Origin of the sequence: Schumannella soli, assembly GCF_006517435.1 — a bacterium.
GTDB lineage: Bacteria > Actinomycetota > Actinomycetes > Actinomycetales > Microbacteriaceae > Schumannella > Schumannella soli.
This window is the reverse complement of record NZ_VHQG01000001.1, coordinates 563737-679079: the sequence shown is the minus strand read 5'-3', so window position 1 is coordinate 679079 and position 115343 is coordinate 563737. Positions and strand designations below refer to the sequence as shown.

The window sequence follows — 115343 nt, the reverse complement described above, 5'->3', positions numbered from 1 at the left end:
GAAGGTCGTCAGCACGAGGATCGCGGCGCGCGACCCGGCGTCGACGATGCGGCGCGTCGCCTCGAGTCCGTCGATTCCGGGCATCTGCACGTCCATGCAGATCACGTCGGGCTCGAGTTCGGCGGCCGCGCCGACCGCGGCGATCCCGTCGCCGGCCTCGCCGACGACCTCGATTCCGGGCTGCGCCGAGAGGATCGCGCGGAACCCCGTGCGCACGAGCTCCTGATCGTCGACGAGCAGCACGCGCACGCCGCCCGGCGCGGGTCCGTCCGATGCGGCCGAGCCGGATGCGGCGCGCGCGGTCGCGGGGTCGCTCACGGTCGGCTCTCCGTCGGCTCGGGTGCGGATGTAATGGACTCGGTGGGCGCGGCGGCTGCGACGGACTCGGCGGGCGTGATGGTTACCGCGGTCTGGGCGCCGGCTTCGGGCGATGCACCGCCCGCACCCGTCCCGCCCGCGCCCGATGCTCCGCCCGCGACCGGCACGACCGCGCGCACGAGGTACCCGCCGCGCGAGCGCGGACCCGCTTCGAGGAAGCCGCCGCTCGCGGCGACGCGCTCGCGCATGCCGATCTGCCCGAGTCCGCCCGTCGACCGCCGCGCGGCGACCGAGCCCGTGTTGCCGATCTCGAGCTCGACGCTCTCGGGCAGGTAGCGCAGCCGCACGTCGGCGGACGCCTCGGGCCCGGCGTGCTTGCGCACGTTCGTCAGCGACTCCTGCGCGATGCGGAACAGGTTCAGGCTCACGACCGCCGGCAGCGTCCGCGGTGCGCCGACGATCTCGAACGAGGTCGGCAGTCCGGTGGTCGTCGACTCCTCGACGAGAGCGGGGATGCCGCCGACGCCGAGCGTCGAGGGCGCCGTGCCGGCCGGGCCGCCGGCGCCGCCACCGGCCGCGCCCACCGCATCCACCGAACCGGTGTCGCTGTCGCTGTCGCGCAGGGTCGTGAGCATCTTGCGCAGCTCGTCGATCGCCGTGCGCGAGGTGTCTTCGACCACGCCGAGTGCCGCCCGGGCCGCGGCCGGATCGGCGTCGAGCGTCACGCGCGCCGCCCCTGCCTGGATGCCCATGACCGACACGTGGTGCGCCACCACGTCGTGCAGCTCGCGGGCGATGCGAACCCGGTCGAGCGCGACCGCCTGCGCGGCCGTGCGCTCGCGTTCGCGCTCCAGCTCGGCCGTGCGCTGCTCGAGGTCGGATCGCTCGCGCGCCGAGATCCAGGCGCGCTCGCCGAAGAGGTACGCGCCGCCGAAATAGAGGATGTTCGTGATGATCTGCAGCAGCGAGAACGCCACGAGCGGCGACAGCGCGCCGACCCGCGAGAAGCCGGGGAGGGCGGTCGGATCGGTCGCCGTGATGAACAGCGAGACGACCAGCCAGATCAGCATCCCGGCCGTGATGAGCAGCCGCGACACCATCGCCGCGCGCCGGTTCGCCGACCATGCGCCGACCGAGTAGATCGCCAGGAACAGGGCGATGTTGCCGATCAGCGCCTCGGGAACGTGCAGCAGCTGGCCGCCCATGAACGCGACCGCGATCACGAGGGCGACCGGGATGGGCCACCGGCGGCGCGCCGTGAGCGGCACCGTGATCACGACCATCCAGATCGTCGACAGCCAGCCGGGCGCCGGCTTCGGGTACATGCCCGCGACCGCGTAGAGCCCGACGCTGAGCGCGCAGGCGACGAGCATGCCGAGCGCGACCGCCGCGTCGATGCGGATGTCGGCGCGGGTCGGGGCGGGGCGATGCCAGCCGTGCGGGTCGGGAGTGGCGCTCACCTCACCAGGGTAGGGAGGGCGGATGCGCGGCGCCTCCCTCTGGCGGCGGAGGCTGCGCTCGACGCGCTCGCCGGGGCGGGGTCGTGGTCGCCGGTGCCGGCGCCGGCGCCGGTTGCGCGCGGTCAGCCGCGCAGCGCGGCCAGGGCGGCGCTCGCCGCGGCGGCGATCAGCGCGTCGTCGTAGTCGGCATCGGCGTCGCCCGTCGCATCCCGCGAGCTGAGCACTGCGATCACGATCGGCGCGGCGCCGTTCGGCGGATGCACGACGGCGAGGTCGTTGCGCGTTCCGTAGCCGGCGGCGCCCGACTTGTCGCCGGCCGTCCATCCCGTCGGCAGTCCGGCGCGGATCAGCGTCGACCCGGTCTGCGAGCCGTCGAGCCAGCCGAGCAGCGCCGTGCGCTCGGGCTTCGCCAGCGCCGCGCCGCGTCCGCCGACCGCGAGCGACCGCAGGTCGCTCACGAGCGCGCGTGGCGTGCTCGTGTCGCGCGAATCACCTGGCGTCGCCGTGTTCAACTCGGGCTCGGGGCGGTCGACGCGCGTCGTGCGATCGCCGAGCTTCCGCAGCTCGCGCTGCAGCGCATCCACCCCGCCGAGGCGTTCGAACAGCAGGTTGCCGGCCGTGTTGTCGCTGAGCTCGACGGCCGCGGCGGCGACATCGCCGAGGGTCATGGTGCCGCCGGCGTGCTGCTCGGTCACGGGGGAGTAGTCGATGAGCGGAGCCGCCGGGATCGCCACCGGGTCGTCGAGCGCGGCGACGCCCTCGCGCTTCAGCACGAGTCCGGCGGCGAGGGCCTTCAGCGTCGAGGCGTGGGCGAAACGGGCGTCGGCGTTCCAGGTGACGGTGCGTCCGGTGGCGGTGTCGGTCGCGATCACGCCGAGCCGGGCGTCGTAGCGCTGCTCGAGCGCGGCGAGGTCGAGTGCGGTCTCGCGGCCGTGCTGGGCGGCGGCACCCGACGCGGTGCTCGACGCAGTGCCGGCGGTGGATGCTCGGCTCGCGCCCGCCGTCGGCGAGGCGTCCGCCGGGGCGGCGGCCGCGCATCCGGTCAGCAGTGCGGCGACGACGGGGACGGCGAGCAGAGCGGTGCGGGATGCGGAGCGGTCGACGGTGCGGTGGTGGCGCATCCCCCATCCTCAGCATGCCCACCTCCGCGCCACCCGACAGCAGCGCCCGGAGCCGGCGCGGGCCTGAGCACGGGGCGGCATCGTCGGCACATCGCGGCCCCAGAGTCCGGAGTCGAGCCTCTCGTTCTCGAATCCGGCCCCGGCCTCGCGCACGGAAGCCGCTCAGCGGCGCAACCGAGCCGCATTGCGGCTCGAGGGGCTCTCCCGCCGGCTTCCGTGCACGCGGTTCCGGATGGGCGGCGCACCCGAGCCGACGTCGAGCTCGGGCAGCCCGGTCATCCGAAACGGCTGGCGCCGGGCAACCGCGGCACCGCCGAAAAGGACGCGCTCCCGACGGCTCCCAGCGCCGCTCAATCGCCCAGCGGACCCGTCTCGCCGAAGCGCTCGCCCGAGACGACCTGCTCGGCCAGGCGGCGCAGCGCGAGCAGCAGCGGCTCGACCAGCACCGTGCCGAGCACGACGTACCGCACGGCGGCCTCCGCCGACTCGGTCGGGATGCCGTCGATCTCGGCCTGCGCGATGTCGCGCGCAGCGCGCCCGTAGGCGTCGAGAACGCCGGGCGCGAGGTCGAAGCCGCCGTCGCGCAGCCCCTGCAGCCCCGCGGCGACGGCGCCGAGCACGGCCGGGTCGCAGCTCTCGGTGCGCCAGCCCCATCCGCTCGTGATCGCGCGCACCTCGTCGACGTCGGCGGCCGCGTCGAGCGGGGCCGTGATCGCGTTGTGCGCGGTGGCGAGCAGATGGATCGCGGCCGGCGGCTCGTCGATCGCCGCGAGGATCGCCCGCGCCTGCGCGATGCTGACGCCGCCGGCGCCCAGCAGCGCCCGCACCAGCCGCAGCCGGGCGACGTGGCTGTCGTCGTAGAGCGCCTGGGTCGGGGCCGTGCGCTCGCCCTCGTGCAGCAGCCCTTCGCGCAGGTAGTACTTCACGGTCGCGACGGGCACGCCGGTTGCGGCGGCGAGCTGCGAGATGCGCATCCAGGCTCCCGGGGTCGGAACGGTGTCGGGCTCTTGACATTGGAGAGTAGCACTATCCATTATTGGCGAGTTCAACTATCCAATGGGATGCGGCGGTTCGCATCCACCCGTCATCGCTCGACCAGGAGGCGCGAGATGCCGAAGATCTTCCCGGGTCGCATGACCCACCACCACGAGGGTGAGCTCATCGTCTTCCACATCGGGATGCGCATCAACAAGCTCTGGCGGCCCGATCTCTGGCTTCCGGTGCTGCGTGCGATGGGGCCGATGCTGATCGAGCTGTCGAAGGATCCCGACTCAGGGCTGCTCGGCTTCACCCCGCTGTTCGGCCGCAACGGGCCGTACATCGTGCAGTACTGGAGCAGCATCGAGAAGCTCTACGCCTACGCCTCGAACCGGGATGCGGCGCACCGGCCCGCCTGGACGGCCTTCACTACGAGGGCGCGCAAGGCCCCCGGCGCGGTCGGCATCTGGCACGAGACGTTCCACGTGGAACGCGCCGAGACGATGTACGTCGGCATGCCGAAGGCCGGCCTCCCCACCGCGACCGAGCACGTGCCGGTCACGCCGCGCGGGAACCGGGCGCGCGACCGCTACGCCGCCGGTCGCACGGGCGGCGCCGAGCACTGACCGCGCCGAGCGCCGCACGATCTCGGCCCCGCCGCGGAATATCGCGCGGCGAGGCCGGGATCGCCACGCGATCCTGCGGAAAACGCGTCAGGCGGTGGCCGCCGTGATTCCGCGGGTCGACTCGATCACGTCGGTCATCTTCTTGTTCAGCGCCTCGTAGAACATCGAGAGCGGGAACTCGTCGTCGAGCACGGCATCCGTGTAGCCCTTCGGCGCGCCGGCGAGGATCTCGTCCGACAGGCCGCGAGCCCAGGCGGATGCCGGGTTCGGCGTGAGCGTGCCGCGCACGAGCTCGTAGGCGGCGAGCCAGTGCACCGTCTTCGGGCGGTCGATGCTGCGCCAGTAGAGCTCGTTGATCGCATCCGACAGGGCGATGACCGCGGTCGGCAGGGCGACCCAGTCGATCGCGAGCTGGGTGTCGGTCCAGTGCAGCACGCCGCGCTGGTGCAGCCAGGCGAACAGCAGCTGCCCGCCGAGTCCGTCGTAGTTGCGCACGCGCGATCCGGTGAGCGGGAAGCGGAAGATGCGGTCGAACAGGATGGCGTGCTGCACGCGCACGGCCTGGTCGCGGATCTCGGCCGCGTCGTCGCCGAGCTCGGCGTCGTCGGCGTCGCCGAGGCGCACGCTTTCGCGGAACGCGGTCAGGTCGCAGCGCAGCTCTTCGAGCGAGTAGAGGAAGAACGGCATGCGCTGCTTGATCATGAACGGATCGAACGGCAGGTCGCCGCGCATGTGCGAGCGGTCGTGGATGAGGTCCCACATGACGAAGGTCTTCTCCGTCGCGGCCTGATCGTCGAGCATGGCGGCGTCGAGCGGGGTGAGCTCGAGCTTCGTGATGTCGGCGGCGGCGCGGGTGACGCGGCGGTAGCGGGCGGCCTCGCGGTCTTGGAAGATCGCGCCCCAGGTGAACTGCGGGATCTCGCGCATCGCGACGGTCTCAGGGAACAGCACGGCCGAGTTGGTGTCGTAGCCGGCGGTGAAGTCGATCAGGCGCAGCGACAGGAACAGCTTGTTCGTGTACGTCTGCTCGAGCCGCGCGATGAACTCGGGCCAGATGACCTCGACGATGAGCGCCTCGACGTGGCGCTCGCTCGAGCCGTTCTGCGTGTACATCGGGAACACGACGAGGTGGCGCAGGCCGTCGACGCGGTGCTCTGCCGGCTGGAAGGCGACGAGCGCATCCAGGAAGTCCGGCACGCCGAAGCCGCCGTCGACCCAGCGGTCGAAGTCGACGACGAGGGCGTCGAGGTAGGCGGCGTCGTGCGGGAAGGCGGGGGCGAGGGCGCGGATGCCGGCCGTCAGTCGCGCGACGGCGTCCCGCGCGGCCGGGTGGTCGGCGGGCTCGGGGATCGAGCCGTCCTTGACCTGCCACTGCTGCAGTTCGGTGGCGGCGGCCTTCAGCTGCAGCCAGGCGGCGGAGTTCTCGGCGCGGGAGGCGTCTTCGACGACCTCGGGCTCTCCGATGACAGGAGTGGTGCTGTGGGCGGATGCGTGGGCGATCGACATGATGACGCCTCCTCTCCCTTCCAGGCTAGGAAGAGAGGCCGCCGCCGCGTCGGGCGTCGAGCGCTCGAAACCTGCGTCTGGTGCGCGGACGGCGCATCAAACACGCGCGCAGCAGGCCCGTGCGCGCGATGTCAGCCGCGTGAGCTCACGCGAGGCCGCGCGCGATCAGTCGCGCGACGCCCGCGGGATCACGAGCGGCGTGCCCGTCTCGGGGTCGGGGATGACGACGCACGCCAGCCCGAACACCTCCTCGACGAGTTCGGCGGTGACGATCTCGCGGGGCGCCCCCTCGGCGACGACCCGGCCGTCCTTCATGGCGATGAGGTGCGTCGCGTAGCGCGCCGCCTGGTTGAGCTCGTGCAGCACGGCGACCACCGTCGTGCCGTCGTGGTGCAGTCGCGCGAAGAGGTCGAGCAGCTCGATCTGGTGCGCGATGTCGAGGAAGGTCGTCGGCTCGTCGAGCAGCAGGATCGGCGTCTGCTGCGCGAGCGCCATCGCGGCCCACACCCGCTGCCGCTGACCGCCGGAGAGCTCGCTGACCTGCCGGTCGGCGAGCGCATCCACCTCGGTCGCGGCCATCGCCTGCTCGACGGCCTGCTCGTCGGCGCTCGTCCACTGCCGGAACAGGCCCTGGTGCGGGTAGCGCCCGCGCGACACGAGGTCGCTGACCGTGATGCCGTCGGGCGCCGTCGAGCTCTGCGGCAGCAGCCCGACGATGCGCGCGGCCTCCTTCGGCGCGTACCCGGCGATCGCCTTGCCGTCGAGCACGACCTGACCCGAGGTCGGCGTCAGCAGGCGCGACAGCGCGCGCAGCAGCGTCGACTTGCCGCAGGCGTTCGGGCCGACGATCACGGTGAACGAGCGGTCGGGGATGTCGACGGCCAGGTTCTCGGCGATCACGCGGCGGTCGTACGCGAGGGTCACGTCGCGCGCCTGCAGCCGCGCGGCGCCGGAGCCGGTCGTCGCGCCTCCCGGACCGGCGGTGTCGCCGGTCGCGGTGGCGGATGCGGTGATCTCGGTCATCGGCGTCGCGCCTCCCGGATGAGCAGCCAGATAAGGTACCCGCCGCCGACGCACACCGTGACCACGCCGACCGGCACCCCGGGCAGCGCGTTCTGCGCCAGCTGGTCGGCGCCGAGCAGCAGCGCGGCACCGAGCAGGGCGCTCGCGGCGAGCGGGATGCCCGGACCGCGGGTGAGGCGCGCGGCGATCTGCGGCGCGGCGAGCGAGATGAAGGCGATGGGGCCCGTGACGGCGGTCGCGACGGCGGTGAGCGCGACGCCGACCGCGACGAGCGCGAGCCGCGAGGGCTCGACGCGCAGTCCGTGCGCGCGGGCGGAATCGTCGCCGAGCTCGAGCTGGCGCAGCCGTGGGGCGAGCATGACGACGGCGACGCCGAGCAGGGCGAGGATCACGACGGCCGGCACGAGGTGCGCCCAGTCGACCGTCGAGAGCGAGCCGGCGCCCCACACCGAGGCGGCCATCGCGACCTCGGCCTTGGCGCGCAGCCGGATCCACACGTTGATCGCCGCGAGCACGCCGGTGACGCCGATGCCGACGATGATGAGGCGGAAGCCGTCGATGCCGCGCCGGAACGCGAGCGCGTAGACGACGAGGGCGGTGGCGAGCCCGCCGGCGAGGGCGCCGAACTCCACCGGCACGAGGCCGCCGAGCACGATCGTCACGATCAGCGCGCCCGTGTAGGAGCCGGTCGAGAAGCCGATGATGTCGGGCGAGCCGAGCGGGTTGCGACTGAGGGTCTGGAAGATCGCGCCCGACACCGCGAGCGCGGCGCCGAAGGCGAGCGCGGCGATCGTGCGCGGCATCCGCCATTCGACGACGACCTGGTGGGCGAAGCTCTCGCGGTCGCTGATCGCCTGGATGACCTCGAGCGGCGTCAGCTGGAAGCGGCCGAGGCAGATCGCGAGCACGAAGCCGACGACCACGACGGCGGCGAGCGCGAGGATGATGGCGCGGCGCCGCGTGCGCAGGCGGGCTCCGGTGCGGCGCGCGGGTCGGGCGTCGGCGTCGCGGCGCGAGGATGCCGTCGCCGCGCTCATAGGCTGCTCATCCGACGCGAGCGGGCGATGCCGATGAGCACGGGCGCGCCGAGCACGGCGGTCACGATGCCGACCGGCAGCTCGCCCGGGTAGAGCGCGACGCGGCCGAGCACATCCGCCGCCAGCAGCAGCACGGGCGCGAGCACGAGCGTGTAGGCGAGGATCCAGCGCTGGTCGGGGCCGGTCACGAAGCGCGCCGCGTGCGGAACCATGAGCCCGACGAACGCGATCGGCCCGGCGATCGCGGTCGCGCCGCCGGCGAGCAGCGTGACGGCGGCGATCGACAGACCGCGCACGAGCGCGACGTTGGCGCCGAGCGAGCGGGCGAGGTCGTCGCCGAGCGCGACGGCGTTGAGCGGGCCGCCGAGGGCGAGGGCGAGGATCGCGCCGACCGCGAGGAACGGCAGCACGGGCAGCAGGTCGGGCCAGCCGCGGTCCTGCAGCGAGCCGGCGTTCCAGGCGCGCAGCACGTCGAAGGTCTTCGGGTCGAGCAGTGAGAGCGCCGTGATGACGCCGATGAGGATCGCGCTGAGCGCGGCGCCGGCGAGCGTCAGCCGGGCCGGGTCGATCGCCCCGGGTCCGCCCGCGCCGATCAGGTACACCGCGACCGTCGTGAGCAGTGCGCCGCCGAGCGCGAACCAGACGTACGAGCCCGAGCCCTGGATGCCGAGCACCGCGATGCCGAGCGCGATCGCGAAGCCCGAGCCGTAGGTGACGCCGAGGATGCCGGGGTCGGCGAGCGGGTTGCGCGTCACCGCCTGCACGAGGGCGCCGGCGAGGCCGAGCGCGATGCCGGCGGCGATGCCGATCGCGGTGCGCGGCAGGCGCGACTCGACGACGACGCTCGCCTCGGTGCCGGCGGGCGCCTTGCCCGCGAACAGATCCTGCAGGGCCTGGATGACGTGGTCGAGAGGGATGCCGCGCGAGCCGACGGCGAGACTGAGCGCGATCGCGACGGCCAGCGCGACGATCGCGACGAGCAGGCCGAGCAGGCGCACGGTCGCGGGCCGCATGCGGGCGCGCCGAGCCGCGAGGCGCTGCTCGGCGGTCTCCTCGACGGCCCGGGTTGACGTCACGAGAGCTTAGGCTAACCTAAGTCCGCACCCCGCCCGCTGAGGGCGCCGCACCGCGCCGCGACAGCATCCGCCGCGCGTCCCTGCACTCGGCTCACGCCGCTTCGTCATACCCGGAAGACACCACACGCTCATGAAGAGAACCCCCCTGCTCCTCGCCGCCGCCGCGATCATCGCGGTCGCGCTCAGCGCCTGCTCGACCGGGTCCGGCTCGGCCGGCGGATCCGACTCCGGCTCCGACGCCGCCGGCTCGTTCCCGGCGAAGGTCGCCACCAAGTTCGGCACCATCGAGGTGAAGGAGGCGCCGAAGCGCGTCGTCGCCCTCGGCTGGGGCGACGCCGAGACCGCGCTGAGCTTCGGCGTCACGCCGGTCGGCGCGAGCGACTGGCTCGGCTTCGGCGGCAAGGGCGTCGGCCCGTGGGCCGAGAAGCTCTACGGCTCGGCGAAGCCCGAGATCATCAAGACGCTCGAGCCCGACTACGAGCAGATCGCGAACCTCAAGCCCGACCTCATCCTCGACACCCACGGGCTCGGCGACGAGAAGCGCTACACGAAGCTGAAGTCGATCGCGACCACGATCAGCGTGCCGAAGGGCGGCGAGAACTACCTCACGACGCTCGAGCAGCAGACCACCATGATCGGCGAGGCGCTCGGTCAGCCCGACAAGGCGAAGCAGCTGCTCGACACCGTCGAGAAGAACGCCAAGGCCGCCGCCGACGCCCACCCCGAGTGGGCGGGCAAGAGCGCGACCGTCGCCGCCTACACGAGCGAAGGATGGGGCGCCTACGTCGACGGCGACGCCCGCCTCGCCTTCCTGCAGCGCCTCGGATTCGTGCAGAACCCGACCATCGCCGCCATGAAGGCCGACAGCTTCTCGGTGTCGATCTCGTCGGAGCAGCTCGACCTGCTGAACGCCGACCTCGTCGTCGCCTTCCCGATCTTCATCGAGGCGTCGAAGATCACCGAGCAGCCTCTCTGGAGCAAGGTGCCCGCCGTCGAGGCCGGACACAGCATCGTGATCACCGACCAGAGCATCCAGTCGGCGTTCTCGAGCGGCACCCCGCTCGCGCAGGACTACCTGCTGAAGAACTTCGTCCCGCTGATCGAGAAGGCCGTGCCGGCCAGCTGATCGACGGGTCGAACAGGCACGGAGCCCCGGTGGATGCGCCCACCGGGGCTCCGTCATGTGCGGGCCGCGCGACGGGGCCGTGCCCGGCGGAGGCGATGGCGCGAGGGCCCGGCGGACCGATGGAGCGACCGGCGCTCGCGGTGCTGGAAGACTGGATGCCGTGCTGGGAGCGCTGACGGGGTTCGCGATCATCGCGGTCATCATCGCCGTGGGATACCTCATCGCCCGGCTGGAGGTGCTGCCCGACGGCGCCGGCCTGGTGCTCAACCGCACCGCCTTCTTCGTCGGCAGCCCGGCGCTGCTGTTCGGGGTGCTGGCCCGCGCCGACCTGTCGACGGTCTTCTCGCCGTTCCTCGTCGCCGCGTTCGTCGGCGCCGTGGTCGCCGCGCTGCTGTTCGTGCTCGCCTCGCGGCTGCTGTTCCGCATGCGCTTCGGCGACACGGTCGTCGGCGCCGCGGCATCCGGCTACGTCAACGCCAACAACATCGGCCTGCCGGTCGCGACCTACGTGATCGGCAGCACGCAGTACGTCGCCCCGGTGCTGCTGTTCCAGCTGCTGATCTTCGCGCCCGTCGTGCTGACGCTGCTCGACGTGACCGCGCGGGGATCGGCCTCGCTGAAGAGCGTGCTGCTCGGCCCGATCCGCAACCCCATCCTCATCGCCTCGCTGCTCGGCGTGATCGTCGCGGCGACAGGGGTCGAGCTGCCGGATGCGGTCATGGCGCCGTTCGACCTCGTCGGCGGACTCGCGATCCCGGCGATGCTGCTCGCCTTCGGCATGTCGCTGCGCGGCCAGCGGCCCTTCGCGCCCGGCTCGCCGCGACGCGCCGTAATCGTCGCCACGGCCATCAAGACGATCGCGATGCCGGCGGTCACCTGGGTCGTCGCCGCGCTCGTGCTGCACCTGCCCGCGACCGAGGTCGCGGCGGCGACCGTGGTGGCCGCGCTGCCGGCCGCGCAGAACATCAACACCTACGCGGTGCGCTACAACCAGGGCGTGCTGCTCGCTCGCGACGCGGTGCTGTTCTCGACGCTGGCGTCGCTGCCGGTCATCCTCGTGGTCGCGCTGCTGCTGCATCCCGCGGGCTGAGCGGGCCTCGGCGCGCGACGGCTGCTCCGCCCGCGGCCCTCAGCCGATCGTCGGGTCGCCCGCGAACGCGCTCGTGCCGGTCTTGCCGATCCCCGCGTCGAGTGCGGCGGCGAGGCGATCGTAGGCGGGGCCGTCGAGGGTGACGAGCTCGGAGTGCCGGATGCCCTGCGTGATCGCGACGAAGCCGAGGCGATCGGCGTCGGCCGTCCAGATCTGCACCCGCAGCGCGCCGTTCTTCACCCCGGTCGGCAGGGGCGCGTACCGCGCCGGGTCGCCGGTGCGGAAGCGGCCGAGGATGTCGGCGACCACGTCGTCGCCGCCGGTCGCGTAGGCGACCGAGTGGCGCCGACGCAGCGGGGTCCCCGTCGATGCGCGGGCCAGCCGATTGCTGCGGAAGATCGCGGCGAGCAGCCAGAGCACCATCCAGATCGGGCAGAGGATCGCGATGAGCCAGACGTAGATCGTGCTCGACGTGCTGGGCGGGTCGGCGCCGGCCGCGGGCAGGATCACGAAGAGGCCGATCAGCGGCACGGTCATGGCGACGACCATCAGCAGGTAGATCAGGGTCTGGCGGGGGTCGCGCACCTGACGGTAGCCGCCCTGCGCCAGCAGGTGTCGCTCGTAGGGGTAGAGCAGCGAGAGGATCACCGAAGTGAGCCTAGGTCAGCTCGAGCCGCTGGGCTACAGGCGTGGCCGAGCGCGGCTCGGCTCGCATCACGACTCGCGTCAGAAGATCATCGGGCGGTCGTCGTCATCCTCGTCGCCGGCGCCGAGGTCGAGATCGACGACCACCGGCACGTGGTCGCTCGGGGCGTCGCCCTTGCGCTCGTTCCGGTGGATGCCCGCCCCGGCGACCAGGTCGGCGAAGGGCTTCGAGCCGAGGATGAAGTCGATGCGCAGTCCCTCGTTGCGCGGGAAGCGCAGCTGCTTGTAGTCCCAGTAGGTGTAGCCCTCGGGTACGAGCGGACGCACGACGTCGGTCAGCCCGCTGTCGAGCAGCGCCTGGAACGCGGCGCGCTCCGGCGGCGAGACGTGCGTCGAGACGCCCTCGATGATCGTCGGGTCGCCGTTATCGGCGTCGGTTGGGGCGATGTTGAAGTCGCCCGTGAGGGCGATGGGACCGTCGGGGTTGGCGCGCATCCAGTCGGCGGTCGAGCTGCGCAGCGCCTCGAGCCACTCGAGCTTGTAGGCGTAGTGCGGGTCGGTCAGGCCGCGGCCGTTGGGAACGTAGAGGCTCCACACGCGCACGCCGTCGACGGTCGCGCCGATCGCGCGCGGCTCGAGCGGCAGATCGGGGCCCTCGTGGCCCTTGAGGAAGCCGGGCATGCCCTCGAAGGTGTTCGCCACATCCTCGAGCCCCCGACGGCTCGCGATCGCGACGCCGTTCCACTGGTTGAGCCCGTGCGTCACGACCTCGTAGCCCGCCGCCTCGAACTCGGCGTGCGGGAACTGCGCGTCTTTGCACTTGATCTCCTGCATCGCCAGCACGTCGACCTCTTCACGGCCGAGCCAGTCGACGATGCGGCCGACCCGCGCGCGGACCGAGTTGACGTTCCAGGTGGCGATGCGCATGCCCCAACGCTAGCGGCGGCGGGCGACAGCGACCGGCGTCGACGCCCGGAGTCGAGTGGATGCGCGAGCGCGGGGAAGTAGAGTGACGGCCGTGACCGACGCCCGACAGCAGCTCATCGAGTACATCCGCTCTGACGCCGTGTTCCACGGCGACTTCACGCTCACCAGCGGCAAGAAGGCCAGCTACTACGTCGACCTGCGTCGCGTCAGCCTCGACCACCGTGTCGCGCCGCTCATCGGCCAGGTCATGGTCGACCTGATCGCCGACATCCCCGAGGTGGATGCCGTGGGCGGCCTCACGATGGGCGCCGACCCGATCGCCGCGGCCGTGCTGCACCAGGGCGCCGCGCGCGGCCTCAGCTACGACGCCTTCGTCGTGCGCAAGGAGCCGAAGGACCACGGCCGCGGGCGCCAGGTCGAGGGCCCCGACCTCGCCGGCAAGCGCGTGATCGTGCTCGAAGACACCTCCACCACGGGCGGTTCGCCGCTCAAGGCCATCGAGGCGCTCGAGAAGGTCGGCGCCGAGATCGCCGCCGTCGCCGTCGTCGTCGACCGGGCCACCGAGGCGAAGTCGCGCATCGAGTCGGCTGGGTACCCCTACTACGCGGCCATCGGCCTGGAAGACCTGGGCCTGGCTCCGTGACCTCCGGCGGGCTGAGCGACGAGCAGCGCAGGCGCCTCAGCGCCGCGCCGCCGCCGTCGCCCGGCTCGGCCGCTCCCGACGGCGTCGAACGCCCGGTGCCGCCGCCGTCCCCGCCGCCCCTCGTCGAGCCGCCGGCCCCGCCGCTGCGGGCGGCGCCGCAGTTCGTCGAGCCGGGCGAGGGGGATGCTCGGCGTGCCCGCCCCGCCGCCGACGGCGGGGCCGTCCGGCGCGCGCGACCTGCCCCTCCCGACGAGCCCCCGGTCGACACGGGCGCCCTCCCGGGCACCGAGCCGATCGCGGCTCCCCCGGCGGCTCCGGCTCCGGCTCCGACGCCGCCGTCGTCCGAGCCGGCGATCGACACCGGCGCGCTGCCCGGCACCGCTCCGATCGCGGCCGCCGACCTCGCGCACACCGACCCGACGACGCTGCCGCCCGAGCTGCATCTGCAGTCCGCGCTCGCGATCGACGGCGCGCCGGGCGCGCCGCCGGCCGTCGAGGGCTCGGCTCTGCTCGATGAGCTCTTCGCGCCCGACCGCTTCGTCGAGTGGCAGGACGGCGCCGTCTCGAGCGACCGCGCACCCGACCGCGCCGGCCCGCCGACGCAGGGGCACATCCCCTCGGGCCTGACCGGGCCTCAGCCCGCGCACGACCCGTGGGCGCGCACGAAGGCGGCGCTCGCCGCCGCGCAGGAGGCCGACGAGCGTGCGCTCGCGAAGGGCGCCCGGGTCGGCTGGGCCGGCGTCCCCGAGAGCGTCGTCGAGGTGGCCGACGCCGACGCTCATGCGCCGATGACCCGCACCCAGCGCGCGCTGCTCGCGGTCGCCGTGGCTGTCGTGAGCGTGCTCGCGCTCCTGTCGCTGTTCCTGCTCGGCAGCCGGCTCCCGGTCGCCGAAGCGGGCCCGGGCGGGGGCGGCTCCGCGCAGGCGGGCGACGGCGGATCGAAGCCGGCGCCGAGCGCCGTGCCGTCCGCTCCGGTGAAGCCGGGCCAGCATCCCTGGTCGGCGCTCGTCGGCGGCGAGTGCCTCAGCGATTTCAGCGACCCGTGGGCGGAGCGCTTCACGGTCGTCAGCTGCGTGCGCGACCACGACGCCCAGCTCGTGCTGCGCGCGCCGATCCCCGACCAGGCGAAGCGCTACCCCGGCGTGGACGCGCTGCAGGCCCGGCTGAGCGAGCTCTGCGCGGCCTCGGGCGTCGTCGACCTGTCGACCGCCGGCCAGTACGCCGACCTGCAGATCTCGGCGGCGTTCCCCGCCTCATCCGCCCAGTGGACCAGCGGTCCCCGCGACTACTTCTGCTTCGTCAGCCGCTCGAGCGGCAAGGCGATCGGCGAGAGCATCCAGGGCACCGCGCAGGCGGGAGTGTGGGCGTCGGAGCGCGCCGCCGTCAGCTCGGCCCCGCCGAAGAGCGACGGCTGACGCCGCCGTCCGCTCTCAGGGCGGGACACTCAGGGTCACCTCGGCTCAGACGAACCCGCCGCGCGGTGCCGGGTCGATCACCGGGCCGACGCGGTCCTTCATCCGCACGACGACCTTCCACGGCGCGGGCGTGTCCGGCAGACGGTAGGTGAAGACCATACGGTCGAGCTGGTCGGCACCGCCGTCGGGCAGGAGGATGATCTGCGTCACCGACAGGTCCGCGAGGAACTCGTTCGGATCCTCTCGCCGCCGGAACCCGCTCTGTCTCCACGCCGTGAAGAGCTTGTCGGCGGCTGTGCCGCTCTGCCCGAGCTCCGACTCGATCGCGCCGCGAGCCATCTTCTCGATCTCGGCGAGTCCGGTCAGCGCGATGTCGATGATGAACACCAGCTGCTCGCCGAAGCGATCGGGATGATCGACCTCGAGACGCAGGGGGACGGAGGCGCCATCCAGATCGACGCGGGTCTCCATCCACCCTCCGCCGGAGCCGCCGTCGAGCCGGATCGGACCGAGGATGGTGCTCGTCAGCTCGGTCGCGCTCATACGAGCTCGCCGACGAGCGCACGCAGGGCGTCGCGGGCCGAGCCGTCCGTGTGGAAGTAATCCTCGACGGAGGCGTTGAACAGCGCCCGACCGTGCTCGTATTCGGCCGCGGTCAGGCGCAGGCAGGTGAACGTCAGGTCCCAGAGGGCCGTGATCGCGCGATGGCCGCCGTCGGCGTCGAACCCGATGCCGGACTGGCGGCGCACGGGGCTGGTCGACGGCGGAGTCGACAACTTCGCGACGGCCCCTTCCAGACCCTCGAGGATGCGACGCATGTTGTTGTCGATCGTGTTCGTCGTGCCGCGATCCATCTGCATGACGTCGGAGCTGTCGGGGTAGTCGCCGAGCGGGAACGCGGCGAGGTTGAAGTCTTTCAGATCGTCCATGATCGCCCGAGCGGTGTCGGTGGCGGTGATGTGCAGCCCGTTCTCGCCGGCCGCGATTCCCGCGTTGAGGTTGTCGAGGGCATCCTCGAGCGAGGTGAGGATCGCGTCGTAGCCGTCGCCCTTGATGACGGCGTCGGCGTCGAGGGCGCCGATCGCGACGGAGATGCCACCGGCGATCGCCGCCAGCGGGATCGCGGCCGCGCCGCCGGAGAGGGCGGTAGCGCCGATGGCGATGACAGCCCCGATGCAGGTCAGCACGAACTTCTGCTCGGCGGCGATCTTCGACTGGGCGGCGGTGTCGAGTGCTTCCTTGGTCTTGACGCAGAGCGAGGTGACGTCGCTGCGCGCCGCGGGCCAGATCGCCGCTTCTTCCTCGTAGTACTTCTCGATGATCGCGCTCGAGGTTCCGATGCCCGCCATGACGACACCGAGCTGCGACTTGTACTTGTCCGCGAAGGGAGCCTTGAAGGAACCGCGGATCTCTGTCAGTGAGGTCGCGATGTCCTGGTTCGCGGTGCCCAGTTCGCCGCTGTTCGAGACCGACTGGTCGCTGCCCGAGCGGCCGAAGGTCCCGGCGACCGTCTGCGTCCTGCTCTGCGGATCCGCGCACTGGGCGCCGTCGGGAAGGTCGAACCACGGCGAGACGATGCGGTCGACCCGAGCGCGGAGCGCGTCGTACCGGGGCGCCATCGTGATCGGTCCGGTGATCGCGAGCATCGCCTTGTAGTCCGGGGTGAGTGCGGTGTACTCGCCCCCGCCGGAGCCGTCGGCATCCGGACGCTTCACGATCATCCCCGGCGCCCACCCCCAGACGGCGTACCAGCCGTCGTTGACGACCCAGACTCCGAAATGCTGCTCGGCCATGTACGCGTCGATGGCCGACCGCTTGAGTTCGCCGGCGATCGTCGGGAGGTCGTCGTAGGTCTGCTGCATGGGGTCCCCTCGGAGGAGCGCTCGTTCGAATCACGATGAGCGCGGTCCTTCCGACAGTAACCGGGCTGGAGGCGTTTCGCGAGAAATACCCATGACATGCGAGTGGATGCGGGTCTGCGCGGCTAGGGTCGATTCGATGTCCGGGCCGCTGCGATCGTGAGGCGAACATGACCCAGCCGTATCAGCCGCCGAACGGCCCCGCACCGTCCGGTCCGGCGTCTCCGGGCCCTGCGCACCCGGGTGCGCAGGGGGGTCGGGGCGGGGATGCCGCGGTGGCCGCGCTCATCCTCGCGATCGGATCCCTGGTCGCGCCCGCGGTGCTCTTCCTCTTCTTCCCGCTGCTCGCCGTCGCGGCGGCGGCGGCGATCGTCGCCATCCTTCTCGCGGTCTCCGCGGCGAGGCGCGGCCGTCGCGGACCGATCATCGTGTGGTCGATCGTGCTGGCCTCGGTGGCCCTGGTCGTGAACTCGGTGGTCTTCGGGGTGGTCTTCTGGCAGGCGACCGCCTCGTGGCGCGTGAACGGCGTGCAGGTCTACACCGACGGCGGCGAGAGCTACACCGCTGAGTATCAGATCGGAGAACACGGCGGCACCGAGACCTGGCACCGGGACTGGGCGGCGCACTGGCTGACGAAGCAGCCGGGAGGCTCGCTGACGTTGACGGCGGAGCCCGGGCATGAGGGCGAACCGCTCCAGTGCCGGGTGCTCATCGAGGGCCGAGAGGTCGCGAACGAGAGCTCGACCTCAGGGTCGGTGACCTGCCGCTACGACTGACGTCGCGCTCGGCTCTGCCCACCGTCGAGCGATTTGCGATGATCAGGAGGTGCACATGACCCAGCCGACCGAACCGGGTCGGGTCGCGTCAGCCGTCGCGAAGCCGCCAACCGAAGCGGCCCTCGTGCTCGCCCTCGTCGCGTTGATCGCACCGGCGCTGCTGTTCGCGGTGTTCCCTCTGCTCGCGGTCAGCGCCGCCGCTGCGATCGCGGCGCTCGTGCTGGCTGTCATCGCGGTGCGTCGCGGTCGTCGTGGACCGGCGGTCGTCGGGGCGTTCGTCATCGCGGCGGTCGCTCTGATCGTCAACTCGGTGGTCTTCGGCATCATCTTCTGGCAGGCGACGGCGTCGTGGCGGATCCATCACGTCGAGATCCGCACCGATGGCGGAGAGAGCTACTCGGCGGAATACGAGGTCGGCCACGACCGCGGCACACGGCAATGGTCTCGGGACTGGTGGGCGAAGTGGAGCATCACCGAATCGAACGCCGAGATCACCCTCACGACGACACCCGGGACGCAGGACGAGACGCTCGACTGCCGGATTATCTGGGACGGGAAGGTGGTCGTGCACGAGACCTCTGACACGGGAACCGTCACGTGCAGGTACGACGGCTGACGGCCGTCGCGTCCGAACGTCAGAGCTCCGACTCGGCCGGCCCGTCGAGCAGCTCGTGCACGCCCGCGATGACCTCGTCCGGGCGGAAGGGGTACTTCGCGATCTCGGCCTCGTCGCTGATGCCGGTCATGACGAGCACCGTGTGCAGGCCCGCCTCGATGCCGGCGACGATGTCGGTGTCCATGCGGTCGCCGATCATGCCGGTGTTCTCGCTGTGCGCGCCGATCTTGTTCATCGCCGAGCGGAACATCATCGGGTTCGGCTTGCCGACGACGTAGGGCTCGCGCCCCGTCGCCTTCGTGATGAGTGCCGAGATCGCGCCGGTCGCGGGCAGGACGCCCTCCTGGCTGGGGCCGGTCGCATCCGGGTTCGTCGAGATGAAGCGCGCGCCGTTGTTGATGAGGCGGATGGCCTTGGTGATCGCCTCGAAGGAGTAGTTGCGGGTCTCGCCCACCACCACGTAGTCGGGGTTCGTCTCCGTCATCACGAAGCCGGCCTCGTGCAGCGCGGTGGTGATGCCCGCCTCGCCGATCACGAAGGCCGAGCCGCCGGGCATCTGCGAGCGGCAGAAGTCGGCGGTGGCGAGGGCGCTGGTCCAGATGCGGTCCTCGGGCACGTTGAGCCCGCTCGAGCGCAGACGGGCGGCGAGATCGCGCGGCGTGAAGATCGAGTTGTTCGTCAGCACGAGGAACGGGGTGCCGGCGTCGAGCCACTGCTGGATCAGCTCCGGCGCGCCCGGCAGGGCGTGATTCTCGTGCACGAGCACGCCATCCATGTCGGTCAGCCAGGCCTCGACCTCTGCGCGCGTGTTCGCCATGGCCCGATGGTATCGAGTCCCCCGAACGCCCCTCTGAACACGGGGATGCGCGGCAACGGCAGGTCGTGCAGGAATGCCGGATCCGGTGGCCGCCGGCGCGTCGAGCGAGGGAATCCGCAGTCAGGACCCTGGCAAGCCCGTGTGAATCGTCGTGTACCCCGGGGGTACAGTTCTTGGCTTGTCGAGGCGTCGACGGGCTGCACATCCCGCCGACGCCGGCACCACCAAGGCGATCCGACAGCCCGAGGGATCGCCGGAAAGAGACAGAACGTGAGCTCTAGCAACCCCAGCCATACCCCGCCGTCCTCGGCCGCACGCGCCCCGCGCGAACGCCGCGGACGGCGGCTCCGCGTCGGCGACGTCACCGTCGTCGATCGGTCGATGATGCGTCGCGCGATCAGCGGCACCATCGTCGGCAACACCATGGAGTGGTACGACGTCGGCGTCTACGGCTACCTCGCCGTGACCATGGGAAAGGTCTTCCTCCCCACCGCCGAGCCGTCGGTGCAGATCCTCTTCAGCCTCGGCGTCTTCGCCGCCACCTACATCGCCCGCCCGCTCGGCGGCATCGTCTTCGGCCGCCTCGGCGACAAGCTGGGCCGGCAGAAGATCCTCGCGACGACCCTCATCATGATGGCCTCGTCGACCTTCCTCATCGGCGTGCTGCCCGACTACGCCCTCGTCGGCGTGCTCGGGCCGGTGCTGCTCGTGCTGCTCAAGCTCGTGCAGGGCTTCTCGACCGGCGGCGAATACGCCGGCGCGACGACATTCATCAGCGAGTACTCGCCCGATCGCAAGCGCGGCTTCTTCGCCAGCTTCCTGGATGCGGGCAGCTACACCGGGTTCGCGCTCGGCGCCGCCGTGGTGTCGCTGCTGCAGGTGCTCGCCGGCTCGGAGGCCATGGTCGAGTGGGCCTGGCGCATCCCGTTCCTGCTCGCCGGACCGGTGGGCGCGATCGCGATCTACTTCCGTCTGAAGATCGAGGAGTCGCCCGCGTTCCAGGCGACGCAGGATGCGCAGGCCTCCGCCAGCAGCGAGATCGCCGACCTGCAGGGTCGCCCGCGCAACGTCTTCGTGCTCATCGCCCGCCATTGGCGCCCGCTGCTGCTCGCGATGGCGATCGTCGCGGCGTCGAACATCGTCGGTTACGCGCTCACCAGCTACATGCCGACCTACCTGACCGACACCCTCGGCTACGACCCGCTGCACGGAACGCTGCTGACCATCCCCGTGCTGATCCTGCTCGCCGTGATCATGCCGATCGCCGGACGGATCTCCGACCGCGTCGGCCGCCGCCCGGTGCTGCTCGCCGGCGCCATCGTGACGATCGTGTTCTCGGTTCCGGCGTTCCTGCTCATCGGACTCGGCACGGTGCCGACGACCCTCGCCGGTCTGTCGCTGCTGGCGCTCATGGTCGCTCTCTGGGTCTGCAACCAGGCCTCCGCGCTGCCGGCCATGTTCCCGACCTCGGCGCGCTACGGCGCGATGGGCATCGCCTTCAACGTCGCCATCGCCGTCTTCGGCGGAACCACGCCGCTCATCATCCAGTTCCTCATCGAGGTCACGAAGAACGACCTCGCCCCGGCCTGGTTCCTCATGGGCGCGAGCGTCGTCGGCGCGATCGGGCCGATCCTGATGAAGGAGTCCGCGAAGCGCCCGCTGCCCGGCGCGCTGCCCGCGGTCGAGAGCGAGGAGGAGGCGCGCGACCTGGTCGAGCACCAGGACGAGAACCCCTACCTCGACCTCAGCACGATGCCGCTCGAGCAGCTCGACGCCGCGCACCAGGCTCGGCTCGAGGCCGACGCCGAGCGGGGCGCGCGCGAGCCTGTCGGAAGCGGGGTCAGCTGAGCTGAGACCGGGGTGCGCGGGGCGGTCTCTGTCTCTTCCGTCCCGCGCATCCCCACAGCATCAGGGCCGTCCGGCCCGACGAAGAGACGGATGCGGCGCTCGCTCGACGGTGAGCGGGCGCCGGAAGGAGAAGCATCGTGAGTCCTGCACAGCCCACCCCCTCCACCCCGCCCGGCGACGCCGCGGCATCCCGCGTGAAGCCCGCCCGCCGGCAGCGCAAGCTGCGCGTCGGCGACGTGAACGTCGTCGATCGGTCGATGATGCGTCGCGCGATCAGCGGCACCATCGTCGGCAACACCATGGAGTGGTACGACGTCGGCGTCTACGGCTACCTCGCCGTGACCATGGGAAAGGTCTTCCTGCCGACAGCCAGTCCCGCGGTGCAGATCATGTTCAGCCTCGGCGTCTTCGCGGCGACCTACGTGGCCCGTCCCCTCGGCGGCATCGTGTTCGGCCGCATCGGCGACCGCATCGGCCGCCAGAAGGTGCTCGCGACCACGCTCATCCTCATGGCGTCGTCGACGCTGCTGATCGGCGTGCTGCCCGACTACGCGCTCGCCGGAGCTCTCGCGCCCGTGCTGCTCGTCGTGCTGAAGCTCGCGCAGGGCTTCTCCACTGGCGGCGAGTACGCCGGAGCGACCACGTTCATCAGCGAGTACTCGCCCGACCGCAAGCGCGGATTCTTCGCGAGCTTCCTCGACACCGGCAGCTACATCGGCTTCGCACTCGGCGCCGGCGTCGTCTCGGCGCTGCAGCTCACCGTCGGGCAGGAGGGTCTCGAAGCCTGGGCGTGGCGCGTGCCGTTCCTCGTCGCCGGGCCGATCGGCGCCGTCGCGATCTACTTCCGCCTCAAGATCGAGGAGTCGCCGGCCTTCCAGGCGACGCAGGATGCGCAGCAGAACGCCAGCGCCGAGATCGCCGAGGCCCAGGGCCGCCCGCGCAACATCTTCGCGCTCATCGCGCTGCACTGGCGCTCGCTGCTGATCCTCATCGCGCTCGTCGCCGCATCCAACTCGGTCGGCTATGCGCTCACGAGCTACATGCCGACGTATCTGACCGACTCCCTCGGCTACGACCCCATCCACGGCACCCTGCTGACGATCCCGGTGCTGTTCCTGCTGGCCGCCCTGCTGCCGGTCACCGGCAAGCTCTCCGACCGCTTCGGCCGCCGCCCCGTCATGTGGATCGGCGCGGGCAGCGTGATCGTGCTCGCGATCCCCGCGTTCCTGCTCATCGGCGCCGACTCGATCACGACGACCCTGCTCGGTCTCGCGCTCGTCGCCGTCATGACCGCGCTGTGGGTCTCGAACCAGGCGGCATCGCTGCCGGCCCTGTTCCCGACCTCGTCGCGCTACGGCGGCATGGGGCTCGGCTACAACATCGCGATCGCCGTCTTCGGCGGAACGACGCCGCTGATGATCCAGGGGCTGATCTACCTGACGCACAGCAACCTCGCGCCGGCGTGGTTCCTCATGGGCACGAGCGTGCTCGGTGCGATCGGCGTGTTCTTCATGAAGGAGTCGTCGCGGCGCCCGATGCCCGGCTCGCTGCCCTCGGTCGAGAGCGAGGAGGAGGCGCGCGACCTCGTCGCCACGCAGGATGACAACCCGCTGCTCGACCTGTCGACCATGCCGCTCGACCTGCTCGACGGCGCGCACGAGGAGCGCATCGCCGCCGACCGCGCGCGCCGCGAGGCCGCGGGCACGGCCGCGCGGCGCTGACCTGACCTGACCTGACCTGACCTGACCGCGCGGCGCGTCCGGTTCCTCGGTCGCGCCGCGCCGCATCCTCTCGCGAGTCGCGAATCCCGGTGAGGGGTCGCAAAGGCCCCGTCGTGAGTCCGTATCGGGCCATCGACGGGGCCTTTGCGCCCCCTCAGGGGATGTCTCGGCGGTCGGCGGCGATGCGTTCCGTCTGGGCGTCGCGTGTGCGCGTCGGGATGCGGCAGGGCGTGCGGGTTAGCGTCGAGGAATGCTCCACGATGCGGTGATGACGATCCTCTCGATGCCGGCGACAGGGCTCGGCGCCGACGGCGGCTCGACTGGTTCGGGTGGCTCGGGCGGAGAGCTCCTCGGTCCACTCGGACAGCTCGGCGGCAGCCTGATCCTCTACGTGCTGACGGCCATCGCGAACTGGCCGATCTACGCCAAGGCGGGCTACGCCGGCTGGACCGCCTTCGTGCCGATCCTCAACATCTACCTGCTCCTGAAGATCGTGAAGTTCCACGGCGCGATGGTGCTGCTGTACCTGATCCCGCTCGTCAACATCGTCCTCGCCCTCATCGTCGCGCTGCGGCTCGGGCGCATCTTCGGGCGCAGCACCGTCTTCTCGGTCTTCCTGCTCTGGCTGCTGGCGCCGATCGGGCAGTTCATCGTCGGATACGGCCGGTCGCAGCACCACGAGGGCGTCGTCGCCGACTGGCCGTGAGCCGCGCCGGGCGCGGCGCGGGCGATCAGGCTGAGCGCTCGGCGGCGAGCTGCGGCTCGGGCGACGTCGCGGTCGGCTTCGCGATCCGTTGGGCGGTCGGCTCGGTGGATGAGCCCGCCGCCGGGGACTCCGCGAGCGGGTCCGCGGGCAGCTCGACGCCGTCCGCGTCGACGACCCGCGCCGAGGGGATGCGCCGGCGCATGATGCGCACCGCATCCGCGTGCTCGTCGATCAGCAGGGCGCGGCGGCCGAGCTGCGTCGCGACCGCGCCGGTCGTGCCCGACCCCGCGAAGAAGTCGAGCACCCAGTCGCCCGGCGCCGAGCTCGCCTGCACGATGCGGCGCAGCACGCCCTCCGGCTTCTGCGTCGCATAGCCGGTGCGTTCGCGGCCGGACGTCGGCACGATCGTGTGCCACCACACATCCGTCGGCCGTTTGCCGCGCTCCGCCTGCTCGGGCGTGACGAGGCCCGGAGCCATGTAGGGCTCGCGGTCGACCGCCTCCGCGTCGAAGTAGTAGGAGCGCGGGTTCTTCACGTAGACGAGGATCGTGTCGTGCTTCGCCGGCCAGCGGCGCGCGGTCTTCGCGCCGTAGTCGTAGGCCCAGATCAGCTCGTTGAGGAAGCACTCGCGGCCGAACAGCGCATCCAGCGCCAGCTTCGCGTAGTGCGCCTCGCGGTAGTCGAGATGCAGGTAGAGGGTGCCGGTGTCGGCGAGCAGCCGCCACGCCTCGGCGAGCCGCGGCTCGAGGAACTGCCAGTAGTCGGCGAAGCGGTCGTCGTAGCGGATGAGCGTGCGCTTGACCGCGGTGTAGTCGCGTCCGCCGAAGCCGCGGCGCAGGATCGTGGAGGCGTCGTCGGCCGGCGCCTCCTCGATCGCGGTGGTGGGCTCCGCGCTCGCCGCACCGTCGGCGCCGTCCGGCTCCGCGGCGGCGGCCGGAGCCGCCGGGCGCCGCACGGTCGAGATGCTCTGGAAGCGCTGCTCGCGTCCGGTGTTGAACGGCGGGTCGAGGTAGATGAGCTGGAACGCGCCGTCGGGCAGCTGAGCCGTCGCGGCGAGGTTGTCGCCGTGCATGATCGTGTCGGGCGAGTCGACGGTCCACAGCGGCGCGGAAGTCGTGCGTCGCCGGGCCATGCCGCGACCTTAACAGCGCCGCCGCGCCCGCCCGCCCCGCCCCGCCGCCGCCGAGTGCCCTCCCCTGCGCGAGGAATCTCGCTGATCTCGGGTGAGGGGTCGCACAGGCCCCGTCGCGGACTCCGAATCGGCGTGCGGCGGGGCCTGTGCGACCCCTCAGCGAGAATGACGGGATGGATGCGCGCAACGAGGGAGTCGAGGGCGCCGAGCTCGCCGACGCCCCCGAGCCCGCCGAGGCGCAGCTCGAGGTCGGCGTGGGTCCGTGGCCCGGCGGCCGCGCCGCGTGGCCCGACGACGCGCGCCTCGACCCCGAGCTGCTGGAGCTCGGCGACCGGCGCAACGTGGTCGACGAGTTCCGCTACTGGCGGCTCGAGGCGATCGTGGCCGAGCTCGACCGGCGCCGGCATCCCTTCGAGGTCGCCGTCGAGAACTGGCAGCACGACCTCAACATCGGCTCGATCGTGCGCAGCGCGAACGCCTTCCTCGCGGCCCGGGTGCACATCGTCGGCCGTCGGCGCTGGAACCGGCGCGGCGCGATGGTGACCGACCGCTACCAGCACGTCGCGCACCATCCCTCGATCGACGAGCTGGTGGCGGATGCGCGCGCCCGCGGTCTGACGATCGTGGCGGTCGACAACGTGCCCGGCTCGGTCGGCGTCGACGACTACGCCTTCCCGCCGGCGAGCCTGCTGCTGTTCGGGCAGGAGGGTCCCGGTCTGAGCGCGGAGGCGATCGCGGCGGCGGATGCGGTGGTCGCGATCCCGCAGTTCGGCTCGACCCGCTCGATCAACGCGGCCGCGGCGGCGGCGATCGTGATGCACTCCTGGATCCGGGAGCACGCGCGGTGAGCGGGGCGCCGAGCGTGCGGTCGGAGTCATTGCGTTCCTCGCGAGCGTGACACCTCACCCTCGGAATGGGGGTGACGCAGGCGGCCGTACATCCTCACCCCCGAGGTAACCCCCTTGACAGGTGTGGAAAAGCCTTCATCCCGTGGCGCAAGTGACCTATGTTGTTTGTCAGAAACAAACGATTTCCGTAGCGGAGCTCTGACCAGGCCAAACCGTTCAGCATCGGGCGTCGAACAACTGCGCAAGCAGCACAGCATCGGGGAGCAGCACCATCGTGTCGTCGTGGGGGGAGCCCGCGGACGCGCAGCGACAGTCGTCGCCGCGTCGCGGAGCACGCAATCGCATCTTCAGGAACGAGAGCAACTGGGGCGAGCCCGGTGCCTCGTACTTCTCGCGCTTCGCCCGCATCCTCGCTCTGACCCTCGCGGTCGTCGTCGGCGCTCTCAGCGGCGCGGTGCTCCCCACCGCCATCGCGAACGCCGTCGTCGTCGTCTGGGGCACCAATGGCGGCACCGAGCCCAACTACCAGGCCACCGTCAACGGCGACTTCATCAACGCCGGCAACGGCGTGCTGCAGTGCCAGTCGATGACGGCGAGCAGCATCGGCACCTGCAACGACCTGCATGCGGCCGCCTACACGGGCACGGGCGCGGCCAACAACCTCAACGACAACGCCATCATGGGCAACGTCAACGCGGCCGGCGGCTTCACCACCAACTCCTCGAGCGCGACGATCAACATCCCGTCGGGCGCGAAGGTCGTCAAGGCCTTCCTCAACTGGTCGGCCAACACGGGCACCTGGCTGGGCGACACGCGCAACCTCTGCACCGCCTACTCGGCGGCGCGCGGTACGGCGACGCTGCCGTCGGGCAGCGCGACCGGCTACCAGACCCAGGCCGTGCAGTTCCGGGTCGGCTCGGGCTCGATCGCGGCTTACGCCGCCGACAACCTCCGTGAGGATGCCGCCACCCAGGCGACCGCGCGCTACTACAGCGCCACCGCTGATGTCACGACCGCCTTCGCCAACGTCGCGACCGGCTCGAACGTCACGCTCTCGGCGGGCAACATCTGGGCGCCCACCGGCGCCGGCTGCTACGCCGGCTGGTCGGTCACCCTGGTCTACGACTACGGCACCTACATCGTCGGCAACGCCAACTCGGTTCCGCACCGCGTCATCTACTACGAGGGCCACGTGCGCGAAGGCCAGAACGACGCGGCTCTGACCGTCGACTTCAACGGCTTCACCGCGGTCGACAAGGGCACCCGCGCCGGCTTCACCCTCTACGAGGGCGACCGCGGCATCACCGGAGACACCGCCTCCTACTCGCGCGCGGGATCGACCACGTTCACCGAGATCCCGAACAGCGCGACGCTCGACAGCTCGGGCAGCAACGCCGGCGTGACCGGCAACATCGGAATCGGACGAGCGAGCGGCTCGCAGCGCTACTACAACACCGGCGACACGAGCGCGTTCACGAACCAGAGCGTGGATGTCGCGAGCGCGAGCCTGATGAACGTCGTCGCCGGCGACTCGAAGGTGACGCTGCAGCTCGGCACGAGCGGCGACTCCTACCTGCTGACGAACGCGGTGCTGTCGGTGCCGACCGCCGGACTGCAGGTCAACAAGAGCTACAACGGCACGGATGACATCCAGTACCGCACCGCCGGCGAGAAGGCCACGTTCACGATCACGATCACGAACACCGGCGCCGGCGTCCTGCAGAACATCAAGGTCGTCGACGACCAGGCCGACTGCTCGCGCACGCTGACGGGGATCACCCTCGCGCCCCTCGCGACGACGACGTACACGTGCACCGCGACGAACAACACCGCGGCGGGCTATACGAGCACCGCGACAGCCACGGCCACCACGGTTGTCGGCGGCTACCTGGCGCAGGGCGCCGACTCGACCACGGTCGCGAAGAGCAGCGTCGCGCTGGCGAAGACGAGCGCGCTCGCCGCCGGCGCCACCGGCAAGGCCGGCGACGTGGTCAACTACACGCTGACGGCGACGAACGACGGTTCGGGCCCGCTGACGGGCGTCACGATCACCGATCCGCTGATCACGAACCTCGTCTACGGAACCTGGAGCTCGGGAACCAGCGGCACTCTCAACCAGGGCGGCTCGGTCACCGCGACCGGCACCTACGTGCTCAAGCAGTCGGATGTCGACGCCGGCTCGATCGCGAACACCGCGACGACGACGGGCACCGATGCCGACGGCGGCGTCAAGCCGACCGCGACCGCGGCGCGCACTCAGCCGGTCGCGGCGACCCCGGCGCTGACGCTGAACAAGACGGGCGCGCTCGCGAGCGGCGCCACCGGCAAGGTCGGCGACACGATCAACTACAGCTTCGTCGTGACCAACACCGGCAACGTCACGCTGCGGAACGTCGGCGTCACCGACCCGCTGTCGGGTCTCTCGGCGATCACCTTCGGCACCTGGAGCTCGGGCACGACCGGTCAGCTCAACCCCGGCGGCTCGGTCACCGGCACCGCGACCTACACGATCAAGCAGGCCGACGTCGACCGCGGCAACGTGCCGAACACGGCCACCGCGACCGGCACGCCGCCGACCGGCTCGGCCGTGACGGCGACCTCGTCGCGCACCGTCGCCGTCGCGACTGCGGCCCCCGCGATCGCCACCACGAAGACCGCCGCCTACACGACGGGCTCCGGCGCCGTCGGCAGCGTCGTCACCTACACCTTCACGGCCCGCAACTCGGGCAACGTGACCCTCACCGGCGTCGCGATCAGCGACCCGCACAGCGGCCTCTCGGCGCTCACGTACACCTGGCCTGGCACCGCCGGCACGCTCGCGCCCGGCGCGACCGTCACCGCCACGGCGACCTACACGGTGACGCAGGCGGATGTGGATGCCGGCACGATCACCAACACCGCGACCGCCGCCGGCACCTCGCCGACCGGCACCGCCGTGAACGCGACCGCGAACGCGACGATCGCGCCCCAGGCATCCGCCCCGAACCTGATCTTCACCAAGACGGGTGCGGCCAACGGGCAGGCGACCGGCTCGGTCGTCACCTACACCTTCACCCTGCGCAACTCCGGCAACGTGACGCTCACCGGCGTCGGCGTGACCGACCCGCTGTCGGGCCTGTCGACCATCACGTACGGCACCTGGCCGAGCGGCACCGCCGGCCGGCTCAACGTCGGCGATCAGGTCACCGGCACCGCGACGTACACGCTGAAGCAGAGCGACGTGGATGCCGGAGCGGTCTCGAACACGTCGACCGCGACGGCGACCCCGCCGACCGGCGCCGCGATCAACCGCACGTCGAGCGCGACGGTCGCCGTCGCCCCGACCGGCGCGATCGCCGTCACCAAGTCGGGCGCCTACCTCAACGGCGGAACCGGCAAGGTCGGCGACGTCATCCGCTGGACCATCACCTTCCGCAACAGCGGCAACGTGACGCTGTCGAGCGTCGCGCTGACCGACTCGCTCTCCGGCCTCGGCACCCCGACGATCACCTGGCCGGGCACCGCCGGAACGCTCGCTCCCGGCGCGACCGCGACCGCGATCGCCGACTACACGGTGAAGCAGAGCGATGTCGACACCGGCAGCGTCACGAACACCGCCAGCGTCACCGCCCGCACCCCCGCGGGCGCCGCGGTCAGCGGCGCCTCGCCCGCCGCGACCGTGCAGACCGTCGCGGCCGCGTCCGGCGTCACCGTGGTCAAGACCGGCGCGATCGCCGGCGGCGCGGCCGGCAACGCGGGCAACGTGATCACCTACACGTTCACCGTGCGCAACACCGGCAACGTGACCCTGACGAACGTCGCCGTGACCGACCCGCTCGCGGGCCTCGGCACGATCACCTACAGCTGGCCGACCTCCACCGCGGGCACCCTCGCCCCCGGCGCGACCGCGACCGGCACCGCCAGCTACACGATCAAGCAGAGCGACGTCGACACCGGCAACGTGAAGAACACCGCGACCGTCACGGGCACGACCCCGACCGGCGGCACCGCGACCAACACGAGCGGCCAGGTCACGACCAACACGGCCGCCGCCGCGCCCGCGATCTCGACGACCAAGTCGGGCGCCCTCGTCGCCGGGTCGACCGGCGTCGCCGGTGACACCGTGCGCTGGACGATCACCCTCGTCAACACCGGCAACGTCACGCTGACCGGCGTCAGCGTCGCCGACTCGCTCGCCGGCATCGGCGCCCTCACCTACACGGGTCTCGGCACGAACTCGTCGCTCGCTCCGGGCGCGACGGCCACCGCCGTCGGCACCTCCACGCTGAGCCAGGCGGATGTCGACGCGGGCTCCGTCATCAACACCGCGACCGGTTCCGGCAACTCGCCGACCGCCGTGAAGGTGAGCAGCGCATCCACCGCCACCGTCGTCGTCGCCCCGACCGGCAGTCTGTCGATCACCAAGACCCCGAGCGTGACCAGCGGCGCGACCGCCGGCAGCACGATCACCTACACCTTCCTGGTGCGCAACACCGGCAACGTGACGATCAGCACCGCGACGATCACCGACCCGCTCTCGGGCCTGTCGGCGATCACCTACAGCGGCTCGCGCACGCTCGCACCGGGCGCGACCGTCACCGGCACGGCCACGTACACGGTCAAGCAGAGCGACGTGGATGCGGGCTCGGTCAAGAACACCGCCGGCGTCAGCGGCACGACGCCGAAGGGCGTCTCCGTCACCGCATCCTCGGGTCAGGTGACCGTCACGACCGTCGCCGCGGCCCCGGCCGTGACCGTCACGAAGACGGCCGCGTACACGAGCGGCTCCGGCGCCGTGAACAGCGTCATCACCTACACCTTCGTCGCCCGCAACACCGGCAACGTGACCCTCACCGGCGTCGCGGTCTCCGACCCGCACACGGGCCTCTCGGCGATCACCTACGGCACCTGGCCGAGCGGCACCTCGGGAACCCTCGCGCCGAGCACCCAGGTCACCGCCACCGCGACCTACACGGTCACCCAGGCCGACGTGGATGCGGGCACCGTGCGCAACACGGCGACCGTCGCGGGCACCCCGCCGACGGGCGCCGCCGTGACCGGCAGCTCGGGTCAGGTCAGCATCGCCACGGCGACGGCCGCCCCGGCGCTCACCTTCACCAAGACGGGATCGACCTCGGGGGCGACCGCCGGCTCGACCGTCACCTACACGTTCACGCTGCGCAACAGCGGCAACGTCACCCTGACCGGCGTGAGCGCGAGCGACCCGCTCTCGGGCCTCAGCGCGATCACCTACGGCGCCTGGCCGAGCGGCACCGCGAACACGCTGCGCGTCGGCGACCAGGTCACCGGCACCGCGACCTACACGGTCAAGCAGAGCGACGTGGATGCGGGCTCGATCTCGAACACCGCGACCGCGACCGGCACCCCGCCGACCGGCGCCGCGATCACGCGCACCTCGAGCGCGACCGTGCCTCTCGCCGGCGTCGGCGTGCTGCAGGTGACGAAGACCGGAGCTCTCGCGACCGGCGCGACCGGCAAGGTCGGCGACACGATCACCTGGACGATCGTCGCGAAGAACACCGGCAACGTGACCCTCACGAACGTGGCCGTCACCGACTCCCTCTCAGGCCTCTCGGCGCTCACCTACACCTGGCCGACCGGGCAGACGGCGGGCACGCTCGCCCCGAACCAGCAGGTCACCGCGACGGCGACGTACACCGTCACCCAGGCCGACGTGGATGCGGGAACCGTCACGAACACCGCGACGACCACCGCGCGCACCCCCTCGGGCGGCACCGTGACCGGTCAGTCCACCGCGGCGAGCGTCACGCTCGCGGCGGCGGCGCCGGCGATCACCGTGCAGAAGTCGGGTGTCATCGCGGGCGGCGCGGCCGGTAACGCCGGCAACGTCATCAACTACACGTTCACGATCACCAACACCGGCAACGTGACGCTCAAGAACGTCGCCGTGACCGACCCGCTCAGCGGCCTGTCGGCCCCGATCTACACCTGGCCGACCTCGACCGCCGGTCAGCTCGCCCCCGGCGCCGTGGCGACCGCGACCGCGACCTACACGATCAAGCAGAGCGACGTCGACAACGGCAGCGTCGCGAACACCGCCAGCGTCACCGGCACCCCGCCGAACGGCGCCGCCGTCACCAGCACCGGCAGCACCGTCACGAACACCGCGACCGCCGCGCCCGGCGTCGTGGTGACCAAGACCGGTCAGCTCGCCACCGGGGCCACCGGCAAGGCCGGCGACACCGTCAACTGGTCGTTCACGGTGCGCAACTCGGGCAACGTCACCCTGACCGGCGTCGTCATCGACGACCCGCTCGTCGACATCTCGGCGCGCACCTACACCTGGCCGACCGGTCAGACCGCCGGAACGCTCGCGCCGGGTCAGACGGCCACGGCGACCGCCACCTACGTGCTCAAGCAGAGCGACGTCAACGGCGGCTCGGTCATCAACACCGCCACCGGCGCCGGAACCACGCCCAAGTCGGGAACCGCGACGAGCCCGACCGTGTCGGCCACCGTCACGATCCAGGGCTCCGCCTCGATCAGCCTCAGCAAGACCCCGAGCGTCGCCAGCGGCGCCAAGGTCGGCGACACGATCACCTACACCTTCGTCGCCCGCAACACGGGCAACGTCACGCTCACCGCCGTCGCGATCACCGACCCGCACGCCGGCCTGTCGGCGATCAGCTACGGCGCCTGGCCGGGCGGAACCGCCAACGTGCTCGCCCCCGCCGAGCAGGTCACCGCGACCGCGAGCTACACGGTCACGCAAGACGACGTGAACTCGGGCACGATCAACAACTCCGCGAGCGTCAGCGGCACCACGCCGAAGGGCGGAACGGTCTCGTCGACCGCCGCGGTCAGCGTGCCCGCGACCCCGGCCGCGCCCGCGATCGACCTCACCAAGACCGCTGCCATCACGACCGGCAGCGGCGGGGTCAACTCGGTCATCACCTACACGTTCAAGCTCACGAACTCGGGCAACGTGACCGTGACGGGCGCGCGCATCGCCGACCCGCTCCCGCAGCTCTCGCCGCTGGCCTACCAGTGGCCGAACGGCCCCCCGCAGGGAACCCTGAACCCCGGCGACAGCGTGACCGCGACGGCCACGTACACGATCGTCCAGGCGGATGTCGACCGCGGCTACGTGCAGAACCGCGCCACCGGCTTCGCCACCCCGAAGACCACCGGCGGCACCGAGTTCTCGACCCAGTCGCCGCAGGTCACCACCCCGACCGCCGCATCCGCCCCGCGCCTCGCGCTCACGAAGACCGGCTCACCATCCGGCACCACAGCGGGCTCCACGGTCACCTACAGCTTCACCCTCCGCAACACCGGCAACGTGACGCTCACGAGCGTCGGCATCAGCGACCCGCTGCTCGGCGCCAACGGCGTCACCCTCAGCAACTGGTCGAGCGGAACCGCGACCACCCTGCGCCCGAACGACACCGTCTCGGGCACCGGCACCTACACGGTCAAGCAGAGCGATGTGGATGCGGGCTCGATCGCGAACACCGCGACCGCGACCGGCACCCCGCCGACCGGCGCCGCCGTGACCACGCAGGGCAGCGCGACCGTGCCGCTCGCCGCGACGGGCGCCCTCAGCCTGACCAAGTCGGCCTCGCCGAGCTCGACCGTCAAGCTCGGCGACGTCGTCACCTACACCTTCGTCGCCACCAACACCGGCAACGTCACCCTCAGCGGCGTGACCATCAGCGACCCGCTCGCCGGCCTCAGCCGGGTCGACTACAGCACGCAGAGCCGCACTCTCGCCCCCGGCGGCACCGTCACCGGAACGGCCACCTACACGGTGACCCAGGCCGACGTGAACCGCGGCTCGATCTCGAACACCGCCTCGGTCACCGGGCGCACCCCGGCCGGGCAGAACCCGACCGCATCCTCGCCGACCGTCACGACCTCGACCGTGGTCGCCGCGCCGAGCATCACGACCACCAAGACGGCCTCCGTCTCCGACGGAGGCGTCGTCGGCGACCGCGTGACCTACACGATCACCGCGCAGAACACCGGCAACGTCTCGCTCACCGGCGTCACGATCAGCGACCCGATGTTCACCGCCGCCCAGATCGACTACGGTGCGTGGACCTCGGGCACGACCGGGCTCCTGCAGCCGGGCCAGACGATCACCGCGACCGCGGTGCGCACCGTCACCCAGAGCGACGTCGACAACGGCGGCATCACGAACACCGCCACCAGCACCGGCACCCCGCCGACGGGCGCGAACGTCTCGAACTCGGCGACCATCACGACCCCGCTCACGACCCGCACCCCGGGCATCACGCTCGCCCAGACCGGCGCCCTCGCCGCCGGCGCGACCGGCAAGGCCGGCGACACGGTGAACTGGTCGTTCACGATCACGAACTCGGGCAACACGACCCTGACCGGCGTGCAGCTCAGCGGGCTCAGCGTCGCCACCGGCATCGTCTACGGCACCTGGCCGGGCGGCACCGCCAACGTGCTCGCACCCGGGCAGAGCGTCACCGCGACGGGAACCTCGGCTCTGACCCAGGCGCAGGTGGATGCGCGTTCGGTCACCGACGACGCGACCGTCACCGGCACGGCGCCCGCGGGCGTCACCCCGGCGACCGTCAGCGCCTCGAAGCCCGCCACGGTCGCCCTGACCCCGGCATCCACGATCTCGATCGTCAAGACCGGAACGGCCCCCGCCAACGCGGCCGTCGGCGACAAGATCACCTACGGCTTCACGCTGCGCAACACGGGCGCGACGACGCTCACCGGCGTCGCCGTCTCCGACCCGCGCCTCGGCTCGACCCCGATCACCTACACCGGGCTCGGCACGGGAGCGTCGCTCGCGCCCGGCGCCAGCGCCACGGCGTCGGCGAGCTACACGATCACCCAGGCCGACATCGACGCGGGCACCGTGACCAACACGGCGACGGTCAACGCCATCAACCCGCAGGGCACCGCCGTCACGGGCACCTCGAACTCGGTCACCGTCGCCACCGGTCAGCAGGCCGGTGCGATCTCGATCGCCAAGAGCGCGAGCCCGGCCAGCGGCGTCGCGCGCGGCGGGACGATCACGTACACCTTCACCGTCAAGAACACCGGAAACGTGACGCTCACCGGCGTGAAGGTCACCGACCCGATGTTCCCGGGCGCCAGCGACATCAGCTACGGCACCTGGCCCGGCGGCGTCACCGGCACCCTCGCCCCGGGTGCGACGGTCACCGCGACCGCGAGCCACGTCGTCACCCAGGCCGAGTTCGACGCGGGCCGTGTCGACAACCAGGCGACCGCGACCGGATCCACGCCGACCAACGCCACCGTCACCGGCCAGTCGGCGACCGTCAGCACCACCACGGCCGCCGCGAACCCGTCGCTCTCGTTCTCGAAGTCGGGCACCCCGACCACCGGTCTCAAGCTCGACGACACCGTCGTGTGGAACTTCGCCTTCACCAACACCGGCGACGTGACCCTCAGCAGCGTGCAGATCGCCGACCAGCTCGCCGTCACCGGCCTGACCTACACCGGTCTCGGCGCGGGCAGCTCGCTCGCCCCGGGCGCCTCGGGCACCGCGACCGCGAACTACAAGGTCACCCAGGCGGATGTCGACGCCGGCTCGATCGTGAACACGGCGACCATCACGGCGAACCCGGCGCGCGGCGCGCAGCTCACGCGCACCGCCACGGCGACCGTCGCGACCTCGGCGCAGCCGAGCATCGGGCTGACGAAGACCGCCGCGATCGACGGCGGGCGTCCCGGCAACGTCGGCGACACGATCACCTACACCTTCACCGCGTCGAACACCGGAAACCAGACCATCACGGGCGTCGTCATCGACGACCCGCTGGCCCGCCTCGGCACGATCAGCTACGGCACCTGGCCGACCTCGACCGCCGGAACCCTTCCGCCGAACACGAGCGTCGTCGCCACCGCGAAGTACACGATCGCCCAGAGCGACATCGACAACCAGTCGATCGTCAACACCGCGACCGTCACCGGCAGCGCCTCCGGCACCCCGGTGAAGGCGACCGCCGGCCCGGTCACCACCTCGGTGGCGCCCGCCGCCCCGGCCCTCACCGCGACCAAGGCCGCCAACGTGACCTCGGGCGCGAAGGTCGGCGACGTCATCCGCTACCGCGTCGTGCTCGCGAACACCGGCAACCAGACGCTGCACGGCGTCACCGCCGTCGATCCCCACACCGGCCTCGGCGCGATCACCTACACCTGGCCGGGTCAGGCCGGCGTGCTTGCCCCCGGCGAGAGCGCCACCGCCCGCGCGAACTACACGGTCACCCAGGCGGATGTCGACGCCGGCTCGATCGCCAACACCGCGCACGGCGAGAGCCTCAGCCCCGCGAACACCCCGGTGAACTCGAACAACTCCTCGCTGACGATCACGACCGACCCGCAGCGCGCCACGATCGCGATCACCGACTCGGGCGCCCTGCCGGCCGGATCGGGCGGCAAGGCCGACGACATCGTCACCTGGACCTACGTCGTCACCAACACCGGCAACGTCACGCTCTCGAGCGTCGGCGTCACCGAGTCGCAGACCAACGCGACCGCCCCGGTCTACGCCTGGCCGGGCGCGACCGGCGTGCTCGCCCCGGGCGAGAGCGTGCGGGTCACCACGACCTACAAGCTCACGCAGGCCGACGTCGATGCCGGCAAGGTCACCAGCAACGTCGCCACGGTCGGCACCCCGCAGGTCGGCGCCAAGCCCACCGCGAACGCGACCGCCGACGTCATGGTCGCCAGCAACCCGAACTACACGATCATCAAGCGCGCGGAGTTCCGCAACGGCGGGGTCGGCAACGTCGGCGACACCATCCGCTACTACCTGGATGTCGCCAACACCGGCAACGTCACGCTCAAGAACGGGCGCTTGATCGACCACCTGCCCGGGCTCGGCGAGCAGTTCCCGTCGTGGCCCGACAACACGAAGCCGGGCGTCATCCCGCCGGGCACCGGTGCCACCGGCTACGCCGACTACACGGTCACCCAGGCCGACGTCGACCGCGGATCGATCACGAACACCGCCGGCGTGGGCTTCACCCCGCCGACCGGCGCCGAGATCACGAAGCCGTCGAACACGGTCGTGACCCCGCTCGCGCAGGCTGCGCCCGTGCTCTCGATCACCGAGACCGGTGTTCCCGACAGCCCCGCGAACGCGGGTAAGAACGTGACCTGGACGGTCACCGTCACCAACAACGGCAACGTGACCGTGAACAACGTCGTCGTCACCGACCCCGCGTTGAACAATCCGGTGCTGAACTGGGGCGCCAACACCGCCGGCTCGCTCGCGCCCGGTACGAGCGTCACGCTCACGGGCACGACCGTCATCACCCAGGCGGATGTCGACGCCGGCCAGGCGACGAACTCCTCGAGCGCGCAGGGCGCCTCCGCCCGCGACGGCTCGGCGGTGGGACCCGTCACGGCGAACGCCGCCGCTCCGACCGCGACCGCGGGGCCGTCGATCGCGATCCAGAAGACCGCGACGAAGGGCGCCGGCTTCGCCGACAAGGCGGGCGACACCGAGAACCTCAGCTACCTCGTCACGAACAACGGCAACCAGACGCTCAGCGGCGTCGGCATCGTCGACACGCTCGGAGGCGAGAACCTCGTGATCACCTTCGGCGCCTGGCCCGGCGGCACCGCCGGAACCCTCGCGCCGGGCGCGACCGTGACCGCCACGGCGACGCACCGGATCATCCAGACCGAGGTGGATGCCGGCCGCAGCGAGTCGCCGGCGACCACCACCGGCACGAGCACGCGCGGCACCAAGGTCACCTCGACCAGCACCGCCGGAATCGACATCGCCTCCAAGCCGGCCATGACCCTGGTCAAGAAGGGCACCGTCGGCGGATCGGGTGGCGTCAACGCGCCGATCAGCTACGGCTTCACGATCACCAACACGGGCAACGTCTCGCTGTCGCTGATCGCGCTCGTCGACTCGCTGCCGGGCGTCAGCGCTCCGTCGTTCAAGTGGCCGGATCCGGTCGAGCCGGGCGTGCTGCAGCCCGGTGAGGTCGCCACGGCGACGTCGACGTACTCGATCACCCAGGCGGATGTCGACGCCGGCTCGGTCACCAACACCGCCACCGCGAGCGGCAAGCCCCCGATCGGCGACACGATCTTCGTGAGCTCGGGCCAGGTCGTGACCGCGGTCGCCGCCCCGGCGCCGTCGATCTCGGTGACGCAGACCGCGACGCCCACCACGGGCGTCAAGGTCGGCGACCAGGTGACCTTCACGGTCACCGGCACCAACAACGGCAACGTCACGCTCGGCAGCGTCACGCTCGCCGACTCGCTCGGCGGGCTCGGCACCCCCGTGCCCACCTGGCCGGGTCAGCAGCGAACCCTCGCGGTCGGTCAGACCGTCACCTGGCAGATCCCGTACACGGTGACCCAGGCCGACGTCGACGCCGGCGCGATCCAGAACATCGCGACCGTCAGCGGCACCTCGCCGAAGGGCGTCGCCGTCTCGCGCGACGCCACCGCGACCGTCACCCCGACCGTGGCCGGGCCGAAGATCGGCGTGACCGATCAGGGCGCCCTCGCGCCGGGCGCCACCGGCGTCGCGGGTGACAAGGTCACCTGGTCGTACGTCATCGCGAACACCGGCGACGTGACCCTCACCGGCATCACCGCAACCGAGTCGCAGACGAACGCCACTGCCGTCACGTACGGCACCTGGCCGGCCGCGACCGGCGTGCTCGCACCGGGTCAGAGCGTCACCGCGACGAGCAGCTACACGCTCACCCAGGCCGACGTGAACCGCGGCACCGTCTCGAGCGGCGTCTCGACCCGCGGCACCGGACCGGCGCCCGCCTCGACCGTCGTCACCGCGACGGCGCCGGCGACCGTCAGCATCCAGGCCCGCCCCTCGTTCACGAACCTCAAGAGCGCCCGCTTCCTGAACGGCGGCACCGGTCAGGTCGGCGACACGATCGAGTACAAGCTGACCGTCACCAACACCGGCAACGTCACGCTCTACCGCGCGCAGCTGATCGACCCGCTGCCCGGCCTCGGCACGCAGAACCCGACCTGGCCCGACCCGGATCAGCCGGGCGTCATCCAGCCGGGCCAGACCGCGACCGGCGTCGCGAACTACGTCGTGACCCAGGCGGATGTCGACGCCGGCTCGAAGTCGAACATCGCCACGGCGCGGTTCTACTTCACGCCGATCGGCAGCGCGACCGACCCGCACCTCGACGTGCCCTCGAACGAGGTCGTCACGCCGCTCGCGCAGTCGCGTCCGTCGCTCGCGATCACCGAGACCGGCTCGGTGCCGCAGCCCGGCACGGTCGGCAAGACCGTGACCTGGACGATCACGGTCACCAACAACGGCAACGTCACGGTGAACGACGTCGCCCTCACCCCGGCCAGCACCGCCGGGCTGGCGGACGTCACCACCAGCTGGGGCGGCAACGCCGCCGGCACGCTGGCTCCGGGCACCTCGCTCACCGTGACCGGCACGACCGTGCTGACCCAGAGCGACGTGGATGCGGGCGCGGCCTCGCGCACCAGCCAGGCGAGCGGCGCCTCCGCCCGCGACGGCAGCGCCGTCGGACCGGTGAACGCCGGCGCCACCGTGCCGACGGTCGGCAGCGGCCCCGGGATCGCCGTGACGAAGTCGGCCGCGCTCGCGCCGGGCGCCACCGGCAAGGTCGACGACCTGGTGAACTTCAGCTACACGCTGACCAACAACGGCAACGTGACGCTCACCCAGTCGGCGCTCGCCGACGCGCTCGGCCTCACCGGCGCGATCGCCTACGACTGGAAGGGCAACCCGGCCGGCACCGTCCCGGTGGGCACCACGGTCACCGCTACCGGCACCTACCGCCTGACCCAGCCGGATGTCGACCGCGGCTCGATCTCGAGCGCCGTCACCGGCACGGGCACCGCTCCGAACGGCGCCAAGGTGACCGACACCGACACGGCGGGCGTCACGATCACGGCCGCGCCGAAGCTCGTCGTCACGAAGAACGGCACCGTGCGCGGCGGCGGAGCCGGCGCGGCGAACGGCGTCATCGACTACGCCTTCACGATCAAGAACGACGGCAACGTCACCCTCACGCTGGTCGACCTCGTCGACTCGCTCGGCGGCGTCAGCAACCCGGTGATCAGCTGGCCGAGCTCCGGCCCGGCCGGCACGCTCGTGCCCGGCGCGACCGCCACGGCGACCGCGGACTACACGATCACGCAGGCCGACATCGACAAGGGCAGCGTCGCGAACGTCGCCACCTCGACCGCGAAGCCGCCCGTCGGCGACAAGATCAGCCAGTCATCGAACACCTCGAACGTGACCGTCGGCGGCGCGAACACCGCACCGAAGATCACCGTCACCGAGACGCCGACCCCCGCCAGCGGCCTCCGCGTCGGCGATGCCGTGAACTTCGCCATCACGATCACGAACAGCGGCACCATCACGGTGACCGACACGACGCTCGCGACCACGCTGCCCGGCATGACCGTGTCGGCGATCTCGTGGCCGGGTGCCGCGGGCGTGCTCGCCCCCGGACAGGTCGCCCGCGCGACCGGCACCTACGTCGTGACGCAGAGCGACGTGGATGCGGGCAGCATCAGCGACACCGCCTCGAGCACAGCTGCGGGCGTGCGCGGCGGCAACGCTCCGCCGGCCTCCGCCTCGGCGACCGCGACGACCGTCACGGCCGGCCCGGCGATCACCGCGACCGACGAAGGCCGTCTCGCACCCGGATCGACCGGCGTCGCCGGCGACGACATCCAGTGGCTGTATCGCGCCAAGAACACCGGCAACACGACCCTCACGGGTGTGACCTTCGCCGAGGGTCTGAGCGGATCCGCCGCCCCGATCGTGACCGAGTGGCCCGACCCCGCCAAGCCGGGCGTGCTGCTGCCCGGCCAGACCGCGATCGCGATCGGCGACTACACGCTCACGCAGGCCGACGTCGACAGCGGCACCATCAGGAGCACCCTCACGGTGTCGGGCATCTCGTCGTCGCCGGGCGCGCAGAAGGTGACCGACGCGGCGACCGCGAACGTGCCGATCGAGGCGCGCCGCGCGCTCAGCGCGGTGAAGAGCGGCTCGCTCGTCAGCGGCCTCGGCGCCGTCGGCGACACCGTGCGCTACACGGTCGACATCACCAACACCGGCAACGTCACCCTCTACCAGGGCACCTTGCTCGACCCGCTGCCGGGCCTGCAGACGCCGACCATCACCTGGCCGGACCCCGACCAGCCCGGCACCGTGCCTCCGGGCGAGGTCGTGCACGGTGAGGCCGACTACGCGCTGACCCAGGCGGATGTCGACCGCGGCTACATCGACAACACGGCGCACGTCGCGGCGTGGAGCACGAAGACCGGCCAGGCCGACGCGGACAAGGCCGAGGCCGCCACGAACACCGTGCGCGTCACGACCGAGCAGGCCGCGCCCCAGCTCGCCGTCACCAAGTCGGCGAGCGTCAGCGGCGCCGGCAAGGTCGGCGACACGCTCACGTACACGATCACGACGAAGAACACCGGCAACGTGACCGTCACGGGCTTCACCGTGACCGACCCGCTGCCGCGCCTCAGCGGCGTGACGACCACCGGCCTCGCCGCCGACGGCTCGCTCGCGCCGGGCGCGACGGCCACCAGCAAGGCCACCTACGTGCTCGACCAGGCCGACATCGACACCGGCAGCGTCACCAACCGCGCCACGGCCGCCGGAACCTCGGCGCGTGACGGCAGCCCGGTCAGCGCTCAGAGCAACCAGCTGGTCACGCCCACGCCCACCGTCACGGCGAAGCCCGGCATCCGCGTCACCGACGCCGGCTCGCTCAACGCGCCCGACCAGAACAAGGCCGGCGGCGCCGCGACCTGGACCTATGTGATCACGAACAGCGGCGAGGTCACCCTCACCGGCGTCAAGGTCGCCGACACGCTGCCGATCGGCGCCCCCGTCTACGCGTGGACCGGACCCGTCGGCGTGCTCGCCCCCGGAGCCTCGGTCACCGTCACCGCGCCCTACTCGCTCAGCCAGAGCGACGTGGATGCGGGCGGGCCGATCAGCCAGGTCACCGCCACCGGAACGCCGAAGGTCGGCGCGAACGCGACCGCCCAGGCCACCGCGACCATCCCGGTCACGGCGAACCCGACCATCACGGTCGGCCAGACCGCGCAGCTCGACAAGCCCGGCCAGAACGGCCTCGGCAACCAGATCGACTACGGCTTCACGATCACCAACACGGGCAACACGACCCTGACCGGGGTGACCCTCGGCAACACGGTCGCGGGCCTGACGGTGCCGGCCTACGTCTGGCCGGATCCGGCGAACCCGGGCGTGCTCAAGCCCGGTCAGACCGCGACCGCGACCGCCACGCACCAGATCTCGCAGGCGGATGTGGACGCCGGCAAGGTCGACAACCTCACGACCGTCACCGGCGCCACGCCGGGCGGCGCGACCGTGACGAACCAGTCGGCCCCGACCAGCATCCCGACGGCGGCCCCGGCCCCGGCGCTGAGCCTGGTCAAGGGCGGTGCGATGCAGAGCGGCGCCGGCAACGCGGGCAGCATCGTGCGCTTCACCTTCACCCTGAAGAACACCGGCAACGTGACCCTCAGCGGGCTCGCGGTGCAGGAGCAGCTGCAGGGTGCGGGCGTTCCGACGATGACCTTCCCGACCGGCCAGCCCGTGCTGGCCCCGGGCGCCTCGGCGACCGGGTACAGCGACTACACGCTGACCCAGGCCGACGTCGACAAGGGCAGCGTGGCCAACACCGCCACCGCCTCCGGAACCGCTGCGCCGAACGGCGCTCCGGTGTCGACCACGTCGAACACCTTCACGATCGACACCGCCACCTCGCGCCCGCGCATCTCGACCACGCAGACCGGCGCGTTCGAGTCGGGTCAGACCGGCGAGCTCGGCGACACGGTCGACTACACCTTCGTGATCACCAACACCGGCAACACCTCGCTGAGCGGCGTCGACGTCGCGAACACGGTGACCGGCCTGCGTGATGCGCAGTACACCTGGCCGGTCGGGCAGACCGCGGGCACCCTCGCCCCGGGTCAGTCGGTGACGATCACCGCGAAGCACGACGTGACGCAGGCGGATGTCGACGCGGGCGTGGTCCGCAACGTCGCCACCGGCAGCGGAACCGACCCGAAGGGCAACAAGGTCAGCGACGCCGCCCCCGAGGTCGTGCTGCCGCTGGCGACCGCGACGACGGAGCTCGACCTCACCAAGGTCGGCACCCCGCGCCAGGATGCCCGCGTCGGCGACACGATCGACTACGCCTTCACGCTCACCAACAACGGCACCCAGACGCTGCACGACGCGTCGATCGTCGACGGCCTGCCCGGCGTCAGCACGCTGACCTACGGCGCCTGGCCGAGTGGGACCTCCGGCGTGCTGCGCCCCGGCGACAACGTCACCGCCTCGGCGACCTACGTCGTGACCCAGGCCGACGTCGACCGCGGGAACGTGCGCAATACGGCCTCGGCATCCGCCCTCGACCCGTCGAACGGACGCCTCAGCGCCACGTCGCCGGTGTCGGTGGTGAACACGCCCCCGGCGGAACCGGGCATCTCGATCGTGAAGACCGCGGCGCTCGCGCCCGGATCGACCGGTCGCGCCGGCGACATCGTGAACTACACCTTCACGGTCAAGAACGAGGGCAACGTCACGCTCGAGAACGTCACCGTCGGCGACCCGCAGCCCGACCTCGGCAACTGGAAGTACACCTGGCCGGGAACGCCGGGCGTGCTCAAGCCGGGCGAGATCGCCACGATCACCGCCGAGCACACGCTCACGCAGCCCGAGGTCGACAAGGGCGTGCTGAACACGACCGCTCAGACCAACGGCGAGGGGATGAACGGCGGCGCTCCGGTGAGCGCGAACGACGCGGCCCCGGTCGAGATCGCGGCCGCACCCGCGCTGACCCTGACCAAGACGGCCACGCCGCGCAGCGCCACGCCGACCTTCGGCACCGTGATCGACTACGCCTTCGTGGTCGAGAACACCGGCAACGTGACGCTCGAGAGTGTCAGCGTGACCGACCCGCTGCTCGCCGGCGCCGCCATTAGCTACGGCTGGCCGGGGACGAACGGGCGCCTGCTGCCGGGCGAGAAGGCCACCGGCACCGCGAGCTACACCGTCACCCAGGCGGATGTCGACGCCGGCTCGGTCGCGAACACCGCGACCGCCACCGGGACTCCGCCGCTCGGCGGCACGAAGCCCACGGCATCCGGCTCGGCGACCGTCGCCGTGCCCTCGGGCTCGGCCGTCACGCTCACGCAGAGCGTGCGCCTCGCGAACGGCGCCGCCGGCTACGCGGGCGACACGCTGATCTACACCTACGTGATCACCAACACCGGCACGACCACGCTGCGCGGCATCGTGCTCACCGACCCGAAGAAGGGCCTCGGCGCCTTCAGCTACGGCCCCTGGCCGGGCGGTGCGGGCACCGAGGGCGTGCTCGAGCCGGGTCAGAGCGTGACCGTCACGGCGCCGTACGTCATCCAGCCGGGTGACGAGGGCACGCTCGTGCCGGGAACCTCGACGGTGACCGCGGTCGGACCCGACCCCGACGAGCAGGTCTCGTCGGCGTCGAGCGCCGACATCCAGCTGCCGACGCGCCCGACCGTGCCCGGCATCCCCGGCCTCCCCGGCAGCGGAGGCCTCGCCCACACCGGCATCGACCCGACCTACCCGGGCCTTCTCGCGCTGCTTCTCCTACTCTGGGGTGGCGCGCTGGTCGGCTGGAACGTTCGGCGCCGACGTAAGGAGAACGCATGAAGTCCACCGCCCTTCGCACCCTGACCGCACTCGCCGGCGTCGCCTTCGTCGCCGGAGCGCTGGCCGGATGCACGGGAGGTGACGACTCGACCACCAAGAAGTCGGCATCGCCGAAGCCGTCGGCCGCGCCGTCGCAGGTGACCGAGGTCAGCGACGCGCCGGGAACGGGCGAGGGCTTCGTCGGCGCCCGCAACGACGTCGAGGTGAAGAAGTGCGAGCCGGCGAAGGACGGCTGGGCCATCTCGGGCACGGTCACCAACTCGAGCGACGCGACGGCGAACTACCGCATCTACGTCTCGCTGCTCGACAAGGACAGCGCGACGCTCGGTCTCAAGCAGGTGAACTCCGACGGCGTCGAAGCCGGCAAGAGCGCCGACTGGAACGCCGACATCGCCGTCGACGGCAAGAACCTGCAGTGCGTGCTGCGGGTGGAGCGCTACGCCGCGTCCTGACCCGGTCGTCCGGCCCGGCCACGGCGGATCGCCGACTCGCAAGGGACGTTCTGTCGAATCGCTCTGGTGCCATGCCGAAACGGCAGGGGATCCCGCGCGCGGGCGCTCGTAGCCTCGTCGGCATGAGCCTCACCGTCGAGCCGTCCCTCACCAGCGGATCGGCCGCCTCCGCTGCCGATCCCGTGGTCGCACATCCGTCTCCCCTCGTCGACGCGCGGGCCCAGCTGGCCGCCGCGATCGAGCTTCTCGGCTACGACGAGGGCACCCACGCGATGCTCGCGACCTCGCGGCGCGAGATGACGGTCAGCATCCCGCTGCGGCACGACGACGGCCGCATCGAGGTGCTCACCGGGCACCGTGTGCAGCACAACATCTCCCGCGGTCCCGCGAAGGGCGGCCTGCGCTACGCGCCCAACGTCGACCTCGACGAGGTGCGGGCGCTGGCGATGTGGATGACGTGGAAGTGCGCCCTGCTCGACGTGCCCTACGGCGGTGCGAAGGGCGGCGTCGCCGTCGACCCGCGCGCGCTGAGCACGCCGGAGCTCGAGCGCGTCACCCGCCGCTACACGAGCGAGATCCTGCCCATCATCGGACCGCAGCAGGACATCCCCGCCCCGGACATCGGCACCGACGAGCAGACCATGGCGTGGATCATGGACACCTTCTCCGTCGCCCGCGGCCACACCGTGCCCGGCGTCGTCACCGGCAAGCCGCTCAGCCTCGGCGGGTCGCTCGGCCGGCCCAGCGCGACGTCGCGCGGCGTCGTGCATGTCGCGGATGCGGCGCTGCGGTCGGTCGGCATCGCCCCGGCCGGCGCCACCGCGGCCGTGCAGGGCTTCGGCAAGGTCGGGCGCGGAGCCGCGCAGTTCCTGGCCGAGGCGGGCGCGCGCGTCGTCGCGGTGAGCGACCAGTACGGCGCCGTCTACGCCTCAACCGGGCTCGACATCCCCGCCCTCGCGGACCACGTCGACCGCACCGGCACCGTCGTCGGGTTCGGTGCCGGCGTTTCCGGCGGCTCCGGGGCCGACGAGCTCGACCCCGCCGCGCTGCTCACGCTCGAGGTCGACCTGCTCGTGCCGGCCGCCGTCGAGGGCGTGCTCAACGGCGGCAACGCCGCCGACGTGCGGGCGAAGGTCATCGTCGAGGGCGCGAACGGACCGACCACGGGCGAGGCCGACCGCATCCTCACCGACGCGGGGGTGCTCGTCGTGCCCGACATCCTCGCGAACGCCGGCGGCGTGCTCGTGTCGTACTTCGAGTGGGTGCAGGCGAACCAGGCCTACCGCTGGGGTGCGCAGGAGGTCGAGGACCGCCTGGCCGCGCGCATGAGCGAGGCGTGGATGAACGTGGCCGACCACGCGCGCCGCCACGACCTCACCCTGCGCACGGCCGCGACCGCGCTCGCGGTGCAGCGCGTCGCCGAAGCGCACAAGCTGCGCGGCCTCTACCCCTGATCCGCCCCGCCTGCCTGGCGATCGGACCTGTGGCTCAGCCGCCGATCGGCGAGGGGCGCAGCTCGCGCAGCGTGCGGAACCGCGACTGCTTCGCGGCGCCCGCGATCGACAGCGCCAGGGCGACGACGAGCCAGATCACGAGCGTGAGCAGCGCGCTCGACAGCCCGGCCGCTCCGCCGCCGTAGAGCAGCGCGCGGATGCCGTCGACCGCGTGCGACATCGGCAGCGCCTGGTGCAGCGCCGCGAGCGGCGCGGGCAGCGTCTGCCAGGGGAAGGTGCCGCCGGCGGTCACGAGCTGCACGACCATGAGCACGAGCCCGAGGAACTGCCCGACGCTGCCGAGCCAGACGTTGAGCGCCAGCACGATCGCCGCGTACGTCGCCGAGACGAGCGCCATGAAGCCGAGCAGCTCCACCGGATGCGCCATCTTCAGCCCCAGCGGGCCGGCGAGCGTCAGGAAGAGTCCGATCATCTGCACGACTCCGAGGAGCGCCGGGGTCGCCCATCCCGCCAGCGCCGTGGCGAAGGGACGACGCACGGCCGTCAGCGCGCGCCGCGACAGGGGACGCACCAGCAGGAACAGCGCGTAGATGCCGATCCAGGCGGCGAGGCTGATGAAGAACGGCGCGAGTCCGGCGCCGTAGTTCTCGGCCTCGGTCTGCGAGGTGCGCTTCACGTTCACCGGGTCGGCGACCGCCTTCGCGGCGGCCGCGCGCTGCGCCTCCGTCTTCGACGGGGTCTGCGCGACGCCGTCGACGAGCTTGCCATGCAGCGTGTCGGCGCCGTCGGCGAGCTTCGCCGTGCCGTCGGCGAGGTCGGATGCCCCGCTCGCCAACTGCGCCGTGCCGCCCTCGAGCGTGTTCGCGCCGCTCGCGAGCTGGGCCGTGCCCGACTTCAGCGCGGACGCGCCGCTCGCGAGCTGCGCCGTGCCGTCCTTCAGCGAGGATGCGCCGGTCGACACCTGGGTCGCGCCGGAGGCGACCTGGGCCGCTCCGGTCTGCGCCGACTGAGCGCCGGCCGTGAGCGCCTCGGCCCCGGCGGCGGCGTCGGAGATCGCCTTCTTCAGACCCGGGGCGCTCGCAGCGAGATCGGCTGCGCCGGCGGCAGCGGAGCTCGAACCCACCTGCAGCGGCGACCCGGCCGCCGTCTGGGCCGACAGTCCCGCCACGAGTCGCGTCAGCTCGTCCTTCTCCGCGGGGGTCGCCTGCGATGTCGCCAGCGCGGCGGCGAGCTTCTCCTGCGCGGACACGGCATCGCTGTGGAGCGCGGTCACCCCGGCCGCGATCGTCTGCGTGCCCGCGGCCAGCGCCGTCGCGTCATCGGGCAGGGTCGCGGTCAGATCCGCGAGGGCGCGCAGGCCGGTGCTGACGGCGCCGAGCTTGTCGGCGATCTGTCCGATGCCGTCGGACACCTTCGTCGCCCCGGCGGCGGTCGCCGCTGCGCCGTCCGCGAGCTTCGCGGCGCCGGCTGAGGCGCTGTTCGCGCCATCGGCGAGCTTCGACGCACCCGACGACGCCTCGCGCGCACCGGACGCGAGCTTGCCGGCCCCCGCATCCGCCTCGCTCGCGCCGTCCGCCAGCTTCGTCGCGCCATCGGATGCCGTGTGCGCTCCGTCGCTCAGCTGCTGGGCGCCGTCCGCGGCATCCGACAGGCCGTCGCGCAGCGACTGCACGCCGTCGAGCAGCTGCAGCGTCGCCGCGCGCCCGACCTTCTCGACGATCGCCGCGCGCACGGTCGTGGTCGCCTGCGTCGCGATCGTCGACGAGAGGTAGCTGTTCGTGTCGCTCGTGATGAGCCCGAGGCGGGCCGGCGCCGGCGCATCCCCCGAGGCGGACGCGATGCGCGCGCTGAAGTCGGCCGGGAACTCGACCGCGAAATCGTAGGTGCCGTTCTTCACCCCGCGGCTCGCGGCGACCGCGCTGACCTCGTGCCAGGCGAACTTCTTGCCGTCGAGCAGGGTCTTCGCGGCCTCCCGGCCGTAGTTCTGCTGCTCGCCGTCGACCTTCGTGCCCTCATCGGCGACCACGATCGCGGCGGGCACCTTGTCGAGCGAGCCGTACGGGTCCTTGTTGCCCCAGAGGTACAGGCCGCCGTAGACGACCGGGATGGTCATGAGCGCCACGAGGGCGAGCACGGCCATGCGGCTCGAGACGAGGCGCGCGAACTCGGCGCGCACGCTCGTCGTGATCGTGCGGAAGAAGGTGGACATCGTCAGTGCTCCTGAGCGGCGGGACGTGCGGCGGCCGGGTCGGCCGTCGCACTCGCGGTTGCGGTGGAGCCGGCTTCGTCGTCGGCGGTGGGGGAGGCGGGGAGCGCCTCGGGGGTCGTGGATGCGGCGGGTGCGGGTGCGGGTGCGGGTGCGGGCGCGGTCGGTTCCGGTTCCGGGTCTGCCTCCGCATCCGCGGCGGGCGCGGACCCGTCGCCCGCGCCGGCCGCGCGCAGCAGCGCCGCCGTCGCCTCGTCGGTCACGACGATCGTCAGCACGCCGCGCTCGGCGATCTGCCGCACCTCGCCGAACCAGCCGCGCGGGTCGCCGCCGTGCCGCTCGGGCGAGGTGATCACGAGCGCCTCGACGCCGTCGCGCAGCAGCGCGAGCTCGCTGAGCAGGCGGATGCGCGGCGCCGCCGGCACGGCCCGCAACGGGGTGCGCGCGTGGTCGGCGAGGCCGTGCTGCGTGAGCACCGCATCCGTCGCCCGCCGCGACGACGGCGTTCCGGCGAAGGCGAGCTCTTCGGCCACGACGGTGCGCAGGGCGACTCCGGGGCTCGGCTCGCTCGTGCCGGGGGTGTCGACGAGGGCGACGCGGCGGCGCAGCTCGGCGGTGTCGGACGAGCCGTCGACGAGCACCTCGCCGGCGGTCGGCTTGAGGCGACCGCCGAGCAGCAGCGAGAGCAGCTGCGGGCGTTCGGCGGTCTCGACGGCGAGCGCGATCGGCGCGGCGGGATGCGCGACGCTGGTCTCGGCGACGACATCCATCTCCGGCACGGCGGCGGCCAGGCCCTCGCCGAGGGCGAGACGGCGGGCGGTGATCCTCATCGCGAGGCCTCCGCATCCAGCTCGGCGGCATCCAGCTCGGCGGCGCCGAGCTCGGCGGCCTCGTCGGCCGACACCAGGTCGATCGCCTGCGTCGCCGGCCACAGCGGGTCGACCCGCTCGGGCGCGGCCACGAGCTCGGGGTCGCCGTCGATGAGCGCGGCGGCGTCGCGCCAGCCGAGCCCGGCGGCGGTGAGCGCGAGCGAGGCGGCGAGTCGGCGGCTCTCGGCGTCAGAGAGGCCCTCGCGCACGCTCGCCGCGAAAACCGAGAGCGCGGCGTCCTCGACGAGGCGGGCGAGCAGGGCGGCGGGGATGTCGTCGCGCAGACGGCCGGCGGCGGCGCCCTCCTCGAGCGCGGCGGCGATGCGCACGCGCAGCGGGGTGAGGGCGGCATCCACGATCTCGGCGCGCGGTCCGCGCACGGTCGTGATGGCCATGGCGCGCACGCCGGCGATCTCGTCCCAGGCGCGCACGGCGATGAGGGCGAGGCGGCGGATCGGATCGGTCTCGTCGATGCCGTCCATCGCGGCGACCACGCGCTCGCTGCCGCGCTGCGCGAGGGCGTCGAGCAGCGCGTCGCGGTTCGGGAAGTGGCCGTAGATCGTGCGGCGGGTGAGGCCCGCCTCCGCCGCGATGGCCTCGAGCGAGGCGTTCGGCTCGCGGTTGAGCAGCACGCGCGCGGCGTCGAGCAGCGCCTCGCGGTTGGCGGTCGCGTCGCGGCGCGGGGCTCGGTTCTCTCTCACGCTCTCATCGTACGAACTTGCACAGCCTTGTGCAAGTTAACGAAGGCGATCCACTGTTCGCGAGTTGCCCACTTCCACGGCCTGTCGCGCACGTGCCACCGCGGAAGTGGGCGACTCGCGGCACCTCGACGTCATGTCACAGGGTCGAAACACGCCCGCTGATACGGTGGGGTGTAATCCCTCACGAACGGAATGGGAGATCGGCATGCCCGGAATCGTGCTCATCGGCGCTCAGTGGGGTGACGAAGGCAAGGGCAAGGCGACTGACCTGCTCGGCAGCCGCACCGACTACGTCGTCAAGTTCAACGGCGGCAACAACGCCGGCCACACGGTCGTGGTCGGCGACGAGAAGTACGCCCTGCACCTGCTGCCCAGCGGCATCCTCACCCCCGGCGTCACGCCCGTCATCGCGAACGGCGTCGTCGTCGACATCGAGGTGCTCTTCCAGGAGCTGGATGCGCTCTCGAGCCGCGGCGTCGATGTCTCGAAGCTGCTCGTCAGCGCCAACGCGCACGTCATCACGCACTACCACCGCACGGTCGACAAGGTCACCGAGCGCTTCCTCGGCAAGCGCCAGATCGGCACCACCGGCCGTGGCATCGGCCCCGCGTACGCCGACAAGATCAACCGCGTCGGCATCCGCATCCAGGACCTGTTCGACGAGAACATCCTGCGCCAGAAGGTCGAGGGCGCCCTCGACCAGAAGAACCACCTGCTGGTCAAGGTGTACAACCGCCGCGCGATCGAGGCCGACGAGATCGTCGACGACCTGCTCGGCTACGTCGAGCGTCTGCGCCCGATGGTCGCCGACACGGGTCTGGTGCTGAACCAGGCGCTGGATGCCGACAAGACCGTGCTGTTCGAGGGCGGTCAGGCGACGATGCTCGACGTCGACCACGGCACCTACCCCTTCGTCACCTCGTCGAACGCGACCAGCGGCGGCGCCGCGACCGGCTCGGGCGTCGCGCCGACCCGCTTCGACCGCGTGATCGCCGTCGTCAAGGCGTACACGACCCGCGTCGGCGCCGGACCGTTCCCGACCGAGCTGTTCGACGAGTGGGGCGAGTTCCTCAGCGACCGCGGCGCCGAGTTCGGCACCACGACCGGCCGTCGCCGTCGCACCGGCTGGTACGACGTGCCGATCGCCCGCTACTCGGCCCGCATCAACGGCGTCACCGACTTCGTGCTCACCAAGCTGGATGTGCTCACCGGCCTCGAGACCATCCCGGTCGCCGTCGCCTACGACGTGGACGGTGTGCGTCACGACGAGCTGCCCGTCAACCAGAGCGACTTCCACCACGCGAAGCCGATCTACGAGGAGTTCCCCGGCTGGAGCGAGGACATCTCGGGCGCCCGCGAGTTCTCCGACCTGCCGAAGAACGCGCAGGACTACGTGCTCGCGCTCGAGCAGCTCAGCGGATCCCGCATGTCGGCGATCGGCGTCGGCCCCGGCCGCGACGCGATCGTCGTGCGGCACGACCTGCTCGACTGAGGCGCGCGGCGCGAGCCGCGAGGCGCCCGCGCGCATCGGCACCCGCTGTGCGGCGGCCCGCGTGCGGGCGTGATCCGCGCCCTCCGCGGCGACGCGGGGTGCGCGGATACTGCTCGGCAGTACGCGGATACTGCTCAACGGGGTGATCGAGGTCGCGGGCGGCGCTGCTGCCACGTGGCGCCAGTATCCGGTGCGGTGTGCGACCTGCCGCCGGTCGGTGGGCCGGGGGTACGCGGATCCTGCCCCCCCCGGGTTCGCGGATACTGGCTCGGCGGTATGCGGATACTGCTCAACGGGGTGGGCGAGGGCGCGGGCGGCGCTGCCGTGACGCCTCGCCAGTATCGCGAGAGAGGCACGCGGATCGGAACGGCTCGTGCGCGACCGGGCCAGCGGATGCGCGGTGGCCTGCGGCGTGAGTCGCGCGCCCGGCGCATCCGGAGACAGGATGGACCGGTGACTGCCACGCGCCCCGCCCCGACCGTGCTGACCGGCCGCTTCGTGCGGCTCGAGCCCTTCGACGCCGAGGCGCACACCGACGGACTCTTCGCCGCGCTCGCGCACCCCGAGGTGTTCGCCGGCGGCTACGGCGGCGGTCCCGCCGGGCTGCCCGCTGACCGGGCGGCGTTCGGCGACTGGGTCGCCGGGTACGGCAACGCCGATGACGCCCGCAAGTTCGTCGTGCGTCTCATCGGCGGCGCGGACGGCGGGGGCGGCGCGGGCGACGCGGATGGCGTCGGCGGCACGATCGTCGGCGCATCCACCCTCGGCGACCTCGACGAGCGCACCGAGCAGCTGCAGCTCGGCTGGACCGGCTACGACCCGCGCGTCTGGGGCACGGCCGTGAACCCCGAGACGAAGCTGCTGCTGCTCGGGCACGCCTTCACGCATGGCTACGGCCGCGTCAAGATCCAGGCCGACAGCCAGAACGACCGCTCGCGCGCCGCGATCCTCAAGCTCGGCGCGACGTTCGAGGGCGTGCTGCGCCGCGACCGGGTGCGCGCCGACGGAACCTTCAGCGGAACCGCCGTGCATTCGATCCTCATCGATGAGTGGCCTGCGGTGCGCGCCGGCCTCGAAGCGCGCCTCGCCCGCCACACCGCCCCGATCGAGCTCGCCGACCGGAGCTGAGCCGCCCGACTGAGCGGCCCGCCTGAGCCGTACGACTGGGCCGCCCGCGCGTCAGCACGATGTCGGATCAGCGCCGATGCCGCGCCGCATCACGTCGCGGTGTGACTCGAAGGCCGACGCTGTGCACCCGGTGCCGCCCACGTTCGATGCTGTGCGCCCCGATGCCACCGCACTCGACTGAGCGGCGCGGGCGCGCAGCGTCGTCGCTCAGTAGGCTCGCTCCATGCTGCGCCACGTGCTGATCTTCACGCTCCAGACCGACGACCCGACCGAGAAGGCGGAGCAGATCGCCGAGATCCGCGCCAAGCTCGTGGGGCTGATGGACGTCATCCCCGAGATCAAGCGCATGGACGTGCCGGCCGACTCGACGGGCATCCCGCGCAACGGCGACTTCGCGATCGACTCCGACTTCGACGACGCGGCCGGGCTGCAGGCCTACATCGACCACCCGGCGCACGTCGAGGTGGCGAAGTTCATCGGCACTCTCGTCGCGTCGCGCGCGGCGATCGACTTCATGCTCTGACACCGTCTCTGATGCCGCCCCCGGAGTGACGTAACTCAGGAGAATCCGCCCGATCCGGCCCGTTCGGGCGCGGATCCGACCGGATCTCCTGAGTTACGGAACAGCTGACGTCACGGCCGACAGCGCTGCCGACAGCACCGCCGACGGCAGGGGCGCCGAAACCTCAGCCGCGCGCCGCCGTGAGCTCGGCGACCAGCGAGCGGCCGTTCGGCTCCCAGCCGAGCTCGCTGCGTGCCTTCGAGCCGCGCGCCTGCTGATCGAGCAGCAGCGCATCCGCGAAGGCCTCGCCGAGTCGCTCGCGAGCCGAGGAGTCCGAGCCGGCGACGACCGCCCCCGACGGCCCGGCGATCGCCTCGCCGAGCTCGCGCACGGTCGGGTTCTCGCCGCTGGCGCCGATGTAGGTGGTGTGCCCGTCGCTGCGCTCGAGCGCGATGACGTAGAGCTCGGCGAGGTCGCCGGTCGACACGGTCGTCCAGTGCTGGTCGCCCGAGCCGATGAGCTCGAGGGCGCCGTCCGCGTCGCGCGGGCCGTCGGCGAGCAGCGAGGGGATGCCGGCGCCGCCGGGCCCGTAGACGACGGCCGGGGCGATGAGCGTGGCCTTGATGTCGGAGCCGAGGATGCGGCCCTCCGGCCCGGCGCGCCAGGCGGTGATCGCGGGCGGGTTCTGCGCGTCGTCTTCGCTGATGTCGGCGCCGGATCCCCAGACCCAGATGCCGCCGGTGTGCACGTAGGGCTTGTCGGTGCCGGCGAAGCCGTTGATGACCGCGTCCACGACGGCGTCGTCGAGGGCCGGGCCCTGGTTGTCGGTGGCGAGGTGGATGGCGCCGTCGACCTCGCGCAGCTTCGTCGCCAGCCAGGTGCTGTCGCTGAGGTCGCCGATCACAGCGGTTGCGCCGTGGGCGGTGACCTTCGCCGCGGACTCGTTGCTGCGGACGATCGCGGTCACCTCGTGTCCGGAATCGAGGAGTGCGGCGAGGGTGGCGGTGCCGATGAGGCCCGTGCCTCCGGTGAGCAGGACGCGCATGGTGTTCCTTCCGTGATGGTCGCCTTCAGCCAACCAGGGCCGGCGGGGAGGGATTCCCCGACCGGCCCCGGTTCGCCGAGAACGCGCAGGGTGCGACTCGCGCGCGCCGACGCTCAGCCCACGCGGAACACGTAGCTGCCCGATCCGACTACGACCGTGACCGAGCCGTTCGCGGCCTTCGCGCTCTGCACACCCGCCGCCTTCTTCACGGCGCCGCCGCTCTCGGTCACCTGCGCGACCTTCGATGCGGGCAGCACGATCTCCGCGGTCGCGTTCACCGGAACCGTGACCTTCAGATCGAACCGGGCTCCCGCATCCGTCTGGCTCGAGGTCCAGTCGGTCGCGATCTTCCCGTAGACCGACTGCAGCGACCCGGCGCCGTGGGTCACGCCCCCGCCGGGCAGCGGCGCCACGCGGATGCGGTGGTAGCCCGCCTCGAGCGGGGCGATCGCGCCGATGTTGCGGTACATCCAGTCGCCCACGGCGCCGTAGGCGTAGTGGTTGAAGGAGTTCATGCCGACGTCGCCGAAGCTGCCGTCGGGCATGACCGAGTTCCAGCGCTCCCACATCGTGGTGGCGCCCATCTTCACCTCGTAGCCCCACGAGGGGTAGTCGGTGCGCACGAGCAGCTTCCACGCGAGGTCGGCGCGGCCGACCGAGGTGAGCGCGGGCAGCAGCCACGGGGTTCCGAGGAACCCGGTCGTGAGGTGGCTGCCGCTGGTCTCGAGCTTCGCGACGAACTTCGTCCCGACGGCGGCGCGCTGCGCGGCGGGCACGAGGTCCATGCCCAGCGCCATCGCATAGGCGGTCTGGCTGTTGCCGCGCACGGTCCCGTCGGCGGCGACGAAGGTCGCGGCGAAGGCGGCGCGGATGCGCGTCGACAGGTCGGCGTAGGCGGTCGCCTCGGCGGTCTTGCCGAGCGCGGCGGCCATCTCCGACATCATCCGCGCATCCTCGGCGTAGTACGCCGTGCCGAGCACCTCGGCGGGCGTCGGGTCGTCGAGGTTGAGCCAGTCGGCGTAGACGTTGCGGCCGTCGTCGATGAGATCCTCACCCGCGCTGGCCTGCACGTGGTCGAGGAACCGCGTCATCGAGTCCCAGCCCTCGCGCACCACGGTCGCGTCGCCGTAGCTGTTCCACAGCGTGTAGGGCACCGTGATGCCGGCATCCGCCCATCCGGTTCCGCCGCCGCAGCAGCCGACACCCGGCGGTTCGGGCGAGACGCCCGGGTAGTCGCCGTTCTCGCCCTGCGAGTCGCGCAGGTCGGCGAGCCACTTGCCGAGGAACGCCCGGGTGTCGGTGAGGTAGCTGGCGGTGGGGGCGAACACGTTGATGTCGCCCGTCCAGCCGAGTCGCTCGTCGCGCGCCGGAGTGTCGGTGGGGATGCTGAGGAAGTTGCCGCGCTGGCCCCAGGAGATGTTGCTGGCCAGCTGGTTGAGCATCGGCGACGAGGTCGTCAGCGTGCCGGTGTCGGGCAGGTCCGATCCCCACACGATGCCGGTCACGTCGGCGGGCGTCGGAGCGGATGCGGCGCCGGTGATCTCGATGTAGCGGAAGCCGTGCTGGGTGAAGCGCGGCTCGTACTCGACGGCGCCGTCGGCGGCGAAGGTGTAGTGGTCGGTGACCTTCGCGGCGCGCAGGTTGGCGGTGTAGAGCGTGCCGTCGGGGTTCAGCATCTCGCCGTAGCGGATGGTGACCGTCGATCCGGCCGTGCCCTTGAGGCGCATCTTCGCGACGCCGACCATGTTCTGGCCGACGTCGTAGATGTAGGTGCCTTTCGTCGGCTGCGTGCGCGCGACCGTCGGCTGCGCGCCGGTCTCGCGCACGGGCTCGTCGGGCTGCGGCACGACGAGCTGCGTCGCCGAGTCGTGCACGGTGGCGGCGGTCCATCCGCTCGCGTCGAAGCCGGCGCGATCCCAGTTCTTCTGTTCCTTGCGGGCGTCGTAGCTCTCGCCGTCGATGTTGTCGGCGAAGGTCCACGGGCCGCGCGCGGTGGTCCACGTGTCGGTCGAGTCGACCCACTGGCTCGAGCCGTCGGCGTAGTCGAGGCGCAGGCGGGTGAGCACCGAGGGGTCGGTGCCGAAGACGCCCGGGCCCCACATCCCGACCTTGCCGGCGTACCAGCCGCTGCCGAGTTCGGCGCCGAGCGCGTTGCGGCCGGCCCTGACGAGCTTCGTCACGTCGTAGGTCTGGTGCTGGATGCGGCTCTCGTAGTCGGTGAACCCGGGCGCGAGCCGCTGGTCGCCGACGTCGGCGCCGTTGAGGCGCAGCTGGTAGACGCCGCGCGCGGTCGCGTAGAGGCGCGCCCGCACCGGGGTCTCGCCGCCCCGCGTGGAGAAGTTCGTGCGCAGCAGCGGCAGATCGCCGTCGGGGGAGCGCCAGATCGTCTCGGCGTTGCCCTCGATGCGCAGTCCGTCGTCGACGACGGTGCCGCCGGTGAAGGGGTTGCCCCCGTCGGCGCCGGTGCCGTGGAAGTCGGTGTCGAGCAGCGTGGCCCCGTCGGCGGCCGTGACCTTCACCCGGTGGATGGTCGTGGTCTCGGTGCCCTCGGTCGCCTGCGAGGTGCGGAAGCCGACGTAGCCGCGGTCGAAGGTGGCATCGTCGCGCTGGTCGATCTGCGTGCCGTCGAGCAGCGTCGTGATGGTCGTGCCCTGGGTGCGGATCGACAGCGTGTGAGTGCCGGTGCGCAGCGCGTCGGCGCTGATCACATCGGAGATGTCCTTGCTCTCGATGAGCTGGATGCTGCCGTCCTTCTTGACGTGGGGGCGGAACTGCGGCGTACCGTCGGCGACGCTGAGCTGCCACAGGTAGCCGTTGTTGAGGGTCGCGCTGCGGAAGTAGACGGCGACGACGAGGTTGTCGATCGTGAAGTCGACGTCGGTGGTGGTGTCGGTCCAGCGCGGCAGCTCGGTCGCGGGCGGCCCGCCGATCCACTGGGCGCCGCCCCAGTCGGAGGCGCTGAGCAGGCCGGTCTCGAAGTGCGCCGGGGTGCTCCATCCGCTGGCCTTGCCGCGGCCGTCCCAGGTGCGCACCCGCCAGGAGTAGGCGGTCTGCGCGGTGAGCGCCGGCCCGCCGTAGCCGACGTCGACCTGGGCGGCCGAGTCGACCCTGCCCGAGTCCCAGACGTCCGGCGCGGCGAGGGCGGCGTCGCTGCGCGCGACCTGCACCTGATAGGCGCTCTGCACCGTGCCGCGGGTCGCGGACTCGCCGTGCCAGCCGAGACTCGGAGCGGCACCGGGGATGCCGAGCGGCTCGCTGCGGCCGTTGACGGTGAGGCCGGTGACGCTCGTGCCGGAGGCGGCGAGGGCGGGGCCGGCGAGCAGCGTGCCGGCGCCGAGCGCGATGACGGCGACGCCGACGAGGGCGCCGCGCGCCGGACGCGAGGGGCGCGTGGGTGGTCGGGTGGTCAGTCGGTCGGCGATCTCCCTGATCGCGCGGACGGGCCGGATGAGCATGGTGGAGGCTCCTTCTCGCTTCGTCATTGAAACGTTTAAAGAAGGAAGGTAGACGAGCGAGGTCACCCCCACAAGGGGGGCCAATCGGTTTGGGTGCAGGCCGCTGCTGAAACGATCGAAGGCGCGACGGGTCATCCGCGCGGATGACGCCCGCGGGATGACGCCGCGGCGCCGAAACCCGTCCCGCTGCCGACGACGCCCCACGGCGCACCGCGTGGGATGGGGGCATGAGCGATCAGATCCCCACCTCCTTCGCCGAGCGCGCCGCCGCGGCCGCGCCGAACCGGCCGTCCGTGCCCGGCGGCGACCCGCATCCGGTGCTCGCCGCGTACGGACTCAGCAAGACCTACGGTCAGACCGTCGCCCTCGGCGGCGTCGACCTCGCGATCGGCCGCGGCGAGGCGGTCGCGATCATGGGCGCCTCCGGCTCGGGCAAGACGACGCTGCTGCACTGCCTCGCCGGGATCGTGCCGCCGGATGCGGGCAGCATCCGCTTCGCCGGCCCGGGCGGCTCGGTCGAGGTCGCGGGCCTCTCGGAGCGCGAGCGCTCGCGCCTGCGCCGCGAGGCCTTCGGCTTCGTGTTCCAGCAGGGGCTGCTCGTGCCCGAGCTGACCGCGATCGAGAACGTCGCGCTCGCGCTCATGGTCGGCGGCGTCGGCCGTCGCGAGGCCGAGCAGCACGCCCTGGGCTGGCTCGCCGACCTCGGGCTCTCGGGGCTGGAGCAGCGCCGCATCGGCCAGCTCTCCGGCGGGCAGGCGCAGCGCGTCGCGATCGCCCGCGCCCTGGTGACCGGTGCGCCCGTGATCTTCGCCGACGAGCCGACCGGCGCCCTCGACTCGCACACCTCGAGCGAGGTGATGGACGCGCTGCTGCGCATCGTCACCGACTACGGCCGCACGCTCGTGGTCGTCACGCACGACGCCGACGTCGCCGCCCGCTGCACCCGCACGGTGCACATGAGCGACGGACGGATCATGGATGCGGCGCTCCCCGCGTCGGCGCCGGCCGCACCCCACCGGGGCGCGGGCTCGCACCACACCGGCCCGCAGTTCGGCGCCGACCCCGCCGCATCTGCCCCCGCCGACGCGGCCCCCGCCGCCGTGGCTCGCCCCGAGGAGGCGCAGCGATGATCGCCCGCCTGGCCTGGATGCTCGCGCGCCCCGGCCGCGCCGGACTCGGGCTGACCCTGCTGCCGATCGTGGCCTTCGCGGTCGTGACGACCCTGATGCTGACCGTGATCGGTGGCGCGCAGACGCTGTGGAACGCGCCCGGAGACATCCGCTTCATCTACCAGCTGCTCACGGTCGTGGCGCTCGCGCTGCTCGTCGTGCCGCTGCTGAGCCTGGGCGGTGCGGCGGCCCGCCTCGCCGCCCGTCGCCGCGACGACCGGCTCGCGACCCTGCGCCTGCTCGGCGCGAGCACCGCGACCGTGAGCGCCGTGGCCGTGCTCGAGTCGGGCGCGCTCGCGCTGGTCGGCGCCCTCGCCGGCGGCGTGCTCTCGCTCGCCGTCGCGCCGCTCGTCGGGCTGATCCCTTTCCTCGGGCATCCGCTGGGCGCCCTGAACGTGCTGGTCGCACCGTGGGGCGTCGTCGCGGTCGTCGCGGGAGTCGTCGCCGTGGCGATCGTCTCGGCGGTGCTCGGGCTGCGCAAGGTCGTGCTCTCGCCGCTCGGCGTGCGGATGCGCACGGATGCCCCGCGTCAGGGCTGGATCGCCGTCGTCATCGGCGTGCTCGGCATCGCGGGCGCGTCGTTCCTCTCCTCGGCGCTCGGGGCCGCGGGCTCGGTCGTCATCATGATCGTCATGGCCGGCGCCGCCTTCGCGGGCGCCCTCGCGCTGATGAACCTGATCGGACCGTGGCTGATCGGCGTCGTCGCCCGCCGGCGGGTGCGCAGCGCATCCACCCCGGCGAAGCTGCTCGCGGCGCGGGCGATCCTCGAGTCGCCGAAGGCCGCCTGGCGTCAGGTGAGCGCGAGCGCGACCGCCAGCTTCGTCGCGGTGTTCGCCGGAACCGGCGCCGCGCTGCTGAACCTGATGAACGGAGAGGACCTGCGCGACCAGGATGCGATGCTCGCCGTCGACATCCGCACCGGCGTGATCGTCACGGTCGTCGGCACCTTCCTGATGGTGGCGTGCGCGGTCGGCGTGACGCAGGCCGCGACGATCCTCGACCGCGTCGAGGTGAACCGCAGCCTCGGCCACCTCGGAACCCCGCTGAGCGTGATCGAGCGCGCCCGCCTCGGCACGGTCGTCGTGCCCCTGCTCACCACGTCGATCACGGCGGCCGTCGCCGCGGTCGTGGTGGTGCTGCCGCTCGCCGGGCTCGCGCTCGTGCTGGCGCCGCTGTCGGTGGGGATGATCGTCGTCGCCCTGCTCGCCGGTGTCGGCCTGGTGCTGCTGGGGCTGCTCGCCACGCGCCCGCTGCAGGCCCGCGCGCTCTCGACCGAGCCGGCGGCGGCATCCGCCTGATCGCGTGCGCCGGCCCGCTTCTCCCTGCGACCTCGGCGCGCGGCGACGCGGGCGCGATCGGTAGGCTCGCGGACATGGTGGATGCGGCCCAGGAACCCGACGACGTGAGCGCCCTCGGCGCGATGGATGCCGCCGCGGCCGGCGAGTCGGACGCGGAGCGCGAGGCGGCGATCCAGCAGCTGCTCGGCATCCGCCTCTCGATCGACAACATCGACGCGGCGCTGATCCACCTGCTGGCCGAGCGCTTCAAGTTCACGCAGAACGTCGGCGTGCTGAAGGCCAAGCACGGGCTTCCGCCGAGCGACCCCGACCGCGAGCGCAAGCAGATCGCTCGTCTGCGCGAGCTGGCGCTGGCCGCGCAGCTCGACCCGGCTTTCGCCGAGAAGTGGTTCAACTTCGTGGTGGCCGAGGTCATCCACCACCACGAGCGCCTGCAGTCGGAGGTCTGAGCGCCGCCGCGCTCGCTCGGCGCACCCGCGCTCCCCGCACGTCCTGACGACCCCGCCCGGCTCCGGCCCGGCGGGGTCGTCTGCGTGTCGGCGGCTGCGGGAGACGTGGATGCCACCGAGGCGTCACGAAGAAGCAGTTGCGCCGTTACTATTCCGCGGCGTATATTCCACGTGGAATAGTTCTGACGGAGTGATCCGTCTATTCCCGCAGCACCACCACATCCACCCCGCTCGTCCGAGCCGACCGCCCACCACCCGGCCGGCTCCCGTCTGAGGAACCATGTCCGAGCTCACCCCTCTCGCCGTCGCCGCCCTCGGCCTGCTGGAGGAGCGCCCGATGCATCCCTACGAGATGTACCAGGTGCTCATGCAGCGGTCAGAGGACCGCCTCGTGAAGGTGCGCCCCGGGTCCCTCTACCACGCCGTCGACCGCCTCGCCCTGCACGGGCATGTGCGTGCGACCGGCACCGAGCGCGAGGGCAACCGCCCCGAGCGCACCACCTACGAGATCACCGACGCGGGGAGCGCGGCGCTCGAGCGGCGGCTCACCGGCATGCTCGGCGAGTTCGTCAACGAGTACCCCGTGTTCGCCCTCGCGATCAGCGAGAGCCACAACCTCCGACCGGATGCGGTCGCGACCCTTCTGGAGGCCCGCCTCGCGGGCCTGCGAAACGAGCTGGCCGACTACAACGTCGGCCGTCAGCAGGTCACGGCGAAGAACCTCCCCGAGGCCTACTGGCTCGACATCGACTACAAGATCACCCTCCTCCAGTGCGAGATCGCGTGGCATGAGACCACGATCGCCCGCCTCCAGAGCGGCGAGCTCACCTGGGATCCGGAACACACGAAAGAAAGCAACAGACCATGACCACCATCCCCGGCGCCCACGGCGCCCCGCCCGTCGCCAAGCCCTGGCCGGCGCTCTGGTCGCTGATCGTCGGCTTCTTCATGATCCTCATCGACACGACGATCGTCTCGGTCGCCAACCCGAAGATCATGGAGGGCCTCGACACCGACATCAACGCCGTCATCTGGGTCACCAGCGCCTACCTGCTCGCCTACGCGGTGCCGCTGCTCATCACCGGCCGCCTCGGCGACCGCTTCGGCCCGAAGAACCTCTACCTCATCGGCCTCGTCGTCTTCACGCTCTCCTCGCTGTGGTGCGGCTTCGCCGGCACGATCGAGATGCTGATCATCGCGCGCATCGCGCAGGGTCTCGGCGCCGCGTTCATGACGCCGCAGACGATGGCCGTCATCACCCGCATCTTCCCGCCCGACAAACGCGGCGCGGCGATGGGCATCTGGGGCTCGGTCGCCGGCGTCGCGACGCTCGTCGGCCCGATCCTCGGCGGCGTGCTCGTCGACAGCCTCGGCTGGGAGTGGATCTTCTTCATCAACGTGCCGATCGGCGTCGTCGGATTCATCCTCGCCTTCCGCTTCGTGCCGAAGCTCGAGACGCACCAGCACAGCTTCGACATCCTCGGCGTCGTGCTGAGCGGCGCGGGCATGTTCCTGCTCGTCTTCGGCATCCAGGAGCTCAACAGCGACTCGATCGCCAACGGCGTGAAGTGGACGATGATCGTCGCCGGCATCGTCGTGCTCGGGCTGTTCGTCGTCTGGCAGGCGCTCAACCGCAAGGAGCCGCTGCTGCCGCTGAAGCTCTTCCGCGACCGCAACTTCTCGCTCGCGAACGGCGCCATCACCGCCGTCGGTTTCACCGTCACCTGCCTGTCGCTGCCGCTGGTGTTCTTCTTCCAGATCGTCTACGGCTACTCGCCCACGCAGTCGGCGCTCATGCTCGTGCCGATGGCCGTCGTGTCGACCGCGATCGCGCCCTTCGTGGGCCGTCGCCTCGACACGATGAACCCGCGCAACTTCGCGATCATCGGAACCGTGCTGCTCTCGGCATCCCTGTTCCTCTACTCGCGCATGCTCACGCCGGATGACACGCAGTGGGCCTGGCTGCTCATCCCGAGCGCGATCATGGGCGTCGCGAACGGCTTCATGTGGGCGCCGATCTCGAACACCGCGACCCGCAACCTCGCCCCGCAGCAGGCGGGCGCCGGATCCGGTGTGTTCAACACGACCCGCCAGATCGGCGCGGTCATCGGCTCGGCGTCGATCGCCGCGCTCATCGAGTCGCGTCTCGCCGCGAACCTGCCGGCGATGCCCGGCGGCGGCAAGGTCAGCGAGGCCAGCTTCGGCGGGGGCGACCTGCCCGACGCGCTCAAGCAGGGCTTCACCGACGCGATGTCGCAGGCGATCCTGCTGCCGGCGTTCGGCGCTCTGCTCGCTGCGATCATCGTGGTCTGGTTCGCCAAGCCGAAGCGCCGCGAGGGCTGGGGCTCCGGCGCCGGCAACCCGACCGGGTCGCTGTCGCTGACGGATGCCGCGGTCGAGACCGCCGGTCAGCCGGTCGTCGGCGGGGCCGGTGCGGCCGCCGCCGGGGCGGCTCCCGTCGAGGCGGCTCCCGTCGAGGCGGTCGAGGCGGTCACCGGATCGCACGATCTGACCAGCAAGGGCTGAGCCGGATGCGCGGCCGAGGTCGCGCATCCGCTCGATCGCAGCGCCCCGGGGAGCGATCCCCGGGGCGCTGCGGTGTTCTCGTGGCAACGGCGATGCTCGGCCAGCCGACGCTCCGGCTCCGACTCCGGCGCCGGAGCCCGTGTCGGTTCCCCGGCTCCCGACTCGGAGCAGGGCCGCGGGTGCCGTGGCAGAGCGCCGTCGCCGTCGCCGCCCTCGTGTCGGCTGCGGATACTGGCGAGCCGACGAGTCGGGACCGCCGGTGCCGCTCCCTGTTCGCGACGCCAGTACCCCAGCGCGCGCGGACCGGTATCGGCGAGCGCGCCGGCCAGTATCGGCGAGCGCGGCGGGGGATCGCGGCTCGGTGCGGTCCCGGAGGGGTGGGCGGTCCACCCCCGTTCTGGGGGTGCTGTGAGTTGAGTGCGCGTCGGTTACGTTGCGCGCGTGACCCCCACACCGCGGTCGACCCGACGACCGTCCCCCGTTCTGCCTGCGCTCGGCGCCGTGACCGCGATCGTCGCGGCCCTCGTCGTGGCGCCGTCATCAGCCTGGGCCGATGAGCTGAACCCCTCGCCGGATGCGACCACGGGCGTCGCATCCTCGAGCAGCACCGAGACCCCGGTCACCGATCCCGGCGGTTCGGCTCCCGTCGATCCGGGCTCGGGCGGCGGCGCCGCGCCGTCGGTCCCGTCCGTCCCGTCGGCTCCGGAGATCCCGCTCGGCCCGGTCGCGCCTCCCGCGCCCGCCGCTCCGGCTCCCGGCTCCGCCGCGCCGGCCGCGGCCGCCGCGGCTCCCTCCGACGGCGCCGTCGCTCCGGCTCCGGGCGCGCCGACCCTGTCGGACGGCGCATCCGGTTCGCCCGCGAACCCGGGTTCGTCGACCTCGCCGTCCGTTCCGGTCGCCCCGCTCTCCCGCGTCGCCGTCGCTCCGACCGCGGTCTCGTCCGCGAACGCCGCACTCGCGACGCTCGCCGTGCACGAGGCGGGCGGCGCCGAACTCAGCCCCGGCTTCGCGCCCGGCGTCAGCGACTATCGCGTCGAGCTCGCCCCCGGAGTCTCCGAGCTCGTGCTGGAGGCCGTCGCCGCCGACAGCTCCGCCACGGTGGATGTCGCGGGCCGCTCCGGCGGCAGCACCAACTGGCAGTACTTCCTGCTCCCGCTCGGCTCGACCGTGCTGACGGTCACCGTCACCGCGCCCGACGGGGTGACGACGGCGACGTACCGCGTGACCGTCGAGCGCATCGCCTCTGACGACACCCGGCTCGGTCTGCTCACGGTCGTGCCCGACGGCACGACCCCCGCATTCGACGCCGACGTGCTCGACTACGAGGTCACGCTGCCGAACTGGAACCCGATCGTCTGGGTGGCGGCCGAGACGCTCGACCCGGCCGCGATCGCGTCGCTCGAGGTCGACGGCCGCGAGGTCGTCAGCGCGCGCTTCGTGTTCGCGCAGATCGCGGTGCCGACGGGCCTGACGGTCGTCACGGTGACGACGACCGCCGAAGACGGCCTCACGTCGCGCACGTACACGATCACGATCGTGCGCGCGGCCGGCACGGGACCGTCGGCCAGTCCCTCGGCGGGCGCGAGCGGATCGCCCGTGCCGAGCGCGTCGCCGTCGGACGAGCCGTCGACCGAGCCCTCCGGCGAACCGTCGACCGAGCCGTCCGGCGAACCCTCCGGCGAGCCGTCCACCGGCCCATCGCCCTCGCCGAGCGTCGCTGGCGAGGAGACGACCGCACCGAGCCCTTCGCCGAGCAGCGGAGTGGATGCCGAAGCCACGACGGCGCCGTCGGCATCGCCGCGCAGCGGAGCAGATCCCCGGACGCTCGCGAGCACCGGCTCCGACGCGCTGCTCGGCGTGCTCGTCGCTGTGGCCCTGCTCGTCGGCGGCCTGCTGGTCACGCGCGGCTCGCGCTGGACATCCACCCGCCGCGGCTGAGAGCGCGCGCGGAAGTTCGCGCGCCGACGGACGCGCCCCAACGGGCCCGCCAGGACAGACACCCCGGACGACGTCGAGCCCGGCCGGTCATCTCGACCGGTCGGGCCCGACCGTGGAGAGCAGAGCTCGATCCGCGCAGGCCGGGGGCGGTGGTCCCGAGCGCCCGAAATGCTCGGGACCACCGTGCGGAGGAGGACTCCGCGCGCGACGCCGGGGATACGGCGACGCGGGTGACGGCGTTCCGGGTGCCCCCGGTGTCCGTCGGCGACAGCGCTACCGGTGCCCCGGTCCGGCTGTCGGACGACGACGATCGGACCCGAAGCCGAGCGCCGTCATCGTCCCGCTCCGCCCGTCTGGAGGGCGGTCGGAGCGGTGGTCTATGGAATTGAGTTCTGCGGGACGACGACGTGAGAAGGGGGATGCGCGGCGCGAGCGGGGGATACGCCGCGCATCCCGGGCCCGGTTCCCGACGCACCCCTGGCTGAGGTGGGGCGCGCCGGGAACCGAGGCGGAGGTCCGGCGCCGCAGCTGGGTCCGCGGCGCCGGGGTCTGTGGAGTTGTGAGGATGTCGCGCCCGCGGGGACGTGCGGGCGCGGCCGGGGCGTGACTCGGGGTCAGCGCCCCGCGTTCTTGTGGGTCGTGACCTGGGCGGCGGTGAGCGCCGTCGAGTACACGGCGGCGTCGTCGATCGATCCGACGAACCCGCCGACGGTCGGGGTGCCGGGCCAGCCGCTGATGTTGTCGGCGCCGACCCGCCAGAAGCCGGTCGTCGCCTCGGAGGTGAGGTAGGTGGCGTTCGAGGCGACGAGGGCGCCGTCGACGTAGAGCTTCATGCCGGTGCCGGTGAGGCCGAGCTGGCTGCCGTCCATCGTGGCGACGATGTGGTGCCATGCGCCGTCCTTGAGCGAGGCGGTGGAGTTGATGGTCTTGTAGCCGCCGTTGTAGGTGCCGAAGACGATCTGGCCCGAGGTGTTCATGTAGATGTGGCGGTCGTAGTTGCCCGAGGTGCCGGTCTGGCTGTTGCCGAAGCCGAGGATGCGGCCGCCGGTCGAGGTGGTCGGCGCGTTGATCCAGGCTTCGAGGCTGTAGACGTACGGCGTCGCGGTCGTCGTGCTGCTCGTCGGGTTGACGCTGCCCGAGCCGTTGAGGGTGATGTAGCCGCCGCCGGCGGTGCAGGATGCCGCGGTGCGCGTGACGTTCGCGGTCGAGCTGAGGGTGCCGGTGCGCGCGTTGCCGCTCGTGTCCGCGGCGGTCGTTCCGCTCACCTCGTTGAAGCGCCAGGCGAAGGTCGGCGAGTCGAGCGCGCCGGCCGTGCCGCTCGCACCCGAGCACCAGTCGTTGCCGGCGGCCTGCGCGGCGAGGCTGTTGCCCGTGTTGGCGCCGCTCGCGGCGAAGGCGGAGTGGGCCTGGCCGGCGACGAGCATGCCGCTCGTGGTCAGCAGCGCGGCCACGCCGACGGCGAGACGCGCGGTGCGGCCGCGGTTGCGGCGGCGCGGGCGGCTGATCGGCACGTCGTTCTCGTCGCGGCGACGGCGCAGGTGGCGGTCGGTGCCGGCGAGGATGACGAGCGAGACGACGCCGATCGCGGCAGCCGCGTCGAGCATCCAGCGGTGCTCGGCCGTCCAGACGATCGGCACCGCGACGAGCGGGGCGCGCAGCACGGCGATGCCGTGGATGTGCTTCAGCGTCACGGGGCTGGAGTCGGCCTCGGGGTTCGCGTCGCCCTTGGTGAAGTACTGGCCGTCTTCGACGCGCTCGAGGCGGTGCATGCGCAGCCGGCCCGCGTGATCGGGGTCGTCGACGAGGATGACGCGTCCGGGAACGAGGTCGGCCTTCGAGGCGGGCATCGAGACGATGACGTCGCCGGCGAAGAAGCGCGGGGCCATCGAGTTGCTCATGACGGTGGTGCTGGTCCAGCCGAAGACGGTGGGCAGCGCGGTCCAGAGCAGGGCGCCGATGATGCTGAAGAGCAGGGTGCGGGCGATCGTCGCGAAGACGAGTCGAGCCCAGTCGCCCCAGGCGATCTCGCGGCGGGCGACGCGGGCCACGACCTGCTCGATCGACCCGGTGACCGGCGCGAGCACGTCGGCGACCGCGGAGGTCGCGGTGCTGGGTGCGCTGGTCATCATGTCCTCGGGTGCTCGGGTCGTGCTGCGGGCTGGTCGTTCGGGCGACGGTGGTTCGGGGGCCGACGGTCGTGCGGTCGGCGGATGCGGTGCGGCGGCCCGGCGGATGCGCTGCGGGCGGCGGCCGGATCACTCCGGCGGGAGGTGTCCCGGTTCCCGCGGTGGCTGAGTTCCGCGGGAACCGGGAGCTGCACGTCCGGGCCGTGGGTCAGGCGGCATCCGGATCTCCCCACTCGCTCGAGGAGCGGGGCCGTGCGGTGGAGCTGGTGTTGCTGCCGGTCTTCTCGCCCGGTCTGTCGATCTCCCTCTGCGAGGGACCGGGCGAGGCGACCGGTGGTTCGGCGGGGAATCCCCCCTGATCCCGCCGAAGCCGGTCAGAACAGCGGTCAGCTGTTCTGGGCCTCCCACGTGAAGCCGAGAGCGGCGGTGCCGCCCTGCGCCGAGTTCGGCGCCGCGGCCTGCACGGAGTAGGTGAACTGGTAGGCGCGGGTCTCCGACGCGGCGCCGGTGGTCGTCCAGCTCGAGATGCCGTTCGAGTAGCTCGTGTAGCTGCTGGCGAAGTTGGCGAGCGTGCCGCTGTAGACCGACGAGCCGGTGGCGAGCGGCGTGAAGCCGGTGCAGCTCGAGCTGGTGGCGCCGGACCCCTGCGTGACGGTGAGGTCGATGTAGGTCGAGAGCGCGTTGGTCGTCGCCGACGAGGTGCCGTAGAGCTTGACGAGCGAGGCGAGCGATCCGGTCGAGGTGACGAGGATGCACTTGGTGCCGGTCGAGCCGGGCTTCAGGTTCGTCGCGGTGAACATGGCGGTGTTGGCGTCGTCGTCGGTGAGAGCCACGGTGCCGGCGGTCCAGTTGTTGGTCGGGTTCGAGGTCGTGGCCGAGAAGGCCGAGTACGAGCCGCCGGCGACGGCGGCGCCCGAGATGAGCACGGCGGCCGGAACGGCGATCCACGCGGCCAGCTTGGCGGCGCGGCGGGTGGGGCGGGCGATGTGACGGGACATGGTTCGTGGTCTCCAGATGGTCTATGTCGGGCCGGGAATGGGCTCGATCCGTTCGGCGGCTCGATCCCCCTGTGTTCCGCTCGGCCGATAATCCCCCGGTCGAGTAGTACGATGATCAAGTTATCGGACGAGTGGACAGTCGGATAGGCAAGCAATGTCCCCAATGAGGGGGCCAATACGTTTTGGGCGTTGGGATCACAGGGCAGACCTGTGCGACAGTTGACGCAGCGGCGCCCCACACCGGCCCGCTCGAGCGCTGGCCGACAGGCGTCGCGCATCCGCCTTCCGACCCTCCGCACGCCGAAAGGACATATCGTGACCGACGCATATGCGATCGATGAGACGCCGGGCGATGCCCCTCAGCTGCACGCAGTGGGCGACGCCACGATCACCGACGTCATGACCGCCTTCGTCGTGCTGCGCTCCAAGAACGCGAAGCTCGTGAGCAACCTCGCCGCGAGCGCCGGCATCACCACGACCGACGTTCGCGCCCTCTTCTACGTCGGCGGCAACGACGACGTCACGCCCAAGAAGGTCGCCGAGTACCTCGGTCTCACCACCGGCGCCATGACGAGCCTCGTCGATCGCAACGAGGCCGCCGGCTTCATGCAGCGCACCAACAACCCCAGCGACCGCCGCAGCTTCCTGCTGGAGCTGACGGATGCGGGTCGCGACCTCGTGCAGCGCAACGGCCAGATCTACGCCGACGCCTTCTCGGCCGCCGTCGCCCCGGCCGACTTCGACGCCGTGCACCGCGCGTTCCTCGGTCTCTCGGAGCACCTCGGGGCCGCCGCCGACGAGCTCGACCCCAAGGCCTGACCCCGGCATCGGCAGGATCGCGCGGCGATCCTGGTCGCGCGCGACGATATAGCGCGGCGCATCCCGGATCGCGCGGCGATCCTCCTGCCGGTGATGCGCGAGAGGCCCGGAACCGTCAGACGGTTCCGGGCCTCTTCGGCGTCGAGCGGTCAGCTCGCGCGCTCAACGCGGCTCGCGCGGCGCGGCGCGTCTTCGCTCAGGCGAAGGTCGCCGCCACGCTCTTCCACGCGTCGTGCAGCTCGCTCACCGAGGCGCTGAACAGACCCTGCACCTCGAGCTCGCCCTCGCCGCGACCGGCGCCGGCATCCGTCACGCCGATGCGCGCGACCGGGAATCCGCGGCCCTCGCACAGGCGCGTGAACTTCACGTCCTCCTCGCGCGGCACGGCGACCAGCACCCGGGCGGTCGACTCGCTGAAGAGGGCGGTCGCCGCATCCACGCCGTCACGGGCGATGAGCTCGTCGAGGAAGACGCGGGCGCCGACGCCGAAGCGCAGCACGCCCTCGGCCAGCGCGATCGCGAGACCGCCGTCGGCGAGGTCGTGGGCCGCGTTGAACAGGCCCTCGTGCGCGGCCGCGGCGAGCAGCTCGCCGAGCTCCTTCTCGCGGGTCAGATCGACCTTCGGCGGGCGTCCGCCGAGGTGGTCGTGGATGCTGCCGGCCCACGCCGAGCCGTCGAGCTCGAGCGCGGTGGTGCCGAGCAGGTACAGGTTGTCACCCGAGTCCTGCCAGCCCGAGGGCACGCGGCGCGCGACGTCGTCGATCGTGCCGAGCACCGCCACGACCGGGGTCGGGTGGATCGGCACGTCGCCGGTCTGGTTGTAGAAGCTGACGTTGCCGCCGGTGACCGGGATGCCCATCTCGAGGCAGCCGTCGGCGAGGCCCTCGACGGCCTTCGAGAACTGCCACATGACCTCGGGGTTCTCGGGGCTGCCGAAGTTGAGGCAGTCGGAGACGCCGACCGGGGTCGCGCCGGTCACGGCGACGTTGCGGTACGCCTCCGCGAGCGCCAGCTGCGCACCCTGGTAGGGGTCGAGGTAGCAGTAGCGGCCGTTCGCATCCGTCGCTACGGCGAAGCCGAGACCGGACTCCTCATCGACGCGCACCATGCCGCCGTCGTCGGGGTAGCTGAGGGCCGTGTTGCCGAGCACGTACTTGTCGTACTGGCTCGTGATGAAGCTCTTGTCGCCGAGGTTCGCGCTGCCGAGCAGCTGCAGCACCTGCGCCTTGATCGCCGGACCCTCGGTCGGGCGGTCGAGAACGGATGCGCTGTCGGCGTTCACGTCGTCGAGCCACTTCGGGTAGACGATCGGACGCTCGTACACCGGGCCGTCGACCGCGACCGTGCGCGGGTCGACATCGACGATGACCTCGCCGCGCCAGTCGATGACCAGGCGACCGGTGTCGGTGACCTCGCCGAGCACGCTGGTCTCGACATCCCACTTGCTCGTCACGGCGAGGAAGCCCTCGAGCTTGTCGGGCGAGACGACCGCCATCATGCGCTCCTGGCTCTCCGACATGAGGATCTCCTCCGCCGTGAGCGACGGGTCGCGCAGCAGCACGTCGTCGAGCGAGATGCGCATGCCGCCGTCGCCGTTCGACGCGAGCTCGGAGGTCGCGCACGAGATGCCGGCCGCGCCGAGATCCTGGATACCCTCGACCAGCCCGCCCTGGAACAGCTCGAGGCAGCACTCGATGAGCACCTTCTCGGCGAAGGGGTCGCCGACCTGCACCGCCGGACGTTTCGTCGGGCCGCCCTCGGTGAAGGTGTCGGAGGCCAGGATGCTCGCCCCGCCGATGCCGTCGCCGCCGGTGCGGGCACCGAACAGCACGACCTTGTTGCCGACGCCGCGAGCGTTCGCCAGGTGCAGGTCCTCGTGCTTGAGCACGCCCACCGCGAGCGCGTTGACGAGCGGGTTCGCCTGGTAGATCGGGTCGAACCAGGTCTCGCCGCCGATGTTCGGCAGGCCGAGGCAGTTGCCGTAGAAGCTGATGCCGCTCACGACGCCGGGCAGCACCCGGTGCGTGTCGGGGTGGTCGGCGGCGCCGAAGCGCAGCGCATCCATGACCGCCACCGGACGCGCGCCCATCGAGATGATGTCGCGCACGATGCCGCCGACGCCGGTCGCGGCGCCCTGGAACGGCTCCACGTAGCTGGGGTGGTTGTGGCTCTCGATCTTGAAGGTGACCGCCCAGCCCTCGCCGATGTCGAGCACGCCGGCGTTCTCGCCCATGCCGACCATGAGGTTCTTCTTCATGTCGTCGCTGACCTTCTGGCCGAACTGGCGCAGCCAGACCTTCGACGACTTGTAGGAGCAGTGCTCGCTCCACATGACGGAGTACATCGCCAGCTCGCCGCTCGTGGGGCGGCGGCCGAGGATCTCGCGGATGCGCTGGTACTCGTCATCCTTCAGGCCGAGCGCGCCGTAGGGCTGCTCCTTGTCGGGAGTCGCGATCGCGTTCTCGACCGAGTCGGGGGCGGGGATGGCGGGGGCGGTCGAGGTGTCGGACACGCGACGAGGCTCCGTTTCGCAAGGGGAGGCGCCCGCCTGCGCGGACCCGCCCATCCTACCGTCGCGCGCACGCGCCCTCCGGCCGCGCGCCTCCCGCCGTGGATCGCCCGCGGGTGGCGTCCCGTCGTCATCGAGTGGCCAGATATGCCGATGACACGCCGACGGCGATCTGCATCTCTGGCCACTCACCGCGGATCACGGTCGAGGTGCCGCCGCGAATGCGCGGGTGAGCGAGCGGATGGCGGGCTGCGGGGTCGGATAGAGGGCGCGAGCGCGGAAGCGCACGACGCGGTACCCCGCGTCGGTGGCGCGGTCGAAGCGGGTGATGTCGCGGTCGTATTGGCGTGGGTCCGTGCGGTGCTGATCGCCGTCGTACTCGGCGATGATCCGACGTTCCGGCCACACCAGATCGAAGTGGCCGATCTCGCGTCTGCGGCGGTCGACGATCATCGGGTTGAGCTGAGGCGTGGGGAATCCGGCGCGCAGCACAGCGAGACGGAGTCGTGTCTCGGCCGGCGAATCACTGCCCTCGCGCACGAGCGCGAGCGCACTTCGAGCCAGCCGAACGCCGCGACCACGGCTGGCGCGGCTGACCGCGGCGCGGAGTTCGTCGAGGTCGATCCACGGGCGGATGTCGTGCGGGTCGAGTTTGATGGGTCGTCGGACGAGGGCGTCGCCGACCGCGACGAGGTCGTCGAGCTCGAGCTCGGTGGCCAGTTCGAGGAACAGCGTCGTCGGTCGGCTCAGCGGCAGTCCATTCCGTACGACGTACCCGGCGTCAGCGGTGCGGTGGCCGATCACGCCGACGCGGCGCAGTCGGTTGCCGTCGGCAGGTCCGGAGACGTGGACGGGGCCGCCGACCGCCTGCCATCGGCGAGGGAGCGGCAGCGGCCAGAGGCGAGCGGCGGTCAGGTGGCTGAATCGGTCCCCGGGCCGCAGCGCCGGGAGCAGATCGCGTGCCCGATCGGCGTCACGCCAGATCGAGGCGCGGATGCCGTGGTGCGGGCGGTCGAGATCGGCACGGTCGATGAGGTGCCGGGTCAGTCCGGCGCGCCGTCCGGCACCCACCGGGAACGCAGTGCTGCCGCTCCGCGGGTCATCCCACCTGAGGTCGAGGCCGCCCCGGCGTTCGGCAGCTGCATCGTCATCCACGTCTCGACCATGCCTCGGCGCGCGCGATCGACGCGCAAACCATCCACATCCCGCGGTGCCATCCCGCGAGTGGCCACAGATGCGGGCCAGGAGCGGCGTGTCATCTGCATTTCTGGCCACTCGACGGGGCCAGGGGCGCGGGGGTGGATCGCGCGCGGGGGACGGCGGGGCTGGGAGGATCGCGGGATGGGCGTGCGGGCGATGATCGGGCTGCTCGACCGGCGCACCCTGCAGGACATCGGGCTCGTGGTCGTGGCCGACGCGATCGTGGGACTCTCCTTCGGCGCGATCGCCGTCGGCGGCGGGATGCCGGTGTGGGTTCCGATCGCCATGTCGCTGCTCGTCTTCGCCGGCGGGTCGCAGTTCGCGGCCCTCGGCATCCTGCTCGCCGGCGGGGATCCGGCCGCGGCCGTCGCGGCGGGGCTCGTGCTCAACGCGCGGCTTCTCGCCTTCGGATTCGCGGCGGCGGATGCGCTGGGCCCCGGCTGGTGGCGTCGCCTGCTCGGCGCGCAGATCATCACCGATGAGTCGATCGCGTTCACGCTGAGCTCCGATGATCCCGACCGCCGCCGCGCGCTGTTCTGGGTGAGCGGCGTCGCCCTGTTCATCGCGTGGAACGTCGCGGTCGCGCTCGGCGCGCTGCTCGGCACGATCGTCGGCGACACGGATGCGCTCGGACTCGACGCGGCGTTCCCCGCCGTGCTGATCGCTCTCGTCGTGCCGGCGCTGAAAGACGCCGCGCTGCGCATCGCCGCGGCCGTCGGCGCCGTGCTCGCGGTCGGCGCGACGCCGTTCCTGCCCGCCGGGGTCCCCGTGCTGCTGTCGCTGCTCGCGCTCGTCGTGGTGCTGCGCTCGCGGTGGCGTCGCCGCGACGGCGACGGCGACGGGTCAGGCGGGCGAGGCCCCGCGGGCGGCGCGGCGGGGTCGGGCAGCGGGCTCGACGAGCTGGGGGATGCGCATCCCTTCGGCCCGGCGGGAGGCCTGCGATGAGCGCGATGGCGCTGCTGCTGCCGATCCTCATCCTCGCCGTCGGCACCTACGCCTTCCGGCTCGTCGGGCCCGCCGTGCACGGGCGGGTGCGCCTGCCGCGCTTCGTCGACGACCTGCTCGGCGACGGCGCGATCGTGCTGCTGTCGGCGCTGACGGTGACGAGCGCGGTGTTCGAGGCGGGGCAGTTCGCGGGATGGGCGCGTCCGATCGGCGTGGCCGTCGCGGTCGCGCTCGCGATCGTCAAGGCGCCGTTCCCGGTGATCGTGGTGAGCGCCGCGCTCGTGACGGCGCTGCTGCGGCTGATCTTCCCCGGCCTGGACGGCTGACCGGCGGCCGCCGCGCTCGCCGAAGAGCCCGCCGCGCTCGCCGCCCGCCGCGCCCCCGCGCTCGCCGGAGGTCGCGCCGCCGCGTTCGCCGGAGAGCACGCCGCCACGCTCCCCGCCACACCCCGCGGATGAACGTCACGCAGACCTCGCGCGACCGAAACATCCGCGACACGTGTCGTCCCTACCCTGTTCGGGGGTAGTCAGACCGTGCGGATTTCTCGACGACACCTGTCGTAACCCTTCCGTTCACCCCCCGGATGGGGGACTCTGGCTGTCTACTCAGGAATCCCCGAATCCCTCCAAGGAGAGTCATGCCCTCGAGCCGTGCCGGTGTGCTGAGAGGTGCGGTCGCAGCCGCTCTCGGCGCCGCACTCGTCGCTTCCGCGGCGCTCACTGCGTCCCCCGCCCTCGCCAGCACCGACGGCACGGGTGTCGTCATCAACGAGGCCTACCTGAAGGGCGGCAGCGCCAACGCCCCCTTCAACAAGAAGTTCGTCGAGCTGTACAACGGCGGTTCGACGCCGGTGGACCTCAGCACCTGGTCGATCCAGTACCGCAAGGCGGATGGCACCGGTGCGGCGACGTCGGCGATCAACCTCACGGGCACCATCGGGGCGAAGGACTACTATCTCGTCCAGTTCAACGGCAACGCGGCGACGGGCGCGGCTCTGCCCGGGTTCGACCAGGACGGCGGCGCCTTCCAGCCGAGCGGGACGAACGGCACCCTGTGGCTCGCGAAGACCACGGCGAAGGTCGACCCGGGCACCGGCGCGGTCGCCGGCAACGACCAGATCGCCGACCTCCTCGGCTATGGCACCTCGGCCACGTTCGAGGGCGCAGGGGCCGCGACGACGGCGAACTCCAATTCGACTCAGGACGCGATGACGCGCAACGCCGCTCACGCCGACTCCGACTCGAACTCGGCTGACTTCACAGCTCAGGCCACGCCGACCCCGCAGACGTCGGGCGGCACCACGACCCCGCCGACCGACCCGACCGACCCGCCGACGGATCCGACCGACCCGCCGACCGACCCGGGCACGATCACCGCGATCAAGGACATCCAGGGCACGACCGACTCGTCGCCGCTCGTCGGTCAGACGGTCACCACGCAGGGCGTCGTCACCGCGACGTACTCGACCGGCGGATTCAACGGCTACACGATCCAGACCGAGGGCACGGGCGGCGCGATCGACTTCGCCACGCACACGGCCTCGGATGCGCTCTACGTCTACTCGGCATCCACGGTCGGCAGCGTGAAGATCGGCGACCTGGTGCAGGTCACCGGCGCGATCAGCGAGTTCAAGGGCTCGACCGACAGCCGCTCGCTCACCGAGATCACGGTGTCGAGCGCCGCCGGCCTGAAGAACTTCGGCACCGCGACCGCTCCGGTCACGCCGGCGACGGTCGGGTTCCCGGCCACGGATGCGCAGCGCGAGTCGCTCGAGAGCATGCTCGTGCTGCCGCAGGGCGACTTCACGGTCAGCAACACCTACTCGACCAACCAGTACGCCGAGATCGGCCTGGCGTCGGGCACGACCCCGCTCATCACCCCGACCGAGATCGCCCGCCCCGGCACCGCCGAGTACACGGCGGCGGTCGCGGACAACGCCAAGCGCGGCGTGATCCTCGACGACGGCGCGAGCATCAACTTCCTCGCGAGCGGCAACGGCGGCAACAAGGACATCCCGCTGCCGTACCTCACGAAGGACAACCACATCAGCGTGGGCGCAGCGGCGACCTTCACCTCCCCGGTGATCTTCGACTGGCGCAACAACACCTGGAAGTTCCAGCCGACCACGCAGCTCACCGCCGCAGGCACCGCGCCGGCCACGTTCTCGAACGTGCTCACCGCCGCCCCGAAGACCCTCAACGGCGACGTGCGCATCTCGAGCTTCAACGTGCTCAACTACTTCCCCACCACGGGCGACTCGGTCGCGGGCTGCACCTCGGCCTACACCGACCGCGCGGGCAACAAGGTCACCGTGAACAGCTGCGGTGACGCGGGCCCCCGCGGTGCCTGGGATGCCGCGAACCTGAAGCGCCAGCAGGACAAGATCGTCACCGCGATCAACAAGCTGACCGCCGACGTCGTCTCGCTCGAGGAGATCGAGAACTCGGTCAAGTTCGGCAAGGACCGCGACTTCGCGCTGAAGACCCTCACCGACGCGCTCAACGCGGCCGCCGGCACGGATGAGTGGGCCTACGTCCCCTCGCCCGCCGCTGACAAGCTGCCGCTCCTCGGCTCGCAGGACGTCATCCGCACCGCCTTCATCTACAAGAAGGCCGTGGTCGAGACCGTCGGCGACTCGGTCGTGCTGACCGACAGCGCCGCGTTCACGAACGCGCGCCAGCCGCTCGCCCAGGGCTTCAAGGTCAAGGGCGCCAGCGACGCGACCGCGTTCCTCGCGATCGTGAACCACTTCAAGTCGAAGGGCTCGGGATCGGGCGCCGACGCCGACCAGAACGACGGACAGGGCGCCTCGAACGCCTCGCGCGTCGCTCAGGCGAAGGCCCTGCTGCAGTTCGCGAGCGACCGTCAGAGCGCGACGAGCATCAAGCGCGTCTTCCTGCTCGGCGACTTCAACGCCTACGGCAAGGAAGACCCGATCCAGGCGATCGTCGACGGCGGCTACACCGACCTCGGACCGCTCTCAGGCAAGTACAGCTACTCGTTCAGCGGTCAGAGCGGCTCGCTCGACCACATCCTCACCAACGCGGCCGGCAAGGCCTCGGTGACGGGCACCGACATCTGGAACATCAACTCCGGCCAGTCGATCGCCTACGAGTACAGCCGCTACAACTACAACGCGACGAACTTCTACACGGCCGACCAGTACCGCGCGAGCGATCACGACCCGGTCATCGTCGGACTCTCGCTCAAGGCCCAGCCGATCTCGCTGAACCTGCTCAACATCAACGACTTCCACGGTCGTGTGGGCACGCTCAATGCCGACGGCACCGCCACGGGCAACGCGGTGAAGTTCGCCGGCACGATCGAGAAGCTGCGCGCGGAGGCAGGGGAGTCGAACACGCTCTTCCTCTCCGATGGCGACAACATCGGCGCGAGCGAGTTCGCCTCCTCGACCGAGCGCGACCAGCCGACGATCGACATCCTCAACGCGCTCGACCTGAAGGCGTCGGCCGTGGGCAACCACGAGTTCGACGGCGGCTTCAGCGACCTGACCGATCGCGTGATCGGGAAGACCGCGAAGAACGCGAAGTGGGACTACCTCGGCGCGAACGTCTACAAGGAGGGCACCGAGACCCCGGTGCTGCCGGAGTACTCGATCCAGACGATCAACGGCCTCAAGGTCGGCATCATCGGCGCCGTGACCGAGGAGACGAAGTCGCTGGTCAGCCCGGCCGGCATCCAAGGCCTGACCTTCGGCGACCCGGTCGCTGCGGTCAACCGCGTCGCCGCAAAGCTCACCGACGGCGACCAGTCGAACGGCGAGGCCGACATCCTCATCGCCGAGTACCACGAGGGTGCCGGCGCCGGAACTCCGGAGAAGGCGACGCTCGAGCAGGAGGTCGCCGCCGGCGGCGCCTTCGCGACGATCGTCAAGGACACCAGCGCGAAGGTCGGCGTGATCTTCACCGGGCACACCCACAAGCAGTACGCGTGGGACGGCCCGATCCCCGGTGACTCGGTCAACACGCGCCCGATCATCCAGACCGGCAACTACGGCGAGAACATCGGTCAGGTCAAGCTGACGATCGACCCCGACACCAAGAAGATCACGGGCTACACGGGCGCGAACGTCGCCCGCATCGCCGCGGTGAAGCAGGGCACGGAGACCGACGCTCAGGCTGCGGCCCGCGTCGACAACGAGCTCGCGGCGACCTACCCGCGCGTCGCGGCGGTCAAGAAGATCGTGGATGCCGCGCTCGCCAACGCGATCACCAAGGGCTCGGTCAAGGTCGGCAGCGCGAGCGCCGACGTGACCACGGCCTTCGCCGGCGGCAACCGCGACGACCGCGCGAGCGAGTCGGCTCTCGGCAACCTGGTCGCCGACTCCCTGGTGGCCAGCCTGAAGTCGGCCGACCGCGGCGGCGCCACGATCGGTGTCGTCAACCCGGGTGGTCTGCGCGCCGATCTCGCCAAGGGCGACATCAGCTTCGCGCAGGCGAACGCGGTGCTCCCGTTCCTCAACAACCTGAACACGGTCACCCTCACGGGCGCCCAGTTCAAGGAGATCCTCGAACAGCAGTGGCAGACGAACGCGGATGGCAGCATCCCGTCGCGTCCGTTCCTGAAGCTCGGCCTGTCGAAGAACGTGGCGTACACCTACGACCCGACCGCGGCGCTGAACTCGCACATCACCTCGGTGACGGTCGATGGCAAGCCGCTCGATCCGGCCGCGAGCTACACGATCGGCACCTTCAGCTTCCTGGCGACCGGTGGAGACAACTTCCGCTCGTTCACCAAGGGCACGGTGCGCGACTCGGGTCTGATCGACCGTGACGCGTGGATCGAGTACCTCACGGCCAACCAGCCGGTCTCGCCCGACTTCGCCCGCCGTTCGGCGGCGGTGACGGGTGCTCCGAAGGACACGCTCGACCGCGGTGCGCAGTTCACGCTGAACATCGGCGGTCTCGACACCACGGCCCGCCAGGGTCTCGACAACACCTCGAAGGGCGCCCCGCTGATCACCGAGCTCACGGCCACCTGGCCCGGCTCGGCGGCCGCGCCGCAGAACATCCCGGTGACGGGTGGGGCTGCGACGGCGATGATCACGGTTCCCGCGGACGCCGTGGGCGCCACGAACGTGGTGCTGACCGCCAAGGAGACCGGCGCGAAGATCCTGGTGCCGGTCACGGTGAAGGGCGTCGTCGTGGTACCGCCGACCGAGCCGACGACGCCCCCGGTGGGCGCCGACGACAGCAAGCTGACGATCGACCTCCAGGGCAAGATCACGATCGACATCACCTCGGCGAAGCCGGGCTCGACGATCAAGATCAACGTCGGCATCGAGTTCGCCGGCACCTGGGTCTCGGCCTGGCTGCACTCGACCCCGGTCGCCCTCGGCGGCTGGCAGCAGGTCGCGTCGGACGGCACCATCTCGGTGACGATCCCCGCCGACGCTCCCGCCGGTGAGCACCGCATCGCGGTGCAGGATGCCGACGGCGACGTGATCGGCTGGAGCGCCTTCACGGTGCTGGCGGCCAACCCGGGCACGAACCCCGGAACGGGCGCCGGCAACGGCGGCACCGGCTCCGGCTCGTCGAACCCGAGCGCCTCGGGCTCGAGCGACCTGGCCGCGACGGGTATCGACGCCACGGCCGGCATGATCGGCGCCCTGGCGCTGCTCCTCGCCGGTGCGGCCCTGGTGGTCATCCGCCGTCGCCGCGCCGCGGTCGAGCGGTAACCCGGCTCATCCCGCACGCAGAAGCGGCCCGTCCCCACCGGGGCGGGCCGCTTCCGCGTTCCCGGGTCGCCCTCCGACCACGAAGGTGGGCATCCGCTCCGGAGGCGCTGAGTCGCCCGCGGGCGACGGATCCGACTTTCTAGCGTGGATGCGGCGGCCCTCCCGCTGTGAAGGGGTCGCCGGAGGAGGTCCCGTCTGTGCTGAGTCCGCTGCTCGCTGCGTCCCTGCCCGCAGAGTCCCTGCCCGCCGCATCCACGTCGACCGCTGCGGTCGCCGCTACGCCGATGATCGCCGTGCCATCGTGGCCGGCCTTCGCGATCGCGGTCGCCGTCGCGATCGTCGTGGCTCTCGTCGTCGCAGTCGTCGTCACCCTCCCGGTGCGACTGCTCGCGAGACGGCGCCGCTGGGAGCCGACCGCGCTGCGCCGCATCCGTCGTCCGTTCCGCGTGCTGCTGCTCGTGATCCTGCTCTGGACGGCCATCGAGGTCGCCCTGCCCGAGCGCACCTGGCTGCCCCGGCTCGAGCACGGCGCGAAGATCCTCGTGATCGCCGCGACGGCGTGGCTCATCGCCGGCGCCGTGTCAGCCGCGCTCGGCGGGGTGCTCGCGCGCTACCCGACCGACGTCGACGACAACCGGGTCGCCCGCCGCATCCGCACCCAGGTGCTGCTGCTGCGTCGCATCTCGATGGTCGTGCTGGTCGTGATCGCGGTCGGGGCGATCCTGCTGACGTTCCCCGGCGTCGAGGCCCTCGGCGGCAGTCTGCTCGCCTCAGCCGGACTCGTCAGCGTCGTCGCCGGCCTCGCCGCGCAGTCGACCCTCGCCAATCTGTTCGCGGGCGTGCAGCTGGCGTTCTCGGATGCGATCCGCGTCGACGACGTCGTCGTGGTCGAGACGCAGTGGGGCCGCATCGAGGAGATCACGCTGAGCTACGTCGTCGTGCACCTCTGGGACGACCGCCGTCTCGTGCTGCCGAGCACCTACTTCACGACCACGCCCTTCGAGAACTGGACCCGCCACAGCAGCGACCTGCTCGGCGCCGTCGAGTTCGACCTCGACTGGGGAGTCAGCCCGACCGCGATGCGCGACGAACTCGACTTCGTGCTCAGCCGCACCGAGCTCTGGGACCGCCGCACGAAGGTGCTGCAGGTCACGGATGCGGTGGGCGGCCACGTGCACGTGCGCATCCTCGTCTCGGCGAAGAACGCCGGAGACCTCTTCGATCTGCGCTGCTATGTGCGCGAGCAGCTCGTCGAGTGGGTGCGGCACAGCGAGCCGGCCGGCCTGCCGCGTCAGCGGGTCGAGATGGTGGATGCGGCGCCGGCCCGCCGCCGCGAGCCCCCGGCCGACACGGGCGGCCTGTTCACGGGCTCGGCCGACGCCGAGAAGCGCGGACTGAGCTTCACGCAGGCGATCCCGCTGCCCGACCCCGTGGAGGTGCAGGCGGACGCCGAGGCGCGCGAGCGCTGACGTCTCGCGGAGTCGCTCGAACGCCGAGGAGCGGGAGCGTCAGGCTCGGGCGAGGGTGCTCTCGAGGATCGACGTGAAGAACTTCAGGCCGTCGATGCCGGAGCGCATGGCCGCATCCGTGTCCGGTCCGAAGCCCGCCTCGACGGCGTGCTCGGGGTGCGGCATGAGGCCGACGACGTTGCCGCGCGCGTTCGTGAGCCCGGCGATGTGGTTGAGCGAGCCGTTCGGGTTCTTCTCCAGGTAGCGGAACGCGACCTGGCCCTCGCCCTCGAGGCGGTTCAGCGTCTCGGCGTCGGCGATGAAGCCGCCCTCGCCGTTCTTCAGCGGGATGGTGATCTCGTCGCCGGCGCTGAAGGCGTTCGTCCAGGCCGTGTCGGCGTTCTCGACGCGCAGGCGCTGGTCGCGGCAGACGAAGTCGCCGTGGTCGTTGCGGATGAGTCCGCCGGGCAGCAGGTGCGACTCGACGAGGATCTGGAAGCCGTTGCAGATGCCGAGCACCGGCAAGCCCTTGTTCGCGGCGGCCACGACCTCGGTCATGATCGGCGACTGCGCGGCGATCGCGCCGCAGCGCAGGTAGTCGCCGTAGCTGAAGCCGCCGGGCAGCACGATCGCCTCGACGCCGTCGAGGTCGTGCGAGCCGTGCCAGAGCGCGACCGGCTCGGCGCCGGCCAGACGCACGGCGCGCTGCGCATCCCGGTCGTCGAGCGAGCCGGGGAAGGTGACGACACCGATGCGCACGGCGGTTACTCCGCGACCCGCACGCTGACGACGTCTTCGATGACGCCGTTGCTCAGCAGCTCGTCGGCCAGCTCGCGGGCCTCGGCGAGCACGGCGTCCGTGACCTCGTCGACGGTGAGCTCGAAGCGCTTGCCGATGCGCACGCCGCTGAAGTGGCTGCGACCCTGCTTGCCGAGGGTGGTGGCGACGGCCTTGCCGGCCGGGTCGAGCAGCTCCGCCTTGGGCATGACCTCGACGACGATGGTGGGCACAGATCACTCCGTCAGTTCAGGGGAGGGGATGCGCCCATCCTACCGGCGCTCGGGCGGTGCACGATCGCGCAGCGATCCACGATGGATCAGCCGCGCGGCGATGACCGGGCGGGAGATCACTCACGCAGCGCGGCGGCGATGCCCTGGGCGAGGCGCCGGTAGCCGGCGGCGTCCGGGTGGAAGCGGTCGGCGGGGGACGCGGAGGCTCCGTCGATTCCGGGCGCGAGCGTCGCACCCCACGTGCGGCACACCCTGGCGGCGGTGCGGCGGAGCCCGGCGGCGTGCGCGCCGAGCGCGCACCGCAGCGGCTGCGGCAGCACCGCGAAGCGCTCGAAGTGCGGCGGCGCGACGACGATCACCCGGCGCCCGAGCCGATGCGCCTGCAGCGTGCGCACGATCGTCGTGAGGTCGCGGGCGAAGGCGCGCGTCGGACGCAGCTTCATCGCGTCGTTCCAGCCGACGACCACGACGACGGCGGATGCGGCGCTCGCCGCCGCCCGGTCGAGGAACTCGGCGCGGACCTCGGCGGCCGTCGCCCCGTTGCGGCCGAGGGCGAGCACGGCGCCGGACTCGAACCCCGCCTCATCCCCGGACTCGCTCCCGCTGCCGCTCCCGGCCCCGCGCTCGCGCGCGAGCGCCGCAGCCAGCGCATCCTCGACCCGGTCGACCCCGGTGCCGATCGCCGTCGAGTCGCCGAGCACCAGCACCTCGAGCCGCGGATCGGCGAGCTCGGCCGCATCCGGCTCCGGCGTCGGCGCCGCGAGCCGCGGCGTCGCCGCGCTCAGCCGCCGCCCCTGCGGCACGATCACCGGCGCGAGCAGCGCCGCCCACAGTCGCGTCACGCGCGCCTCCGATCCACGATCAGTCGTCGGAGTCGGAGGAGTCGGAGACCGGCGTGATCGGATCGGAGACCGCGAGCGACCACACCGCCACCCCGTGCAGGTCGCGATCCTGGGCGAGCTTCACCCGCAGGGCGAGCGAACGCGAATCCGACCACCACATGACGGTCCCGTCGGGCAGTGTCGCCGTCCACTCGCCGAGCTTCTCGTCGAAGGCCGCGACCGCGCCCGCCTCGGCGACGTAGCGTCGCGCCTGCGCCACGCTGACCGCCTTCGCGCCGACCGGTCCGCCCCAGCGGTAGCCGTAGCCGGCGACGCCGAGCTGCACCTGCTGCGGGTCGACGAGCTTCAGCAGGGCGTCGAGGGTCTTGCGCTGCCAGGGCAGATCGCCGACGGGGCCCGGGTCGTTCGGATTCCACGGACCGTGCAGGTCGTAGGCCATGAGCGTGAGGTGGTCGAGGCTCTTCGCCAGCCCCTCGACGTCGAAGCCGCGATCGCGGTAGCCGGCCTTGCTCGACGCGGTGGCGATCGCCGCATCCAGTCGCACCTCGGGGCCCACGGCCTCGCGCAGGTCGGCGGCGAACTCGACGAAGTCGTCGGCCAGGTCGCCGTCGATCGACTCGATGTCGAGCATGATGCCGCCGTCCCAGCCGTTGCCGTCGACCTCGTCGGCCAGCTCGCGGGCGACCCGCTCGCGGTTCTTCTTCGAGCTCAGCATCTGCTCGGCGAGCGAGCGGCTGAACCCCTGTCCCGGGCGGGAGTTGATGACGAGCAGCTGTGCGGGGATGCCGAGCTTCTTCGCCCTGTCGCGCTGCTTGAGCACGGCCTTGCTCGGCTTCTCGACGCCGACACCGCCCTCCTTCAGGTGCACGCCCTGAACACCCAGCAGCTGGATGCCGTCAGCGCTCTGGTCGATGAGGTCGACCTTCGCGTAGTCGGGCTGGAAGGCGAGCATCTCGAAGCGCGGCGCCGCGATGCCGCACCCCGAGAGCACGAGCGCGACGGCCGTCGCCGCGGCGGCGAGGGCGGCGAAGCGGCGGGCCAGCGGGCGCCCCGCGTGGCGGGCGGGGCGGACGGTCAGGCGGGCGGCGCGGCGTCGAGTCGGCACCCGACCATGGTGCCTCATGCCGATGAACGGAGTCCGGAAAACGGCGTGTGACGCCGGGTTTCGTCATGTGACGCCGTGGGGTGCGCGCGTTCAAGACCCCGCCTAGTGTCGCTCGCACCAGTTGATCCCGGCTCCGATCCGGAGCCGCATCCCGAGAAGGAGGACGCGATGACCCCCAGCAGCGTGACCGGTGTTCTGCCGATCCAGCAGATGGTGGCGAACGCATCCCCCAGCGCCTGGCGCGACGGGATCGTCGTGGAGTCCCGGGCGGGTTCGGTTGTGGTGGCCGCGCTCGACGGAGGGCTCACGACGTTGAGCACCGTGGTGGTCCCGGCGATCGGCGAACCGGTCGCGTTCCACCCCGTTGCCGAGCTGGTCGCCGTGGCCGGCGTGCGCTACCCGGCCCGCGCGGCATAGCCCGCGCGACGCCCCGCCGAGCAGGGCGCGGGCGTCGCGCGGAGCTGCGCTCGGTCGCCCCGTCGGGCTCAGCGATGCGGGTGGATGTCGCGGCTCACGCCATCGACGCCATCATCTTCGAGCAGCTGGCCACCATGGCCTCGCAGGCCATCATGCAGATGCGGCAGTGCTCGGCCATCTCGGCGTGAGAACGGCACTCGGCGGCGCAGGCCTCGCCCATCGCCATGCAGGCGCCCATCATGGCCTTCATCGCCGACATGTCCATGCCCGTCGGGCGCATCATCATCCGCATCGTCGTCGTGGCGACGTCGGCCATGTTCGCGCACATCGACGAGCAGCGGGCCATGCCGTCGCCCATGTCGGCGTCGGAGCACATCGTCGCGGCCACCGCGGCGGCCGAACACGCCTCCATGCACTCCTGCATCGCGGTCATGTCCATGTCCATCGCCATGTCGGCCTTCGACATCGACTGCATCATGTCGCTCATCATGCTCACGGGAGACTCCTTCGCATCGGATGCGGCTCCCGCCGAGCGGGGAGCCGCTGATCCGCACGCTACGCACTGTCGCCCGTGGCGCGCCAGAGCCCGGCGCCGATCTCAGCGCACCCTCACGGCATCCCTCGCTGCTGCTGAGCCGGCGGCGGTCAGCCTCGTGCGGTCTCGGTCTCCGGTGCCGCCAGCACGCGGATCGTGTTCGCCCACGGGTCGTCGAAGCTGACGGTGCGGCCGTCGTCGCGGGCGTCGATTCCGTAGTGGCGCATCCGCTCGCTCAGCTCTCCGACGGCGTCGGCGCCGGGCAGCACGATGTCGACCTGGCCGAGGCCGAGGGTCGGCTGGCGGCGGCCGGCGCCTCTGCTGTTCCAGACGTTCATGGCCATGTGGTGGTGGTAGCCGCCGGCGCTGACGAAGAGCGCGGTGTCGCCGATCTCGGCCGTGGTGTCGAAGCCGAGGCGCTCGACGTAGAACTCGCGCGCGGGCCCGATCGAGCCGACCGACAGGTGCACGTGGCCGATCTCGGCATCGCCCTCGCCCGGTGCGGCGAGGCCCTGCTCGGTGAGGTTCTGCTGCAGGAAGCGGTTCGGGTCGAGGAACAGCGTGGTCATCTCGACGCGGCCGTGCGTCCAGCTCCACTCGCTGCGGTCGCGATCCCAGTAGAGCTCGACGCCGTTGCCCTCGGGGTCGTCGAAGTAGAAGGCGTTGCTGACCAGGTGGTCGCTCGAGCCGCGGAAGGTGTCGGGATGCCGCTGGGCGACGCCGTAGACGGCGGCGGCGAGGGCGGCCTTCGAGTCGAAGAGGAACGCGGTGTGGAACAGCCCGGCCTCGTGCGGGCTCGCGTGCCGGAGATCGGGGGAGTGCTGCAGCTTGAGCAGCACCTTCGCGCCGCGGCCGAGCTCGACGCGGTCGCCGACGGCGCTGATGACATCGAGGCCGACGGCATCGCGGTAGTACGCCGTCATGCCGTCGAGGTCGGCGACATCGAGGGTGACGGCGCCCATCGCGGTGTCGGCGGCGAGGCGGTCGGCGCGGGTCGCGTGGGTGTGCGTCGAGTCGGTCATGTTCTCCTCAACAAAGATGCGTACGCATGGATTCCCGGCGCGATGGTGAGCGGCCTGGAACGACGGATGCGCTCCTCCCGTGGCGGGAGGAGCGCATCCGGTCAACCGAGGTGTCGGTTCGAGGGCGTCAGATCTGCTTCGACTCGTACTTCAGCGAGCCGTCATCCTGCAGCACGATCTGGCCGAGCAGGCTGACCGAGCGCACGTCGCCGGTCGAGGTGCCCGAGGCGGACCCGTTCGAGGCGTCCGCCTCGACGTGGTAGTGCCCGTCGAACAGGCTGATCACGCTGAAGCCCTTGCCGTCCCAGGCGCCGAAGTCGGGGTCGGGACGCGTCGTGACCGACCAGCGGATGTTCGTGTAGGTGATGCCGGGCGTCCCGTTGATCTTGAAGCCGCATCCGCCCGTCGGCGCCAGCACCTTCTGGTCGAAGCAGCTCTGCACGAAGGCGTCGATCGCCTTGTTCGCGGCCTCCTCGCCCGAGTCGCTCAGCTCGACCGAGAGCTTCGCCGACAGGTCGCCGCTGTCGACCGTGCTCTCGCTGAGGCCCGCGACCTCGACCGAGCCGGTCTCCCAGCTGAACTGGTCGGCGCCCTTGCCCGAGTAGTCGAACTCGTAGGTTCCCGGCAGCGCCACGAACTCGAAGCTCGAGGTCGCCTTCGACGTGTCTTCGGCCTTGAGCTCCTTGCCGTTGACGCTGAAGGTCAGGGCGGCGGGGGCCGAGGAGGTCGCGCGCACGGTCGGCAGCGCGTCGCCGCTGACCGCGTACTTGTCCCAGAACAGGTCTTTGCCGGTGGACTTGACCGAGAAGGTCTCGTTCGAGCTGGTGCCGTTCTTGTACTCGACGCGCGCGGTCACCGAGGTGCCGCTGGTGCGGCTGATCGTGTAGTCGGTGACCTGCCCGCCGCCCTTCTTGTAGACGGCGTCGTCGATGAGGGTGAGGTCTCCGCTGGGCTTCGGCGACATGGATGCGACGGCCGACTTCGCCTGGCCGGCCTTGAGCTTGTCGAGGAAGGCGCTGACGGCGACGCTCGGCGCGTGGTTCGCGGCGCCAATGCTGAAGAAGATGATGCCGCCGACGATCAGCAGCACGAGCGCCCCGCCACCGGCGACGAGGCCGATGATCAGCTTGCGCGCCGACTTCTTCGGGGCCGGCTGGCCGGACTGGCCGCCGGCGTAGGCGGCGTTCGGCTGCGCCGGGCCGCCGGGGCCGCCCGTGCCGCCCGCGAACTGCTGGCCGGTCGAGCCGGGGGCGGTGGCGTAGGGCTGCTGCTGGCCGTACTGCGAGGTCGGCTGCGCGGAAGCGGGCTGGCCGTACTGCGCGGTGGGCTGCTGCCCCGTCGCCTGCTGGCCGTACTGCGGCGCGGTGGGCTGCTGACCGGTCGACTGCCCGTACTGGGGCGTCGCGCTCGGCTGCCCGTACTGCGGGGCGGCGGGCCGCTGCGGCGCGGACGCGGCGGGCGCCTGCCAGCTCTGCTGCGGGTTCTGCTGCACCGACCACTGCTCGGCGCCCGGCTGGGCGGGAGCCTGCGGGGGCTGCGGAATCTGCTGGCCGTACTGCGGGGCCGTCGGCTGCTGCCCGGTGGACTGCGCCGGAGCGGGCTGCTGGCCGTACTGCGCGCCGTACGGCGACACCGGCGGAGCCGCGCCGGCCGGGGTGCTCGTGTCGCGCTGGGGGAGTCGCGCGGTGGTGGGGCGATCCTCGGGGTCGAGGTCGTCGTCCGACGACGGACCCGCGGGGCCGGCAGAGTTGTCGCTCATGATGATCCCTCTCCGGCGCGGGTGGGGTGGGTGCAGTGGGTGGGTGCAGGGTGCGCCGAGTGTCGGTTTACCTGGGAACTCTATCCGCGTGAGGAGAACTCCGACACGGGCAGGTGTCCCCATTAACCCGGACTTCACGCGGGAGCGCGACCGGGGTCGCACCGAGATCGCCGACCGTTCCGTGACATCCCGGAGGGCGGATGCCGCCGGCCCGACGAGGTGGCGGTCCGGCAGTATGGCGGATCAGCTCGCGAGACGCTCGATCAGCTCGCGGTAGCGCGCGGTCGTGCGCTCGACGATCCCCGCCGGCAGCACGGGCGGGGTGCCCTGCTTGTCCCAGTTCGCGGCGAGCCAGTCGCGCACGATCTGCTTGTCGAAGCTCGCCAGACGGTCGGGGCCTCCGGCAGACCAGCCCGCCGCATCCCAGTACCGGCTCGAGTCGCTGGTGAGCACCTCGTCGGCGAGCACGATCTCGCCGGTCTCGGGGTCGCGGCCGAACTCGAACTTGGTGTCGGCGATGATCACGCCGTGCTCGGCGGCGAGGTCGCTCGCGGCCGAGAAGATGCGGATGCTGAGGTCGCGCAGGGCGGTCGCATCCGCCTCGCCCACCAGCTCGACGGTGCGCTCGAAGCTGATGTTCTCGTCGTGCTCGCCGAGCGGCGCCTTGTAGGCGGGCGTGTAGATCGGCTCGGGCAGGCGGTCGCCGTCGCCGAGGCCCTCGGGCAGCGGGATGCCGCACACGGTGCGCGAGGCCTGGTATTCGACCCAGCCCGACCCGGTGAGATAGCCGCGCACGACCGCCTCGATCGGGAACATCTCCAGCTCGCGCACGAACATGGCGCGCGCCGCGACATCCTCGGGGAGGTCGGCGGGCAGGCCCGCCGGGTCGAGGTGGTTCGGCACGTCGAGGCGCTCGAACCACCAGCGGCTGAGCCGGGTCAGTTCGGCCCCCTTGCCCGGGATGCCGGGCTCGAGCACGAAGTCGAAGGCGCTGACGCGGTCGGTCGCCACCACGAGCATCCGCTTCGGGTGGTCGGCGTGACGGTAGAGGTCGCGCACCTTGCCCGAGTAGACGTGAGTCCAGCCGAGCTCGGCCAGCCGGACGTCGCCCGAGCCCGCCTCGGTCACTGCGCGACCCGCGCGGCGATGTCGGTGCGGAAGTGCGCGCCCTCGAGGTCGAGGCGCCCGAGCGCCGCGTAGGCGCGCTCGCGCGCCTGGGCGAAGTCGACGCCGCGGGCGACGACGCTGAGCACGCGTCCGCCGGTCGCGACGTACTGTCCGTCGACGAGCGCGGTCGCGGCGTGGTCGACCGTGACGCCCTCGGGCAGGTCGGCCTCGAGCTCGGCGAGCCCGCGGATCGGACGACCGGTGATCGGGTTCTCGGGGTAGCCCTCGCTGGCGAGCACGACCGTGACGGCGACGTCGCCGCTGAACTTCGGATACGGCAGGCGGCCGAGGCCGCCGGTCGCCGCCGCCGTGATCAGATCGGCGAGCGGGGTGTCGAGACGCGGCAGCACGACCTGGGTCTCGGGGTCGCCGAAGCGCGCGTTGAACTCGATCACGCGGATGCCGTCGGCGGTGAGGATGAGGCCGCAGTAGAGCAGTCCGACGAAGGGCGTGCCCTCGGCCTCGAGCTGGCGGATGGTGGGGAGCGCGATCCTGTCGACCACCTCATCCACGAAGTCCGCCTCGCTCGGCCAGCGGTCGCTCAGCCACGGCAGCGGCGAGTAGGCGCCCATGCCGCCGGTGTTCGGGCCGGCATCGCCGTCGAAGACGCGCTTGAAGTCCTGCGCGGGGCTCAGCGGCAGCACGTCGTGGCCGTCGGCGAGCAGGAACAGCGAGACCTCCGGGCCGGCCAGGTGCTCCTCGATGAGCACCCCGCCCTGCTGCAGATAGAAGGAGGCGTGGTCGAGCGCGGCCTGGCGGTCGTCGGTGACGAGCACGCCCTTGCCGGCGGCGAGACCGTCGGCCTTGACGACGTGCGGGGCGCCGAAGCGGTCGAGAGCGGCCTCGACCTCCTCGACCGTGTCGGCGTGCACGGCGCCGCCGGTCGGCACCTTCGCCGCCTCCATCACGCGCTTCGCGAAGCTCTTCGAGCCCTCGAGCGCGGCGGCCGCCTTGTCGGGGCCGAAGACGGGGATGCCGTAGCGACGCAGCGCATCCCCGACGCCCGCGACCAGCGGGGCCTCGGGGCCGATGACGACGAGGTCGACCTCGGAGTCGCGGGCGTAGTCGGCGACGAGGCGGCCGTTCGAGGCGTCGAGTTTGACCGTCTCGACAAGCGCCGCGATGCCGGCGTTGCCGGGCGCGGCGATGATCTCGTGGGCGTCGGGCTGGCTGCTGCGGAGGAGAGCGCGCACGATCGCGTGCTCGCGCGCCCCGGAGCCGAGGACGAGGATTCGCACCGGCACAGCCTACCTTTCGTGCGCGCCCGCTCCCGCCGGGCGGATTCGAGGCCGTCGTCGTCGGCGTGCAGTCCGGCGTCGGCGGGCATCGATAGCCTGACGGGATGAAGGCTCCGGAGACCTGGCTGCTGCTCGTGCACCGGGAGGGGCCGGCATCCGATCGATCGACCCCGAAGACGCTGCAGCCGTGGTTCGCGGGGCATCGCGCGTTCCACGAGGAGCTGCTCGCCGAAGGCAATCTCGTCGCCGCCGGGTCGCTGCCCGCCGCCGACGGCGAGGAGCTCACGATCGTGCGCGGCATCGACGCGGACGAGCTGCTCGCCCGCGCTTCCACCGACCCGGCGGTCGTCGACGGCCACCTGCTCGTCGAGGTGCGGCCGTGGATCGTCGTGCAGTCGGCTCTCGCGCGGCTCGACTGAACCCGCTCGGCTGAACCGGGGGCGCGAATCCGTCAGAGCACGCGCCGGGTGCGTTCTCAGCGTGGTGCCGCGTCGTCGACCGCGTGCTCTCGCGCGGGTGGGCGTCGGATGCCGGGGCTAGCGTTGCCGTATGGCTCGCGCGCGCATCCCCGACCCCGACGGCGTCGCCGGAGTGCGAGCGGCGCTCGCCGCGGCCGCTGACGGCGAGACCGCATCCCGCGACACGACGGCGCTCGCCGTGCGCTACCTGCTGCAGCTGCTGGCCGAGGATGCGCCGGGCAACAGCGTCGAGGTGCGGGTTCCGCCGTTCGGCGCCACCCAGGCGATCGAGGGCCCGCGGCACACCCGCGGCACCCCGCCGAACGTCGTCGAGATGGATGCCGCCACCTGGATCGCCCTCGCGACCGGCTCGCGGCAGTGGGCGGATGCGCTCGCCGCCGCCGAGGTCTCCGCGTCGGGATCGCGCGCCGACCTCACGGCGGTGCTGCCGGTGCGCTGGCAGCGCTGAGCGGCCTCGGTGTCGGTGTCCGCCTCGACGGTCTGTCGGCGGCCTGTCGGCGGCGGCCTTGGCGACGCGGATCGCGTGGTCGGAGCTCGCAGCGGGAGCGGCGACAATAGAGGGGTGAGCGACCCCCGCGACGACAGCATCCCGGCCGAGCCGGTGCAGCCGGCCGATCCCTCGCAGCCCGCTGAGCAGCGCGTGCGCATCCGCCGCGCCCCCAAGCTCGGGGTCTTCATGCTCGTCGGCGCCGTGCTCGGCGCGCTCGTGTCGCTCATCCTCACGAGCACCCAGAAGGCGGATCCGGCGATCGGCTTCGCGGCGACCGCCGGCTACTTCGCGATCTACGGTGTCGTCGGCGGTGTGCTGATCGGCGCGCTCCTCGGCCTGATCGCCGACCGCGTCTCGCGCCGCCGCGCGCACTACGTCGTCATGGAGCGCGAGGTCGTCGAGGAGCCGGAGTACGACGCCGAGCTCGAGCCGGCGGCCGACGACCGCACCGACGAGCGCGTCGCCGAGTTCGACGACGCCGACGCGCAGCCGGTGGATGCGGACGACACCGCACCCGAGCCCGACCTCGAGAAGCCGGCTGACGACGCGCGCTGAGCGCGCATCCATTCGACCGAGCGATCAGCTCGGCCCGCGACTCAGCTGAGCTGGTTCGCCTCGACCCAGTCGAGGTATTCGGGCGTGACCGTGCCGGTGATGTACTCGCCGGTGAAGCAGCTCTTCTCGAGCGACTGGATGTCGGAGCCCTCGAGGATGGCCGACTCCATGTCGGCGACCTCCTGGTAGATGAGGTTGTCGGCGCCGAGCTCGCGGGCGATCTCGGGGATCTTGCGACCGGAGGCGACGAGCTCGCGACGGCTCGGCATGTTGATGCCGTAGACGTGCGGGTAGCGCACCGGCGGGGCCGCGCTCGTGAAGGTGACCGAGTTCGCGCCCGCCTGGCGGGCCATGTCGACGATCTCCTTCGAGGTCGTGCCGCGCACGATCGAGTCGTCGACGATGAGCACGTTCTTGCCCTGGAACTCCGAGCTCATCGCGTTGAGCTTCTGCTTGACGCTCTTCTTGCGCTGCTCCTGCCCCGGCATGATGAAGGTGCGGCCCACATAGCGGTTCTTGTAGAAGCCCTCGCGGTACTCGATGCCCAGCTTGCGGGCGACCTGCATGGCGGCCGGACGCGACGAGTCGGGGATCGGCATGACCACGTCGATGTCGCCCGAGGGCACGTGCGTCGCGATCGTGTCGGCGAGGCGGTCGCCGAGGCGAAGGCGCGCGTCGTAGACCGAGATGCCGTTCATGATCGAGTCGGGGCGGGCGAGGTAGACGTACTCGAACGAGCACGGGATGAGCTGCGGGTTCGCGGCGCACTGGCGCGAGAACATCTCGCCGTTGCGGGCGATGTAGATCGCCTCGCCGGGCGCGACGTCGCGCACGAACTCGTAGCCGGCCGACTCGAGCACGAGCGACTCGCTGGCGACGATCCACTCGGTGCCGACGAGTCCCTCGCTGCGCTTGCCGAGCACGAGCGGGCGGATGCCGAAGGGGTCGCGGAAGGCCAGCAGGCCCTGACCGGCGATGAGCGCGATGGCGGCGTAGGAGCCCTCGACGCGCTCGTGCAGGGTCGAGATCGCGTCGAAGACCTGGCCGGGGTCGAGCTCGGTGCCGCGCACCTGCGCCTGCAGCTCGTGCGCGAGCACGTTCACGAGCAGCTCGGTGTCGGAGGAGGTGTTGAGGTGGCGGCGATCGATGCGGAACAGCTCGTCGGTGAGCTCGCGCGTGTTCGTCAGGTTGCCGTTGTGCACGAGCACGATGCCGTAGGGCGCGTTCACGTAGAAGGGCTGCGCCTCCTGCTCCTGCGATGCGTCGCCGCGGGTGGCGTAGCGCACGTGACCGAGGCCCATCGTGCCGAGCAGCGAGCGCATGTCGCGGGTGCGGTAGGCCTCACGCACCTGGCCCTTGGCCTTGTAGGTGTGGATGATCGAGCCCTCGCTCGTGGCGATGCCCGTCGAGTCCTGACCGCGGTGCTGCAGCAGCGAGAGGCTGTCGTAGACCTGCTGGTTGACGGGGCCGGAAGAGACGATGCCGACGATGCCGCACATGCGAGGAGCAACTCCAGATGGACGCGGGGTGACCCGTACCCGGCTGGGTACGGTCGATTGTCTCACGCAGGATCGTGCCGCGCCGACGCGCCCCTCATGCTGACGACGCCGTCGACGATCAGCTGCGGTCGCGCTCCCGATCAGCCGCGCTCGGCACCAGTCGCTCGACGATCGGTGCGAGCGCCTGCCGGTAGTCGTCGGGCTTCTCGCGCAGCAGTTCGTCGACCGCGATCGCGTTGTCGCCGATCCACCAGATGCCGGCCGTCGTGAGCGGCAGCACCTCGATGCGCAGATCGAAGTCGGCGTGCGTGCCGGCCGCCTGCTCGCGTTCGGCGACGAGCTCGCTCAGCACCCCCGCATCCGTGTCGCCGGTCTCGCCCGAGAAGGCGCGCTCGGCGAGGCGGATGCCGTACTCCTGGTGCGCGACATCGGCCCAGGTGCGCGCGTCGTCGAGATGCTTGTGCACGGCCGCCTCCCACGCGGGCGTCGCGTGCTCGGGCAGCGCGGGGATGCCGGCCTCGGGTTCGACGACCGAGACCCACCAGCGGATCCACGCCCATCCCGTCATCTCGTCGGCGGGGGCGGTGGATGCGGGAAGCCCGGTTCCGAGCAGCCGCGGCAGGCCCGAGGGGTCGATCACGCCGAGCGCGTCGCGCAGGTAGAGCGCGACGAGGACGTCGCGCGAGGCGTCTTCGCGAGCGCGCCAGGTGCTGGGACTGCCGGAGGTGTGCACGTGCTCACGGTAGGCGGTGGCGCCGACGCGGGGCGGGGTGTTCGCGGTCAGCGCGAGGCCGCCGCGGGCGTCGCGGGACCGGCGCGGACAGCGCGCTGCGGGACGAAGCGCACGAGATCGGCAAGGGCGGCGCGCGGCGGGACGGCGTGCCGTCGTCCGGATGGGGTAAGCGGATACTGGCGAGCCGCACGGGAAGAGGCGTGGGCGGGGCCGCCGTGCCACTGGGGCAGTATCCGCGATGGCGGCGGGCGGCGGGCGGCGGGCGGCGAGCGGCGAGCGGCGAGCGGCGGCGGACGGGGCGGGCGGACGCGGCGGGCGGACGGGCGACGGCCGGCGCGGCCGAGCCCGCCCCGCGCCGCCGGTACCCTTGACCCCGTGACCGACGCCCCCGCGAACACGCCCGCCGCGAACCCCTACGCCGCCGCCGGCGTCGACACCGCCGCCGGCGATCTCGCCGTCGAGCTGATGAAGTCGGCCGTCGCGCGCACGCACGGGCCCGAGGTGCTCGGCGGGGTCGGCGGCTTCGCCGGACTCTTCGACGTCTCGTTCCTCAAGAGCTTCGACCGCCCGCTGCTCGCGACCTCCACCGACGGCGTCGGCACCAAGGTCGCCATCGCGCAGGCCATCGACAAGCACGACACGATCGGCCAGGACCTCGTCGGCATGGTCGTCGACGACATCGTCGTGGTCGGCGCGAAGCCGCTGTTCATGACCGACTACATCGCCTGCGGCAAGGTCGTTCCGCAGCGCATCGCCGACATCGTCGCCGGCATCGCCCGCGCCTGCGCCGAGACCGGAACCGCTCTGGTCGGCGGCGAGACCGCCGAGCACCCCGGACTCCTGGGGCCCGACGACTACGACGTCGCCGGCGCCGCGGTCGGCGCGGTCGAGGCGGATGCGGTGCTCGGCGCCGACCGCGTGGCCGACGGCGACGTCGTCATCGCGATCCAGTCGAGCGGGTTCCACTCCAACGGCTACTCGCTCGTGCGCCACATCCTCGCCTCGAACTCGATCGGTTTCAGCGACACCTCCGCCGAGCTCGGCGGCGTCGTCGGCGAGGTGCTGCTCGAGCCGACCCGGCTCTACACCTCGCCCCTGCTGGGGCTGCTCGCCGACCCGGCGCTCGCCGGCGGCATCCACTCGATCTCGCACGTCACCGGCGGCGGTATCGCCGCGAACCTCGCCCGCGTGCTGCCGCGCGGCTCGTGGTCGGAGCTCGACCGCGCATCCTGGTCGCCGTCGTCGGTGTTCCGCGTGCTCGCCGACCTCGGCGGCCAGAGCCTCGAGAGCACCGAGGGCACCTGGAATCTCGGCATCGGCATGTTCGTCGTCGCCGCCCCGTCGGTCGCCGACGGCGTGATCGCCGGACTCGCCGCCGCGGGGATGCCCGCCTGGGTCGCCGGACGCGTGAACTTCGGCGCGGCCCCGACCGTGGCCTCGGGCGCGGACGCCTTCGAGCAGGGCGCCAAGGGCGTCGACGGCGGCGCCGTGCGCCTCGCGGGGGCGTACGCCGCCTGATCCGCGGTTCCCGCTGAGCGCTGAGGCCTGAGCGCTGAGCGCTGGGCACCGCGGCGCTGAGCCGCGCGCGGTGAGTTGCGCGAGGGGTGTCATGCAGCGCCGTTCGTCGCGCGCTCCGAGTGCGCATTCTGACGAGTCGGGTCCGCGACAGCTCGGAAGTCGCCTATCGAGCAGACGCGGATACTGGCGTGACCTGGGGCTGGCGGCGTCGACGACTCTGCTCCATCGCTCAAGCAGTACCGGCGACTAGAGCAGCGGGTCAGCGTGTGTGTGTGTGTGTGTGTGTGTGTGTGCGTGTGCTCGTCGAGGCGGCGGCGTGGTCGACGCTGACGCGCGCCGGCAACGCCCCTCGCTTGTCGTCACGCGGATACTGGGTTGTCGGTGCGCGGATACTGCTCAGCGCGGTCGTCGCGCCTCTCGGCGGGGTTCGACCTCGCCGTCAGCAGTATCCGCGGCGCAGGGACTGGAGCCCGCGCGGGCCCGACGCGGAGAGCGTGAGCACGAGCGCCGATCTGTCGCAAGGTGTCTCGCCGTGTCGCGGATCGGGGACATCCTCACCCAGGCGCGGATGCGCTCCCTAGCGTCAGCCGCATGACCGAGACGAACACCCCCGAGACCCCCGTCGCCGAGGTTCCCGCCGGCGACGCGACGACCAGCGCGGACACGGCCGCCAGCGCCGCCAGCGCCGGCGCGACGACGAAGAAGCCGAAGGCGGCCCGCGCTCCCCGCGCGAAGCGGGCGCCTCGCAAGGCCGCTGTCGTGAGCGCCGAGAGTGCGACGCCGTCGGCGATCCCGGCGGAGGCGGCATCGGCGGATGAAGTCTCGGATGCTCCGCAGATCGCAACCGCGAGCTTGGCGGCGACCACGACTCCGACGGCGGGTGTCGAGTCCGCTGCGACCCAGGCCGCGGACGCCGTTGCGAACGGGTGGATGGCAGAATCCGTGCCGACGCTCCCTCCGCAGCAGCCGACGTTCGCCGCTCCGTCGACCCCTCCTGCCCCGGCGAGCCCCTCGCGGGCCATGGGCATCGCGAGCATGGTGCTCGGCATCATCGCGTTCTGCGGCTTCGGGCTGGTCGCGCCGATCGGCCTCGTGCTCGGCATCGCGTCGTGGCGCAAGGAGCCGACCGCGAAGGGGTTCACGATCACCGGGCTCGCGCTCAACATCCTCGCGATCCTGACCTGGATCGTGATCGGCGTCGTCGTGGTGATCGGCTTCGCGCTCGCCGGCTACCGGGTCACGTTCCGCTGACCCGCGCGAGCGCGGAAGCAGCGCTCATCGCCCAGCGATCCGGCGGATGCGGCGCGAGCTCGGGTCGCATCCGCCGGGTCGTGCGGCGATCCTGACCGGGAGAACGACCTCAGTCGTCGTGCGGGTCGAGCACGAACACCTGGATCTCGCGCTCGGTCTTCTTCTGGTACTCGGCGAAGTCGGGCCAGGTCGCGACCGCGCGCTCCCACCATTCGGCGCGCTCGTCGCCGTGCACCTCGCGGGCCGTGTAGTCCTTCTTGACCTCGCGGTCCTGCAGCTCGACGTGCGGGTTCTTCTTGACGTTGTAGTACCAGACCGGCGGCTTCGGCGCCCCGCCGAGCGATGCGACGACGGCGTAGCGGCCCTCGTGCTCGACGCGCATGAGCGCGGTCTTGCGCAGCAGTCCCGACTTGGCGCCGATCGTGGTCAGCACGATCACGGGGCGTCCGCGGTTCTCGTTGCCCTCGGCGCCGCCGGAGCGCTCGATCAGCTCGGCCTGCTTGCGGGCCCAGTCGGATGTGGACGGTGCGTACTCTCCGCTCAATGGCATGCCAGGGGCAACCGGCGGATGCGGCGGGCCATTCCATCCGGTGTCGCAGCCCGCCTGATGTCGACAGCCCGCGGGCACGACAAAAGCGCCGGGGCGACCCGGCGCTTGCTGTCTGCTCGACCTCGGGGCGTGAGCGGTGACGACCTCAGGCGGTCTTGGACTCGTCCTCGTCGAGGTCGTCGTCACCCTCGGCGTCGTCGTCGCTGTACTCCGGCCACTTCTCGAGGTCCTCCTCGAGTCGAGGGTTGCCAGAGAGCTCTCGTTCGAGAGCGCCGTAGTTGGTGTCTGGGCTGAAGTACTTCAGGTCACGAGCGACCTTGGTGTGCTTCGCCTTCTGACGGCCCCGCCCCATGCGCGACCCCCTCGGTTTCAGGTGGTGGGTGAGTTCACAAATCTGTCCGGGAGTTTATCACGGAGCTCCGAGCGTCCCGCGCCGCGCCCGGGCTGCCAGACCCGCTCGCGGCGGGCCGTGGAGCCCGCGCATCCACTGCCGTCTCACGCCGCGCTCGCAGGCGGGCACTGGCTACTCTGGTGCGGTGACCGACCCCGCCTTCGACACCTCCGTGGTGATCGTCGGGGCGGGTCAGGCCGGTCTCTCCGTCGCGTTCTACCTGCGGCGCCTCGGGCTCGACCCGGGCAACGACTTCGTCATCCTCGACCGCGGACCCGGCACGGGCGGCGCGTGGCAGTTCCGCTGGGAGGCGCTGCGCCTCGGCTACGCGCACCGCGTGAACGATCTGCCGGGCATGGGCGAGCTCGACCTCAGCTTCGACACCGCCGACCGGCAGGCTCCGGCGAAAGATGTCGTGGCCGACTACTACGCGCGCTACGAGCAGCACTTCGGCCTGCAGGTCGTGCGGCCCGCCAACGTGACGCGCGTCGAGGGCCTGATGGACGGCTTCACAGTCACCTTCGACGACAGCTCGGCTCGGCACGGCGGCAGCGCGGCCGCGACGGCGGGGCTCACGACGCAGCAGGTGACCACCCGGGTGCTCGTCAACGCGACCGGCACCTGGGGCGCCCCGTTCATCCCCTGGTATCCGGGGCTCGACAGCTTCCGTGGACGCATGGTGCACACCTCCGAGTACCGGGACGCCGAGGAGTTCCGCAGGCAGCGCGTCGCGATCGTCGGCGGCGGCACGAGCGCGATCGGCTTCCTCATGGAGCTCGAGAAGGTCGCGGCCGAGACGACCTGGTTCTCGCGTCGGCCGATCGAGTTCCTCGAAGAGCAGGAGCTCAACATCGAGTCGGGCAGCTCGTCGGTGCGCCAGCAGGACGAGGCAGCCCGCCAGGGGCGTGCGCTGCCGAGCATCGTGTCGACGACCGGGGTGCCGCGCAGCCGCCGCATCCAGGCCGCCATCGATCGCGGACTGCTGCTCGCGCAGCCGATGTTCACTCGCGTCACGCCGCACGGCGTCGTGCTGCCCGACGGGCGCGAGGTCGAGGTGGATGCGATCATCTGGGCCACCGGGTTCCGTCCGGAGCTGCGGCACCTGGCTCCGCTGAAGCTGCGCGAGAAGTCGGGCGGCATCACGGTCGGGCAGGGCGCCTCGTGGCGCAACTCGCGCGTGTTCTTCGCCGGCTACGGACCGGCGGCCTCGACGATCGGGGCGAACCGCGCCGGGCGCACGATCGCACGGCAGGTGATCGCGACGCTGTCGTCGTTCGGCTGAGCCGTGGTGATCGGCTGAGCACCACGGCGTCGCGCGGACGCCGCGCCGCGCTGGTGCCGCGTCAGGCGCGCAGGGCGCTCCACACGGTGACCGCGGCGGCGGCCGACCACGACTGCGGGCGGCAGGCCGCCGGGTAGGGCACGGGCGAGGGGATGTCGGCCGCGGGGTCGCCGCCGTGCAGCTCGGGCATGCGGTAACCGAATCCGGCGGCCGCGGCGAGCAGCCCCTCGGCGAGCTGCCGGGCCTCGGCGCGGCGCCCCTCGAGCAGCAGCCCGCGGATGACGACCGCGGTGTCGTGGGCCCACACCGATCCACCGTGGTAGCTCAGCGGCCAGAAGCCGGCGTCGTCGCTCGACATGGTGCGCAGCCCGTAGCCCGAGTCGAGCGCCGGCGACGTGACCGCGCGGGCGACGTGATCGACCTGGGCCGTGTCGAGCAGGCCGGTGCCGAGCAGGTGGCCGATGTTCGAGGTGAGGCTGTCGACCGGGCGCTTATGCGCGTCCAGGGCGATCGCGGGGTAGGGGGCGGATGCGGCGCCCGCCGCGGCGCCGACCCAGAATGCCCGGGATGCGGCGCGCAGGCGCTCGGCCCAAGCGCGCCAGCTGGCGACCTCGTCGGCGAGGGCGGCCGCGGCGTCCGTGGCGCCGGCGTCCGTGGCGTCGGCACCCGCATCCAAACCCGTCCGGCCGGCGCCCGGCGCCGCGCCCAGCGCCTCGAGCAGATCGGCGCCGTGCGTGGCCGCCTCGTAGGCGTAGCCCTGCACCTCGACGAGCGCGATCGGACCTTCGGCGAGGCGGCCGTCGCGCCACTGCACGGAGTCGCCGCTGTCCTTCCAGCCCTGGTTCGCGAGGCCGCGTCCGCTCTGGTCGACGTACTCGAGCAGGCCGTCGCCGTCGCTGTCGCCGAAGTCGCGCATCCACGCCAGGGCGGCGCGCAGCTGCGGCAGCAGCGCGCGCACCTCGGCCTCGGGCAGTCCGGCGCGCCAGGCGTCGTGCAGCAGGCAGATCCAGAGCGGGGTCGCGTCGACCGTGCCGTAGTAGAGCGGCGGAAGCTCGAGGTTCTCGGTCGGCAGGCTGAGCGTCGCGCTGCGCAGCTCGTGCATGATCTTGCCGGGCTGCTCGGCCGTCTCGGCGACGCGCTCGCGGCCCTGCAGTTCGGCCAGCGCGCGCACGGTGCTCGCGGCGATCGCGACGCCGCCGTCGAGCGGCAGCAGCAGACGGGCGGCCCAGAGCGCGTCGCGTCCGAACATCGTGAGGAACCACGGGGCGCCCGCGGCGAGGAACTCGGCGTCCGACCCGCGGCGCACGAGGCGCAGCGCGTCGAGGTCGGCGAGGGCGCGGTCGAGCCAGCGGTGAACGCGGTCGTCGGAGATCGGGGCGGTGCTGTCGGCGTCGCTGCCGTCGCCGCCGGGCGCGCTCCAGGGTGTCGGATGCGGTGACGCGTCGACGACGGCGCGCTCGTCGTGCAGGTCGAGCGACCACGACAGCGCGACTTCGCCGCGCGGCGGCACCACGACCTCCCAGCCGAGGAGGATCGCGGCCGGGTCGTCGGCGTCGAGGCGCACGTCGGCATCCGCCGCTCGGAGCCGCGCGGTCAGACCGTCGCGTCCCCAGCTCGCGACGCCGGCGCCGGCGTCGGCGCGCGTGCCGTCAGCGAGTTCGACGCGCGCGGGCGCGTCGCCGCGGCGGCCCTCCTTGACGGCGCTCATCGGCGAGAGGTCGGCGTGCAGCCGCAGCTCGACCGGCACGCGCAGCTCGCGGTCGCGGCGCGAGCGGATGACGAGGGTCTCGTCGACGCCGTCGGCGCGCACCGTGCGGGTCAGCTCGCTGCGCACGTCGGGGTCGGCTCCGGGGCCGTCGAGCTCGCGGTGCAGGCGCACGACGCGCAGCTCGGTCGCCGCGTGCTGCGCGGTCGCGATGTGCTCGCCGGGAGCCCCGGCGATGCGGAGCCGCCAGCCGTCGAGCACGCGGGTGTCGCCGAGGTAGAGCCCGTCGATGACGACCGGAGCGGTCGGCGGCTCGGCAGTCGTCGCCGCACGATCTCCGGTTCGCCGCGGAATATCGTGCGGCGAAGCCAGGATCGCCGCGCGATCCTGCACGGGTTCGGGGGATCCGATCGTGCCGTCGGGGCGCGACCAGGCCTGCGCGGGAGCACGCAGCGCGATCGCCGCGTCGTGCAGGAACGGCTGCCGGGGGATGGGGTGCTGCATGATCCGCTCGCCCTTGAATCGGTTGCTCATGTGGGCTCCGGGCGTCTCGGCGCGGGGCTCCGTGTCGGTCGTCGAACCGGCCGGGGGTTGACTCGGGCGGTTCGGGAGGTAACCTAACACCGCGGATTTGATCGTTCAAACAATTCGCACCAGCAGGGCCGCGGCAGCACCGCGAACCTCCCGGAAGCTCCCCCGCATCCCCCACGACGACGAAGTCGGAGACGACATGACGGCCACCCCGCTCCCCACGATCGACGACGTCGCCGTCGCCGCGGGAGTGTCGCGCCAGACCGTCTCGAACGTGCTCAATGCCCCCGACATCGTGCGCGAGGCGACCCGTCAGAAGGTGCGCGACGCGATCGACGCGCTCGGGTACCGGCCGCACGCCTCCGCCCGTCGGCTGCGCACGCAGACCAGCAGCACCATCGGCATCCGCCTCGGCTCGCTGTCGCGCGGCGGCGTCTCGGGCGCCGTGCTCGACCGCTTCCTCCACGCCCTGACCGAGCGGGCCGACAGCCGCGGCATGCGGATCATGCTCTTCACCGCCGCCGACGAGGCCGCCGAGATCGAGCAGTACCGCCGCCTGCGCGACGGCGCCGACGTCGACGCCCTGGTCGTCACCGGAACCGCGTACGGCGACGCCCGCCTCGACTGGCTCGCCGACAACGGCGTGCCCTTCGTCGCCTTCGGCCGCCCCTGGGGCTCCGCCGATCTCGACGACCCGCGTCGTCCCTGGGTGGATGTCGACGGCGCCGACGGCGTGCGCCAGGCGACCGTGCACCTCGCCGGTCGAGGGCTGCGCCGCATCGGCTACCTCGGCTGGCCTGACGGATCCGGCACGGGCGACGACCGTCGCAGCGGCTGGGTCGCGGCGATGCGCGAGCTGTTCGGCGACGACGGGGCCGCCGACGCCGACCTCGAGGCCCTGACGATCCGCACCGAGGAGGGCGTCGCCCCGGCGCGCGTCGAGCTCGAACGGCTTCTCGCCGGCGGCACCGAGCTCGAGGCGCTGGTCTGCTCGAGCGACTCGCTCGCGCTCGGCGCGATGATGGCCGTGCGCGAGGCCGGGCATCCGAAGTTCCCTGTCATCGGCTTCGACAACACGCCCGTCGCGGGCGCCGTCGGCCTCTCCAGCGTCGACCAGCAGCTCGACCAGGTCGCCCTCGCGGTGCTCGACCTGCTCATGGGCGAGCACGGGCGCCGCGTTCTGAACCCCGACGAGATCGAGGGTGCTCGGCACCGCCTCGTCACCCCCAAGCTCATCGTCCGCCGGTCGAGTCACCTGGCGCCCGTCGACGAGGCCGGATCCACAGCATCCGGCACCAACGAGTGAAAGGAACCCCCGATGAAGATGTCGAGATGGGCTCTCGTGACGGTCGCGCTCGGCGCGACCGTGGGCCTGACGGCATGCGGCTCCGGCTTCAGCAGCGGAGCGAAGCAGGATGACAGCAAGGCGCTGACCGTGCTGATCGGCTCGTCCGGCGACGCCGAGACGAAGGCCGTGAAGGATGCCGTGGCGACCTGGTCGAAGGACTCGGGCATCAAGGCCACGGTCAAGGCCGCGAGCGACCTCAAGCAGGAGCTCGCCCAGGGCTTCAGCTCGGGCAAGCCGGCCGACGTGTTCTACCTGTCGACCGACGCCCTGGCCGGCTACGCCTCCAACGGCTCGCTGCTGGCCTACGGCGACGACCTCAAGAACAAGGACGACTTCTACCCGGTGCTGCAGAAGTCGTTCACCTACGACGGCAAGTTCTACTGCGCGCCGAAGGACTTCTCGACGCTGCAGCTCATCGTCAACACCGACCTCTGGTCGCAGGCGGGGCTGACGGATGCCGACATCCCGACCACCTGGGATCAGCTCGACGCCGTGGCGCAGAAGCTCACCACCGGCGATCGCAAGGGTCTCGTCATGAGCGGCGAGTACGCCCGCGTCGGCGCCTTCATGGCCGAGGCCGGCGGCAACCTCGTCAACGACGAGAACACCGAGGCGACCGCCGACAGCGAGGCCAACCTCCAGGCCCTGCAGTACGTGCAGAAGAACCTGCAAGCCGGCGACTTCGCCTTCGCGAAGGATGTCGGAGCGGGCTGGGGCGGCGAGGCCTTCGGCAAGCAGCTCGGCGCGATGACGATCGAGGGCAACTGGATCACGGGCGCCATGCAGAACGACTTCCCCGACGTGAAGTACAAGGTCGTGCCGCTGCCCGAGGGCCCGAAGGGCAAGGGCACCCTGCAGTTCGCGAACTGCTGGGGCATCGCCGCCGACAGCGGCAACACGAAGGGCGCGCAGAGCCTGGTCGAGGCGCTGACCGCGAAGGATCAGCAGCTCGCCTTCTCGAAGGCCTTCGGCGTCATGCCGTCGATCCAGTCGGCCGCCGAGGAGTGGAAGAGCCAGAACGCGCCGCTCGTGCCGTTCATCGAGGCCGCCGACTACGCCAAGACGCCGCCGACGGTGAAGGGCGGGGCGGATGTCGTGACCGACTTCAACTCGCAGCTCGCGAGCCTGAAGACGGGCGACCCGAAGACGCTGCTCACGAGCACGCAGAAGAACCTCGAGGCCCTCTTCAAGTAGGCCAGAGCGGATGCCGCGGTCGTCTCGGGTGGCGACCGCGGCATCCACCCCGCCCTCCGCATCCCACCCACGCCCCGATCCGCGACCGACGAAAGGGAGTGACGAGCATGGCGAACGCACGCACGCGCCTGCGCCGCGGCGAAGGCCTCGCGGGCTGGCTGTTCACGGCGCCCGTGATCGTGATCCTCGGACTGTTCCTGCTCGTGCCCGTGCTCATGGCGGCGTGGGTGAGCCTGTCGGACTGGACCGGACGCGGCAGCCCCTTCGCCGCGGGCGTGAACTTCATCGGCGTCGACAACTACCGCGAGATCCTCGGCGGCGGCGGGCTCGCCGAACGCGACTTCGGCATCTCGCTCAAGAACAACTTCTGGTACGTGATCCTCGTCGTGCCGCTGCAGACGATCGTCGCGCTGGGCCTGGCGCTGCTGGTCAACAAGCGCGTGCTGCGCGGGCGCGGCTTCTTCCGCACCGCCTTCTACTTCCCGTCGGTCACGAGCTCGGTCGCGATCACGGTGCTGTGGCTGTTCCTCTTCAGCGGCTCGGGCGCCGTCAACGCGGTGCTGTCGTGGGTCGGCATCAACGGCCCGGACTGGTTCAACGACCCCGCGGGCATCTTCCACTTCGGCGCGACGAGCGGGCCCTCCGCCCTCACGAGCGGCACGGTGCTCGGCGTGAGCTGGTGGGACTGGCTCGGCGGTCCCTCGGTCGCGATGACCGCCTTCGTCATCCTCGCCGTGTTCACGACCGGCGGCACGTTCATGCTGCTGTTCCTGGCGGCCCTGCAGAACCTCTCCGGCGAGGTGCAGGAGGCGGCCGAGATGGATGGCGCGAACGCGGCCCAGCGCTTCTTCCGGGTGACGCTGCCGCAGCTGCGCCCGACCCTGTTCACGGTCATCACGCTCGGACTGATCGGCTGCTGGCAGGTCTTCGACCAGATCTACACCGGCACTCAGGGGCAGCCGGGCAAGACGACCCTGACGCCCGCCTACCTCTCCTACACCTCCGCCTTCGACAGCAACGAGTGGGGTCGGGGCGCGGCGATCGCGTTCATCCTGTTCGCGATCATCATCGTGTTCACGCTCGTGCAGCGCTGGGTGCTCGCCGAGCGGAAGGTGTCGCGGCGCCGGATGCGGTGGATCGAGGATGCGCGCGACGCGAGCGCGCGGATCGGGGGTACGCGATGAGCGCCGTGATCGATCGCCCGGGCCGCCGTCGCGGGCTGCGCACCCGGTTCGGCGGCGGCGTGGTCTACCTGCTGCTGGCCGCGCTCGCCGTGATCTACATCTTCCCGTTCCTCATCGACGTGGCGACGTCGTTCAAGACCGAGGCGGAGGCCGCATCCAGCCCGCTGTCGCTGATCCCGCAGAACTGGACGACCGCGGCCTACGAGCGGCTGTTCCTGCACTCGGACTTCCCGGTGTGGTTCCGCAACACCGCGGTCGTGACGGTGTTCGTCACGGCCGGCCGCGTGTTCTTCGACTCGCTCGCCGGCTACGCCCTCGCGCGGCTGCGCTTCCGCGGCCGTGGGGTCGTGTTCGGGGCGCTCATCGCGGTCATGGCGGTGCCGAACGTCGTGCTGCTGATCCCGAAGTTCCTCGTGATCAATCAGCTCGGCATCTTCGACTCCTACGTCGGACTGATCGTGCCGCTGCTGGTGGATGCGGCGGGCGTCTTCATCATGAAGAACTTCTTCGAGTCGATCCCCGTGTCGGTCGAGGAGCAGGCTCGCATCGACGGCGCCGGCACCTTCCGGGTGTTCTGGTCGGTCGTGCTGCCGATGGCGCGGCCCGCGCTCGTGACGATCATCATCCTGAGCTTCCAGGGCTCGTGGAACGAGCTGGCGCACTTCATCGTCGCCGCGCAGGATCCGCAGCTGACGACGCTGACGAAGGGCGTCGCGCAGCTCGCGAGCGGTCAGCTGAGCCAGGGCAGTCAGTACCCGATCAAGCTCGCCGCCGGCGCGATCATGACGATCCCCGTCGCGATCATGTTCTTCATCTTCCAGCGCCGCATCATGAACTCCAGTTCCGGAGCCGTGAAGGAGTAGAGCTCCCGGTCGTCCTCGCGGGAGGGAACGACGGCGGTCAGTCGCCGTTCTCGAGGCGCGACTCGGCGTAGGGGTCGTCGTTCTGGCGGCGCGGCGCATCCGGCCACGTCCCGCCGACGACGGCCGCCGAGTTGCGGAAGTCGCTCGCCTCGCGGCGCGCCTCGGCGCTGCGGTTCGCGCGCAGCGCCGCCGGCGGCAGCGCGCGGCGCGGGGCCACGCCGCGGCGCACCTCGCCGCGGCGCACATCGCCCGGCAGGGCGCGCGAGCGGCGACCGTAGATGAGGTCGGAGCTGTCGAGCAGCCACGGAACGATCGCGACCATGACGCCGTGCACGAGCATCAGCTTCTGGCGGATGCGGCGGGCCTTGTGGTTGTGCAGGATGCCCTCCCACCAGTGCCCGACGATGTACTGCGGCGTGTAGACGGTGACGACCTCGGCGCCGTGCTGCTCGCGGTGCTTCTTGATGTACTTGATGAGCGGCAGGCTGATGTCGCGGTACGGCGACGACAGCACCGTCAGTGGCACCTCGATGCCGTGCTCGGCCCACTCCCGCTCGAGCTGCCGGCTCGATTCGTCGTCGATCGACACGTGCACGGCCTCGATCGATCCGTGGCGGGCGGCGATCGCGTAGTCGAGGGCCTTCAGCACCGGCTTCTGCATGCGCCCGACCAGCACGATCGCGTGGTCGCCGGTCGCGCCGAAGGTGGTGTCGGCATCCACCTCGACCTCGCGCTCGACGTCGCGGTAGTACCGGTTCACGCCCATCATCAGCAGGAACAGGATCGGCATGACGATGTAGACGAGGTACGCGCCGTGCGTGAACTTCGTGATCGTCACGATCACGAGCACCGAGAAGGTGACGAGCGCGCCGACCGCGTTGACGCCGAGGTAGAGCGGGATCGGCCCCTGGTTCCGCACGCCCTCCTTGATGAGGCGGCGCCAGTGCCGGATCATGCCGATCTGCCCGAGCGTGAACGAGACGAAGACGCCGATGATGTACAGCTGGATGAGCTGGGTCACGTTCGCCTGGAACACGATCATGATCACGCTCGCCGCGACCGCCATCGCGATGACGCCGTTGCTGAAGATGAGGCGGTCGCCGCGGGTTCCGAGCGATTTCGGCGCGTACTTGTCTTTCGCGAGCACCGAGCCGAGCAGCGGGAAGCCGTTGAACGCGGTGTTCGCGGCGAGCAGCAGAATCGCCGCCGTCGCCGCCTGGATGACGAAGAACAGCACCGAGTTGTTGCCGAAGGTCGCGGCCGCGATCTGCGCGATCATGCTGCGCTGCGGGGTGTCGGCGCAGTTCTGGAAGCCGACGAGGTCGCACGCCTTCTCGGCGTAGTGCACGCCCGAGATGAGGGCCATGAGCGTGAGCCCGGCGAACAGGATGATCGCGATCGTGCCCATCATCACGAGGGTGCGCTGGGCGTTCTGGATCTTCGGGCGGCGGAACGCCTGCACGCCGTTCGAGATCGCCTCGACGCCTGTCAGGGCGGAGCATCCGCTCGAGAAGGAGCGCAGCAGCAGCATGACGATCGCGGCCTGCGTGACGTCGGGGTTCACCGTGTAGCCGGCGCTCTCGGCGACCGGCGCATCCCCGATCGCGGTGCGGATGAAGCCGGTGACGAGCATCACGACGACACTCGCGATGAAGAGGTAGGTCGGCACGGCGAAGGCCTTGCTCGACTCGCTCACGCCGCGCAGGTTGACCGCGGCGAGCACGATGATGAAGCCGACCGCGATCTCGACGCGGAAGCCGTTCAGCTCGGGGAACGCGGAGATGATGTTGTCGACGCCGGAGGAGACCGAGACGGCGACGGTCATGATGTAGTCGACGAGCAGGGCCGACGCGACGACGAGGCCCGCCTTCTCGCCCAGGTTCGTGCTGGCGACCTCGTAGTCGCCGCCGCCCGAGGGATAGGCCTTGATCAGCAGGCGGTACGACACCACCACGATCAGCATGAGCGCGATGACGGCCGCCGCGACCCACGGGGTGAAGCTGAGGAAGCTGAGCCCGCCGATGAGCAGGATCATCATGAGCTCCTGCGGCGCGTAGGCCACGGAGGAGAGCGCGTCGCTGGAGAAGATCGGCAGCGCGAACTTCTTCGGCAGCAGCTGCCCCTCGATCTTGTCGGAGGGGAGCGGTTCGCCGATGATCCAGCTCTTGGGAGAACGATGCTCCCCGGCGCTCTCGTCAGTCACGACCGGAGACACTACTCCGGCCGAGTTGCCCGTCAAAGCCGGGTTTTCCGGGCATGCGGCGCGTGTCGAGCCGGGGTTCAGCTTGGGCGACAGGCGTCGTCTCGGCTGCGGTGCTCGGCGGTGTCGCCCGCATCACGCGCGCTGACGCTCGCGGCGGTTCCGTGAGGGGTCGCAAAGGCCCCGCGATCGGGCGCTTTCGGCGCCGATCCGGGGCCTTTGCGCCCCCTCAGCGGAGATGACGGGATGCGCTTGCCTGCGCCGCGCCGATCCGCCGTCCCCGTCGGGCGCGGGTCAGCGCCGGGTGCGGGCCAGTTCGTCGGCGAGACGGGAGAGCCCCGCGCGCAGCACCTCGAGGGTCTCGGGGCGCAGCTCTCCGCGGCTCGCCGCCCGGCGCAGATCGGTGCGCACGCGCTGGCGGAAGTCGGTCAGCGCCGACTCCGCGTCGAGCAGCAGACCGCGGCTCGCGGTGCGCGCCTCGGCGGCCGACCAGCTCGAGCGACCGGATGCGCCCGGCGCCGCCGGGTCCGAGCCCGAACGCGCGGAGCCGCCGGTCGACGCCGTCCCGTCCGCCCCGACCGTGAAGTCGGCCGGCGAGCCCGGGGCGCCCGCGCCCGGTGCGCTTGAGCCCGACGATCCCGAACCCGGAGCGGAGCCGGTGCCGCGGCGGGCGAAGGACTCGCGTGCGGCGTTCCCCGCGGCGGCGGCCCGCGCATCCCGCTCGGCCCGTGTGCTCTCGCGCTCGGGCCGCCCGGATGCGCGTGACTCGTCCCGCGCATCCCGTGCCGCTGCGGCGAGCTCGGCCCGCAGGCTCTTCATCGCGCCGTCGACGCTCGAGCGCACCTCGTCGGCGAGACGGCGCACCGAGTCGCTGAGCTCGTTCTCGACCCGGTCGAGCTCGTGCTCGCGCTCGGCCAGCTCGGCTCGGCCGGCGTCGGTGATCGCGTAGACGGTCTTGCGTCCATCGGGCTGCTTCGTGACGAGCCCCTCCTCCTCGAGCTTCGCGAGGCGGGGGTAGATCGTGCCGGCGCTGGGCACATAGGTGCCGCCGAAACGCTCGCTGAGCGCCTGGATGAGCTCGTAGCCGTGCATCGAGCGCTCGGCGAGCAGGCTCAGCAGGTAGAGCCGCAGGTGTCCGTGCCCGAAGACCGCGGGGCTCACGCGGGGCTCCCGGCGGTCGGGTCGGTGGTGGTCCCGGCGGCCGCGTCGGCATCGGGCGAGTCGGGCGAGTCGGTCGAGCCGGATGCGCCGGCCGACCCGACGTCGGACGCCGCATCGGCGCCGGCTTCCTGTGCGGCCGGGCTCGCGTCGGCGGTCCCGCCCGCGGCATCCGCGGCCGGAACGTCGTCGGCCCGGTGCAGCACGTCGATCGCGCCGCTGACCGTGTTGACCTTCACATCCACCCAGTGCCGTTCGAGCTCGCCGAAGCGGCCCTGGTAGCGCCCGCGCACGCCGGTGATCTCGGCGTCGTCGAGCTGGATGCGTCCGCTGACGGTGTTGATCGTGTACTGCGCCGGGGCGCCGGCGTCGAGACGGGCGGCGACCGAGCCGCTGACGGTGTTGACGCGCAGCTGGTCGGGGATGCCGGCCGCATCCACGTAGACGTCGGCGCCCACGCTGTCGGCCGTGAAGCCGGCGAGCTCACCCGAGACGGTCAAGTCGCCGTTGACGGTCTTGGCGTTGACGCGGCCGTGGTGGTCGCGCACGCTGACCTCGCCGTTGACGGAGTTGATCGTGGTGTCGCCCTCGACGCCGTCGACCACGAGGTCGCCGTTGACGGTCGAGAGGCTGGCGTCGCTGCGCACCCCCGAGACGAGCGCGGTGGCGTTGACGACGCCGAGCTTGAGAGCGATGTCGCGCGGCACGGCGACGCTGACGTCGGCGCGGTCGCGCTCGTGGAAGCTGCGGAACACGTCGAGGAAGTTGTCCCAGCCGAGCTGCGGGTGGTCGATCTCGAGACGGTCGCCGTCGATCGTGATCTTGAGGGGGCGGCCGTCGACGGAGTGCACCTCGACGCGGGCACCGGGCTCGTCGTGCGCGACGACATCCACCTGTCCGCCGATGAGTCCCACCTTGAGTGAGCGCACGCGCTCGATGTCGATCGTCTTGGGGCCGTCGACGAGCCACTTCTCCTGGGCCATGCGCCCCGTCCTTTCGAGATATATCGCGTTTGCGTGAGAGTCACGATATATCGCGTTTCATGCGCGCGCAAGGTGCGATCGGCGGCGGATGCGGAACCGGATCGCGGGCTGGGCTTGCGGTTGACGCGGCGTCAACTCGTAGCGTGACCGTCATCAGATGGGAGGGGAGCGGGCGGATGGAGTGGAGCATCCAGCAGATCAGCCGGATCACCGGGGTCACGAGTCGAGCCCTGCGGCACTACGATCAGGTCGGGCTGCTGGCGCCGAGCCGCATCGGGCACGGCGGACTGCGCTACTACGACGAGGACGCGCTCGTGCGGCTGCAGCGCATCCTGCTGCTGCGCCAGCTCGGCCTCGGCATCCCCGCGATCGCGGCGGCGCTCGCCGTGCGTCAGAACGATGCGCGCTCGGATGTCGACGCGGCCGCAGACCCGGCGGCCGATCCCGAGGTCGCGGCCCTGCGCATCCACCTCGCCCAGCTGCGTCGCGAGCAGGAGCTGCTCGCGCGGCGCATCGCGGCCGTCGCCCACACGATCGCACGACGAGAGAGAGGAGAGCCGCTCATGGCGGAGGACATGTTCGACGGGTTCGACCACACGCAGCACCGCGAGGAGGTCGAGCGCCGCTGGGGTCGGGAGGCGTACGCCGATTCGTCCGCGTGGTGGGAATCGAAGAGCGCTGCCGAGAAGAAGGAGTGGCAGGCGCGTCAGGCGGCGCTCGCCGCGGACTGGACGGCGGCTGCCGAGCGCGGCGTCGATCCGGCGTCGGACGCGGCGCAGGTGCTGGCCCGACGGCACGCCGAGTGGCTCGCCGGAATCCCGGGAACGCCCGGCTATCCGGACGGGCCCTCGGCCGAGTAACTCGCGGGGCTCGGCGAGATGTACGTCGCCGACCCGCGTTTCGCCGCGAACTACGGCGGGCAGCTCGGCGCCGAGTTCGTGCGCGACGCCCTCGTGGTCTACGCCGCCGGGGTGCGCGTCTCGCGCTCCGCGGACTGATCCCGCCCGCGTTGCCGACCCCGCCCCGGCCGCAGGTCGCGAGTTGCCCACTTCCGCTGTGTGTCGCGCACCGGATGCCGCGGAAGCGGGCAACTCGGGGGTCCGGAACGCCGGTGGGAAGAAGGGAGGCGGGCCGCGGATGAGAGGGCCGGAGGGGCCGATCCCTGCACGGCCGGCCCCTCCGGGGACTGGTGTCCCGCGCGCCGGACGGGCGTGCGGTGAGGTGTCGTTATGCCGGGTTCGTGCTCGGCGCGGCGGTGCCGCTCGCGGCGCGCTCGACGGGAGCGTCGGCGGCGGCCTCGGCCGGGGTCTCCCGCGGCTCGGGCACGCGCAGGTGCGGCAGCGCGATCCCACAGAGCGGACCGATCAGCAGCGCGAAGGCGATCGTGCCGACCCCCACGTTGCCACCCAGCGCCCAGCCGACGGCGACGACGACCACCTCGATGCCGGTGCGCACGACCCACACGGGCCATCCGGTGCGCGCGACGAGTCCGGTCATCAGGCCGTCGCGCGGTCCCGGCCCGAGGCGGGCGCCGACGTAGAGTCCGGTCGCGAAGGCGAGCAGCACGAGACCGACGGCGAAGAAGGGGATGCGCACCCACAGCGACGCCCACGAGGCGGTGTCGAGCACCGGCAGCAGCGCGAAGCCGACCTCGGCGCTCGCGCCGACCCCGACGATGTTGACGACCGTGCCGATCCCGGGCTTCTGCTTGATCGGGATCCAGAGGGCGAGCACGACGGCGCCGATGATGATCGTCAGCACGCCGAACGGCAGGCCGGTGACCTTCGCGAGGCCCTGGGTCAGCACGTCCCACGGGGCGACGCCGACCGCGGCGCGCACCATGAACGCGATCGCGATGCCGTAGAGGAAGACCCCGACGGCGAGCTGCGCGAAGCGGCGGATCCAGATCGCCCGACGCGTGGTGAGGGCGAGGTGGATGCGGCGGGGCGCGGCGTCGGCCGCGCCGGCGCTCGCGGCGGCGGCGTTCGCGCCGGTTCCCGTGCCGCCGGTCGCGGCGGCGTCGTTCGTGCTCATGTCGAGTATCCAATCCCCGCATTGGCCTGGAGATCCATAGCCAATTGCTCTACCGTGGCGGCATGGCGACCCTGTCCGCGCGCTCTTTGGCCACATTCCTCACCGGCTGGCGACTCTCCGGTGCCGGTGCCGCATACCAATCGCTCGCCGACCGCGTGCGGCTGCTCGTGCTCGACGGACGCATCCCGCTCGGCACGCGTCTGCCCGCCGAGCGCGAGCTCGCCGCGGCCCTCGGCGTCTCGCGCACCACCGTCTCGAGCGCCTACGCCGCCCTCCGCGACAGCGGCCACATCGAGAGCCTGCGCGGATCGGGCAGCGTCGCCCGCCTGCCGCACCCCTCCGCCACGAGCGCGCCCGAGCCCGCCGACGACCTGCTCGACTTCTCGAAGGCGACGCTGCCCGCCATCCCCGGCGTCGCCGCCTACGCCGAGCGCGCGGTCGTGAAGCTGCCGGCCTTCGTCGGCGAGTCGGGCTACGACCCCTACGGCGTGCTCGCGCTGCGCGAGCAGATCGCCGCGCGCTACACCCGCCGCGGACTGCCGACGAGCCCCGACGAGGTCATGGTCACGATCGGCGCGCAGCACGCGATCTCGCTCGTCGCCCGCGCCTTCGTCGCTCGCGGCGACCGCGTGCTCGTCGAGTCGCCGAGCTACCCGCACGCCTTCGAGGCGCTGCGCAACGCCGGCGGCCGCCTCGTGCAGGTCGCCGTCACGAGCGAGGACGGCTGGGATGAGACCGCCCTGCAGCAGGCCCTGCAGCGCACCAGCCCGAGCCTCGGCTACCTCATGCCCGACACCCACAACCCCACCGGACGCCGGATGCCGCACGACCAGCGCGAACGTCTCGTCGCGACCGCGGCGCGGCAGGGCACCCGGCTCGTCGTCGACGAGACCATGTCGGAGATGCAGCTCGACGGCAGCTCGGCGCCGACGCCGTTCGCGACCCTCGGCGGCGACCTCGTCATCACGATCGGGTCGGTCGGCAAGAGCGTCTGGGGCGGGCTGCGCATCGGCTGGATCCGCGCCAACCGCGACGACCTGCAGCGCATCGCGCGCATCCGCTTCGCCAACGATCTCGGCACCCCCGTGCTCGACCAGCTGATCGTCGCCGAGCTCATGCCCGACATGGACGGCATCCTCGCGGGCCGCCGCACCCAGCTGCGCGAGGGGCGCGACCTGCTCGCCGCGCTGCTGCGCCGCCGCCTGCCCACCTGGCGCATGCCCGAGGTGCCCGGCGGACTCACGGCCTGGGTCAACCTCGGCGCCCCGATCAGCTCGCAGGTCGCGCTCGCCGCGCGATCCGAGGGGCTCGTGATCGCGGCCGGGCCGCGCTTCGGAATCGACGGCGTCTTCGAGCGCTTCCTGCGCATCCCGTTCTCGTACCCGCCCGAGGAGCTCGAGCGGGGAGTGGACGCGCTGGCCCGCGCCTACGCGGCCATCTCGCGCAACCCGATCGCGCTCGGCGCGGAGGAGCTGGCGCAGATCGCGTGAGCGGACCGCAGCAGCGTCTCTCGCGCCGGGAGCGATGGATCGTCGCGGCATCGGTCGCGGTGTTCGTCGTCATCGCGCTGGCGATCTCGACGCTGCCGCGGTCGACCCCGCCCTGGCTGTACATGGCGCTCATCGGAGCAGCGCTGCTGCTCATCGTGCTCGGCGTGCTCATCTCCCGTCGCCGATAGCGTGAGCGGACGCGTCCGACGGCGTCGGACGGCGGACGGACGGAGACGACATGACGGTGACCGGGATCGGCGGGCTCTTCTTCCGCAGCCGCGACCCCGAAGCGCGGCTGGCCTGGTACCAGCGGCACCTCGGTGTGGGTGACGGTCCGTATGGGATGTGGACGCAGCAGGCCGGCGACACGGTCTTCGCGCCCTTTCCTGCCGACAGCGACTACTTCGCCGCCGACCAGCCGTTCATGCTGAACCTGCGCGTCGACGCCCTCGATGAGCTCGTCGCGAAGCTCGAGGCCGCGAGCATCGAGGTCGAGCGGCGGGCCGAGTGGGATGCCGCGGGGCTCGGGCGCTTCGCCCGCATCCACGACCCCGAGGGCCTGCCGATCGAGCTGTGGGAGCCGGCAGGCGAGTAGTCGTCGCCGCACGATCCCGGTCTCGCCGCGCGATATCGGGCGGCGGAACCAGGATCGCCGCGCGATCCTGCCCGGGGAAGGCGGGTCAGGCCGCGCTGCGCTGGAACGCGGTCGGCGTCGTGCCGAGCACGCGGCGGAAGTGCCGCGTGAGGTGCGCCTGGTCGTAGAAGCCGGCGGCTATGGCGGCGTCGACGGCGCGCATCCCGCCGAGCAGCAGTCGGCGGGCGCGGTCGACGCGGATGCTCGTCAGGTAGCGGTGCGGCGGCACGCCGTACTGCGCTCGGAACACGCGGATCAGGTGCTCGGGCGAGGCGCCGAGCTGACGGGATGCGGCGGCGAGGGTGAGGTGAGCCTCGGCGGTCGCGGATCCCGTGTACTGCGCGACCTCGGCCTCGAGCAGCTCGCGCAGGCGCAGCGCGAGCGGGGCGTCCGCCGTGCGTCCGGCGGCGCCGTCGAGCCCGACCCCGCCGGCGTCGTCGACGGCCGACAGCCGCGCGCGCATCCGCCCGCCCTCTCCCGCGGCGAGCAGCCCGCGCAGGCGAACGCCGATGCCGGCGAGCTCCGACTCGGCGCGGAAGGCCTCGCCCGGCAGCGCGACGAGCGCGTGCAGGCGTCGAGTCGCGGCGATCAGCGCCGGGTCGTCGAACAGCGGACGCGCGCTCGCCGCCGACACCAGCTGCTCGGGAAGCCAGGCGCGGTCGAGGTAGGCGACGCGCTTGCGGAACCCCTCGCGCGTCGACGCCGCGTGCCCGTCGTGCGGCACGCGCGGCGGCAGCAGCGTCACCGTGCCGGCCGGCGCGCGGTGCTGTCGTCCGTCGAGCTCGTAGCGCACCTCGCCCTGATCGATCAGCAGCAGCGACCAGTCGCCGTGCGCGTGCAGCGGGTAGGCGTGCTCGACGAAGCGGGCGTGCAGCACCTCGCTCATCCCCGGGATGCCGGGCGACCAGGCGCGCAGTCGCTCCGCGCTCGAAGGGGCGGCGGCGTCGGAGTGCGCTCCCGACATCGGTTCCGGAGCCGCGACCGCTCGGCCGCGCCCACGGCTGCTCGGAGCGGGACGGCTGATCACGTCAGCAACGTACAAGACGGGCGGGATGCGCGGTCGCGACGCTGAGAGCATGACCGACTCGACTGACGCCGCTCCCGTATCCGCCGCCGCCGCCGCTCCCGACCCCGTCGAGCCCGTGCGCTTCGACACCCGCGTCGCGGTGCTCGTGCGCGACGATCTCGCGACCTGGCAGCGGCTCAACGTGACCGCGTTCCTGGCCAGCGGCGTCGCATCCGACCCCGAGCTGATCGGCGAGCCCTACGCGGACGCCGACGACACCGAGTACCTGCCGCTGCTGCGGCAGCCGGTCATGGTGTTCGAGGCGGATGCCGAGGTGCTCTCCGCGGCCCGCGCCCGGGGCGTCGAGCGGGGGATGCGCGTGGCCGTCTACACCGCGGAGATGTTCGCGACGACTCACGATGCCGCGAACCGGGCCGCCGTGCGCCGCGTCGCCGGCTCCGACCTCGACCTCGTCGGCGTCGCGCTGCACGGCCCCCGCAACGCGGTCGACCGGCTCGTGAAGCGAGCCCGCCTGCACGGCTGACCATCGCGTCGGGATTCACGGGTGGCCACGAATGCACGAGACACGCCGGGCGCTGCGGTCAATGGTGGCCACCCGCGTCCCGCGGCGTGCGGAGGGTGGCCACGAATGCACACGACACGCCGGGGCCGGCGTGCATCTGCGGCCACCTTCGTGACGGGCGGGTGAGGACGAGGCTCCAT

The 115343-nt window shown here is 71.8% G+C and carries 84 protein-coding genes and 2 pseudogenes (1 of these 86 running past the window's edge); 44 read left to right on the top strand and 42 right to left on the bottom strand.

Annotated features, from left to right (window positions below; genetic code table 11):
* From FJ657_RS03075 to FJ657_RS03060, 4 genes are all read right to left on the bottom strand, one after another.
* Nucleotides 1-249 carry part of the coding region annotated (locus FJ657_RS03075) for a response regulator (RefSeq protein ID WP_141162704.1) on the bottom strand (this coding region is incomplete at its 3' end). The annotated region extends 306 nt beyond the left edge of the window, so 249 of the 555 annotated nt are shown.
* Nucleotides 250-314: 65 nt separating this feature from the next.
* Complete coding sequence (locus FJ657_RS03070) at nucleotides 315-1778, bottom strand: sensor histidine kinase (RefSeq protein WP_255447102.1); 1464 nt, start codon at nucleotides 1776-1778, stop codon at nucleotides 315-317.
* Between the two features lie 122 nt (nucleotides 1779-1900).
* Complete coding sequence (gene bla, locus FJ657_RS03065) at nucleotides 1901-2899, bottom strand: class A beta-lactamase (protein ID WP_141162184.1); 999 nt, start codon at nucleotides 2897-2899, stop codon at nucleotides 1901-1903.
* A 350-nt stretch (nucleotides 2900-3249) separates the two neighbouring features.
* Nucleotides 3250-3873: a MerR family transcriptional regulator gene (locus tag FJ657_RS03060; RefSeq protein WP_141162183.1), complete on the bottom strand. Its 624-nt coding sequence runs from the start codon at nucleotides 3871-3873 to the stop codon at nucleotides 3250-3252.
* Nucleotides 3874-4008: 135 nt separating this feature from the next.
* On the opposite strand from FJ657_RS03060, the gene FJ657_RS03055 reads away from it, so the two are divergent.
* Nucleotides 4009-4503 carry a DUF4188 domain-containing protein gene (locus FJ657_RS03055; protein ID WP_141162182.1) on the top strand — a complete coding sequence of 165 codons (495 nt, stop codon included), beginning with the start codon at nucleotides 4009-4011 and terminating at the stop codon, nucleotides 4501-4503.
* A gap of 87 nt (nucleotides 4504-4590) precedes the next feature.
* On the opposite strand, the gene FJ657_RS03050 is transcribed toward FJ657_RS03055, so the two are convergent.
* From FJ657_RS03050 to FJ657_RS03035, 4 genes are all read right to left on the bottom strand, one after another.
* The gene (locus tag FJ657_RS03050; protein ID WP_141162181.1) at nucleotides 4591-6009 is read right to left on the bottom strand and encodes a DUF6421 family protein; all 1419 of its coding nucleotides are present in this window, start codon (nucleotides 6007-6009) and stop codon (nucleotides 4591-4593) included.
* A 165-nt stretch (nucleotides 6010-6174) separates the two neighbouring features.
* On the bottom strand, nucleotides 6175-7032 hold the full coding sequence (locus FJ657_RS03045) for an ABC transporter ATP-binding protein (RefSeq protein WP_141162180.1): 858 nt from the start codon (nucleotides 7030-7032) through the stop codon (nucleotides 6175-6177).
* Complete coding sequence (locus tag FJ657_RS03040) at nucleotides 7029-8069, bottom strand: FecCD family ABC transporter permease (RefSeq protein WP_141162179.1); 1041 nt, start codon at nucleotides 8067-8069, stop codon at nucleotides 7029-7031. Before FJ657_RS03040 ends, FJ657_RS03045 begins: the two co-directional genes overlap by 4 nt.
* Nucleotides 8066-9145 (bottom strand): FecCD family ABC transporter permease, encoded by a 1080-nt coding sequence (locus FJ657_RS03035; protein WP_255447101.1) that lies wholly within the window; start codon nucleotides 9143-9145, stop codon nucleotides 8066-8068. The genes FJ657_RS03040 and FJ657_RS03035 overlap by 4 nt, the downstream gene beginning before the upstream one ends.
* 130 nt (nucleotides 9146-9275) lie before the next feature.
* Here FJ657_RS03035 and FJ657_RS03030 point away from each other — a divergent pair, with 130 nt between their 5' ends.
* Nucleotides 9276-10271: an iron-siderophore ABC transporter substrate-binding protein gene (locus tag FJ657_RS03030; protein ID WP_141162178.1), complete on the top strand. Its 996-nt coding sequence runs from the start codon at nucleotides 9276-9278 to the stop codon at nucleotides 10269-10271.
* Between the two features lie 160 nt (nucleotides 10272-10431).
* Nucleotides 10432-11361: an AEC family transporter gene (locus FJ657_RS03025; protein WP_141162177.1), complete on the top strand. Its 930-nt coding sequence runs from the start codon at nucleotides 10432-10434 to the stop codon at nucleotides 11359-11361.
* Between the two features lie 39 nt (nucleotides 11362-11400).
* Here FJ657_RS03025 and FJ657_RS03020 read toward each other — a convergent pair whose 3' ends face one another.
* Both FJ657_RS03020 and FJ657_RS03015 read right to left on the bottom strand, forming a co-directional pair.
* Nucleotides 11401-12009, bottom strand: a complete 609-nt coding sequence (locus tag FJ657_RS03020; protein WP_141162176.1) for a hypothetical protein — start codon at nucleotides 12007-12009, stop codon at nucleotides 11401-11403.
* A gap of 78 nt (nucleotides 12010-12087) precedes the next feature.
* On the bottom strand, nucleotides 12088-12933 hold the full coding sequence (locus tag FJ657_RS03015; RefSeq protein ID WP_141162175.1) for an exodeoxyribonuclease III: 846 nt from the start codon (nucleotides 12931-12933) through the stop codon (nucleotides 12088-12090).
* A 91-nt stretch (nucleotides 12934-13024) separates the two neighbouring features.
* On the opposite strand from FJ657_RS03015, the gene pyrE reads away from it, so the two are divergent.
* Complete coding sequence (pyrE, locus tag FJ657_RS03010) at nucleotides 13025-13576, top strand: orotate phosphoribosyltransferase (RefSeq protein WP_141162174.1); 552 nt, start codon at nucleotides 13025-13027, stop codon at nucleotides 13574-13576.
* Nucleotides 13573-14991: a hypothetical protein gene (locus FJ657_RS03005; protein ID WP_141162173.1), complete on the top strand. Its 1419-nt coding sequence runs from the start codon at nucleotides 13573-13575 to the stop codon at nucleotides 14989-14991. The genes pyrE and FJ657_RS03005 overlap by 4 nt, the downstream gene beginning before the upstream one ends.
* 45 nt (nucleotides 14992-15036) lie before the next feature.
* Here FJ657_RS03005 and FJ657_RS03000 read toward each other — a convergent pair whose 3' ends face one another.
* The gene (locus tag FJ657_RS03000; RefSeq protein ID WP_141162172.1) at nucleotides 15037-15534 is read right to left on the bottom strand and encodes a hypothetical protein; all 498 of its coding nucleotides are present in this window, start codon (nucleotides 15532-15534) and stop codon (nucleotides 15037-15039) included.
* Complete coding sequence (locus tag FJ657_RS02995) at nucleotides 15531-16853, bottom strand: hypothetical protein (RefSeq protein ID WP_141162171.1); 1323 nt, start codon at nucleotides 16851-16853, stop codon at nucleotides 15531-15533. The genes FJ657_RS03000 and FJ657_RS02995 overlap by 4 nt, the downstream gene beginning before the upstream one ends.
* Before the next feature lie 272 nt (nucleotides 16854-17125).
* Between FJ657_RS02995 and FJ657_RS02990 the strand changes: the two genes are divergently transcribed.
* Both FJ657_RS02990 and FJ657_RS02985 read left to right on the top strand, forming a co-directional pair.
* A complete protein-coding gene (locus tag FJ657_RS02990; protein WP_141162170.1) occupies nucleotides 17126-17626 on the top strand; it encodes a hypothetical protein in 501 nt (166 codons plus the stop codon).
* Between the two features lie 55 nt (nucleotides 17627-17681).
* The gene (locus FJ657_RS02985; protein ID WP_141162169.1) at nucleotides 17682-18242 is read left to right on the top strand and encodes a hypothetical protein; all 561 of its coding nucleotides are present in this window, start codon (nucleotides 17682-17684) and stop codon (nucleotides 18240-18242) included.
* A gap of 19 nt (nucleotides 18243-18261) precedes the next feature.
* On the opposite strand, the gene FJ657_RS02980 is transcribed toward FJ657_RS02985, so the two are convergent.
* Nucleotides 18262-19059 carry an HAD-IIA family hydrolase gene (locus FJ657_RS02980; protein WP_141162168.1) on the bottom strand — a complete coding sequence of 266 codons (798 nt, stop codon included), beginning with the start codon at nucleotides 19057-19059 and terminating at the stop codon, nucleotides 18262-18264.
* A gap of 270 nt (nucleotides 19060-19329) precedes the next feature.
* On the opposite strand from FJ657_RS02980, the gene FJ657_RS02975 reads away from it, so the two are divergent.
* The 3 genes from FJ657_RS02975 (at nucleotide 19330) to FJ657_RS02965 (ending at nucleotide 23334) form a co-directional block, all read left to right on the top strand.
* Entirely contained in the window at nucleotides 19330-20907 is a 1578-nt protein-coding gene (locus FJ657_RS02975) for an MFS transporter (protein ID WP_255447100.1), read from the top strand.
* A 137-nt stretch (nucleotides 20908-21044) separates the two neighbouring features.
* The gene (locus FJ657_RS02970) at nucleotides 21045-22628 is read left to right on the top strand and encodes an MFS transporter (RefSeq protein WP_439653926.1); all 1584 of its coding nucleotides are present in this window, start codon (nucleotides 21045-21047) and stop codon (nucleotides 22626-22628) included.
* A gap of 250 nt (nucleotides 22629-22878) precedes the next feature.
* Nucleotides 22879-23334 carry a DUF5684 domain-containing protein gene (locus FJ657_RS02965; protein ID WP_141162167.1) on the top strand — a complete coding sequence of 152 codons (456 nt, stop codon included), beginning with the start codon at nucleotides 22879-22881 and terminating at the stop codon, nucleotides 23332-23334.
* A gap of 25 nt (nucleotides 23335-23359) precedes the next feature.
* Here FJ657_RS02965 and FJ657_RS02960 read toward each other — a convergent pair whose 3' ends face one another.
* Complete coding sequence (locus tag FJ657_RS02960) at nucleotides 23360-24466, bottom strand: DNA-methyltransferase (protein WP_181408846.1); 1107 nt, start codon at nucleotides 24464-24466, stop codon at nucleotides 23360-23362.
* A 173-nt stretch (nucleotides 24467-24639) separates the two neighbouring features.
* Between FJ657_RS02960 and FJ657_RS02955 the strand changes: the two genes are divergently transcribed.
* From FJ657_RS02955 to FJ657_RS02940, 4 genes are all read left to right on the top strand, one after another.
* The gene (locus FJ657_RS02955) at nucleotides 24640-25314 is read left to right on the top strand and encodes a TrmH family RNA methyltransferase (RefSeq protein WP_141162166.1); all 675 of its coding nucleotides are present in this window, start codon (nucleotides 24640-24642) and stop codon (nucleotides 25312-25314) included.
* A gap of 274 nt (nucleotides 25315-25588) precedes the next feature.
* A complete protein-coding gene (locus tag FJ657_RS02950) occupies nucleotides 25589-44020 on the top strand; it encodes a CLIPPER-2 domain-containing protein (protein WP_141162165.1) in 18432 nt (6143 codons plus the stop codon).
* Complete coding sequence (locus FJ657_RS02945; RefSeq protein ID WP_141162164.1) at nucleotides 44017-44472, top strand: FxLYD domain-containing protein; 456 nt, start codon at nucleotides 44017-44019, stop codon at nucleotides 44470-44472. The genes FJ657_RS02950 and FJ657_RS02945 overlap by 4 nt, the downstream gene beginning before the upstream one ends.
* Before the next feature lie 122 nt (nucleotides 44473-44594).
* A complete protein-coding gene (locus FJ657_RS02940; protein ID WP_141162163.1) occupies nucleotides 44595-45926 on the top strand; it encodes a Glu/Leu/Phe/Val family dehydrogenase in 1332 nt (443 codons plus the stop codon).
* Between the two features lie 34 nt (nucleotides 45927-45960).
* Here the strand turns inward: FJ657_RS02940 and FJ657_RS02935 are convergent, their stop codons facing one another.
* From FJ657_RS02935 to FJ657_RS02925, 3 genes are read right to left on the bottom strand one after another with little or no spacing between them, the layout of a single operon-like run.
* Complete coding sequence (locus FJ657_RS02935; RefSeq protein WP_141162162.1) at nucleotides 45961-48135, bottom strand: YhgE/Pip domain-containing protein; 2175 nt, start codon at nucleotides 48133-48135, stop codon at nucleotides 45961-45963.
* A 2-nt stretch (nucleotides 48136-48137) separates the two neighbouring features.
* Nucleotides 48138-48962, bottom strand: a complete 825-nt coding sequence (locus FJ657_RS02930) for a hypothetical protein (protein WP_141162161.1) — start codon at nucleotides 48960-48962, stop codon at nucleotides 48138-48140.
* A complete protein-coding gene (locus FJ657_RS02925; RefSeq protein ID WP_141162160.1) occupies nucleotides 48959-49702 on the bottom strand; it encodes a TetR/AcrR family transcriptional regulator in 744 nt (247 codons plus the stop codon). Before FJ657_RS02925 ends, FJ657_RS02930 begins: the two co-directional genes overlap by 4 nt.
* A 205-nt stretch (nucleotides 49703-49907) precedes the next feature.
* Here FJ657_RS02925 and FJ657_RS02920 point away from each other — a divergent pair, with 205 nt between their 5' ends.
* From FJ657_RS02920 to FJ657_RS02910, 3 genes are all read left to right on the top strand, one after another.
* Nucleotides 49908-51194, top strand: a complete 1287-nt coding sequence (locus tag FJ657_RS02920) for an adenylosuccinate synthase (protein ID WP_141162159.1) — start codon at nucleotides 49908-49910, stop codon at nucleotides 51192-51194.
* 453 nt (nucleotides 51195-51647) lie between these two features.
* Nucleotides 51648-52322 (top strand): GNAT family N-acetyltransferase, encoded by a 675-nt coding sequence (locus tag FJ657_RS02915; RefSeq protein ID WP_141162158.1) that lies wholly within the window; start codon nucleotides 51648-51650, stop codon nucleotides 52320-52322.
* A gap of 223 nt (nucleotides 52323-52545) precedes the next feature.
* Entirely contained in the window at nucleotides 52546-52845 is a 300-nt protein-coding gene (locus FJ657_RS02910) for a Dabb family protein (protein WP_141162157.1), read from the top strand.
* A gap of 163 nt (nucleotides 52846-53008) precedes the next feature.
* On the opposite strand, the gene FJ657_RS02905 is transcribed toward FJ657_RS02910, so the two are convergent.
* The gene (locus tag FJ657_RS02905; protein ID WP_141162156.1) at nucleotides 53009-53869 is read right to left on the bottom strand and encodes an NAD-dependent epimerase/dehydratase family protein; all 861 of its coding nucleotides are present in this window, start codon (nucleotides 53867-53869) and stop codon (nucleotides 53009-53011) included.
* A gap of 113 nt (nucleotides 53870-53982) precedes the next feature.
* Nucleotides 53983-57324: an alpha-L-rhamnosidase gene (locus FJ657_RS02900; RefSeq protein ID WP_141162155.1), complete on the bottom strand. Its 3342-nt coding sequence runs from the start codon at nucleotides 57322-57324 to the stop codon at nucleotides 53983-53985.
* 227 nt (nucleotides 57325-57551) lie between these two features.
* Between FJ657_RS02900 and FJ657_RS02895 the strand changes: the two genes are divergently transcribed.
* The 6 genes from FJ657_RS02895 to FJ657_RS02870 all read left to right on the top strand — a co-directional run bounded on the left by FJ657_RS02895 (nucleotide 57552) and on the right by FJ657_RS02870 (nucleotide 64704).
* Nucleotides 57552-58454 (top strand): ABC transporter ATP-binding protein, encoded by a 903-nt coding sequence (locus tag FJ657_RS02895; RefSeq protein ID WP_141162154.1) that lies wholly within the window; start codon nucleotides 57552-57554, stop codon nucleotides 58452-58454.
* The gene (locus tag FJ657_RS02890; protein WP_141162153.1) at nucleotides 58451-59791 is read left to right on the top strand and encodes an FtsX-like permease family protein; all 1341 of its coding nucleotides are present in this window, start codon (nucleotides 58451-58453) and stop codon (nucleotides 59789-59791) included. The genes FJ657_RS02895 and FJ657_RS02890 overlap by 4 nt, the downstream gene beginning before the upstream one ends.
* Before the next feature lie 122 nt (nucleotides 59792-59913).
* Nucleotides 59914-60240: a chorismate mutase gene (locus FJ657_RS02885; RefSeq protein ID WP_141162698.1), complete on the top strand. Its 327-nt coding sequence runs from the start codon at nucleotides 59914-59916 to the stop codon at nucleotides 60238-60240.
* Nucleotides 60241-60520: 280 nt separating this feature from the next.
* Nucleotides 60521-61108, top strand: coding sequence for a PadR family transcriptional regulator (locus tag FJ657_RS02880; RefSeq protein ID WP_141162152.1), 588 nt, complete (start codon nucleotides 60521-60523; stop codon nucleotides 61106-61108).
* Complete coding sequence (locus FJ657_RS02875) at nucleotides 61105-62766, top strand: DHA2 family efflux MFS transporter permease subunit (protein ID WP_141162151.1); 1662 nt, start codon at nucleotides 61105-61107, stop codon at nucleotides 62764-62766. The genes FJ657_RS02880 and FJ657_RS02875 overlap by 4 nt, the downstream gene beginning before the upstream one ends.
* Before the next feature lie 501 nt (nucleotides 62767-63267).
* Nucleotides 63268-64704, top strand: a complete 1437-nt coding sequence (locus tag FJ657_RS02870) for a cadherin-like beta sandwich domain-containing protein (protein WP_141162150.1) — start codon at nucleotides 63268-63270, stop codon at nucleotides 64702-64704.
* Between the two features lie 614 nt (nucleotides 64705-65318).
* On the opposite strand, the gene FJ657_RS02865 is transcribed toward FJ657_RS02870, so the two are convergent.
* Nucleotides 65319-66830 (bottom strand): LamG-like jellyroll fold domain-containing protein, encoded by a 1512-nt coding sequence (locus FJ657_RS02865; protein WP_141162149.1) that lies wholly within the window; start codon nucleotides 66828-66830, stop codon nucleotides 65319-65321.
* 386 nt (nucleotides 66831-67216) lie between these two features.
* On the bottom strand, nucleotides 67217-67828 hold the full coding sequence (locus tag FJ657_RS02860; RefSeq protein WP_255447098.1) for a TasA family protein: 612 nt from the start codon (nucleotides 67826-67828) through the stop codon (nucleotides 67217-67219).
* A 315-nt stretch (nucleotides 67829-68143) separates the two neighbouring features.
* Here FJ657_RS02860 and FJ657_RS02855 point away from each other — a divergent pair, with 315 nt between their 5' ends.
* The gene (locus FJ657_RS02855) at nucleotides 68144-68647 is read left to right on the top strand and encodes a MarR family winged helix-turn-helix transcriptional regulator (protein WP_141162148.1); all 504 of its coding nucleotides are present in this window, start codon (nucleotides 68144-68146) and stop codon (nucleotides 68645-68647) included.
* 196 nt (nucleotides 68648-68843) lie between these two features.
* Here the strand turns inward: FJ657_RS02855 and purL are convergent, their stop codons facing one another.
* Together purL and FJ657_RS02845 are read right to left on the bottom strand one after the other, a co-directional pair.
* Nucleotides 68844-71213 (bottom strand): phosphoribosylformylglycinamidine synthase subunit PurL, encoded by a 2370-nt coding sequence (gene purL / locus FJ657_RS02850; protein ID WP_181408845.1) that lies wholly within the window; start codon nucleotides 71211-71213, stop codon nucleotides 68844-68846.
* 141 nt (nucleotides 71214-71354) lie between these two features.
* Nucleotides 71355-72311, bottom strand: a complete 957-nt coding sequence (locus tag FJ657_RS02845; protein ID WP_141162146.1) for a DUF559 domain-containing protein — start codon at nucleotides 72309-72311, stop codon at nucleotides 71355-71357.
* A gap of 186 nt (nucleotides 72312-72497) precedes the next feature.
* Between FJ657_RS02845 and FJ657_RS02840 the strand changes: the two genes are divergently transcribed.
* The 4 genes from FJ657_RS02840 to FJ657_RS02820 all read left to right on the top strand — a co-directional run bounded on the left by FJ657_RS02840 (nucleotide 72498) and on the right by FJ657_RS02820 (nucleotide 80468).
* The gene (locus tag FJ657_RS02840) at nucleotides 72498-73301 is read left to right on the top strand and encodes an AzlC family ABC transporter permease (protein WP_181408844.1); all 804 of its coding nucleotides are present in this window, start codon (nucleotides 72498-72500) and stop codon (nucleotides 73299-73301) included.
* Nucleotides 73298-73627: an AzlD domain-containing protein gene (locus tag FJ657_RS02835; RefSeq protein ID WP_141162145.1), complete on the top strand. Its 330-nt coding sequence runs from the start codon at nucleotides 73298-73300 to the stop codon at nucleotides 73625-73627. Before FJ657_RS02840 ends, FJ657_RS02835 begins: the two co-directional genes overlap by 4 nt.
* 311 nt (nucleotides 73628-73938) lie before the next feature.
* A complete protein-coding gene (locus tag FJ657_RS02825) occupies nucleotides 73939-78999 on the top strand; it encodes an ExeM/NucH family extracellular endonuclease (RefSeq protein WP_141162144.1) in 5061 nt (1686 codons plus the stop codon).
* Between the two features lie 197 nt (nucleotides 79000-79196).
* Nucleotides 79197-80468, top strand: coding sequence for a mechanosensitive ion channel family protein (locus FJ657_RS02820; RefSeq protein WP_255447097.1), 1272 nt, complete (start codon nucleotides 79197-79199; stop codon nucleotides 80466-80468).
* 39 nt (nucleotides 80469-80507) lie between these two features.
* Here the strand turns inward: FJ657_RS02820 and purQ are convergent, their stop codons facing one another.
* From purQ to FJ657_RS02800, 4 genes are all read right to left on the bottom strand, one after another.
* Complete coding sequence (gene purQ, locus FJ657_RS02815) at nucleotides 80508-81206, bottom strand: phosphoribosylformylglycinamidine synthase subunit PurQ (RefSeq protein ID WP_141162143.1); 699 nt, start codon at nucleotides 81204-81206, stop codon at nucleotides 80508-80510.
* A 5-nt stretch (nucleotides 81207-81211) separates the two neighbouring features.
* A complete protein-coding gene (locus tag FJ657_RS02810; protein ID WP_141162142.1) occupies nucleotides 81212-81457 on the bottom strand; it encodes a phosphoribosylformylglycinamidine synthase subunit PurS in 246 nt (81 codons plus the stop codon).
* 116 nt (nucleotides 81458-81573) lie between these two features.
* A complete protein-coding gene (locus tag FJ657_RS02805) occupies nucleotides 81574-82299 on the bottom strand; it encodes a GDSL-type esterase/lipase family protein (RefSeq protein WP_181408843.1) in 726 nt (241 codons plus the stop codon).
* A gap of 19 nt (nucleotides 82300-82318) precedes the next feature.
* Nucleotides 82319-83404 (bottom strand): glycosyl hydrolase family 18 protein, encoded by a 1086-nt coding sequence (locus tag FJ657_RS02800; protein WP_141162140.1) that lies wholly within the window; start codon nucleotides 83402-83404, stop codon nucleotides 82319-82321.
* Between the two features lie 168 nt (nucleotides 83405-83572).
* On the opposite strand from FJ657_RS02800, the gene FJ657_RS02795 reads away from it, so the two are divergent.
* Nucleotides 83573-83821: a nuclease gene (locus tag FJ657_RS02795; protein WP_141162139.1), complete on the top strand. Its 249-nt coding sequence runs from the start codon at nucleotides 83573-83575 to the stop codon at nucleotides 83819-83821.
* A 94-nt stretch (nucleotides 83822-83915) separates the two neighbouring features.
* Here the strand turns inward: FJ657_RS02795 and FJ657_RS02790 are convergent, their stop codons facing one another.
* From FJ657_RS02790 to purD, 5 genes are all read right to left on the bottom strand, one after another.
* Nucleotides 83916-84311, bottom strand: a complete 396-nt coding sequence (locus FJ657_RS02790; RefSeq protein WP_255447167.1) for a four-helix bundle copper-binding protein — start codon at nucleotides 84309-84311, stop codon at nucleotides 83916-83918.
* Nucleotides 84312-84466: 155 nt separating this feature from the next.
* The gene (locus FJ657_RS02785) at nucleotides 84467-85378 is read right to left on the bottom strand and encodes a VOC family protein (RefSeq protein WP_255447095.1); all 912 of its coding nucleotides are present in this window, start codon (nucleotides 85376-85378) and stop codon (nucleotides 84467-84469) included.
* 127 nt (nucleotides 85379-85505) lie between these two features.
* Nucleotides 85506-87137, bottom strand: a complete 1632-nt coding sequence (locus FJ657_RS02780; protein ID WP_141162138.1) for a flagellar basal body-associated FliL family protein — start codon at nucleotides 87135-87137, stop codon at nucleotides 85506-85508.
* A 243-nt stretch (nucleotides 87138-87380) separates the two neighbouring features.
* Nucleotides 87381-88265: a phosphoribosylaminoimidazolesuccinocarboxamide synthase gene (locus FJ657_RS02775; RefSeq protein ID WP_439653925.1), complete on the bottom strand. Its 885-nt coding sequence runs from the start codon at nucleotides 88263-88265 to the stop codon at nucleotides 87381-87383.
* Nucleotides 88262-89542: a phosphoribosylamine--glycine ligase gene (gene purD / locus FJ657_RS02770; RefSeq protein ID WP_141162137.1), complete on the bottom strand. Its 1281-nt coding sequence runs from the start codon at nucleotides 89540-89542 to the stop codon at nucleotides 88262-88264. The genes FJ657_RS02775 and purD overlap by 4 nt, the downstream gene beginning before the upstream one ends.
* A gap of 104 nt (nucleotides 89543-89646) precedes the next feature.
* Here purD and FJ657_RS02765 point away from each other — a divergent pair, with 104 nt between their 5' ends.
* From FJ657_RS02765 to FJ657_RS02755, 3 genes are all read left to right on the top strand, one after another.
* Nucleotides 89647-89961, top strand: a complete 315-nt coding sequence (locus FJ657_RS02765) for a YciI family protein (RefSeq protein WP_141162136.1) — start codon at nucleotides 89647-89649, stop codon at nucleotides 89959-89961.
* A gap of 130 nt (nucleotides 89962-90091) precedes the next feature.
* Nucleotides 90092-90469 (top strand): sterol carrier family protein, encoded by a 378-nt coding sequence (locus tag FJ657_RS02760; protein WP_141162135.1) that lies wholly within the window; start codon nucleotides 90092-90094, stop codon nucleotides 90467-90469.
* 114 nt (nucleotides 90470-90583) lie between these two features.
* Nucleotides 90584-91066 (top strand): MFS transporter, encoded by a 483-nt coding sequence (locus tag FJ657_RS02755; RefSeq protein WP_141162134.1) that lies wholly within the window; start codon nucleotides 90584-90586, stop codon nucleotides 91064-91066.
* Between the two features lie 41 nt (nucleotides 91067-91107).
* Here the strand turns inward: FJ657_RS02755 and purF are convergent, their stop codons facing one another.
* Together purF and FJ657_RS02745 are read right to left on the bottom strand one after the other, a co-directional pair.
* Nucleotides 91108-92565, bottom strand: a complete 1458-nt coding sequence (purF, locus tag FJ657_RS02750) for an amidophosphoribosyltransferase (protein ID WP_141162133.1) — start codon at nucleotides 92563-92565, stop codon at nucleotides 91108-91110.
* A gap of 118 nt (nucleotides 92566-92683) precedes the next feature.
* Nucleotides 92684-93298: a hypothetical protein gene (locus FJ657_RS02745; protein ID WP_141162132.1), complete on the bottom strand. Its 615-nt coding sequence runs from the start codon at nucleotides 93296-93298 to the stop codon at nucleotides 92684-92686.
* Nucleotides 93299-93673: 375 nt separating this feature from the next.
* Here FJ657_RS02745 and purM point away from each other — a divergent pair, with 375 nt between their 5' ends.
* Together purM and FJ657_RS02735 are read left to right on the top strand one after the other, a co-directional pair.
* On the top strand, nucleotides 93674-94816 hold the full coding sequence (gene purM / locus FJ657_RS02740; protein WP_141162131.1) for a phosphoribosylformylglycinamidine cyclo-ligase: 1143 nt from the start codon (nucleotides 93674-93676) through the stop codon (nucleotides 94814-94816).
* Nucleotides 94817-95407: 591 nt separating this feature from the next.
* The gene (locus tag FJ657_RS02735) at nucleotides 95408-96067 is read left to right on the top strand and encodes a DUF4190 domain-containing protein (RefSeq protein ID WP_141162130.1); all 660 of its coding nucleotides are present in this window, start codon (nucleotides 95408-95410) and stop codon (nucleotides 96065-96067) included.
* A 109-nt stretch (nucleotides 96068-96176) separates the two neighbouring features.
* On the opposite strand, the gene FJ657_RS02730 is transcribed toward FJ657_RS02735, so the two are convergent.
* Both FJ657_RS02730 and FJ657_RS02725 read right to left on the bottom strand, forming a co-directional pair.
* Nucleotides 96177-96617, bottom strand: coding sequence for a nitroreductase family deazaflavin-dependent oxidoreductase (locus tag FJ657_RS02730; protein WP_141162129.1), 441 nt, complete (start codon nucleotides 96615-96617; stop codon nucleotides 96177-96179).
* A 145-nt stretch (nucleotides 96618-96762) separates the two neighbouring features.
* Nucleotides 96763-96969 (bottom strand): DUF3073 domain-containing protein, encoded by a 207-nt coding sequence (locus FJ657_RS02725; protein ID WP_141162128.1) that lies wholly within the window; start codon nucleotides 96967-96969, stop codon nucleotides 96763-96765.
* 184 nt (nucleotides 96970-97153) lie between these two features.
* Between FJ657_RS02725 and FJ657_RS02720 the strand changes: the two genes are divergently transcribed.
* Nucleotides 97154-98290: an NAD(P)-binding domain-containing protein gene (locus FJ657_RS02720; protein ID WP_255447094.1), complete on the top strand. Its 1137-nt coding sequence runs from the start codon at nucleotides 97154-97156 to the stop codon at nucleotides 98288-98290.
* 61 nt (nucleotides 98291-98351) lie between these two features.
* On the opposite strand, the gene FJ657_RS02715 is transcribed toward FJ657_RS02720, so the two are convergent.
* A complete protein-coding gene (locus tag FJ657_RS02715; protein WP_255447093.1) occupies nucleotides 98352-100529 on the bottom strand; it encodes a glycogen debranching N-terminal domain-containing protein in 2178 nt (725 codons plus the stop codon).
* A 196-nt stretch (nucleotides 100530-100725) separates the two neighbouring features.
* Between FJ657_RS02715 and FJ657_RS02710 the strand changes: the two genes are divergently transcribed.
* The 4 genes from FJ657_RS02710 (at nucleotide 100726) to FJ657_RS02695 (ending at nucleotide 105115) form a co-directional block, all read left to right on the top strand.
* Nucleotides 100726-101832 carry a LacI family DNA-binding transcriptional regulator gene (locus FJ657_RS02710; protein WP_141162126.1) on the top strand — a complete coding sequence of 369 codons (1107 nt, stop codon included), beginning with the start codon at nucleotides 100726-100728 and terminating at the stop codon, nucleotides 101830-101832.
* Between the two features lie 12 nt (nucleotides 101833-101844).
* Nucleotides 101845-103068 (top strand): sugar ABC transporter substrate-binding protein, encoded by a 1224-nt coding sequence (locus FJ657_RS02705; protein WP_141162125.1) that lies wholly within the window; start codon nucleotides 101845-101847, stop codon nucleotides 103066-103068.
* 107 nt (nucleotides 103069-103175) lie between these two features.
* Nucleotides 103176-104252: a carbohydrate ABC transporter permease gene (locus FJ657_RS02700; RefSeq protein WP_141162124.1), complete on the top strand. Its 1077-nt coding sequence runs from the start codon at nucleotides 103176-103178 to the stop codon at nucleotides 104250-104252.
* Complete coding sequence (locus FJ657_RS02695; protein ID WP_141162123.1) at nucleotides 104249-105115, top strand: carbohydrate ABC transporter permease; 867 nt, start codon at nucleotides 104249-104251, stop codon at nucleotides 105113-105115. Before FJ657_RS02700 ends, FJ657_RS02695 begins: the two co-directional genes overlap by 4 nt.
* Before the next feature lie 37 nt (nucleotides 105116-105152).
* Here FJ657_RS02695 and FJ657_RS02690 read toward each other — a convergent pair whose 3' ends face one another.
* The 3 genes and pseudogenes from FJ657_RS02690 to FJ657_RS02680 all read right to left on the bottom strand — a co-directional run bounded on the left by FJ657_RS02690 (nucleotide 105153) and on the right by FJ657_RS02680 (nucleotide 109456).
* Nucleotides 105153-107318 (bottom strand): APC family permease, encoded by a 2166-nt coding sequence (locus FJ657_RS02690; RefSeq protein WP_255447092.1) that lies wholly within the window; start codon nucleotides 107316-107318, stop codon nucleotides 105153-105155.
* 690 nt (nucleotides 107319-108008) lie between these two features.
* Nucleotides 108009-108476 (bottom strand): annotated as a pseudogene (locus FJ657_RS17280) (PadR family transcriptional regulator); the annotation flags it as partial.
* The gene (locus FJ657_RS02680; protein WP_141162121.1) at nucleotides 108473-109456 is read right to left on the bottom strand and encodes a DUF4097 family beta strand repeat-containing protein; all 984 of its coding nucleotides are present in this window, start codon (nucleotides 109454-109456) and stop codon (nucleotides 108473-108475) included. The gene FJ657_RS02680 and the pseudogene FJ657_RS17280, both read right to left, overlap by 4 nt.
* Before the next feature lie 176 nt (nucleotides 109457-109632).
* Here FJ657_RS02680 and FJ657_RS02675 point away from each other — a divergent pair.
* Nucleotides 109633-110454, top strand: a pseudogene (locus FJ657_RS02675) (MerR family transcriptional regulator).
* A gap of 229 nt (nucleotides 110455-110683) precedes the next feature.
* Here FJ657_RS02675 and yczE read toward each other — a convergent pair.
* Nucleotides 110684-111490: a membrane protein YczE gene (yczE, locus tag FJ657_RS02670; RefSeq protein ID WP_181408842.1), complete on the bottom strand. Its 807-nt coding sequence runs from the start codon at nucleotides 111488-111490 to the stop codon at nucleotides 110684-110686.
* 62 nt (nucleotides 111491-111552) lie between these two features.
* On the opposite strand from yczE, the gene yczR reads away from it, so the two are divergent.
* The 3 genes from yczR to FJ657_RS02655 are packed head-to-tail and all read left to right on the top strand — an operon-like array spanning nucleotide 111553 to nucleotide 113575.
* Nucleotides 111553-112980, top strand: coding sequence for a MocR-like transcription factor YczR (yczR, locus tag FJ657_RS02665; RefSeq protein WP_141162120.1), 1428 nt, complete (start codon nucleotides 111553-111555; stop codon nucleotides 112978-112980).
* Nucleotides 112977-113168, top strand: coding sequence for a hypothetical protein (locus FJ657_RS02660; RefSeq protein WP_141162119.1), 192 nt, complete (start codon nucleotides 112977-112979; stop codon nucleotides 113166-113168). Before yczR ends, FJ657_RS02660 begins: the two co-directional genes overlap by 4 nt.
* A 50-nt stretch (nucleotides 113169-113218) precedes the next feature.
* Nucleotides 113219-113575, top strand: a complete 357-nt coding sequence (locus tag FJ657_RS02655; protein WP_141162118.1) for a VOC family protein — start codon at nucleotides 113219-113221, stop codon at nucleotides 113573-113575.
* 85 nt (nucleotides 113576-113660) lie between these two features.
* Here the strand turns inward: FJ657_RS02655 and FJ657_RS02650 are convergent, their stop codons facing one another.
* Entirely contained in the window at nucleotides 113661-114578 is a 918-nt protein-coding gene (locus FJ657_RS02650; protein WP_141162117.1) for an AraC family transcriptional regulator, read from the bottom strand.
* A 112-nt stretch (nucleotides 114579-114690) separates the two neighbouring features.
* On the opposite strand from FJ657_RS02650, the gene FJ657_RS02645 reads away from it, so the two are divergent.
* Entirely contained in the window at nucleotides 114691-115164 is a 474-nt protein-coding gene (locus tag FJ657_RS02645) for a DUF2000 domain-containing protein (RefSeq protein WP_141162116.1), read from the top strand.
* The last annotated feature ends 179 nt before the right edge of the window (nucleotides 115165-115343 follow it).

What these genes read in the sequence shown, in the direction of transcription:
- FJ657_RS02920 (WP_141162159.1), top strand. Translation starts at nt 49,908, where the DNA reads ATGCCCGGAATCGTGCTCATCGGCGCTCAGTGGGGTGACGAAGGCAAG.
- FJ657_RS02955 (WP_141162166.1), top strand. Translation starts at nt 24,640, where the DNA reads ATGGATGCGCGCAACGAGGGAGTCGAGGGCGCCGAGCTCGCCGACGCC.
- FJ657_RS02695 (WP_141162123.1), top strand. Translation starts at nt 104,249, where the DNA reads ATGAGCGCCGTGATCGATCGCCCGGGCCGCCGTCGCGGGCTGCGCACC.
- FJ657_RS02940 (WP_141162163.1), top strand. Translation starts at nt 44,595, where the DNA reads ATGAGCCTCACCGTCGAGCCGTCCCTCACCAGCGGATCGGCCGCCTCC.
- FJ657_RS02935 (WP_141162162.1), bottom strand. Translation starts at nt 48,135, where the DNA reads ATGTCCACCTTCTTCCGCACGATCACGACGAGCGTGCGCGCCGAGTTC.
- yczR (WP_141162120.1), top strand. Translation starts at nt 111,553, where the DNA reads ATGGCGACCCTGTCCGCGCGCTCTTTGGCCACATTCCTCACCGGCTGG.
- FJ657_RS02905 (WP_141162156.1), bottom strand. Translation starts at nt 53,869, where the DNA reads ATGCGCGTCCTGCTCACCGGAGGCACGGGCCTCATCGGCACCGCCACC.
- FJ657_RS02710 (WP_141162126.1), top strand. Translation starts at nt 100,726, where the DNA reads ATGACGGCCACCCCGCTCCCCACGATCGACGACGTCGCCGTCGCCGCG.
- FJ657_RS02785 (WP_255447095.1), bottom strand. Translation starts at nt 85,378, where the DNA reads ATGACCGACTCGACGCACACCCACGCGACCCGCGCCGACCGCCTCGCC.
- FJ657_RS02930 (WP_141162161.1), bottom strand. Translation starts at nt 48,962, where the DNA reads ATGAGGATCACCGCCCGCCGTCTCGCCCTCGGCGAGGGCCTGGCCGCC.
- bla (WP_141162184.1), bottom strand. Translation starts at nt 2,899, where the DNA reads ATGCGCCACCACCGCACCGTCGACCGCTCCGCATCCCGCACCGCTCTG.
- FJ657_RS02960 (WP_181408846.1), bottom strand. Translation starts at nt 24,466, where the DNA reads ATGGCCCGGCGACGCACGACTTCCGCGCCGCTGTGGACCGTCGACTCG.
- FJ657_RS02865 (WP_141162149.1), bottom strand. Translation starts at nt 66,830, where the DNA reads ATGACCAGCGCACCCAGCACCGCGACCTCCGCGGTCGCCGACGTGCTC.
- FJ657_RS02700 (WP_141162124.1), top strand. Translation starts at nt 103,176, where the DNA reads ATGGCGAACGCACGCACGCGCCTGCGCCGCGGCGAAGGCCTCGCGGGC.
- FJ657_RS03040 (WP_141162179.1), bottom strand. Translation starts at nt 8,069, where the DNA reads ATGAGCGCGGCGACGGCATCCTCGCGCCGCGACGCCGACGCCCGACCC.
- FJ657_RS03050 (WP_141162181.1), bottom strand. Translation starts at nt 6,009, where the DNA reads ATGTCGATCGCCCACGCATCCGCCCACAGCACCACTCCTGTCATCGGA.
- FJ657_RS02795 (WP_141162139.1), top strand. Translation starts at nt 83,573, where the DNA reads ATGACCCCCAGCAGCGTGACCGGTGTTCTGCCGATCCAGCAGATGGTG.
- FJ657_RS03045 (WP_141162180.1), bottom strand. Translation starts at nt 7,032, where the DNA reads ATGACCGAGATCACCGCATCCGCCACCGCGACCGGCGACACCGCCGGT.
- FJ657_RS03060 (WP_141162183.1), bottom strand. Translation starts at nt 3,873, where the DNA reads ATGCGCATCTCGCAGCTCGCCGCCGCAACCGGCGTGCCCGTCGCGACC.
- FJ657_RS02885 (WP_141162698.1), top strand. Translation starts at nt 59,914, where the DNA reads ATGGATGCCGCCGCGGCCGGCGAGTCGGACGCGGAGCGCGAGGCGGCG.
- FJ657_RS02880 (WP_141162152.1), top strand. Translation starts at nt 60,521, where the DNA reads ATGTCCGAGCTCACCCCTCTCGCCGTCGCCGCCCTCGGCCTGCTGGAG.
- purF (WP_141162133.1), bottom strand. Translation starts at nt 92,565, where the DNA reads ATGTGCGGCATCGTCGGCATCGTCTCTTCCGGCCCCGTCAACCAGCAG.
- FJ657_RS02860 (WP_255447098.1), bottom strand. Translation starts at nt 67,828, where the DNA reads ATGTCCCGTCACATCGCCCGCCCCACCCGCCGCGCCGCCAAGCTGGCC.
- FJ657_RS02890 (WP_141162153.1), top strand. Translation starts at nt 58,451, where the DNA reads ATGATCGCCCGCCTGGCCTGGATGCTCGCGCGCCCCGGCCGCGCCGGA.
- FJ657_RS02680 (WP_141162121.1), bottom strand. Translation starts at nt 109,456, where the DNA reads ATGGCCCAGGAGAAGTGGCTCGTCGACGGCCCCAAGACGATCGACATC.
- FJ657_RS02835 (WP_141162145.1), top strand. Translation starts at nt 73,298, where the DNA reads ATGAGCGCGATGGCGCTGCTGCTGCCGATCCTCATCCTCGCCGTCGGC.
- FJ657_RS02650 (WP_141162117.1), bottom strand. Translation starts at nt 114,578, where the DNA reads ATGTCGGGAGCGCACTCCGACGCCGCCGCCCCTTCGAGCGCGGAGCGA.
- FJ657_RS02730 (WP_141162129.1), bottom strand. Translation starts at nt 96,617, where the DNA reads ATGCCATTGAGCGGAGAGTACGCACCGTCCACATCCGACTGGGCCCGC.
- FJ657_RS02780 (WP_141162138.1), bottom strand. Translation starts at nt 87,137, where the DNA reads ATGAGCGACAACTCTGCCGGCCCCGCGGGTCCGTCGTCGGACGACGAC.
- FJ657_RS02895 (WP_141162154.1), top strand. Translation starts at nt 57,552, where the DNA reads ATGAGCGATCAGATCCCCACCTCCTTCGCCGAGCGCGCCGCCGCGGCC.
- FJ657_RS02760 (WP_141162135.1), top strand. Translation starts at nt 90,092, where the DNA reads ATGGCTCGCGCGCGCATCCCCGACCCCGACGGCGTCGCCGGAGTGCGA.
- FJ657_RS02645 (WP_141162116.1), top strand. Translation starts at nt 114,691, where the DNA reads ATGACCGACTCGACTGACGCCGCTCCCGTATCCGCCGCCGCCGCCGCT.
- FJ657_RS02985 (WP_141162169.1), top strand. Translation starts at nt 17,682, where the DNA reads ATGACCCAGCCGACCGAACCGGGTCGGGTCGCGTCAGCCGTCGCGAAG.
- FJ657_RS02840 (WP_181408844.1), top strand. Translation starts at nt 72,498, where the DNA reads ATGGGCGTGCGGGCGATGATCGGGCTGCTCGACCGGCGCACCCTGCAG.
- FJ657_RS02965 (WP_141162167.1), top strand. Translation starts at nt 22,879, where the DNA reads ATGCTCCACGATGCGGTGATGACGATCCTCTCGATGCCGGCGACAGGG.
- FJ657_RS03000 (WP_141162172.1), bottom strand. Translation starts at nt 15,534, where the DNA reads ATGAGCGCGACCGAGCTGACGAGCACCATCCTCGGTCCGATCCGGCTC.
- FJ657_RS02790 (WP_255447167.1), bottom strand. Translation starts at nt 84,311, where the DNA reads ATGATGAGCGACATGATGCAGTCGATGTCGAAGGCCGACATGGCGATG.
- FJ657_RS02705 (WP_141162125.1), top strand. Translation starts at nt 101,845, where the DNA reads ATGAAGATGTCGAGATGGGCTCTCGTGACGGTCGCGCTCGGCGCGACC.
- FJ657_RS02715 (WP_255447093.1), bottom strand. Translation starts at nt 100,529, where the DNA reads ATGAGCAACCGATTCAAGGGCGAGCGGATCATGCAGCACCCCATCCCC.
- FJ657_RS03015 (WP_141162175.1), bottom strand. Translation starts at nt 12,933, where the DNA reads ATGCGCATCGCCACCTGGAACGTCAACTCGGTCCGCGCGCGGGTCGGC.
- yczE (WP_181408842.1), bottom strand. Translation starts at nt 111,490, where the DNA reads ATGAGCACGAACGACGCCGCCGCGACCGGCGGCACGGGAACCGGCGCG.
- FJ657_RS02945 (WP_141162164.1), top strand. Translation starts at nt 44,017, where the DNA reads ATGAAGTCCACCGCCCTTCGCACCCTGACCGCACTCGCCGGCGTCGCC.
- FJ657_RS03055 (WP_141162182.1), top strand. Translation starts at nt 4,009, where the DNA reads ATGCCGAAGATCTTCCCGGGTCGCATGACCCACCACCACGAGGGTGAG.
- purL (WP_181408845.1), bottom strand. Translation starts at nt 71,213, where the DNA reads ATGGGCGGGTCCGCGCAGGCGGGCGCCTCCCCTTGCGAAACGGAGCCT.
- FJ657_RS02765 (WP_141162136.1), top strand. Translation starts at nt 89,647, where the DNA reads ATGAAGGCTCCGGAGACCTGGCTGCTGCTCGTGCACCGGGAGGGGCCG.
- FJ657_RS02875 (WP_141162151.1), top strand. Translation starts at nt 61,105, where the DNA reads ATGACCACCATCCCCGGCGCCCACGGCGCCCCGCCCGTCGCCAAGCCC.
- FJ657_RS02735 (WP_141162130.1), top strand. Translation starts at nt 95,408, where the DNA reads ATGACCGAGACGAACACCCCCGAGACCCCCGTCGCCGAGGTTCCCGCC.
- FJ657_RS02910 (WP_141162157.1), top strand. Translation starts at nt 52,546, where the DNA reads ATGCTGCGCCACGTGCTGATCTTCACGCTCCAGACCGACGACCCGACC.
- FJ657_RS02725 (WP_141162128.1), bottom strand. Translation starts at nt 96,969, where the DNA reads ATGGGGCGGGGCCGTCAGAAGGCGAAGCACACCAAGGTCGCTCGTGAC.
- FJ657_RS02980 (WP_141162168.1), bottom strand. Translation starts at nt 19,059, where the DNA reads ATGGCGAACACGCGCGCAGAGGTCGAGGCCTGGCTGACCGACATGGAT.
- FJ657_RS03030 (WP_141162178.1), top strand. Translation starts at nt 9,276, where the DNA reads ATGAAGAGAACCCCCCTGCTCCTCGCCGCCGCCGCGATCATCGCGGTC.
- FJ657_RS02825 (WP_141162144.1), top strand. Translation starts at nt 73,939, where the DNA reads ATGCCCTCGAGCCGTGCCGGTGTGCTGAGAGGTGCGGTCGCAGCCGCT.
- FJ657_RS02900 (WP_141162155.1), bottom strand. Translation starts at nt 57,324, where the DNA reads ATGCTCATCCGGCCCGTCCGCGCGATCAGGGAGATCGCCGACCGACTG.
- FJ657_RS02995 (WP_141162171.1), bottom strand. Translation starts at nt 16,853, where the DNA reads ATGCAGCAGACCTACGACGACCTCCCGACGATCGCCGGCGAACTCAAG.
- FJ657_RS02655 (WP_141162118.1), top strand. Translation starts at nt 113,219, where the DNA reads ATGACGGTGACCGGGATCGGCGGGCTCTTCTTCCGCAGCCGCGACCCC.